101 protein-coding genes and 5 pseudogenes (2 of these 106 only partly in view) are annotated in these 115,343 nt (G+C 57.0%); 65 read left to right on the top strand and 41 right to left on the bottom strand.

Annotated features, from left to right (window positions below; genetic code table 11):
* Positions 1–592 carry the 3' portion of a MalY/PatB family protein gene (locus QRN55_RS02580; RefSeq protein WP_284774556.1) on the top strand. 542 nt of this gene lie to the left of the window's left edge, so the window shows 592 of its 1,134 coding nt (coding positions 543–1,134); the start codon falls outside the window, past its left edge; the stop codon is at positions 590–592.
* Between the two features lie 70 nt (positions 593–662).
* On the opposite strand, the gene QRN55_RS02575 is transcribed toward QRN55_RS02580, so the two are convergent.
* From QRN55_RS02575 to QRN55_RS02560, 4 genes are all read right to left on the bottom strand, one after another.
* Positions 663–1,448: a transporter substrate-binding domain-containing protein gene (locus QRN55_RS02575; RefSeq protein ID WP_284774554.1), complete on the bottom strand. Its 786-nt coding sequence runs from the start codon at positions 1,446–1,448 to the stop codon at positions 663–665.
* Between the two features lie 68 nt (positions 1,449–1,516).
* Positions 1,517–2,173 carry an amino acid ABC transporter permease gene (locus tag QRN55_RS02570; RefSeq protein WP_111839352.1) on the bottom strand — a complete coding sequence of 219 codons (657 nt, stop codon included), beginning with the start codon at positions 2,171–2,173 and terminating at the stop codon, positions 1,517–1,519.
* Positions 2,173–2,982 carry an amino acid ABC transporter ATP-binding protein gene (locus QRN55_RS02565; RefSeq protein ID WP_284774552.1) on the bottom strand — a complete coding sequence of 270 codons (810 nt, stop codon included), beginning with the start codon at positions 2,980–2,982 and terminating at the stop codon, positions 2,173–2,175. Before QRN55_RS02565 ends, QRN55_RS02570 begins: the two co-directional genes overlap by 1 nt.
* Positions 2,979–3,605, bottom strand: coding sequence for a DUF1989 domain-containing protein (locus QRN55_RS02560; RefSeq protein WP_284774550.1), 627 nt, complete (start codon positions 3,603–3,605; stop codon positions 2,979–2,981). Before QRN55_RS02560 ends, QRN55_RS02565 begins: the two co-directional genes overlap by 4 nt.
* A gap of 341 nt (positions 3,606–3,946) precedes the next feature.
* Here QRN55_RS02560 and QRN55_RS02555 point away from each other — a divergent pair, with 341 nt between their 5' ends.
* Positions 3,947–5,122: a M24 family metallopeptidase gene (locus tag QRN55_RS02555; protein ID WP_284774548.1), complete on the top strand. Its 1,176-nt coding sequence runs from the start codon at positions 3,947–3,949 to the stop codon at positions 5,120–5,122.
* Positions 5,123–5,209: 87 nt separating this feature from the next.
* Here QRN55_RS02555 and QRN55_RS02550 read toward each other — a convergent pair whose 3' ends face one another.
* Genes QRN55_RS02550 through pxpB form a run of 8 tightly spaced genes read right to left on the bottom strand, consistent with a single transcriptional unit; the run spans position 5,210 to position 12,043 of the window.
* Positions 5,210–5,623, bottom strand: coding sequence for a VOC family protein (locus QRN55_RS02550; RefSeq protein WP_284774546.1), 414 nt, complete (start codon positions 5,621–5,623; stop codon positions 5,210–5,212).
* 31 nt (positions 5,624–5,654) lie between these two features.
* Positions 5,655–6,839 (bottom strand): M24 family metallopeptidase, encoded by a 1,185-nt coding sequence (locus QRN55_RS02545; RefSeq protein ID WP_284774544.1) that lies wholly within the window; start codon positions 6,837–6,839, stop codon positions 5,655–5,657.
* A gap of 12 nt (positions 6,840–6,851) precedes the next feature.
* Positions 6,852–7,490: a GntR family transcriptional regulator gene (locus QRN55_RS02540; protein WP_284774542.1), complete on the bottom strand. Its 639-nt coding sequence runs from the start codon at positions 7,488–7,490 to the stop codon at positions 6,852–6,854.
* A complete protein-coding gene (locus QRN55_RS02535; RefSeq protein ID WP_284774540.1) occupies positions 7,487–8,743 on the bottom strand; it encodes a Zn-dependent hydrolase in 1,257 nt (418 codons plus the stop codon). The genes QRN55_RS02540 and QRN55_RS02535 overlap by 4 nt, the downstream gene beginning before the upstream one ends.
* Positions 8,740–9,684, bottom strand: coding sequence for an NAD(P)-dependent oxidoreductase (locus tag QRN55_RS02530; RefSeq protein ID WP_284774538.1), 945 nt, complete (start codon positions 9,682–9,684; stop codon positions 8,740–8,742). The genes QRN55_RS02535 and QRN55_RS02530 overlap by 4 nt, the downstream gene beginning before the upstream one ends.
* Positions 9,681–10,325 carry a GntR family transcriptional regulator gene (locus QRN55_RS02525; protein ID WP_233136809.1) on the bottom strand — a complete coding sequence of 215 codons (645 nt, stop codon included), beginning with the start codon at positions 10,323–10,325 and terminating at the stop codon, positions 9,681–9,683. The genes QRN55_RS02530 and QRN55_RS02525 overlap by 4 nt, the downstream gene beginning before the upstream one ends.
* A gap of 12 nt (positions 10,326–10,337) precedes the next feature.
* Positions 10,338–11,303 (bottom strand): 5-oxoprolinase subunit C family protein, encoded by a 966-nt coding sequence (locus QRN55_RS02520; RefSeq protein WP_284774536.1) that lies wholly within the window; start codon positions 11,301–11,303, stop codon positions 10,338–10,340.
* Positions 11,300–12,043, bottom strand: coding sequence for a 5-oxoprolinase subunit PxpB (pxpB, locus tag QRN55_RS02515; RefSeq protein WP_284774534.1), 744 nt, complete (start codon positions 12,041–12,043; stop codon positions 11,300–11,302). The genes QRN55_RS02520 and pxpB overlap by 4 nt, the downstream gene beginning before the upstream one ends.
* A 224-nt stretch (positions 12,044–12,267) precedes the next feature.
* Here pxpB and QRN55_RS02510 point away from each other — a divergent pair, with 224 nt between their 5' ends.
* From QRN55_RS02510 to QRN55_RS02455, 12 genes and pseudogenes are all read left to right on the top strand, one after another.
* On the top strand, positions 12,268–13,041 hold the full coding sequence (locus QRN55_RS02510; protein ID WP_284774532.1) for a LamB/YcsF family protein: 774 nt from the start codon (positions 12,268–12,270) through the stop codon (positions 13,039–13,041).
* Positions 13,042–13,054: 13 nt separating this feature from the next.
* A complete protein-coding gene (locus tag QRN55_RS02505) occupies positions 13,055–13,909 on the top strand; it encodes a D-amino-acid transaminase (protein WP_284774531.1) in 855 nt (284 codons plus the stop codon).
* Positions 13,910–14,192: 283 nt separating this feature from the next.
* Entirely contained in the window at positions 14,193–15,044 is an 852-nt protein-coding gene (locus tag QRN55_RS02500) for a transporter substrate-binding domain-containing protein (protein ID WP_284774529.1), read from the top strand.
* 160 nt (positions 15,045–15,204) lie between these two features.
* Positions 15,205–15,948 carry an amino acid ABC transporter ATP-binding protein gene (locus tag QRN55_RS02495; protein WP_284774527.1) on the top strand — a complete coding sequence of 248 codons (744 nt, stop codon included), beginning with the start codon at positions 15,205–15,207 and terminating at the stop codon, positions 15,946–15,948.
* A gap of 5 nt (positions 15,949–15,953) precedes the next feature.
* Positions 15,954–16,628 carry an amino acid ABC transporter permease gene (locus QRN55_RS02490; RefSeq protein ID WP_111839368.1) on the top strand — a complete coding sequence of 225 codons (675 nt, stop codon included), beginning with the start codon at positions 15,954–15,956 and terminating at the stop codon, positions 16,626–16,628.
* 10 nt (positions 16,629–16,638) lie between these two features.
* Positions 16,639–17,304 carry an amino acid ABC transporter permease gene (locus QRN55_RS02485; protein WP_111839369.1) on the top strand — a complete coding sequence of 222 codons (666 nt, stop codon included), beginning with the start codon at positions 16,639–16,641 and terminating at the stop codon, positions 17,302–17,304.
* 20 nt (positions 17,305–17,324) lie between these two features.
* Positions 17,325–18,251, top strand: coding sequence for an N-carbamoyl-D-amino-acid hydrolase (locus QRN55_RS02480; protein WP_284774525.1), 927 nt, complete (start codon positions 17,325–17,327; stop codon positions 18,249–18,251).
* An 11-nt stretch (positions 18,252–18,262) separates the two neighbouring features.
* The gene (gene hydA / locus QRN55_RS02475; protein ID WP_284774523.1) at positions 18,263–19,723 is read left to right on the top strand and encodes a dihydropyrimidinase; all 1,461 of its coding nucleotides are present in this window, start codon (positions 18,263–18,265) and stop codon (positions 19,721–19,723) included.
* Positions 19,720–20,388 (top strand): aspartate/glutamate racemase family protein, encoded by a 669-nt coding sequence (locus tag QRN55_RS02470; RefSeq protein ID WP_284774521.1) that lies wholly within the window; start codon positions 19,720–19,722, stop codon positions 20,386–20,388. The genes hydA and QRN55_RS02470 overlap by 4 nt, the downstream gene beginning before the upstream one ends.
* Complete coding sequence (locus QRN55_RS02465; RefSeq protein ID WP_284774519.1) at positions 20,385–21,299, top strand: LysR family transcriptional regulator; 915 nt, start codon at positions 20,385–20,387, stop codon at positions 21,297–21,299. The genes QRN55_RS02470 and QRN55_RS02465 overlap by 4 nt, the downstream gene beginning before the upstream one ends.
* A gap of 210 nt (positions 21,300–21,509) precedes the next feature.
* Positions 21,510–22,218 (top strand): annotated as a pseudogene (locus tag QRN55_RS02460) (DDE-type integrase/transposase/recombinase); the annotation flags it as partial.
* 34 nt (positions 22,219–22,252) lie between these two features.
* Positions 22,253–22,641 (top strand): annotated as a pseudogene (locus QRN55_RS02455) (ATP-binding cassette domain-containing protein); the annotation flags it as partial.
* Between the two features lie 237 nt (positions 22,642–22,878).
* On the opposite strand, the gene QRN55_RS02450 reads toward QRN55_RS02455, so the two are convergent.
* Positions 22,879–24,450 carry a phytoene desaturase family protein gene (locus QRN55_RS02450; RefSeq protein WP_284774517.1) on the bottom strand — a complete coding sequence of 524 codons (1,572 nt, stop codon included), beginning with the start codon at positions 24,448–24,450 and terminating at the stop codon, positions 22,879–22,881.
* 223 nt (positions 24,451–24,673) lie between these two features.
* Between QRN55_RS02450 and QRN55_RS02445 the strand changes: the two genes are divergently transcribed.
* From QRN55_RS02445 to QRN55_RS02415, 7 genes and pseudogenes are all read left to right on the top strand, one after another.
* On the top strand, positions 24,674–26,263 hold the full coding sequence (locus QRN55_RS02445; protein ID WP_284774515.1) for a phytoene desaturase family protein: 1,590 nt from the start codon (positions 24,674–24,676) through the stop codon (positions 26,261–26,263).
* 203 nt (positions 26,264–26,466) lie between these two features.
* A pseudogene (locus QRN55_RS02440) lies at positions 26,467–28,002 on the top strand (ABC transporter substrate-binding protein).
* 84 nt (positions 28,003–28,086) lie between these two features.
* Positions 28,087–29,094, top strand: coding sequence for an ABC transporter permease (locus tag QRN55_RS02435; protein ID WP_284774514.1), 1,008 nt, complete (start codon positions 28,087–28,089; stop codon positions 29,092–29,094).
* Complete coding sequence (locus QRN55_RS02430; RefSeq protein WP_233136821.1) at positions 29,087–29,974, top strand: ABC transporter permease; 888 nt, start codon at positions 29,087–29,089, stop codon at positions 29,972–29,974. The genes QRN55_RS02435 and QRN55_RS02430 overlap by 8 nt, the downstream gene beginning before the upstream one ends.
* Positions 29,971–30,843, top strand: coding sequence for an ABC transporter ATP-binding protein (locus QRN55_RS02425; protein WP_233136822.1), 873 nt, complete (start codon positions 29,971–29,973; stop codon positions 30,841–30,843). The genes QRN55_RS02430 and QRN55_RS02425 overlap by 4 nt, the downstream gene beginning before the upstream one ends.
* A 1-nt stretch (position 30,844) precedes the next feature.
* On the top strand, positions 30,845–31,696 hold the full coding sequence (locus QRN55_RS02420) for an ATP-binding cassette domain-containing protein (protein WP_284774510.1): 852 nt from the start codon (positions 30,845–30,847) through the stop codon (positions 31,694–31,696).
* 34 nt (positions 31,697–31,730) lie between these two features.
* Positions 31,731–32,657, top strand: coding sequence for an NADP-dependent oxidoreductase (locus QRN55_RS02415; RefSeq protein WP_233136824.1), 927 nt, complete (start codon positions 31,731–31,733; stop codon positions 32,655–32,657).
* Positions 32,658–32,715: 58 nt separating this feature from the next.
* On the opposite strand, the gene QRN55_RS02410 is transcribed toward QRN55_RS02415, so the two are convergent.
* A complete protein-coding gene (locus QRN55_RS02410) occupies positions 32,716–33,519 on the bottom strand; it encodes an aspartate/glutamate racemase family protein (protein WP_111839382.1) in 804 nt (267 codons plus the stop codon).
* Positions 33,520–33,549: 30 nt separating this feature from the next.
* On the bottom strand, positions 33,550–33,978 hold the full coding sequence (locus tag QRN55_RS02405; protein ID WP_162694503.1) for an organic hydroperoxide resistance protein: 429 nt from the start codon (positions 33,976–33,978) through the stop codon (positions 33,550–33,552).
* Between the two features lie 449 nt (positions 33,979–34,427).
* Between QRN55_RS02405 and QRN55_RS02400 the strand changes: the two genes are divergently transcribed.
* From QRN55_RS02400 to QRN55_RS02380, 5 genes are all read left to right on the top strand, one after another.
* The gene (locus tag QRN55_RS02400) at positions 34,428–35,963 is read left to right on the top strand and encodes an ABC transporter substrate-binding protein (RefSeq protein ID WP_111839383.1); all 1,536 of its coding nucleotides are present in this window, start codon (positions 34,428–34,430) and stop codon (positions 35,961–35,963) included.
* 69 nt (positions 35,964–36,032) lie between these two features.
* Positions 36,033–37,049, top strand: a complete 1,017-nt coding sequence (locus QRN55_RS02395) for an ABC transporter permease (protein WP_284774503.1) — start codon at positions 36,033–36,035, stop codon at positions 37,047–37,049.
* Between the two features lies 1 nt (position 37,050).
* Complete coding sequence (locus QRN55_RS02390; RefSeq protein WP_284774501.1) at positions 37,051–37,908, top strand: ABC transporter permease; 858 nt, start codon at positions 37,051–37,053, stop codon at positions 37,906–37,908.
* 1 nt (position 37,909) lies between these two features.
* Complete coding sequence (locus tag QRN55_RS02385) at positions 37,910–39,772, top strand: ABC transporter ATP-binding protein (RefSeq protein WP_284774499.1); 1,863 nt, start codon at positions 37,910–37,912, stop codon at positions 39,770–39,772.
* Between the two features lie 130 nt (positions 39,773–39,902).
* Positions 39,903–41,225, top strand: coding sequence for an FAD-binding oxidoreductase (locus tag QRN55_RS02380; protein ID WP_284774497.1), 1,323 nt, complete (start codon positions 39,903–39,905; stop codon positions 41,223–41,225).
* A 13-nt stretch (positions 41,226–41,238) separates the two neighbouring features.
* On the opposite strand, the gene QRN55_RS02375 is transcribed toward QRN55_RS02380, so the two are convergent.
* The gene (locus QRN55_RS02375) at positions 41,239–41,991 is read right to left on the bottom strand and encodes an AMP-binding enzyme (RefSeq protein ID WP_284774496.1); all 753 of its coding nucleotides are present in this window, start codon (positions 41,989–41,991) and stop codon (positions 41,239–41,241) included.
* Positions 41,992–42,128: 137 nt separating this feature from the next.
* On the opposite strand from QRN55_RS02375, the pseudogene tnpC reads away from it, so the two are divergent.
* Both tnpC and QRN55_RS02365 read left to right on the top strand, forming a co-directional pair.
* Positions 42,129–43,320 (top strand): annotated as a pseudogene (gene tnpC / locus QRN55_RS02370) (IS66 family transposase); the annotation flags it as partial.
* A 118-nt stretch (positions 43,321–43,438) separates the two neighbouring features.
* Complete coding sequence (locus QRN55_RS02365; RefSeq protein WP_284774494.1) at positions 43,439–44,200, top strand: alpha/beta hydrolase family protein; 762 nt, start codon at positions 43,439–43,441, stop codon at positions 44,198–44,200.
* Between the two features lie 128 nt (positions 44,201–44,328).
* Here QRN55_RS02365 and QRN55_RS02360 read toward each other — a convergent pair.
* Both QRN55_RS02360 and QRN55_RS02355 read right to left on the bottom strand, forming a co-directional pair.
* Positions 44,329–45,266 (bottom strand): annotated as a pseudogene (locus QRN55_RS02360) (IS3 family transposase); the annotation flags it as partial.
* Positions 45,267–45,640: 374 nt separating this feature from the next.
* Positions 45,641–46,732: an NADH:flavin oxidoreductase/NADH oxidase gene (locus QRN55_RS02355; protein WP_284774493.1), complete on the bottom strand. Its 1,092-nt coding sequence runs from the start codon at positions 46,730–46,732 to the stop codon at positions 45,641–45,643.
* Between the two features lie 99 nt (positions 46,733–46,831).
* Here QRN55_RS02355 and QRN55_RS02350 point away from each other — a divergent pair, with 99 nt between their 5' ends.
* The gene (locus QRN55_RS02350) at positions 46,832–47,143 is read left to right on the top strand and encodes an ArsR/SmtB family transcription factor (RefSeq protein WP_284774491.1); all 312 of its coding nucleotides are present in this window, start codon (positions 46,832–46,834) and stop codon (positions 47,141–47,143) included.
* 114 nt (positions 47,144–47,257) lie between these two features.
* Here the strand turns inward: QRN55_RS02350 and QRN55_RS02345 are convergent, their stop codons facing one another.
* The 6 genes from QRN55_RS02345 to QRN55_RS02320 all read right to left on the bottom strand — a co-directional run bounded on the left by QRN55_RS02345 (position 47,258) and on the right by QRN55_RS02320 (position 53,198).
* A complete protein-coding gene (locus QRN55_RS02345) occupies positions 47,258–47,482 on the bottom strand; it encodes a hypothetical protein (protein WP_284774490.1) in 225 nt (74 codons plus the stop codon).
* A gap of 126 nt (positions 47,483–47,608) precedes the next feature.
* Positions 47,609–48,319, bottom strand: coding sequence for a ribonuclease activity regulator RraA (locus tag QRN55_RS02340; protein ID WP_284774488.1), 711 nt, complete (start codon positions 48,317–48,319; stop codon positions 47,609–47,611).
* A gap of 21 nt (positions 48,320–48,340) precedes the next feature.
* Positions 48,341–50,077 carry an L-arabinonate dehydratase gene (araD, locus tag QRN55_RS02335; protein WP_284774486.1) on the bottom strand — a complete coding sequence of 579 codons (1,737 nt, stop codon included), beginning with the start codon at positions 50,075–50,077 and terminating at the stop codon, positions 48,341–48,343.
* Between the two features lie 48 nt (positions 50,078–50,125).
* Complete coding sequence (locus tag QRN55_RS02330) at positions 50,126–51,625, bottom strand: tripartite tricarboxylate transporter permease (protein WP_162694504.1); 1,500 nt, start codon at positions 51,623–51,625, stop codon at positions 50,126–50,128.
* A 51-nt stretch (positions 51,626–51,676) separates the two neighbouring features.
* The gene (locus tag QRN55_RS02325; RefSeq protein WP_284774483.1) at positions 51,677–52,156 is read right to left on the bottom strand and encodes a tripartite tricarboxylate transporter TctB family protein; all 480 of its coding nucleotides are present in this window, start codon (positions 52,154–52,156) and stop codon (positions 51,677–51,679) included.
* Positions 52,157–52,217: 61 nt separating this feature from the next.
* Positions 52,218–53,198: a Bug family tripartite tricarboxylate transporter substrate binding protein gene (locus QRN55_RS02320; protein WP_284774481.1), complete on the bottom strand. Its 981-nt coding sequence runs from the start codon at positions 53,196–53,198 to the stop codon at positions 52,218–52,220.
* A gap of 239 nt (positions 53,199–53,437) precedes the next feature.
* Between QRN55_RS02320 and QRN55_RS02315 the strand changes: the two genes are divergently transcribed.
* Positions 53,438–54,463 (top strand): LacI family DNA-binding transcriptional regulator, encoded by a 1,026-nt coding sequence (locus tag QRN55_RS02315; protein ID WP_284774479.1) that lies wholly within the window; start codon positions 53,438–53,440, stop codon positions 54,461–54,463.
* Between the two features lie 12 nt (positions 54,464–54,475).
* Here the strand turns inward: QRN55_RS02315 and QRN55_RS02310 are convergent, their stop codons facing one another.
* Positions 54,476–55,648, bottom strand: coding sequence for an L-talarate/galactarate dehydratase (locus QRN55_RS02310; RefSeq protein WP_284774477.1), 1,173 nt, complete (start codon positions 55,646–55,648; stop codon positions 54,476–54,478).
* 120 nt (positions 55,649–55,768) lie between these two features.
* Between QRN55_RS02310 and QRN55_RS02305 the strand changes: the two genes are divergently transcribed.
* On the top strand, positions 55,769–56,659 hold the full coding sequence (locus QRN55_RS02305) for a LysR family transcriptional regulator (RefSeq protein ID WP_284774475.1): 891 nt from the start codon (positions 55,769–55,771) through the stop codon (positions 56,657–56,659).
* Here the strand turns inward: QRN55_RS02305 and QRN55_RS02300 are convergent.
* From QRN55_RS02300 to QRN55_RS02255, 10 genes are all read right to left on the bottom strand, one after another.
* Positions 56,643–57,899 carry an MFS transporter gene (locus QRN55_RS02300; protein WP_284774473.1) on the bottom strand — a complete coding sequence of 419 codons (1,257 nt, stop codon included), beginning with the start codon at positions 57,897–57,899 and terminating at the stop codon, positions 56,643–56,645. The two genes, QRN55_RS02305 and QRN55_RS02300, sit on opposite strands and share 17 nt — an antisense overlap.
* Positions 57,899–60,295, bottom strand: a complete 2,397-nt coding sequence (locus QRN55_RS02295) for a TonB-dependent siderophore receptor (RefSeq protein ID WP_284774471.1) — start codon at positions 60,293–60,295, stop codon at positions 57,899–57,901. Before QRN55_RS02295 ends, QRN55_RS02300 begins: the two co-directional genes overlap by 1 nt.
* Positions 60,296–60,402: 107 nt before the next feature.
* Positions 60,403–61,353 carry a FecR family protein gene (locus QRN55_RS02290; RefSeq protein ID WP_284774470.1) on the bottom strand — a complete coding sequence of 317 codons (951 nt, stop codon included), beginning with the start codon at positions 61,351–61,353 and terminating at the stop codon, positions 60,403–60,405.
* Between the two features lie 81 nt (positions 61,354–61,434).
* Positions 61,435–61,941: a sigma-70 family RNA polymerase sigma factor gene (locus tag QRN55_RS02285; RefSeq protein WP_112501420.1), complete on the bottom strand. Its 507-nt coding sequence runs from the start codon at positions 61,939–61,941 to the stop codon at positions 61,435–61,437.
* Positions 61,942–62,053: 112 nt separating this feature from the next.
* Entirely contained in the window at positions 62,054–63,484 is a 1,431-nt protein-coding gene (locus tag QRN55_RS02280) for an amidase (protein ID WP_284774467.1), read from the bottom strand.
* A gap of 44 nt (positions 63,485–63,528) precedes the next feature.
* Positions 63,529–64,689 carry a M20 aminoacylase family protein gene (locus tag QRN55_RS02275; RefSeq protein ID WP_284774465.1) on the bottom strand — a complete coding sequence of 387 codons (1,161 nt, stop codon included), beginning with the start codon at positions 64,687–64,689 and terminating at the stop codon, positions 63,529–63,531.
* 43 nt (positions 64,690–64,732) lie between these two features.
* Positions 64,733–66,424, bottom strand: a complete 1,692-nt coding sequence (locus tag QRN55_RS02270) for an ABC transporter ATP-binding protein (RefSeq protein WP_284774463.1) — start codon at positions 66,422–66,424, stop codon at positions 64,733–64,735.
* Positions 66,421–67,311, bottom strand: coding sequence for an ABC transporter permease (locus QRN55_RS02265; protein ID WP_284774461.1), 891 nt, complete (start codon positions 67,309–67,311; stop codon positions 66,421–66,423). The genes QRN55_RS02270 and QRN55_RS02265 overlap by 4 nt, the downstream gene beginning before the upstream one ends.
* Positions 67,311–68,252 carry an ABC transporter permease gene (locus QRN55_RS02260; RefSeq protein ID WP_284774459.1) on the bottom strand — a complete coding sequence of 314 codons (942 nt, stop codon included), beginning with the start codon at positions 68,250–68,252 and terminating at the stop codon, positions 67,311–67,313. The genes QRN55_RS02265 and QRN55_RS02260 overlap by 1 nt, the downstream gene beginning before the upstream one ends.
* Positions 68,253–68,344: 92 nt before the next feature.
* A complete protein-coding gene (locus QRN55_RS02255; protein WP_284774458.1) occupies positions 68,345–69,952 on the bottom strand; it encodes an ABC transporter substrate-binding protein in 1,608 nt (535 codons plus the stop codon).
* A 359-nt stretch (positions 69,953–70,311) separates the two neighbouring features.
* Between QRN55_RS02255 and QRN55_RS02250 the strand changes: the two genes are divergently transcribed.
* The 10 genes from QRN55_RS02250 (at position 70,312) to QRN55_RS02205 (ending at position 82,120) form a co-directional block, all read left to right on the top strand.
* Positions 70,312–71,889: an IclR family transcriptional regulator gene (locus tag QRN55_RS02250; protein ID WP_233136850.1), complete on the top strand. Its 1,578-nt coding sequence runs from the start codon at positions 70,312–70,314 to the stop codon at positions 71,887–71,889.
* Positions 71,890–71,981: 92 nt separating this feature from the next.
* Positions 71,982–72,683 carry a TetR/AcrR family transcriptional regulator gene (locus QRN55_RS02245; RefSeq protein ID WP_284774455.1) on the top strand — a complete coding sequence of 234 codons (702 nt, stop codon included), beginning with the start codon at positions 71,982–71,984 and terminating at the stop codon, positions 72,681–72,683.
* Between the two features lie 158 nt (positions 72,684–72,841).
* Complete coding sequence (locus tag QRN55_RS02240; RefSeq protein ID WP_284774454.1) at positions 72,842–73,786, top strand: 4-hydroxy-tetrahydrodipicolinate synthase family protein; 945 nt, start codon at positions 72,842–72,844, stop codon at positions 73,784–73,786.
* Between the two features lie 10 nt (positions 73,787–73,796).
* Positions 73,797–74,576 (top strand): SDR family oxidoreductase, encoded by a 780-nt coding sequence (locus QRN55_RS02235; RefSeq protein ID WP_284774452.1) that lies wholly within the window; start codon positions 73,797–73,799, stop codon positions 74,574–74,576.
* A 112-nt stretch (positions 74,577–74,688) separates the two neighbouring features.
* Entirely contained in the window at positions 74,689–75,660 is a 972-nt protein-coding gene (locus tag QRN55_RS02230) for a Bug family tripartite tricarboxylate transporter substrate binding protein (RefSeq protein ID WP_284774448.1), read from the top strand.
* A 1-nt stretch (position 75,661) separates the two neighbouring features.
* The gene (locus QRN55_RS02225; RefSeq protein WP_284774447.1) at positions 75,662–78,049 is read left to right on the top strand and encodes a molybdopterin-dependent oxidoreductase; all 2,388 of its coding nucleotides are present in this window, start codon (positions 75,662–75,664) and stop codon (positions 78,047–78,049) included.
* Positions 78,049–78,507 carry a tripartite tricarboxylate transporter TctB family protein gene (locus QRN55_RS02220; RefSeq protein WP_284774445.1) on the top strand — a complete coding sequence of 153 codons (459 nt, stop codon included), beginning with the start codon at positions 78,049–78,051 and terminating at the stop codon, positions 78,505–78,507. The genes QRN55_RS02225 and QRN55_RS02220 overlap by 1 nt, the downstream gene beginning before the upstream one ends.
* 10 nt (positions 78,508–78,517) lie before the next feature.
* Entirely contained in the window at positions 78,518–80,017 is a 1,500-nt protein-coding gene (locus QRN55_RS02215) for a tripartite tricarboxylate transporter permease (protein ID WP_284774443.1), read from the top strand.
* Positions 80,014–81,273, top strand: a complete 1,260-nt coding sequence (locus QRN55_RS02210) for an NAD(P)/FAD-dependent oxidoreductase (protein ID WP_284774441.1) — start codon at positions 80,014–80,016, stop codon at positions 81,271–81,273. Before QRN55_RS02215 ends, QRN55_RS02210 begins: the two co-directional genes overlap by 4 nt.
* 217 nt (positions 81,274–81,490) lie before the next feature.
* Positions 81,491–82,120: an isochorismatase family protein gene (locus QRN55_RS02205; protein ID WP_284774439.1), complete on the top strand. Its 630-nt coding sequence runs from the start codon at positions 81,491–81,493 to the stop codon at positions 82,118–82,120.
* Positions 82,121–82,210: 90 nt separating this feature from the next.
* Here QRN55_RS02205 and QRN55_RS02200 read toward each other — a convergent pair whose 3' ends face one another.
* The 3 genes from QRN55_RS02200 to QRN55_RS02190 all read right to left on the bottom strand — a co-directional run bounded on the left by QRN55_RS02200 (position 82,211) and on the right by QRN55_RS02190 (position 85,839).
* Entirely contained in the window at positions 82,211–83,761 is a 1,551-nt protein-coding gene (locus QRN55_RS02200; protein ID WP_284774437.1) for an amidase, read from the bottom strand.
* Between the two features lies 1 nt (position 83,762).
* Positions 83,763–84,845 (bottom strand): pyrimidine utilization protein A, encoded by a 1,083-nt coding sequence (gene rutA, locus QRN55_RS02195; protein WP_284774434.1) that lies wholly within the window; start codon positions 84,843–84,845, stop codon positions 83,763–83,765.
* Between the two features lie 235 nt (positions 84,846–85,080).
* Positions 85,081–85,839: a GntR family transcriptional regulator gene (locus tag QRN55_RS02190; RefSeq protein ID WP_284774432.1), complete on the bottom strand. Its 759-nt coding sequence runs from the start codon at positions 85,837–85,839 to the stop codon at positions 85,081–85,083.
* Between the two features lie 186 nt (positions 85,840–86,025).
* Here QRN55_RS02190 and QRN55_RS02185 point away from each other — a divergent pair, with 186 nt between their 5' ends.
* The 19 genes from QRN55_RS02185 to QRN55_RS02095 all read left to right on the top strand — a co-directional run bounded on the left by QRN55_RS02185 (position 86,026) and on the right by QRN55_RS02095 (position 104,394).
* Complete coding sequence (locus QRN55_RS02185) at positions 86,026–87,246, top strand: MFS transporter (RefSeq protein ID WP_284774430.1); 1,221 nt, start codon at positions 86,026–86,028, stop codon at positions 87,244–87,246.
* 289 nt (positions 87,247–87,535) lie between these two features.
* Positions 87,536–88,636 carry a sugar ABC transporter substrate-binding protein gene (locus tag QRN55_RS02180; RefSeq protein WP_233123723.1) on the top strand — a complete coding sequence of 367 codons (1,101 nt, stop codon included), beginning with the start codon at positions 87,536–87,538 and terminating at the stop codon, positions 88,634–88,636.
* A gap of 26 nt (positions 88,637–88,662) precedes the next feature.
* On the top strand, positions 88,663–90,210 hold the full coding sequence (locus tag QRN55_RS02175; protein ID WP_284774428.1) for a sugar ABC transporter ATP-binding protein: 1,548 nt from the start codon (positions 88,663–88,665) through the stop codon (positions 90,208–90,210).
* Positions 90,207–91,217 carry an ABC transporter permease gene (locus QRN55_RS02170; protein WP_111839423.1) on the top strand — a complete coding sequence of 337 codons (1,011 nt, stop codon included), beginning with the start codon at positions 90,207–90,209 and terminating at the stop codon, positions 91,215–91,217. Before QRN55_RS02175 ends, QRN55_RS02170 begins: the two co-directional genes overlap by 4 nt.
* Complete coding sequence (locus QRN55_RS02165) at positions 91,217–91,420, top strand: hypothetical protein (RefSeq protein WP_111839424.1); 204 nt, start codon at positions 91,217–91,219, stop codon at positions 91,418–91,420. Before QRN55_RS02170 ends, QRN55_RS02165 begins: the two co-directional genes overlap by 1 nt.
* Entirely contained in the window at positions 91,417–92,835 is a 1,419-nt protein-coding gene (locus QRN55_RS02160; RefSeq protein ID WP_111839425.1) for an amidase, read from the top strand. Before QRN55_RS02165 ends, QRN55_RS02160 begins: the two co-directional genes overlap by 4 nt.
* Positions 92,836–92,866: 31 nt before the next feature.
* Positions 92,867–93,391, top strand: a complete 525-nt coding sequence (locus tag QRN55_RS02155; protein ID WP_111839426.1) for a flavin reductase — start codon at positions 92,867–92,869, stop codon at positions 93,389–93,391.
* Between the two features lie 154 nt (positions 93,392–93,545).
* Complete coding sequence (locus QRN55_RS02150) at positions 93,546–94,250, top strand: NAD(P)-dependent oxidoreductase (RefSeq protein WP_284774423.1); 705 nt, start codon at positions 93,546–93,548, stop codon at positions 94,248–94,250.
* A gap of 54 nt (positions 94,251–94,304) precedes the next feature.
* The gene (gene pnuC / locus QRN55_RS02145) at positions 94,305–94,916 is read left to right on the top strand and encodes a nicotinamide riboside transporter PnuC (RefSeq protein ID WP_284774422.1); all 612 of its coding nucleotides are present in this window, start codon (positions 94,305–94,307) and stop codon (positions 94,914–94,916) included.
* Positions 94,916–95,893: an AAA family ATPase gene (locus tag QRN55_RS02140; protein ID WP_284774420.1), complete on the top strand. Its 978-nt coding sequence runs from the start codon at positions 94,916–94,918 to the stop codon at positions 95,891–95,893. Before pnuC ends, QRN55_RS02140 begins: the two co-directional genes overlap by 1 nt.
* 136 nt (positions 95,894–96,029) lie before the next feature.
* On the top strand, positions 96,030–97,094 hold the full coding sequence (locus QRN55_RS02135; RefSeq protein ID WP_284774418.1) for an extracellular solute-binding protein: 1,065 nt from the start codon (positions 96,030–96,032) through the stop codon (positions 97,092–97,094).
* Positions 97,095–97,253: 159 nt separating this feature from the next.
* The gene (locus tag QRN55_RS02130) at positions 97,254–98,378 is read left to right on the top strand and encodes an ABC transporter ATP-binding protein (RefSeq protein ID WP_284774416.1); all 1,125 of its coding nucleotides are present in this window, start codon (positions 97,254–97,256) and stop codon (positions 98,376–98,378) included.
* A gap of 3 nt (positions 98,379–98,381) precedes the next feature.
* The gene (locus tag QRN55_RS02125; RefSeq protein ID WP_233136872.1) at positions 98,382–99,272 is read left to right on the top strand and encodes an ABC transporter permease; all 891 of its coding nucleotides are present in this window, start codon (positions 98,382–98,384) and stop codon (positions 99,270–99,272) included.
* 13 nt (positions 99,273–99,285) lie between these two features.
* Positions 99,286–100,077: an ABC transporter permease gene (locus QRN55_RS02120; RefSeq protein WP_284774413.1), complete on the top strand. Its 792-nt coding sequence runs from the start codon at positions 99,286–99,288 to the stop codon at positions 100,075–100,077.
* A 25-nt stretch (positions 100,078–100,102) separates the two neighbouring features.
* Complete coding sequence (locus tag QRN55_RS02115; RefSeq protein WP_284774411.1) at positions 100,103–100,837, top strand: HpcH/HpaI aldolase family protein; 735 nt, start codon at positions 100,103–100,105, stop codon at positions 100,835–100,837.
* Positions 100,838–100,866: 29 nt separating this feature from the next.
* Positions 100,867–101,688 carry a carbon-nitrogen hydrolase family protein gene (locus QRN55_RS02110; protein ID WP_284774409.1) on the top strand — a complete coding sequence of 274 codons (822 nt, stop codon included), beginning with the start codon at positions 100,867–100,869 and terminating at the stop codon, positions 101,686–101,688.
* A 12-nt stretch (positions 101,689–101,700) separates the two neighbouring features.
* Complete coding sequence (locus QRN55_RS02105) at positions 101,701–102,366, top strand: RraA family protein (protein WP_284774407.1); 666 nt, start codon at positions 101,701–101,703, stop codon at positions 102,364–102,366.
* Positions 102,367–102,570: 204 nt separating this feature from the next.
* On the top strand, positions 102,571–103,488 hold the full coding sequence (locus QRN55_RS02100; RefSeq protein ID WP_284774405.1) for a LysR family transcriptional regulator: 918 nt from the start codon (positions 102,571–102,573) through the stop codon (positions 103,486–103,488).
* An 87-nt stretch (positions 103,489–103,575) separates the two neighbouring features.
* Positions 103,576–104,394 (top strand): alpha/beta fold hydrolase, encoded by an 819-nt coding sequence (locus QRN55_RS02095; protein WP_284774403.1) that lies wholly within the window; start codon positions 103,576–103,578, stop codon positions 104,392–104,394.
* A 66-nt stretch (positions 104,395–104,460) separates the two neighbouring features.
* Here the strand turns inward: QRN55_RS02095 and QRN55_RS02090 are convergent, their stop codons facing one another.
* Positions 104,461–105,102, bottom strand: a complete 642-nt coding sequence (locus QRN55_RS02090; RefSeq protein WP_284774401.1) for a TetR/AcrR family transcriptional regulator — start codon at positions 105,100–105,102, stop codon at positions 104,461–104,463.
* A 208-nt stretch (positions 105,103–105,310) separates the two neighbouring features.
* Here QRN55_RS02090 and QRN55_RS02085 point away from each other — a divergent pair, with 208 nt between their 5' ends.
* Both QRN55_RS02085 and QRN55_RS02080 read left to right on the top strand, forming a co-directional pair.
* Entirely contained in the window at positions 105,311–106,594 is a 1,284-nt protein-coding gene (locus QRN55_RS02085) for an MFS transporter (RefSeq protein WP_284774399.1), read from the top strand.
* 72 nt (positions 106,595–106,666) lie between these two features.
* Positions 106,667–109,138: a glycoside hydrolase family 3 C-terminal domain-containing protein gene (locus tag QRN55_RS02080; RefSeq protein WP_284774398.1), complete on the top strand. Its 2,472-nt coding sequence runs from the start codon at positions 106,667–106,669 to the stop codon at positions 109,136–109,138.
* A 157-nt stretch (positions 109,139–109,295) separates the two neighbouring features.
* On the opposite strand, the gene rhtA is transcribed toward QRN55_RS02080, so the two are convergent.
* Positions 109,296–111,536 carry a TonB-dependent siderophore receptor RhtA gene (gene rhtA / locus QRN55_RS02075; RefSeq protein WP_284774396.1) on the bottom strand — a complete coding sequence of 747 codons (2,241 nt, stop codon included), beginning with the start codon at positions 111,534–111,536 and terminating at the stop codon, positions 109,296–109,298.
* Positions 111,537–111,697: 161 nt separating this feature from the next.
* On the opposite strand from rhtA, the gene rhrA reads away from it, so the two are divergent.
* The gene (gene rhrA / locus QRN55_RS02070) at positions 111,698–112,654 is read left to right on the top strand and encodes a rhizobactin biosynthesis transcriptional regulator RhrA (protein ID WP_502871273.1); all 957 of its coding nucleotides are present in this window, start codon (positions 111,698–111,700) and stop codon (positions 112,652–112,654) included.
* Between the two features lie 8 nt (positions 112,655–112,662).
* Here the strand turns inward: rhrA and QRN55_RS02065 are convergent, their stop codons facing one another.
* The gene (locus QRN55_RS02065) at positions 112,663–113,910 is read right to left on the bottom strand and encodes a RhtX/FptX family siderophore transporter (protein ID WP_284774392.1); all 1,248 of its coding nucleotides are present in this window, start codon (positions 113,908–113,910) and stop codon (positions 112,663–112,665) included.
* Positions 113,911–114,226: 316 nt separating this feature from the next.
* Between QRN55_RS02065 and QRN55_RS02060 the strand changes: the two genes are divergently transcribed.
* Both QRN55_RS02060 and QRN55_RS02055 read left to right on the top strand, forming a co-directional pair.
* The gene (locus QRN55_RS02060) at positions 114,227–115,159 is read left to right on the top strand and encodes a 3-hydroxyacyl-CoA dehydrogenase NAD-binding domain-containing protein (protein ID WP_284774390.1); all 933 of its coding nucleotides are present in this window, start codon (positions 114,227–114,229) and stop codon (positions 115,157–115,159) included.
* Positions 115,160–115,210: 51 nt separating this feature from the next.
* Positions 115,211–115,343 carry the 5' portion of a GntR family transcriptional regulator gene (locus QRN55_RS02055; protein ID WP_233123746.1) on the top strand. Its footprint extends 635 nt past the window's final position, so only the first 133 of its 768 coding nucleotides appear in the window; its start codon is at positions 115,211–115,213; its stop codon lies beyond the right edge, outside the window.

Below are 115,343 nucleotides of genomic sequence, written 5' to 3'. Positions count from 1 at the left end.
GCTTTGCGAAAGCAATGACACGCTGATCATCTCCGACGAAATTCATTGCGATCTGCTGTTGGACGGCAGAAAGCATGTCCCCATTGCCTCGCTTTCGTCCGATGCAGCAAGCCGGACGATCACGCTGATGTCAGCGGCAAAAACCTATAATATCGCCGGTTTGAAGACTGCCTTTGCCATTGTTCAAAACAGAGATATGCGCGAAAAATACGTGCGGTATCGTTTGGGCATGGTCGACAGCGTCAACATACTCGGCCTCGAGGCCACCTTGGCAGCCTATAGTCATGCGGATGTCTGGAAAACGGAGATGTTGGCCTATATCGAGTCCAACCGCGATTTCCTCTCGCAAGAGATCGCCACACGCTTCCCGCAGATAAGGATGATAAAACCTGAAGCAACTTTTTTGGCCTGGCTCGACTGCTCTGCCCTCAACCTTCCGACCGATCCACAAAGCTTTTACCTGAAACACGGCAAAGTCGGCTTCAGTGCTGGCTCAGAATTCGGAGCGAACGTTTCCAACCACCTACGAGTCAATTTCGGCTGCCCCCGCGCGCTGCTTGAAGAGGCTATTAACAGAATGGCGCGGAGTTAGGCGGGCACCGTGTGCGTGTGCCCGCCCATTCGCTTACAAACAATCGAATTTAACCGTGCTTGGGGCAGGTTTACTTAATTGTCTTGATCGGGTCCTTAGGGGTAGGATCAAAACCGACCAGATCGATTGTCAGTTTGGCATAGGTGCCATCGCCGACCATGTCGGCCAGTGTCTTGTTGACCGCTTCGACCAGATGCTCCTTGCCCATCTTGAAGGCAAAACCCTTCTGGACATGGCTGACGTAATCATCGGTCATTGCCAGCGGCAAGCCGCCTGACTTGATGGCATAGGCCGCAGCGATGGAATCCGTAATGACGGCATCGACATTGCCGTTGACCAAATCCTGCATGGCGTCGGATTCAGCCTTGTAGCCCTTGACCGTTGCGCCCTTTTCCTCGGCGATCTTTGTCCAGGACGAGGAGACCAGTGCGCCGACAGGCTTGCCCTTCAGGTCTGCCGCAGACTTGATCGGCGAATCCTTGGCTGTGACGACGCGACCGCCTGATTCCAGCCAGCCATTTGAGAATGTCACCTGCTTCTGGCGTGCTTCAGTAATGTCCATAGCTGCGCTGATGACGTCATACTGGTCCGCCTGAAGGCCGACCAGAAGCGAATCCCATTTGATCAGGACAGGCGTGTATTCGAGGTTCAGTCGCTTTGCGACCTCCTGCATCACGCGGATTTCGAGACCGTCAAGTTTGCCATCCGGCGCGCGCATGCTGAAAGGCGCATAGGTGCCTTCGGTGGCAACCATGAGCTTGCCGGGCTGCAACAGTTCCAGATCGGCGGCATTGGCATTTGGGATGATGGCGAGGCCGGCGAAGACAGCGGCGACGATCAGAGATTTGAATTTCATGTTTCAGTTCCCTTGTTGTTTGTGCATTCTCTGTTCAAAAGCATCGGTCGAACGCGCTCATGGTTTGATCACCCCAGGTTGGCGTAACGACGCTCAAGCCAGGAGGCGAGCGTGGTGAGGATCGTTGTCAAAGCCAGATAGATGAGCGCAACCGCGATGTAGAACTCGAACGGGCGGAAGGTAGAGGCGATCAGCGTCTGCGCATAGAGCGTCAGTTCCACCACGGTCACAGTCGACAGAAGCGAGGTGTTCTTCAGCGTCGAGATTGCCTCGTTGGTGATGGATGGCAAAATGATGCGAAAGACCTGCGGCAGAATAACGCTGCGCATCGTCTCGGCCGGACTGAAACCGAGTGCCAGCGCCGACTCCGTCTGGCCGCGTGGTATCGCGCTCAAGCCGCCGCGAACGATTTCAGCCACATAGGCACCACTGTTGATGCCGAGCGCAATGACACCGGCGGTAAAGGGCGAAAGTCTGATGCCAAGCTGCGGTAGACCGAAATAGATGATGAAGACCTGAATCAGCGTCGGCGTGCCGCGGATAAACCAGATGTAAAAACCAGCCGCCATCCGGACGGCCTTAAACTTGGAGCGCTGCGCCAGCGCCGCCACGAGACCGCAAACCCAGGAGACGGCGATGGTGAGAATGGTGATGCCGAAGACGGTATAGGAGGCTTCGAGAAAGCCTGGACCGTAAAGGCGGACTTCATTCCAGAAATTGCCCATCACGCCTGCACTCCCCGGTCGCTGTCAGTGGAAATTGAACGACCGACCTGGTCATGAAGAATGCGATGCAGGAACTGTTTCAAACGGTCGCTTTCCGGATGATGCAGGATATCGGGCGACCCGGCTTCGCCGATTACGCCCTTGTCGAAGAACAGCACACGGGAGGAGACGTCGCGGGCAAAGGCGATTTCGTGGGTGACGAGCAGCATCGTCATGCCATCAGAGGCAAGCGAGGCCATCAGCACCAGAACCTCGTGCACCAGTTCGGGATCAAGGGCAGAGGTCACTTCATCGAACAGCATTAGCCGCGGCTTCATGGCAAGTGCGCGGACAATCGCGACGCGTTGCTGCTGTCCGCCGGAAAGACGAGCTGGATAGCTGTGGCGCTTCTCGAACAGCCCGATGCGGGACAAAAGCGCTTCAGCCTGCTCGATAGCCTGGCTGCGCGGTAATTTCAGAAGCTTCATCGGCGCATGGGTAACGTTCTCGAGCACTGTCATATGCGGCCAGAGATTATAGCTCTGGAACACCATGCCGACACGGGCGCGCAACGCTTGCAACTGTGCCTGGCTCGGGAAGAACCGCGATTCCAAGCGAAAATCGAAAGACATCTCCTCGAAGTTCATGAAGCCGGATTGGGGCATTTCCAGTGCATTGATCGAGCGCAGGAAGGTGCTTTTGCCGGAACCGCTCGCGCCGATGATCGAAACAACCTCGCCTGCATTGACGTCCAGTGAAACGCCCTTGAGGACCTCGTTGTCGCCGAAACTCTTGCGGATGTCCTTCAGGCTCAGAAGCGGCGCGCTCATGCGGCATCCTCCCCATGATATTCATGGGTGATGACGACCTCGACATCCTTGGGCGTGCGGGCCGTGCCATTGATCGGCGTGATGTCCTGGGGGCAGGCAGACAGCACGAGAGCCAGATCCATTTCAGCGCGTAGAACCACGTAATCGCCCGCAGCCGTCGCCGGGGGAACACGATCAACCGTGCCGTCTTCCTTCACAGGGACATTCATGAAAAGATTGAGGGACGCTGGCGTGAAGGGCACGGAGATACCGGCCTCGGTCAATCCCTCATGGAAATTGTCCGTGCAGTTGCGGTGCGCTTCGGTGCAGCCAAGCTGCTGATAAAGCTCAGCGCTGCAAGGGCAAAGCAACGTATCGTGGCGCACATCAGCGCTATCCGCCACCATGGTCAACATCGACCGGCGGCGCGAAGACATGACGCGCATACCTTTTGTGAAGAAGATATTGCTGTTGACGGAACGCGTATGATCCATCGACGAGACCTCGGATGCATCCTGCGCCGCGACCGCCCAGGCATCGACCACTTGATTGCCATGGGTGTTGACGATGCGGGCATGTTGTCCGGCCTTCATCTGAAACACACGCCCGTGGCTTGCGGCGACAATCTTGGTATCGAGATCCATATCCACTCGTCTTTTTGGGTAACCGGACTTTTTGCTCAGCTTTTTGGCGCTGTCGCAAAGCCCGTCATCAATTTCAGTACACCAAGCTTATTCAGTATACCAGTGGAGTTCAAGTAGCCTTTTCAATAAATTAGCGATCAATTATTTTGCGATAAGCGCATTAAATAGTCAGCATCCGCTCATATATTAGGCGACGCGCTGTTGTGGTCAGGCCAAACGAAAGAGAACATTGACGAAAGGATACAGCCGGTGTACCGAAAATGACAATGAGATTGCCATGGCCGATACAGCAAAGTTTAGGGCTATGACGCAAGCAATCAGATCGCATCCGGAGTAACGCCATGCATCGGTATTTTCCCATCGAAGAATATGAAACCCGCTGGGCGCGTCTCCACGAGGAGATGATCCAGAGAGGCTTCGAAACGGCCGTCGTCTTTGGCCGTGGCGGTGGCACCACGGATAATTGCGGCGACGTCCTCTATCTTTCCAACCACTATGCGATCAGTGGCGGGATGGATTCATTGATCTGGACGGCCCGTTCCTTTGCCGCCGTCATCCTGCAACCCGGACGCTCCCCACAACTGCATATTGACGAGCCGGAAGTGCGCCGCGATCTCGTTTCGATTGAGGATGTTCTCAGCAGCAACCATCCGTTCGAAAGCGTGGCACAGGCGCTTGTGGAACGGGGCATCAAGGGACGTGTGGCGCTGGTCGGCACGCATTTCATCCCGATCAAATATTACCGGCAGCTGGAAGCCATCGCGCCAGACATTGAATGGGTTCCCGCCGACGATCTGGTCCGCTCCGTACGCCGCATCAAAAGCAGCCGTGAACTCGACTGTTATCGCTATGCGGGCGAAACCGCGACACTCGGTGTCAATGCCTTGATGGAAGGACTGGTCGGCGGGCTTTCGGAACGGGAGGCAGCAGGCGAAGCAGCCCGCGTGGTCGTCGCCAGAGGCGGCCGTGTTCAGATGATCGGCACAAATCACGGAGAGACCCTTGGTTTCGACCAGCGTTTTCCGCTTACCGGCTATGGTGAAGACGTGCCAGCCATTGGCGATATCGTCACGGGCACGCTGCACGGCGCGCTGTATCAGGGCTACTACCTCGACCCCGGTCGCACGGGCGTGCGTGGCGCTGCCAATGCGGAGCAACGGCGTCTGATCGAGGCGGCAAGCGGCATCGTGCATCGCCTGTCGGCCATGCTGCGCCCCGGCGTGACATTGCTGGATGTGGCGGCAGAGGGCGACAGGATGACGGCAGCCTTCGGCGGCTCGATTTCGCCCATCATGAAGAATTTCCCGTTTTATGGCCACGGCATCGGCCTCGGCTTCGAGCTACCGCGCATCTCGACCACCATGTCCATGCCGGAAGACGTGGTCGAGGCCAATATGGTGTTCGGCGTCGAAGCGTTCCTGTCGCTCGATGGCGTTGGCGCAGCCTTCTATGAGGACATCATCATCATCGGCGAGACTGGCAACGAGCTCATCACCAACTCGCCCAGCATCTTTTAACGGACAGGCCCGCCCCTTCACCGGAAGTCATAAAATCCAAGGGTCAAAAAAGCCGGGCGGATCAGCGATCCGCCCGGCTTTTCTGTGTCAGCGAGCAAACACGCTGTCAAAATCCTTGAAGCCCTTGACCTCGATCGGATTTCCGCTCGGATCGAAGAAGAACATGGTGCGCTGCTCGCCCGGCTCGCCTTCGAAGCGAACGACCGGCGGGATGTCGAAGGCTATGCCGCCCTTTTCGAGACGCTCGGCAAGCGCAACCCAGGCCTCCAGCGGCAGGATGACACCGAGATGTGGCATCATAACCATATGGTCTCCGACCTTGCCGGTGCGGGTAACTTCGAAGGGCTTGCCGAGATGCAGGGAAATCTGGTGGCCGAAGAAATCGAAATCGACCCAGGTGTCGGTCGAACGGCCTTCCTCGCAACCGAGAATGTCACCGTAGAAACGGCGGGCCTCATCAAGATCGGTTACGTGGTAGGCGAGGTGGAAGAGTGAACGCATGGCATGCTCCGTTTGTCAGGATGGATGGAAATCAGCGGATGGTCATCTGGCGAGGCAGCGTTGAGAGCGGTTCGGCACCGTTTTCAGTTACGATCACCGTCTCGGAGGCACCAACTGTCCACTCGCCGTAATTGCGCAATGTCGCAGGCAGATGGAACACCATGCCCGGCTCGATCATGCGGGTGACGTTTGAAAAGAGGCTGAGAATGGCGCCCTCGCCCCAATCGGGCGCAAAGGCAACGCCCATGGAATAGCCGATGCGCTTGCGGAAGGCTGCGGTATAACCGGCGTCATCGATCACTGCCTGCGCCGTATCATGGACATGAGCGCAGGACACGCCCGGCCTGATTTCCCCAAGGGCAGCATCCAGCGCCCGCAGGGAACAACTCATCATGCGCTGCGCTTCGTCGGGCGGCGTGCCCATCCAGACGGTTCGCATCAGCGCTGCGTGGTAGCGCGCATGGCTTCCCGCCAGTTCGAGAAACAGCGGGTCACCCACTTGGAGGACGCGCCGACGCCATGTCATATGCGGCAGACCGCTTCGCGGTCCCGATGAGACCAGCGGCTCCATTGCCATGACTTCCGAACCAGCGCGGGTTGCCGCATGCAGCATGTCTGCTGCCACGGCATTTTCATTCGCACCTTCCACACAGGCCTCGATACCGGCAATCATGCCGGCCTCGGCATAATGAGCCGCGTGACGGATCGCCTCCAGCTCCGCTGCGGACTTGATCATGCGCAGCGATGGCAGGATTTGCGAGCCGTCTGCAAGGAATGAGACGCCCAGCCTATCGGTGATTTCGGTTGCGAGCTTCGGCGAGAGGAACCACCCGGCAAGCTCGACCGCCGGATTGGCGATGCCGCGCTGACGCAGAAGGTCTACCAGCGCCTCGGCCGGATTGTCGGCATCCTGATAGGTGACGACGTCCGGCAGATAGGTGTTTGCGAGCGTGCCGAACAATTCCAGCTGTCGCACCAGCAACACGGGCTCGCCATCCGCGGGCAGGATCAACGCCTGAAACGCGAAATAACCCGCTGTCTGGCGTCCCGTCAGCCAGTAGATCGTTTCCGGCCCGGTCACGATGAGTGCCTCATGGCCGCTGGTATTGATAGCGGCACGTGCGCGCGCCTGCCGTTCGGCAAATTCGGACGCCGGAAAGGAAGCCTCGATGCCGCGGAGGTGGGCTTGTGTGTCGAAGGTCGGATGAAGGGTCATGCGGTCAAGACCTCAATTGCGCGCCAGCCAGCCGAGAAAGCGGGCTCTGACACTGTCGAAATGCACTTCCATCGCAGTACGGGCCGCAGCGCCGTCCCGCGCCTCGATGGCATCAATGACGGCGATATGTTCCAGCGCCTGCTGGTCAAAACGGTCATGGGTGCGGGTGATGGTACAACGACGGGCAATGCTGCGCATTTCTGTCAGCATCGACGCGAGCAGCGGGAGGCCAGCGGCAACGGCGACGGCATCATGAAACGCGTCGTCATCGACCCAGAACAGGTCGAACTCGATATCGCCACCGCTGGTGAAATAGCGCATTCGCTCACGTGCCTGGGCCAGCGCCTCGGTAAAGGGCAGACCGGCCGCTTTCTGGGCAGCCGCACCTTCGAGAAGACGGCGTAGCTGCACGATTTCCAGCAATTGCTCGACGGTGACGGGTCTCACCATCAGCGCGCCGTTCGGCAAGCGGGAAATAACATTCTCCTTTTCGAGCCGCGATATGGCTGCGCGCAGCGGTGTACGCGAAATGCCGGACTCCAGAGCCAATGTCCGTTCCGTCAGCATCTCGTCAGACGAAAGCTGGCCTTGAAGGATGCGTTTCTTGAGGTCGCGATAAACCTGCTGCGCCAGGGTTTCCTTGTCGTTCATTTGCTGCCTCCCGTACCGAAATCGCGGATGGCGGCGTAAAGAACCTCGACTGCCGCAGCCAGATCGGCCGGGTCCATTCTTTCGTCTGGATTATGACTGCCGTTCCAGTTGCGCAGAAACACCATGACGCTGTCCCACCCGGCCTGTGCAAAGGCCGCCGCATCATGACCACCGCCGGAAAGCATCCGACGCGGGCTATATCCAAGCTTTGTCGCGCCACTGGCAATCTGATCACCAAGCGTTGCGGACAGTTTTGTCGGCTGGCTGCGCGACTGCGGGCCGAGATCGAAGCGGACGCCGCGCGCCTTTTCGATCTCGTGGATGTCCGCCTTGAACATGCCATCCAGCTCATCGAGCACGGCAAGGTCGTCGCTGCGAAGGTCTACGCAGAAATTCACCCGGCCCGGCACTTTAGCAAAGGCATGTTCCGACGATGCCGCATCGACACGACCGAAGGTGACGGCCAGATCCTGCGACCGCTCAAGTGCCTCTTGCCAGCGTCTGTCCATGCCAACGATCAGGTCTGCCAGTGCGAACACCGCATCGGCCCGCTCCGAACGCGCCGGACCACCGGAATGGGCCCAGGTCCCGTTGATTCGTGCCTCACGGTAACGCAGGCCACCGCGCACACCCGAGACGATGCCGAATGGTTCCTTGGCATTGTCGAGCACTGTGCCTTGCTCGATATGCAGCTCGATGAAATGTGCAGGCGCAAGACCTGGGCCTGTCAGTATCTCATCGGGCCTGCCGCCTTCTTCGAGAATATGGTCGTAGAGCGTGCGACCCGTATCGGAACGCTTCGCTTGCAGCTCCGGTGCCGTTAGTCGCCCGAGTGCTGCGCGCGAACCCACATAGGAGACCGGGAACCAGACGCTTTCCTCAGCCCGAGTAACCGTGACAACCAGATCGACGGGCGGCGGTTCTCCGCTTTCGACAAAGGCGGCGGCCAGTGCCATGGCACCTGAAACGCCAGCCTGCCCATCATAGGCTCCACCCATCGAAACCGTGTCGAGATGCGAGCCGATGTAAATTGCAGGTGCAGAACTATCGCGGCCCGGCAGGCGGGCAAAGAGGTTGAGGGCGGCATCACGCGTGACCTCAAGTCCAAGCGCTTCGGCATCCGCGACGATCACCTCATGAGCCTGACTTTCGAGCCGGCTGTATGAGGGGCGGGTTAATCCCGGACCGACATCCGAGATTGCATTAATGCGATCCAGCAGGCTGTCGATTGTGTCCCTGATGACCAAGCTCATGCGTTCACCCCTTGCAGGTCGATTGTCGTTGCCGGACGTTTGCCGGAAAGGGCCGTCAGCACATGGCCCGCGGCAGCCACCGCCACCCGCTCCAGAGCCTCACCCGTCGTGCCGCCCAGATGCGGCGTGAAGATCACCCGATTGGTGGCAGCAAGCGGACCGTGGGCGGCGCCCGGAGAATAGACGTCGAGACCAGCGCCGGCGATGATGCCGTTATTGATGGCTGCGGCGAGTGCTGTCTCGTCTATTAGACCGGCCCGCGCAGTATTGACGAGGATTGCGCCACGCTTGACGGCTGCAAAGGCCTTCGCGTCGAACATGTTGCGGTTGTCTTCGCGCAAGGGCGTGTGGATGGAAATGAGATCGGCGGCGGCAAGCCCCTCTTCGAGTGTCGCGACACGCTCATAGGCCAGTGTGCCTGTGCTGCGCGGCGAATAGATAAGGACCCGCATGCCGAAAGAGACATCGAGCATATGCGCGAGACCCTGCGCGATTGCGCCCCAACCGACGAGAAGAACGGTTTTGCCAAAAAGCTCTTGGAAGCTCGACGCCTCACGAAAGCCACGCGATCCGGAACGCACGGCCTGATCTGCCGCCGGGATCAGCCTTGCGGCCGCTATAGCAAGGCCAAGCGCCAGTTCGCTGACGGAGCGGGCATTGGCACCCGGCGTATTGCAGACGAGAATACGGCGCCTGGCGGCTGCGACCTTGTCGATAGAATCGTGACCAGCACCATGCGAGACGATGATCTTCAACGCGTCGGCAGACCCAATCGCTTCGGCCGAGAGGCCGGCATCGCGGGTGATGACCGCCTGGCAATCGCGGATCAACCGTGTAACGGTCGCAAAGTCTGTATCCGGGCACATAACGGGTTCAACACCGGCCCCCGTCAGAAGTGCGACGCCCGCTGCATGGATGGGTTGTAGGATGAGACATTTCATCTGGATGTTCTCTGTGTCGGCGCGCTCAGTCGCTCAAGGATGGCATCGCGGGCGTGGGAAATATGCTCCCGCATCAACACTCCCGCCCTATCGCCGTCACCAGCCCGAAGCGCCTGAAGAATGTCGAAATGCTCCCGGCAACTGGTGAGGAAACGGGCCGGAACCTGAGTGTGGTCGAACATGCATGTGCGGCGGCGCAGGTCGCCGATTGCACGCATCATCATCTGGTTTCCGGCGGCATGCGCCAGCGCGTGATGCAGATCATCGTCTACACCGCGCTGCTCGTCGTCGTCGCCCGGTCCCTCATTTTGCAAAGTGATGACGCGGCTCTCCAGATCATCGAGAACAGCAGCCGAAATGCCCGTCGCATGTCGCGCGCAGTAGCTTTCCAGCTGCTGGCGCAGGAAGAATATCTCTTCTATTTCAGGGATTGTCAGGGTACGGACCTTTAAGAAACGGCCCTCCTGAACGGCAAGGCCCTCCGCTTCGATACGCTTGATCGCTTCGCGCACGGGCGTGCGCGACATCGCAAGCTCGTCGCCCAGCTTGGCTTCCTGTAAAAGGTCGCCGGGTTTCAGCACACCGGCGAGGATCATCTCGATAATCTTGCCATAGGCCTGCTTGGCGAGCGGTTTGTTCAAGACCTGTCTCCTTTAGACATCTGCCGCACCCGTCGCCTGGTCGAGGCTGGACAAAATCTCGTCCATAGAACGGCTCTGGGCAATCCAGAGATCTTCCGCCTGTTCCTGCGTCACGAGCCTGAAGCGGATCAGACTGCCGGTCACCGCCTGTGCCAACCTCGGCAGATCAATGGAAGCGACGGTTGCAATCTTCGGATAACCGCCGGTCGTCTGGCGCTCAGCCATCAGGATGATCGGCCGACCGGAGGCCGGCACCTGGATCGAGCCCATGACCGTGCCGTCGGATACGATGTCATGGCCACCGGCCGCGACGATCTGCTGCCCGTCCAGAAACTGTGCCATACGATCCCGGCTGCCGGAGACGACGAACGGCCCCCGCAGAAATTGTTGCCACGCGACGGTATCGAAATGCTCCGCCTGCGGGCCTTTGATGACACGGATGGGGCCTGCGGAGCGGTGCAGAGGCGTGCAAAGAACCCTCTGCGGCACGGCGAGTGCGCTATCGGGTGTCCCGCCGAGCGGCAAACTATCGCCAGGCTCAAGACGCCGACCGTCAAGACCCCCGATGCGCGAGCGCAGATGTGTCGAACGCGCGCCGAGGACCGGCTCGGTCTGAATGCCCCCGGAAAGCGCAAGATAGCCCCAGACGGCGTTGTTCAGAGCTCCAATGCGCAGGGTCTGACCCGGAAGCAGTTTGTGGCTCGCCCAGCAATCCACACGCTCGCCATCGACCGTGACCGACACTGCGCCACCGGTAACGGCGAAAAGCGCCGGCTCGTCCACTTCAAACTGGCCACCCACATTGGCGAACTCGATCAACGCATCGTCTTTGGCATTGCCCACGAGACGGTTCGCAATCAGCATCGCGACGCCATCCATGGGACCGGACGCGGACACGCCCATCTGCACGAGACCGGTGCGACCGAGGTCCTGCACGGACATCATTGGCCCGGCCTGATTGACGATCAGCGTGCTCATGCGTCCTCCCACTCAATATGTGGGTTTCCTGCCGCGACAGCTGCATCCAGCTCGGCGGCCTCGTCGTGCTCGATCTGGCGAAACCGGACATGGTCGCCAGCCCTCAACAAAAAGGCATCGCTTCGGGTCGGATCAAACATCCTGATCGGCGTGCGACCTATGAAACGCCAACCGCTTGGCCCAGGAACCGAATTGATGCTGGCCTGCTTGCCACCAATTCCGATAGCGCTCGCCTCTATCCGCTGGCGCGGCACCGGAAGCCTTGGCGTATGCAATTTTTCCGGCAGGCCTCCCAGATAGGCAAATCCGGGCGCAAAGCCGATCATATAAACGCGGTAATCCCCCGCGACATGCATGGCGATGAGGTCTGCCACGCTCATTGCCTTCATCTCTGCCAAGTATTCCAGATCCATGCCGGGATCGCCCCCATAGACCACCGGCACGACGAGCCGCCGCCCGCGAGTTCCGTCAATACGAATGGCCGAAAGCCGCTCGAGAAGGCGCACCGAAAGATTGCGGCCACGCACGATCAACGGATCATAGGAAACGAGCAGCGACCGGTAGGTTGGCACCGTCTCGACTATTCCAGCGATTGCGTTCTGCCGAAGATCCCTGGCCAGTGCCACGATGCGCATGTTCGTCTCTTCGGAAATCTCATCCGAGAGTTCGATGACGATGGCGCGATCGCCGCTGGCGGCAATTCGCGGATAAGGCAAATGCGCGTTTTCAGACACTGTCATTTTCGTCCCAACTTCCGCCAGCGCCCTTTGCCCGTCTGCATCCTTAGGGGCACGGCGTATCCGCTTATTCTGTCTTGTTCCCATTGTCGGTGTAGATAAACAAGTCTAACAAACTCCTTGTCATTTCAGTACACCAATTGTATGTCAAGACTGCTTTACGGTTATGATCGGCAATTTCGATTGAGCGGACCTGACTTCTGAATGGCTAAAACGGGATGATCCACATGCCTACGATCGACCTTAATTGCGACATGGGAGAAAGCTTCGGCGCCTACAAGATTGGCGACGACGCAGCCATGATGGATATCATTACCACCGCAAACATCGCCTGCGGTTTTCATGCGGGCGACCCGAGTGTAATGCGCGATACGATCATCTCCGCACGCGAAAAGGGAGTGGCAATCGGCGCGCATCCCTCATTCATGGATCTTTACGGATTCGGCAGGCGCCGCATTTCTGGCGAACGCCCTGAAGATATCGAGGCGCAGATTATCTATCAGATCGCCGCCATCCAAGGCATGGCGACGACACTTGGCTGGCCGATCACCCATGTGAAGACCCACGGCTCGCTCGGCAATATGGCCGCCGAAGACGAGGCATTGGCGAAGGTCTGCGTCCAGGCAATCAAGGCGGTCGATCCAACCCTCATCTTCATTACTCTTCCCTATTCCCAGACGATGCGCGCTGCCGAAGCGGCGGGCCTTGGCGTTGCCTGCGAGGTCTATGCCGATCGCTGCTATCTCGACAACGGCATGCTTGCGCCGCGCCAGATGGAAGGCTCGGTGATCCATGATCTATCGGCGAGTGTCGATCAGGTTCTGTCGATGGTTTGCGACAACAGGATCCCGACCATTAACGGATCGCATCTCTCGGTCGATGCGGCAACCGTGTGCATCCATGGCGACACGCCGGGCGCACCGGCAACCGCGTGGGCCTTGCGCAACAAGCTGACTGAATCAGGCGTCACCATTGCACCATTTACCAAACCCAAGATGTGAAAGGGCCTCACCATTGTCTCGTATTGTCTATCTGAACGGCGAGTGGCTGCCGGAAGCGGATGCCAAGGTCTCGATTTTTGATCGCGGTTTTATGTTTGCCGACGCAATCTATGAAGTAACCGGCGTCGTCGGCGGCAAGCTGATCGAATATGAGGGCCATTCTGCCCGCTTGCAGCGCTCAACGGCGGAACTTGGCATCACCTGCCCGCTGTCACCGGAACAGCTGCTCGAAGTCCACCGCGAAATCGTCCGTCGCAATGATCTGAAGGAAGGCCTGATTTACCTACAAATCTCGCGCGGCACCGCCGACCGAGATTTCGCCTATCCGGTTGACCCGACGCCGACTTTGACGCTTTTCACCCAGGCAAAGGCCGTCCTTGACAATCCGCGTGTAAAGACCGGCATATCGGTCGCTCTCGTCCCCGACCTGCGCTGGGGGCGCCGCGATATCAAGACGGTACAGCTTCTTTATCCTTCCATGGCAAAGATGGAAGCCGCCGCAATGGGCGCTGACGATGCCTGGCTGGTGGAAAACGGGTTCGTGACCGAGGCAAGCTCGGCAACGGCCCATATCATCACCAAAAACGGCACGCTGATCACACGCCAACTGTCGCACGCGATCCTGCACGGCATCACCCGCGCCAGCGTTCTCGATATCGCCAAAGAGGCAGGCATCGCTTACGAAGAACACGCTTTCACGCCCGAAGAAGCGCTGGATGCAGCGGAAGCCTTCATCACCTCCGCCACCAATTTCGTTCTGCCGGTCGTTGCCATTGACGGCAAGGCAATCGGTGACGGCAAGCCTGGTCCGCTGACACTGAAGCTGCGTCAACTTTACGTGAAACAGAAGATGGCAAGCGCCATCTAAGTTTTCGTTGCCGCCCTCTCGCGGGCGGCAACGCGACAAAACCGTGTCACTTTATCTACACCCATTTGGTGATAGCCAGCCTGTCGCTGCTGGCGGTCAAGCGGCAAAGGGAAAGGGCGCCACATCATTCCACACGGAACCGGACGGTTCTACGACCTATATGAAAAACGTATAATTCTAATTCTATTATAATTAAAAATTATATTGCAGTGCGGAAAATTCGATGGAACTATGCCCATAACAAGGGTCGCTAAAGGCCTGGACCACCAGTAGGAGAACATCGATGAAACCCTTGATAAAGGCCGGCATTGTCGGCTTATCGACGCTTTTTGCCTGCAATTCGGCCTTCGCGCTCGGAGATCCCATTAAGACTGCGATCGACGCGACCTTCGCCCCGCACGCCATGCCAACCCTCGATGGCAAGATCGAGGGCTTCAACGTCGACATGGCCAATCTGATCGGTGACCGCCTCGGCAAAAAGGTCGATCTGACCGGCGCCCAGTTTTCCGGCCTCATCCCGGCACTCCAGGCTGGCACATATGATTTTCTGGTTGCACCGGTAACGGTCAACAAGGAGCGGGCTGCCAACCTTCTTTTCACCGAAGGCTTCATGGATACGAATTTCGCCTTCGTCGTCCCGGCAAACTCACCGGAATACAAGACCCTTGAGAACTTCAAAGGCAAGACAATCGCCGTCAACAAGGGCTCGGCCTATGACAGCTTCCTGCGTGAGAAGGAAAAGGAATTTGGCTGGAAGGTCGAGAGCTATGGCACCAATACGGATGCCGTTGCAGCCGTGACAGCAGGTCGCGCAGATGCCAATCTCGCTGGCAACACGGTTGCTGCGTGGTCTGTCAAGCAGAACCCGCGCCTCAAGCTGTCGTATGAATACGCCACAGGGCTCGTCTGGGCGATTTCCTTCCGCAAAGGCGACGAGCAAAATCGCGATCTGGTGGATCGGGCAATCGAATGCCTCAAGCTGGACGGCTCTATGGCAAAGCTTTCCGAAAAGTGGTTCGGCGTAACCCCGGTGGCGGGCACAACGATCGTCACACCGAGCAAGGGTTTCGGCACACCTGGCTTCGAAGGCTACCAGGATGACGACCATACGGCATCCTGCGACAATCTGAAGTAACCACCGGATCGTGGACGGGCGGGACCTCCCACTCGCCTGTTCACGCTCATTTACAAACAAGGATGCGACCCGCCCCCCGCAGGCCGTGTCCAAGGGTACTCGCTCGCGTCCCATCGGGACCACCTTTCCGCGTTGCAACGTACCTGTTGGAGTATCCTGAATGACCCATCGCCCTATGCTGGAAATCGTGTCGCTGGAAAAGCGTTTCGGTCCCAACACCATTCTCAAGAAGATCGACCTGAGGGTTGCGCAAGGCGAGCTCGTCTTCGTCATCGGCCCGTCAGGTTCGGGCAAAAGCACGATGCTGCGCTGCTGCAATCGTCTGGAAGAACCGACATCCGGCGATATCATTGTCGATGGCCGCAACATCATGGCAGGGACGCGCCGCGATCTCGATCGCATGCGGTTGCAGATCGGCATGGTTTTTCAGGGCTTTCACCTCTACCCGCACATGACCGTGCTGAAGAATGTCACGCTGGCCCAGCGCAAGGCGCTGAAGCGCAGCAAGGGTGAAGCCGATGCACGCGCAATGGACATGCTCGATCAGGTCGGAATGGCGCACAAGGCGGACGCCTATCCAGGCGAGCTCTCCGGTGGTCAGCAGCAGCGCGTCGCCATTGCCCGCGCGCTGGCGCTGGACCCGAAAGTTATGCTTTTCGACGAGCCCACTTCGGCGCTTGACCCGGAACTCGTCGGCTCGGTTCTCAAGGTGATGAAGGACCTCAAGTCCAAAGGCATGACGATGGTCGTCGTCAGCCATGAAATGGGCTTTGCTCGCGAGACTGCCGATCGTGTCGTCTTCATGGATGGCGGTCTGGTCGTCGAACAGGGTCCGCCGGACGAGATTTTCGGCGCACCGAAGGCCGAGCGCACACGCGCTTTTCTATCGCGCGTTTCTGGGTAGGTGTGATGGACAGGTTTCTTCAAACCTTCTTCAACCCGATGGTGATGGCGCAATATACACCGGACATCATCGCTGGCGTCTGGGTGACGCTCCAGATCGCCACCGCCGTTATCGTCGCCGGCATCGGGGCCGGACTGCTGCTCGCCTGTCTGCGTAGCTACCGCATCAGGACGTTGAATTTTTTCATAATCTGTTTTGCCGACATTTTCCGCGCCCTGCCTTCGCTTGTCGTCATCCTGATCCTCTATTTCGGCTTTCCCTCGATTGGCATACAGCTTTCGGGCCCGATGGTACTCTTCATCGTGCTGGCAGCGACACTTGCCGCCTTTGCCGAGGAAATCTTTTGGGCGGGCATCTTGTCGGTTGAAAAGGGGCAGTGGGAAGCTGGCATCGCTACGGGTCTCGGCTTTACCCGTACCCTCACCTATGTCGCCCTGCCCCAAGCAGTCAGACTCGCCATTCCGCCGCTCGTCAACCGCGTCCTTGCTATCACCAAGATGACTGCCCTGGGTTCTGCCATCGGCGTGTCGGAAATCCTGTCGAGCGCCACGACAGCGCAGAGTTTTTCAGGCAGCGCCACGCCGCTCACCATGTCGGTCGTCGCCTATCTGGTGATTTTCCTGCCTATGGTCATCGCTGCCCGCTGGCTGGAAAGCCGCACAGCCTGGAAGAAGCGGTAGGAGGGTGGACATGGATATTTTTCTCGACCAGTTCTTCAATATCGAGATCATGCGCAAGTCGCTGCCGCTTTTGCTCACCGGCCTATGGACGACATTGCAGCTTTGTGGCGCGGTGATCCTGCTCGGGCTTATCGGCGGCCTGTTCGTTGCACTCGGCAACCTGAGTGAACGTCGCTGGCTTCGCTGGATCTCGATTGCGTATACTGATCTTTTCCGCGCACTCCCCCCGCTGGTTCTGTTGATCTTTATATATGCTGGACTGCCCTTCGCCGGCATCAACATATCGCCCTTCGCCGCTGTCGTCATCGCCTTCCTGCTCAACAACTCCTCCTATTATGCGGAGGTCTATCGTGCAGGCCTTCTCTCCGTCGCCAAGGGACAATGGGAAGCGGCGCAATCGACTGGCCTTAATCCAGCGCAGACGCTCATCCATATCGTCCTGCCACAGGCGGTGCGCAACGTCCTGCCCGACCTGTTGTCGAACACAGTGGAGGTGGTGAAGTTGACCTCGCTTGCCTCCGTCATTTCGCTGTCTGAGCTCCTCTACAATGCTGGCATGGCCCGCTCGGTGACCTACAATGCTTCACCGCTGGTATTGGCAGCTCTCATTTATCTCGTGCTGCTGTGGCCGCTGGTGCGGCTCGTCAGCCATTTCCAGCGGCGTTTAGCCGCCTAATCGCTTCGAAAGGAACACCAATGACCGTCATGAAGATTGCGGGTGCACAACTCGGCGCCATCCAGAAGGCCGACAGTCGCGAAAGTGTCGTCAAACGCATGATCGCCCTGCTTGATGAGGCAGCCACAAAGGGGGCCAATCTGGTCGTTTACCCGGAATTGGCACTCACCACTTTCTTTCCCCGCTGGTATATGGAAAACCAGGCCGAGATCGATTTCTGGTTCGAAACGGAAATGCCGAATTCGGCCACACAGCCTCTCTTCGACCACGCCCGCGACCTCAACATCGCGATCACTTTCGGTTACGCTGAAAAGACGCCGGACGGCCACTACTACAATACCTCGATCATCACGGACCGGCATGCCAACATCGTCGGAAAATATCGCAAGATCCATCTTCCCGGTCATTCCGAATACGATACGCAACGCGCTTTTCAACATCTGGAAAAGCGGTATTTCGAACCCGGCGATCTCGGCTTCAATGTCTGGCGCAACGAAGGCGTTGTCATGGGCATGGCGATCTGCAACGACAGACGCTGGCCGGAAACGTTCCGTTGCATGGGCCTGCAGGGCGTCGAATTGGTAGCGATCGGCTACAACACGCCTTCGGTAAATGCCCAGATGAGCGACGAGGGACTGGACAAGCGACTGTTTCACTCGCAACTGTCGCTGCAAGCCGGTGCCTACCAGAACGCGACCTATGTTGTCGGCGTCGCCAAGGCGGGAGTCGAGGACGGCCATCCGCTGATGGGCGGCTCGATCATTGTTGATCCGGATGGCTTCATCCTGGCAAAGGCCATGACCGAGGAAGACGAACTGATCATCGCCGAATGCGACTTCGCCAAATGCGATTTCGGCAAGAAGACGATCTTTGATTTCGAACGCCATCGTCGTATTGAGCACTATGGCCGTATAACGAGCCAGACTGGCGCAATCGTCGAAGTGTGAGGAACAGCGTCATGACGGAGTTCGATACCGTAATCCATGGCGGACGCATCGCCACAGCATCCGATGTCTTCGAAGCCGATATCGGCATCATCGACGGCCGCATCGCCGCAATCAGCGAGAAGATCTGTGGCGGCGAGCGGCGCATCGATGCGACCGGCAAGCTGGTGGTTCCCGGCGGCATCGAAGCGCATGCTCATATCGCCCAGGAGAGTTCGAGCGGCCTGATGTCCGCCGACGACTATTATTCGGGCTCTGTCTCCGCAGCCTTTGGTGGGAATTCGTCCTTCATTCCTTTTGCAGCACAGCATCGCGGCCAGTCGATTGCCGATGTCATCGCCACCTATGACACCCGCGCGGCACCGCAATCGGTGCTCGATTACTCCTACCACCTTATCATTTCCGATCCCTCCGACGCTGTTCTGGAAGAACTGCCGGGCGTCTTTGCCCGCGGTATCACTTCCTTCAAAGTCTTCATGACCTATGACTTGATGAATATCGGCGATGGCGGCATGCTTGACATTCTCACAGTCGCGAAAACCCATGGTGCGCTCACCATGGTCCATGCCGAAAACAATGACATGGTCAAATGGATGAACAAGCGGTTGGCAGCGGCCAGCCTTACCACACCGAGATATCATGCCATCAGCCGCCCGGAACTGGCGGAAGAGGAAGCGATCAACCGCGCCGTCTCACTGGCAAAATTGGTCGATGCCGCACTCTTTATCGTCCATGTCTCAACGGCTGGCGGTGCCGCCCTTGTCCAGCGTGAAAAGCTTGCCGGCACGAAACTGTTTGCCGAGACCTGCCCGCAATATCTGGCTTTGACCCGTAAAGACCTCGATCGCCCTGGGATGGAAGGCGCAAAATATATCTGCTCGCCGCCGGTTCGCGATGCGGAAACGCAGGCAGCACTCTGGAGGCACGTACAGTCCGGCACGTTCGAAAGCGTGTCCTCCGACCACGCGCCTTATCGTATGGATGCATCGGGCAAGTTTGCCAATGGTGCACACGCACCCTATCCGAAGATTTCCAGCGGCATGCCCGGCATCGCCATGCGCCTGCCCTATCTGTTCTCAGAGGGTGTCGCAAAGGGGCGCATCACGCTCCAGCAATTCGTCGCTCTTTCGAGCACCAACGCGGCCAAGACGTTTGGCGTGCCGAGGAAAGGTGCGATCGCGCCCGGATATGACGCCGACATTGCCATATGGGATCCGGAAGCCCGTCGCACAGCAACGCTTGCCCACCAACATGACAATATGGACTATACACCCTTCGAGGGCATGGAGATCGAAGGTTGGCCGGTTCTGACCATCAACCGTGGTGATGTCATCGTCGAGAACGGAGACCTGAAGGCAATGCGCGGTCGTGGACGCTTCATCGCCCGCAATCCCGTCGATCTGACGGGCAAGCCCGGTCATCGCGCCAAAGAGCTTGATCCGGCGCAGAATTTCGGTGCGGTGATTGCACCATGAACACGATTGGACCAATCCTCGTCATCAATCCGAACAGTTCGGAAAGCGTCACCGAAGGCCTGCGTAAGGCGGTTGCCGGCATGCAGTTTCCCTGCGGCCCGGTGATCGAATGCGTTACCATCAAGGAAGGCCCGCCCGGCGTCGTTACCCAACGCGATGTGGACGAGGCCTCGCTTCGCACGGCAGACCTGATCGAAAGCCGGTCGGATGCTTCGGCCTATGTGCTTGCCTGTTATTCGCAGCCCGGCCTCGATCTCGCGCGCTCCACCACGACCAAGCCCGTCTATGGCATTCAGGATGCCGGAGTTTTGACTGCGCTGGCGCTGGCCGACCTTTTTGGCGTCATTGCCGTTGCAGAAGGCTCCATCCCGCGTCATCTGCGCAATCTTCGCCGCCTCGGTGTCGATGGCAGGCTTGCCGGCGAGGTCGCACTCGAGGGTTCGGTCAGCGTCGCGGAAAGCGGCCATGGAGACAAGAGCTTTGCGGCACTGCTGAAGGCCGGCGCACAACTGCGGCAGATGGGCGCCGGAGCCGTCGTGCTCGGCTGCGCCGGGATGTCCGGCCACCGAAGCAGGCTGGAAAAAGAGCTTGAGATCCGCATTATTGATCCGACACAGGCGGCCGTCGCCATGGCGCTCGGCGCGCTTTTGACCATACAGCCATGACCGAGAACGAGCAAAAGCCGGATATCTCGCTGCGCCTCCTCGAAATCTTCGGTGCGATGATGCGTTGCGAGACAACCGTCGAGGCCGCCGAGCAGCTCGGTATCTCCCAGCCCGCAGTGTCGAACGGCATCCGTCAACTCGAAAACCAGCTCGGGGTAACGCTGTTTGAACGTCTGCATCGGCGTCTCGAGCCGACCGAGGAAGCACTGCTTCTTTTTGAGGAAGTTCGCCCAGTTTTCAGCATGTTGCGTAATTTCTCTGCCCGCGCGCGCGCTATCAGACATGGTACATCTGGCCGATTGCGGGTCATATCGACCCCACCGCTCGGAAATACAGTCGCGCCCTTGGCACTCGCCCGGTTCCTAAAGGATCGACCTGATGTTTCCGTTGCCTATGACGTACGTCGCCTCGAACATGTCATCGACGCCGTCCAGAGCGGCGCTGCAGATATCGGGCTCGCGGTTGCACTAGAACGTCATCCCTCCGTCAATGTTGAGGTTTTGGCCCGAACACATATGGTGGCTTTAGTACCCTATGGGCCCGAAGTTGCGACAAGGCAGGAGGTAACCGTCGCAGATCTGGCGACACATGGCTTTATCGGCTTGGAGATCGAATCGCGCATGGGCCAGATGCTGCGAGACGCTTTCGAACGCGACGGTATCGCCTATGAGCCGCGGGTTGAGGTCCGCTATTGCGCAACAGCCGCGGTGCTCGCTGGCGTGGGAGTAGGAGCGGCGGTCGTGGACGCCTATAGCGCCGCTTACCAGTCTTCCACGGGATTGGTGCAGTTGCCCTTCCAGCCACCATGCGAAATCCCTGCTGTTTTGATCACCCGAAAGGGTATTCCGCGCTCACGTCTGTTGCACGGCTTCATCGCAGAATTGAAGAGAGCAGTCTCCTATGTGCTTTGAGTTGCGCCATGGAAGAAGCTGTGACGTCAGGAACCAATAGTTTGATTGGTGCCGAAATGAAATCCTGACAGGTGCCGGCGTCGACTATATCTTTAAACAGCACTCACCCTCCGATCGTGGGGCGACCAAACCTGTCGGCTGGAGCAGGGCGTTCATGGATTTAGCTCGTGAACTCGCGCGACCGGCAGCCGAGCGAACCCCTCACGAAGCCCTCGTCAAAACGAACCGCTTCTGCCCAGGCCGACCTATGGCTATCGGCAGATCCTCGCGCTCTCAATCGCGAAAGGCGAGCCGCCGATAAGTCTGTCGTCAACGCCAAAGGGGTTAATCGCATTATGGGCAAACACGCGATTTTGCTGGAGAAACGTACGGCCAGTCGCCAGGGCCGCATCACGACGGCAAAGTCATGGTCATGCGTTCTAATCTGCGCTGGTGCTAGGATGAGCTGGAATTCACCTGCTGGAATGGCGAGGTCATTCGTTTCGCCTTCATCATCGACGCCTTCGACCGCGAGATCATCGCCTGGACGGCGGTCGCGAATGCAGGCTTCTCCGGCTCAGACGTACGCAACATGATACTGGAGGCGGTGAAAAAACGCTTCAACGCAACCCGAGCCCACATGCAATCGAGCATCTGTCGGATAATGTTTCGGCTTATACTGCGAGGGATACGAGGCTGTTGCTCAGGCGCTCAATCTGACGCCCTGCTTCACGCCGGTAGCCAGCCCCCCTTCGAATGGTATGTGGCGTTCATCAAGACCCAGAAGCGGGACTACATCCGCATATTAGCTCTAACAAACGCCGAAATAGCGCTCTGGCTCCTTGACGGATGGATCGAGGACTAGAACGAAATCCATCACCATTCCGCGCTCAAGATGGCTTCTCCCCTCCAGAAGTTCATCAGGGCTAAATCAAACTAGCTGACATGTCCGGTGAAACGGGGTGCACTCCAGTCTTGGCCAGCTCGGCGAAAAGATTGAGGAAGACGCGCCTGGGACACACGTTGTCTGGGGGCGAAAAACAGAGGCTGGCCTTTGCACGTCTGTTGCTCAACAAGCCAAACATTATCGTGTTGGATGAGACCACCTCGGCCCTTGATGAAAAGACGCAGGACAAGATCACGGCAATGCTGATCGAGGAGTTGCTAGATGCTACTGTTCTGAGTGTCGCCCACCGCATTGAGCTCGAAGCGTTCCATGCGCCCAAGATGACCTGGAAAGGCGCGAAGGCGGTGCCAAACTTGTCAGTGACATCGGCCTTATACGACGTCATCGAAAAGTGGCCCACTCTCCCACCTCATAAAGGGCCGACGTTCATCCAGGAAATCAGCGGGGCAGCAATGAAGGCCAATGATACGGGATTTCGTTTTCCCCTGCCCTTTTCCATTTCGTTGCAGTCGAACCGGAACATTTCGTCATTAGCAAGCATCCAGGGAACAGGGAGCTTCCATCGCTTTTTATTTTGGTATGCAATCAAAATGAAGCCTGATGTCTCAATGCGATCTGCCGCGTAGGACAGGCTGCATATTTCTCTGCTGGTGCTGAGTCACCCGCCTGCACTTTCAGACAATTGCTGAAATATCACCGCGCCAGCATTTTCGCCAGCATGAAGCCTGAGCCCGCCCCCGTGCCTGCTCCAGGCCACGTTGCTGCTCCGCACAGGTAAAGCCTGTCTACAGGCGTTTTGTAGCGTGAATAGCCGGCAACCGGGCGGAACATGAAATTCTGGTCGGGATGATGCGAGCCGGACAGGCTGTCTCCGCCAATAAGGTTCGGGTTCTCCCGCTCAAGATCAACTGGCGAAAGAATATGGCACGCCCGAATTTTTGTCCTGAAACCCGGCGCATGGGCTTCGATAATATCCAGAACACGCTCGGCATAGGCGTTCTTCACGTCCTCCCAGTCCGTGCCGTCTATCTCACCCTTTGCATCGCCCCGGATCGATGCTGGCAAGACACGTACCTGCACCCAAAGCACATGTTTGCCGGCGGGCGCCCTGCCGGGATCGATAGCCGTTGGCTGGCCTACGACGAGCGCTGGCACGGTGGGCAGTAACCCGTCCATTGCTTCCGAATAGACTCGATTCATCATGCCCACATCCGGGGCGATATGGACGTAGGCGAACTCTCTCAGTGCTGCAGACGCGGTCCAGTCCGGTAGGTCATCCATGGCAAGATGAATCATCATGGCACCCGGACCGGCCCTGTAGCCGGCAAGAGCCTTGTCAAACGTTTTACGAGCCGGGTCGGGCGGTACCATCGCGCCGAACAGCAGTTTGGGATGAACGTTGGAAATAACCGCTCGCGATGCTCTGACGGTCCGGCCATCCATGAGGACTACGCCTTTTGCCTTGCCACCCTCCATCAGGACTTTCTCGACAGGTGCGGATAAAAGAACCTCTCCGCTTTTTTCCTTCAACAGTGATACCATCGACTTAATGATCGTGTCCGCGCCGCCAGCACCGATCACCATACCGAAAACCTGATTGGCCATGGATTCGAGATAGGGGAACATCGCGCCACCGGCGACATCGGGCGCAAAATCGAGATGCAGCCCCCACGCAGCCATCATAGCCTTGAGTTTATCGTTTTCGAAATGCCGGTCGAGAAAACTGCGCGGCGAAGCCAGCAACAGACGACCAAGATCGTACAGCATGGGAAAACCGCCAGCACGCCAGGCTTTCCAAACGGCTTTGGCGCTTTGAAGAGAGGGCATGGGCGCGCCGAGAAGGGCAAAGAGATGCGGCGCCTTCCGACCGAAATCCTCGATCATCGCCGACCATTCGTCTGCATCGCGTCGGGACAGTGCGGCAATGGCACGGGTGGTTTCGACCTGGTCTGTGCCCACACCCAGATATGTGCCATCTGGGAAAACGCTCGCGAAACAATGGGGTGCCGGTACAAATCCAAGGCCATGCGATCTCAACTCTTCGCCATAGGCAGCATGAAAACCCGACCCTGCAAACATGGAGAGATTCATCGCGCAAAGATCATGGCGGAAGCCAGGCTCGGTCACTTCCACAGTTTTGACGGCACCGCCCGCTTCGCTTGCGGCTTCGACCACAGCAACGCGCCAACCTTTCGTGGCGAGATGAACCGCAGCAGCAAGCCCGTTATGACCAGCCCCGATTACCACAGCATCATATTCAAGCATCTCGTTCCTCGAATTATCGTCTGATATATGTGAAAACATATTTTGTATGCGCTGTGCTCCGGCACCGAAAACCGCGTATTTTCTATGCCCGGAAAAGGTCGCTGAACCAGCAGCCGGACATATAATTTAAGCTTAAACAAATTTCTTGCGCAATCATATTTTTGATCATAGGCTTCGTTTCAGCATTAAATGACGGACGCTTCAATCATCACAGGTTTCATCCATGGCTGACCCTGACTATATCATTGTCGGAAGCGGCATAAACGCTCTTGTCGCCGCAGCACTGCTCGGCAAAAAGGGTAAGCGGGTGCTCGTGCTTGAGCGAAACGACCGGATCGGTGGATGTCTTCGAACGGAAGAAATCACCCTGCCAGGCTTCCGGCATGATGTCATGGCCACCACGATGGTGCTATTCCTGACTTCACCAGCTTATGCCGTTCTTGGCAAGGATCTGGAAGCGCGGGGCCTGGAATTTTGTCACTCTTCCATGCCCACCGGTGTTCTCAGGCCAGATGGCAGCCATGCCATTCTTTCCATGGATCGCAGCCGGAATATTGCGCATTTCGAGGCGCTCGCACCCGGCGACGGCAAGGCCTTCGACCGAGAAATGACGAAATTTGCGGGAAATGCAGGCTTTGTTTTCGGCTTGCTCGGCGGCAATCTCTGGTCTTTCGCCACGGCAAAACTGCTGGCCCGACAGGCCTGGAAAAATGGTCTTAAAGGGCTCATGGCATGGTTCGGTGAGGCGCTATCCCCGGCCAGAACTTATCTGGAAAAGACATATCGTTCTGAAGACGTACGGGCTCTTTGGGCGCCATGGGCGCTACATTGTGGCCTTGGGCCGGAAAACAGCTATTCCGCAGAGATGACGCGTGTGATCGGCTTTGCGATAGAAGCCGCCGGTGCGCCAATTGTAAAAGGTGGCGCGGACAATCTGCTGCGCGCTTTCGAGCGCCTGATCCGCGATCAGGGCGGCGAGATCATCACGGGTGCCGATGTCAGCCATATCGACCTCATCGATTCAAACAGGGCAAGCGGCGTGACCCTTGCCGACGGGCGGCATCTGAAGGCCACAAAAGGCGTCATCGCCTCCGTCACGCCCCATCAGCTCTATGAACGTTTGCTGGCCTCGTCTTCGGCGCATTTTTCACAGGATATCCATGATGGCCTGGCCTCTTACAGCTATGGCAAGGGCAATATGCAAATCCACTATGCGCTGAAGGCGCCACCGCGCTGGCGGAGTGGCGACGACCTGAGCAAGGTGGCGCTACTGCATCTGACACCTGGTCTGGATGGCGTATCACGCTCTTCCAACGAAGCGGAGCGCGGACTGCTGCCTGCCGAGCCGACGGTGTGTGTGGGACAGCCGACGGCACTGGATCCGGGACGCGCACCCGATGGCGGCGCAATCCTGTGGCTGCAACTGCCCGACACACCACGCCACATCAAGGGCGATGCCGCAGGCCAGCTCGAATGCCCCGCCGATGGCAAATGGACAGCACAACTGCGCGAGGCCTTTGCCGACCGCATAGAGGCCATGCTGCGCTCCCAGATCGAAAATTTCGATGATATCAACCTCGCCCGCCGCTGTTATGCGCCTTCCGATCTTGAAGCCATGAATATGAACCTCGTCGGTGGCGATCCCTATGGTGGCTTTTGCGGGCTCGACCAGTTTTTCCTCTGGCGTCCGTTCAAGACCACGGTCAATCACCAGACGCACATATCAGGGCTATACCATATCGGTGCCTCGACCCATCCGGGACCTGGCCTGGCGGGCGGCTCAGGCTTTTTGTTGGCTTCCAAGCTGAAGTAATTCGCAAGGACAAACACATATTCTGAAATATACGATCTGTGTGCGTTTGCATATTTATTGCGCAAGTAAAGGTTTTTACGAAGCTTTCGACATACCGCATGAGAAATCACTTGCCGAGAACCCCGATTTCATTTTAGGCTTCAAATAAAGTATAACCGGCAATGACCGGACATGTTCACAATGGGGAACTACGGAGTCTTCACATGATTGATCTGACACGCCGCCGGGTGCTCGGGCTCGGCGCAGGTGCTGTATTGACTTCAATTCTGGGCGGGCATCTCAAGGTCGAGGCGGCCAGCCCGACGACATTGACGATAGCCTTCAATTCCAACCTGCCTTCCTTTGATGGAACGGTCGGGCCTTCGGCCGTAAACCCGGCCATCCAGGCGATATACCGGTCCATATTCGACCAGTATATCGGCCAGGCACCCGATCTTTCCTTCCAGCCGGGATTGCTGACGGCATGGGGCTGGAACGACGACAAGACAAAAGTCTGGATGGACGTGCGCACCGACGTCAAGTGGCATGATGGCACGCCCCTGACGCTCGAAGACGTCATCTGGTCTCTGGAACGGGCGGCAAAGCCGGAAACGGGAAACCCGGTTTCAGGCGTATGGGCATCCATCGACGGTTTCAGCACCGAAGGCCAGCGCATTACGGCCAATGTCAAAAGTTTCGATCCCACCATCTTCAAATGGATGGCATTCCTCACCGGCTATGTGCTGCCCAAAGCCTATTACGAAAAGGTCGGGCCAGCGGGTTTCGAGAAAAAGCCTGTTGGCACCGGGCCCTATATGGTCGATGCCTATGAGGGTAACGCATTTCTCCGACTCAAGGCCAATCCGGATTACTGGGGCGACAAGCCGGCTTTCGAAACCGTCATCTTCAAATTCGTCACAGATGCCACCAGCCGCGTGGCGGAAATCGAATCCGGCTCATCGGATGTGACGCTTGAAATTCCCTATGAGGAATTCGACAGGCTGAAAACGAAATCCGGTCTTTCCGGCGTTTCCACGCCCATCTCCGATATCGGCATGATTTTCATCACCAATTCAGATGTCATGCTGGATAAGAATGTCCGCCTTGCGGCGCATCTTGCCATCGACAAGGCCGCGATCATCAAGAGACTTCTGCGTGGATATGGCACGCCCATAGATACGCTGGAAGCTCCCCAATATGCCGCCTATGATGCTTCGATCAAGATCGGCTACGATCCGAAGAAGGCCACGGAACTGCTCGCAGCCTCAGGCTATTCCAAAGACAAGCCAGCAAAGTTCACGATACAGACCACGCGCGGATTAAAGCCCAAGGATTAGGAAATGATCCAGGCGATTGTCGGCATGTGGCGCAAGATCGGCATTGAAGCCGAGATCGAGGTTTACGAAATCGCCAAGCATTTCGAGCTTCGTGCCGCCCACAAGCTCGCCCCCGCGGCCTTCTACAACTGGGGAAATGCCATCGGCGATCCGACGACCTCGACCGGCTTTGCGATGTTCTCCAAATCCCCGCATTCCGCCTGGAAAAGCGACGATCTCGACGCTAAGATCGGTCCGCTCTGGGGCGAGAAGGATGAGGCGAAACGGATCGAGGGCTGGAAGGCCGTGGACAAATATATTGCCGAAGAGGGCTATGTCATTCCGCTTTTGCAATATGTTCAGCCCGTGGTTTTCAAGGCTGCGCTGAAAGTGACGCCCAGTGTATCGAGCGCCTTGCAGCCGGTGCTGATCGGCAAGGCCTGATATTTCCATCGGCTGGGGCGGTTTTACCGCCCTGGAATTTTTCCCGTTTATCAGGGGCGTGGCGATTGCCATGCCGGGTATCCAGTGACCGTAATCCATCTGCTCAACAAGATTCTTGCCGCCTTGTTCACGCTCTTCGGCGTCGGCGTTATCATCTTCTGTCTGCTGCGCATCGTCCCCGGCGATCCCATCGCCATGATGATTTCACCAAGCGCTACGCCGGAGGATATCGCAGCATTACGCGCCCGTTATGGTCTTGATCTCGGCCTGTTCCAGCAATTTATGATCTGGCTCAAAGCCGTCGTGCAGGGCGATTTCGGGACGTCAATCTCATTGCGCCGCGATGTGATGGAACTGATCTTCCAACGGCTGCCCGCAACGCTTGAACTGGCCTTCGCAGCACTTGCTTTCGGTGTCATGGCCGGTGGAGCGATTGCGGTCATCGGCACACTGTGTCGCCGCACATTCCTTGAACCGGTTCTGGAGTTCCTGAACGGACTGTTTCTCGCCGTGCCGGATTTTGTGTGGGCGCTGGCGCTGGTGCTTCTGCTCGGCGTTTTCTTCCCGGTTCTGCCGCTTTCGGGGAGGCTCGATCCATCGGTTTCCCTGGAGTTCACCACCCCGTTCTATTTGCTGGAAAGCCTGCTCAGGCTCGATTTTCAAACCGTCGCCGATCTTGCCGCCCATATGATGATGCCAGTTCTGGCGCTCGGGTTGCCGCTGGCCTCGATTATTGCGCGGACACTGAAAGAGTCGCTTTCCGAAGCAATGGTACAGGACTACGTGCTTCTTGCGCGTCTCAAGGGCATGTCGTCCTTGCGCCTCGTCCTTCAGGAAGCATTGCGCAATGCCGTAGGCCCGACACTGACGCTGACAGGCGTCCAGTTCACATTCATGATTGGCGGCACGGTGATCGTGGAGCGGATTTTCTCCTATCCCGGCCTCGGCAATATGGCCATTGATGCGGTCATCAATCGTGATCTGCCGTTGATACAGGGTATCGTTATGGTTTTCGGAGCGCTTTTCATCACCATCAATATCGTTAACGACCAGGTCGCCGCTCTTCTCGATCCGAGGCAGTCTCATGGCTGAAACAAGTCTTGCAATCGCCGATACCACGCCCCGTGGCAAAACACTGCGCAGGCTGCTGAGCGAACAGCGTGTCGTTTTCGGCGGCGGCTTCATTCTGCTACTGGTTCTTCTTGCTATTTTTGCGCCGATGATTGCACCCAAAGACCCGCTTGAGCAGGATCTGATGTTGGGCACACTGCCGCCCTTCACTGTGGAAGGGACTGAACCGGGATACTGGCTCGGCACCGACGATCTGGGCCGGGATGTGCTGTCGCGAATCATCTACGGCACCCGCATCGCACTGACCGTGGCGTTCGTCGCCGCCACTTTTTCTGCCCTGATCGGCACAGCGCTTGGTCTTGCAGCAGGTTTTTACGGTGGCTGGACAGACAGGATCGTATCGCGGCTGGTCGATATCTGGATGGCTTTTCCGCCAGTCTTGTTGTCCGTGCTGCTGGTTGCGGTTTTCGGATCCGGCCTGCATTCGGTCATCGCGGCAATCGTCATTATCGACTGGACACGCTTTTGCCGCGTCGTGCGCGCCGAAACCATGCGACAGGCCGGTCTCGATTACGTCACCGCCGCCGAAACGCTGGGTTTTTCGCGCATCCATATCCTGCTCAGGGAAATCCTGCCCAATGTCGCGCCCGTGCTTGTGGCACTTGTCAGCCTGGAAATGGGCATCGCGGTCATCGTCGAGACTATTTTGTCCTTTGTCGGCCTGTCGCTGTCTTCGGACACGCCAACCTGGGGCAGCATGATCGCGCAGGGTCGCCAGATCATCTATCAGGGCTGGTGGGTTCTGGTTTTTCCTCTCTCTGCCCTGTTTGCAACGGTGCTGGCCTTCAACCAGCTTGGCAACGGCCTGCGGGTAGCGCTCGATCCGGTGATGCGCCGATGACGCCTCCTCTTCTTCTGCGCATTGAATCACTCAACGCCATTTCAACCCGTGATGCGAACCAGCCGGTTTTGCGAGATGTGACGCTGGATCTGAAGCCGGGGGAAGTCCGCGGCATCGTCGGCGAATCCGGCGCGGGCAAATCGACAATTGCCAAAGCCTTGCTCGGCATATTGCCCGCCACGGTGCAGATAACCAGTGGTTCTATACGCTTCGAGGGCCGCAATCTCCTCACGCTTGCTCCCCGCGATATGCGTAACATCATGGGCCGCGATATCACGCTTATTCCCCAGGACCCGCAAACGGCTCTCAATCCTGCGCGTAAAATCGAGGCCCAACTTACGGACGGTTTGCGGTTGCAATCGGGTGTGGATAAAAAACAGGCGCGTCTGCGCGCGCTGGAACTGCTGGAAGAGGTGCAGATCCGCGATCCGGATCGGGTCATGCGCTCCTATCCGCATCAGCTTTCCGGCGGCATGCGGCAACGTATTCTGATCGCTGCAGCCTTCGCACCCGGCCCGAAACTGGTTGTGGCCGATGAGCCGACGACCGCTCTTGATGTCACAGTTCAGAAGGAAGTGCTGCGCCTGATACGGCGGATGCAGCAGGCACATGGTACTGCCGTGATTTTCGTTACCCACGACCTCGGTGTCGTTGCCAAGATATGCGATAGCGTGACCCTGCTATATGCGGGGAAGGTGATCGAAGACGGTTCGACGGCCACCCTTCTTCAAAATCCGGCGCATGCCTATACACGCGCCCTGATTGCTGCCGGTCCGCGCTACGACAGGCCGGATGCAGGACTTGAGCCTGTGCCCGAAGAGATTTTCACTCAATTACGCCGTGAAATCGGTATGTCCGGAAGAGGCTGACATGAGCGAAGCCAACGACGCCTTTCTTCTCGACGCGCGCGGCATTGAAGTCACCTATGGCGCAGGCAAGGGCCTGTTTGCCGCAAAAGACCATGGGACGCGTGTCCTCCACGGCGTCGATATCGCCATCCGCCGGGGAGAGGCCGTGGGCATCGTCGGTGAAAGCGGCTCCGGCAAGACGACACTGGGACGGGCGCTGTTACGTCTGGTGCCGACGTCTGCGGGAACCATCACCTTTGACGGGCAGGATATCACGACGCTACCGGCACATCATATGCGTCTCCTGAGACGGCGCATGCAAATGATCTTCCAGGACCCGATGGCCTCGCTCAATCCGCGTCATTCCATTGGTCAGATATTGTCCGGTCCCCTGCTGCTGCACGGCCTTGCCGAAAACAGGCATGATGCAGCAATGCAGGTGAAAGCGATGCTGGATCGTGTCTCCTTACCCCTGGCGGTACTGGGGCGCAGCCCACACGAATTATCCGGTGGCCAGCGCCAACGCGTCGGTATTGCGCGGGCGGCTTTGCTGAAGCCGGATTTCGTATTGGCGGATGAGATCGTATCAGGGCTGGATGTTTCCACACAGGCCACGGTTCTTAATCTCCTGAAGGAATTGTCGCGTGAAATGGGCATGGCCATGGCTTTTATCAGCCACGACCTGTCGGTCATCCGCGCCATTTGCGACAGGGTCTATGTGCTGCGCTTCGGCAAGGTAGTGGAAGAAGGTGCCTGCGCCACTCTCTTCGATTATCCTGGCTCGGATTACACCCGCCATTTGCTGGATGCCATACCGCTACCGGAGATCGACCCTGAATGGCTTGACAGACATGCACCCGGCGAGACGGCATGAGCCTCCTATCAATGACAATTCTGCAGGAGCGAAAATGAAGGCTATCGAGTACCGGGAACATGGGCCTGCCGGGGTATTGAACTATGTGGATTTGCCTGACCCCGTGGCAGGAGAAAAGCATATTCTCGTCAGGCTTGAGGCTGCAAGCGTAACACCCTTCGACTGGAAGCTGCGCGCCGGAAAGCTCCGGGATCATTTTACATTGCCCATGCCAAGCGTTCCGGGACGCGACGGCGGTGGCAGGGTCGTGGCCGTCGGCGATGGCGTGACGGAGTTCAGTATCGGCGACAGGGTTGTCGTCATGGCCGGAACATTCGCCCAAGGCGGCTATGCGGAGTTGATCTCCGTCGATGAGGCGAACGCCGTGCGCATTCCCGACAATCTTGCGACGGTTGGCGCTGTCGCTCTCACCAATGCCGGTGTTAGTTCCTGGATTTCGATGCAGGCAGCCCAGGTCAGGCCTGGTGAGCGCGTGCTGGTACATTCCGGTTCGGGTGCCGTCGGCGGTCTGCTGATACAGCTATGCCGCCACCTTGGCGCGGAGGTGACGGCGACCTGCCGCTCGACCAATCGCGACTATACGCTCGCTCTGGGTGCAAACCGCGTCGTGGCCTATGATGAAGAGGACTTTTCCGACCTAGTGACGGATCAGGACGTGGTTTTCGACCTGATGGGCGGCATCGTCCATGAAAAATCTTACAAGGTCCTCAAACGCGGCGGCCGCCTCGTCTGGCTCGTCGCCGATCCCATCGAGGATCGGGGTGAGGCATATGGTGTCACGGTGAAGCGCGCGATGGTGACGGATGACAAGTCGGCATTGCAGTCGATTCTAGACCTCGCTAGCGCAGGCGTATTGAAGCCGCAGGTGGCACGAACACTTCCGTTGGCACAGGCAGTGCAGGCGCACCGCCTGATGGAAGACGGCGCCATCTCCCGTGGGCGCCTTATTCTCACCATGTAGAGTATTTCCGGACGCAAAACCGGTTCCAACTTTTGCTGGAATTGCGTTTCAGAAGGGCTCAATTATCGGGGAAAAGCGGTGCCCCACGCCCTTTGGCAACGAAGCTGCGAAAATCTTCCACGGCCTGTTCGTTTGCCAGGGAGCAGAACGGGCCGCGGCTGACCTCAATGCCGTTCAGCTTGTGAAGCCGCACATCCATTTCCGCTGTTTTCAGCGTCACGGCGGCCGTATTGACAACCGGTGCGTGGAGAACCCTGAACCCGAACTCACCCCCGACCAGCAGCCCCGGCAAGACGCCTGCGGGAATGATGACGTCGGCGCCGTCGCGAACGAGCGGCTCGGCGCATGCGGTAAAAGCCGCCAGCATTCGCGTCCGTGCCTCGTCATCGCCGGCAAAGGCGGCGCTGAAATCCGAGGGCGCGCAATTCATGCCGACGACATGTCGCACCCGGCTTCCGAGGCCGTAGAGATCGGCCTGTTCGTAATGCCAGACCTGGAAGACATCATCGAGTGTAACCAGCGCCAGGCGTCGTCCCAGGCGCGCGGCGTAATGCATGCATGCCTCGCCCGCGCCGATGACGGGAATGCGCAGCGCCGATTTCAATTCGTAGAGACCGGGATCCTGAAAATGCCCGATGACGACCGCGTCATAGCCGCGTTGCGCCGCTTCCAGCCCATTATCGATGGCGATTGCCGCGCAACGAAACTCGGCCAGCCTGCCGAAATGCCTGTCCGGCGGGCTGATGCCGAAGACGTCGACAGTCGTGCCCGGCTCGGCATTGTTGTTGAGATATTTCGACAACCGGTCCAGATATGCTGCACTGGCGCTTGAATCGATAAAGCTTTGCCAGAAGATACGCATGATTTCCCCGTTCGATGTTGCGCCTGCAAGTCAGGCGACAGCCAGTCTGACATCGACATTGCCGCGCGTTGCATTCGAATAGGGGCAGCGTTCGTGAGCACCGGCAACGATTTCTTCTGCGAGCGAGCGTTCGATACCAGGCAGGGAGACAACCAGTTCGACAGCCAGCGCATAACCCACTGGAACCGGGCCGATACCGACCTTTGCAGTGACCGAAGTGTCATCAGGCAGCGCAATCTTGCTTGTGCGAGCGACGAGTTTTACCGCGCCGAGGAAGCAGGCTGCGTAACCGGCAGCAAACAACTGTTCGGGGTTGGTGCCCTCGCCACCCGGGCCACCCAGTCCTTTCGGTACCGAGAGCCGCGCCGAGAAACCGCCGTCATCGACGCTCTCGACTTTTCCGTCCCGGCCACCATTGGCCACAACCGCCGTCTCGTACAAGATCTTTTCGGGCGTCATGATGCTCTCCATGCCTGGATAAAAATGTGTTGTCGAACGGATCGATAGCCGACCGATGTTCCGGGACCAAGCAGCCCCTACATAATATTTGAAACATAAAATAAACTAGAGGGAGGTCAACGATCTTTTTCAAAAATCCATCGCGTTATTCAACCGGTCACGAATTTCCATCTACCGGTTGCATTGGAAAACCACGTGTGAAAATTGTCCGCCCCGGCATCTCATGGCAAGCGGCAACAACCGCTGAATTTTCTATAAACGAATAAATTTTAGGCTTGAAGTAATTTTAGGCTCGTTCTAGCATCGCTGTAATTGTTGAGGGGGCTGCCGCACAGAACGGCCGGGACCTACCAATAGATCCCCCTGACAGGACTGCAGGTTTTCGTGTTTTCAAACCGCCGCAGGTCCATCGGACTCAAGAGCCGAGGGTCATAACCAGAGGGATTTTCATGAGCTTCGAAATCGACCGTAGAAACCTTTTGCAGATGCTTGGCCTGGCCGCCGTCAGTGGAACAGCCTTGTCACAAGCGACTATTGCCTTCGCCCAGGGTGTCGATAGTGTCACCATCGGCTGGCCATCCGACGTACCGTCTTGGGATCCGAACCTGAGGTTCGTTCCAGACGCCCAACCGATTTTCAAAATGGTTTATGACCAGCCGCTGGATCAGGCGCCTGATCTTAAGCTAATCCCGAATCTGATCACAAAATGGGAGTTAAAGCCCGACGGGCTTTCAATGCCTTTTGAAATCCGCAGTGACGTGAAGTTTCACAACGGTGATCCGATGACGATGGAGGATTTCAGATACACCTTCGTCGAGCGCATAAAGTCCGGCCTCAAGCTCGATATAGCCAATTCCTGGCGTACGCTTTCGGATATCGAGATTACATCGCCTACCTCTGGCGTCATGAAATTCTCGGCGCCGACGCCGACCGCACCGCAGTGGCTGGCCTTCCTCGGCAGCTATCTCGTGCCGAAGAAATATATCGAGTCCGTTGGCGCGGAAGAGTTCGCGAAAAAGCCCGTGGGGACCGGCCCGTACAAGCTCGTTGACTACCAGATGAATTCCCGTATCGTGCTGGAGCGTAACGACGACTACTTCGGCGCCAAGCCCAAACTCAAGCGTGTAACGATCGACATCATCAAGGATCCGTCGGCACGTACCGCCGCCATCCAGTCGGGGCAGGTCGATATCACCGTCAATATTCCGGTCCGTGAAGTCATGCGTCTCGGCAAAACTTCAGGCCTGGCTGCCGAAATCAATCCCTTTACCCGCCTGATCCTGTTGCAGATGCGCAATGACAAGGGCTTTACCGACAAGGCCGTTCGCCTTGCAGCGCACCATGCCATCGACAAGGCCGCACTGTCCAAAGCCTTTTACGGCGGCGAGGCCGTTCCGCTGTCGATTCCGGCAACCCCCGGAACGCCGGGCTATCTGACCGACTACAAGTTCTCCTACGACCCGGAACTGTCGAAGAAGATTCTGGCCGATGCAGGCTTCACCGCCGACAAGCCAGCGACCTTCACCCTGGCAGCAACCAACGGGCAGTTCCCCAGCGATTTCGATATCGCCCGTGCTCTCGTGCAGATGTGGGGTAAGGTTGGCATCAAGGTCGAATTGCAGCAGATCGAATATTCGAAATATTTCGAACTGAACCGTGGTGGCCAGTTACCAGAAGCGACGCTTTATAGCTTCGACAACGCCACAGGCGATCCGGAAATCTTCTCAGGCTACCTCATGAACCCCAAAATGCCGTTCGGCGCATGGAAGGGCCAGGAGATCGGCGACAAGATCCTCAAGCTCTTCGTCGAGCCTGTCTATGAAAAACGTATCGAAGGCTACAAGGCGCTTGCACAGGAGATCGTTGAAACGGGTGCCAATATCCCGCTTCTACAGAGCGTCCAGACGCTGGTGCGAAAGAAAGACCTCACCTACGTGAAATACGGCAATGGCTGGATTCTGGGCAACACCATGTCCTGGAGCTGATCGAGTTGCCCGTCCCCAGGTCCGGCTGGTCCGGACCCATCCAGACATTTCATTCCGTGAGGCATACGCATGTTTACGACCATTGCCAAACTTCTGGCAAAGCGGGTCATGACCGCGATACCTATTCTTCTCGTCGTATCCGCACTTCTTTTTTGTGTTCTGCGCATTCTTCCGGTCGATCCGGCGGCCATGTCCTTGCCCCCCAATGCGACGACCGAAGAGGTCGAGACCATGCGCAAAGATATGGGCCTGGATCGCCCTCTTTATGAGCAATACGGAATCTGGCTTGGAAAGCTTATGGAAGGCGATGTCGGTCGCTCCATTCATTTCCGGCAGGACGTCACGACCCTCATCGGCAATACCCTGCCTGCGACAATCGAGCTGGCGGCGATCGCCATGGTGTTTGCCACGATATTCGGCATCGCAGGTGGACTGTTTCTATTCTATGTGCGGGGTACCAGAGCCGAGGCGGTGGTGGAATTCATGTCGATCCTGCTACTCTCCTTGCCGGAGTTCCTCTGGAGCCTGTTCCTGCTGCTGATTTTCGGCGTTTTCTTCGAGCTGTTGCCGTTCACCGGACGCCTCAGTCCGGGCTTCGAACGCCCGTTGGTGACCGGCTTTCTGCTTCTGGACAGTCTGATCACTGGCAATATCGGCGTGTTCCTCGATGCTCTCGAACACATGATATTGCCATGCCTTGCGCTCGCTATCGCCCTGTCGCCCTCGCTGATGCGTGTGCTTCGCTCCAGCCTGCTGGATGCCTATCAGGACGACTACATCCATCAGGCCAGACTGCGCGGTCTCTCTGAAAAGCGTATCCTGATCCGTCACGGCCTGAAGAACGCGATATTGCCGACGCTAAGCCTGATGGGTGTGCAATTCGGCTTCCTGTTCGGCGGCACCTTGCTCGTCGAGATCATTTATTCCTATCCGGGCATGGGCAATCTGATGGTGGATGCGATCCGCAATGCCGATCTTCCGATTATTCAGGGTGCGGGCCTCACCTATTGCGTCGCCGTGCTGGTGATTAGCATCGTCATCGACAGCCTGTACCTTATCCTGAACCCCAAACTCAGGGTGCGCTGATATGAAACCTCTTCCTCTCTGGCTCAGGTCCGGTCGCGTCCAGATCGGGCTCGTCATTATTGGCATCCTAGTCATATGTGCGCTGTTTGCACCCTGGCTGGCACCCAACGATCCGAACGAGCAGAACCTACTCAACATCCTGCTTCCGCCCACCTGGGCCGAGGCAGGCGATATTCTCTACCCGCTCGGCACTGACAGTCTGGGTCGTTGCGTCCTGTCGCGACTGATCTTCGGCGCCCGTGTAGCTCTGACGGTGGCATTTACCGCTGCAGTCGGCGCCATGATTATCGGTGCGATTCTGGCGCATATCGCAGGCTATTTCGGCGGATTTATCGACTGGGTGATCGGTCGTATCGTCGAGATCTGGCTCTCGTTCCCTCCGGTTATCCTGTCGCTGATCCTGATGGTCGGTCTCGGAACTGGGCTACGCAATGTGGTGATCGCCATCGTTCTGGTCGACTGGACACGTTTCTGTCGCGTATTGCGCAGCGAGGTCATCGTTCTGCGGCAAAAGGATTACGTCGCGGCTGCGCAACTTGTCGGGTTCTCGCACTGGCGCACAATCATATTCGAAATTTTGCCGGGAACGCTGCCTTTGCTGATCACGTTGATGAGCCTCGAAATGGGGGTGGCGGTGATCGTGGAGGCGGTGCTGTCCTTCGTGGGCATGAGCGTCGGGTCCGAAACGCCAGCCTGGGGGCAGATGATCGCCGATGCGCGCCAAGACATCTACGATGCTCCGCTCAACCTTGTCGCACCCATTTTCGCGATTTTTCTTGCGGTTTTCGGCTTCAACATTCTGGGCGACGGGCTGCGACGCACCCTCGACACGCGCCTGACGCAGACGGAGCGCACCTGACATGGCCAATCCCATTCTATCTGCAACGGGCCTGTGTGTTGAAGCGCTTGGCGGGAAAGAACGATTTCCTGTTCTGACCGACCTCAATTTCTCACTGGAGCCCGGAAAGATCCTTGGCCTCGTGGGAGAATCGGGTGCCGGAAAATCGATGATCGGGCGAACGATTTCACAGTTCCTCCCTAATGGCTTTTCAGTCACGAAGGGCAGCCTGACATTCGATGGCGAGAACATGCTGTCAATGGCGTCGGAACGTCGGCGGAATCTGCTTGGGCGCGACATCGCCTTTATCCCTCAGGAGCCGTTATCGGGCCTCGACCCGGTCATGAGCGTCGGCCAGCAGATGAAAGAGCATCTGCTGCGCATTGGCCTTGCGCCCGGAGAATCATGGCGCGAGCGAGCCTTGAAGGAGTTCGATGCCGTGCATCTTCCCCACGGCGCTGCCCTGCTTGAAAAATATCCCCATCAACTCTCCGGCGGCATGTGCCAGCGTATTCTGATCGCCATGGCATTTGCCAGCCGCCCTCGCCTGCTGATTGCCGATGAGCCCACCACAGCGCTTGATGTGACGATCCAGGCGCGTATCGTCAAGCTGATCGCGGAGATGCAGGAGCGCGACGGCACAGCCGTCATCTTCATCACGCATGATTTGCGGCTTGCCGCGCAGATCAGCGACGAGATCATGGTGCTCTATGCCGGCAGACCGGCCGAACGCGGGCCTTCGGAACGGCTGTTCTCTGCGCCGGGTCACCCCTACACGCGCTGTCTGCAGCTTGCAAATCCCGGCATCAGCGCCCCCCGCAGAGGTCTTTACATCCTGCCAGAACGTATGCCGGGTCTGCGTGTCCTGAAGGATCTGCAGGGTTGTCGCTTTGCATCCAGATGTCCCAACACGGTAGACGCTTGCCTGAAAACCGAACCGCCTCTGGCCGAGATCGGGCCGAACCATGTGGCCGCCTGTATCCGCACGGAGACCACGCCGGGCATCGTGCCGCCATCTTTGGTCGAGGCCCAAAAAGTCGATTCGGCCAGCACGGCCCTGACGGGCGAAAATCTGACCAAGGCCTACACGACGTCCTGGAGTCCCTTTTCCAGGCGCAGCAGCTTCAAGGCTGTCAACAGCGTCGATTTCACCCTGGGAGAAGGCGAATTCGTCGGCATCGTCGGCGAAAGCGGCAGCGGTAAAAGCTCGCTCGCACGTCTGGTTGTCGGTCTCGATACTCCGACTGCGGGCAAGATCGTATTGGCTGGTCGCGATGTGACTGCAAATGGCAAGTCTGAGAAGACATACCGTCGGGAGCTTGTGCAGATGATCTTTCAGGATCCACAGTCCGCGCTCAACCCGCGGCGGCGGATCGGCAGCATCGTCACCCAGGCATTGGAAGCCAGTGATCTGCAGCACAGCAAGCATGAACTCATGGACCGCGCCGCCGAGTTGCTGAAGGAGATCGGGCTTCCGCCGGATGCCGCAACGCGTTTTCCGTCGCAACTTTCCGGCGGTCAAAAGCAACGCGTCAATATTGCACGGGCACTTTGCACCTTGCCGCGCATTCTGGTGGCGGATGAAATCGTTTCGGGCCTCGATGTATCGGTTCAGGCCCAGCTTCTCGATCTGCTTCTGAAGCTGCGCAACGAACACGGCTTCTCCATGCTATTCATCAGCCACGACCTTTCCGTCGTACGCTATCTCTGCGATCGGGTTCTGGTGATGTATCGGGGAGAAGTCGTCGAGAGCGGCGACACGGAGACGATATTCGCCAATCCGCAGCACCCCTATACGCGCAGCCTGCTGGCCGCGGTGCCGCCCGATGACGTGAACGCCGAATGGTCTCCGGTGCTGGCGGAGACAGGCTACCGTATCGAATAAGGACACGCGTCGGCCACAGATATGATGCTGAGGACGCCGGAAGAGAAACAGAGAGATCGACATGGACATGTTTTTGGACACCCTGAAAAGGGCACTAGGTTCTGATGTCTGCTTTGACGATGATATACCCGTGCGATTCCATAATGACTGGGCCGGAATGGCGCCGGTGAGGCCGATAGCGCTGGTGCGCGCCCGCACGACTGAACAGGTATCGGCCACCATGCGGCTTTGCAACGAGTACAAGGTACCGGTGACGCCGCAGGGTGGCCTGACAGGTCTTGCCGGCGGGGCGCGGCCTATCGAGGGTGGCGTGGCACTGTCTCTGGATCGCATGAACGCCATTGAGGAACTGGATACCGTTATGGCGACGATGACGGTGCAGGCCGGTACGCCCTTGGGCGTGGCGCAGCGGGCGGCGGAAGAGGCAGGATTGTTCCTGGGGCTCGATCTTGGCGCGCGCGACAGTTGCGTCATCGGTGGCAATCTCGCCACCAATGCCGGAGGAAACCGGGTCATCCGCTTTGGCATGGCGCGGGAGCATGTGCTCGGCATCGAAGTGGTGCTGCCTGACGGTACGGTCGTCACCTCCCTCAACAAGATGCTGAAGAACAATGCCGGTTATGACCTCAAACAGCTGTTCATCGGCTCGGAAGGCACACTTGGCGTGATCACCCGCGCGGTGCTGCGGCTACAGGCAAGGCCGGCCGAACTCGCAAGCGCCTTCTGCGCCTGCCCGGATTTTCCCGCCTTGCTGGAAGTGCTGAAAAGCGCTCGCCAGCGCCTTGGTTCGGCGCTCACCTCTTTCGAGGTGATGTGGCCGAGTTTCTACGAGTTTATGATCGCCGGTCTTCCCACCCTGCGTCGGGCTTTCAAAGAACAACACGGCATTTATTTGCTGATTGAAACCGGTGGCAACGACGCCGGAGAAAACCGGCGCCTGCTCGAAGAGCTTCTCTCCGGCGCGATGGAGGCCGGGCATGTCTCCGATGCCATCCTGCCATCTTCGGAACGGGAGATGCAGGATTTGTGGGCTGTGCGAGAAAGCGTGTCCGAATATGGCAAGCTGATGGGGCCGTTGACGGCATTCGATGTCGGCCTGCCAACCAGCCGTTCCGGCGAGGTGGTGGACGAAATCGAGGCTACGATGAGGGCGTGTTGGCCGGATGCGATTACGCTGAGCTACGGCCATATCGGCGACAGCAACCTGCATGTCGTCTGCAATATCCCATCGGCTGGCCAGAACCAGCCGCACAAGGACATATATCAGTTGATATTCGGTATCATAGGCCGCGAAGGCGGCACCATTTCCGCCGAACATGGCATCGGCCTTGTGAAAAAGCCTTATCTAGGTCTTTCGCGCACACCGCAGGAGCTCGCCCTGATGGGAACGATCAAGCAGGCGCTCGATCCCAACAACATCCTTAATACCGGCAAGGTTCTGACTTTGCCCTGATGTTAGTCCAGTTTCAGCGCGTCAGCTTGTAGTCGGCGCGCTCCCTGTCCCAAGTGCTTGGTGTCACGCCAGTGGCAATCAACTTGTATTTCTGCACTTTGCCATTCTCTGTAAGCGGAAGCTTATCGACGATGTCGATGAAACGCGGCACGGAAAAATAGGACATGCGCGGCTGGTAAAAGTCCAGAAGGTCGGCTTCCGAGAGGCTCACACCCTGCTTCAGGATGACAGATGCCATCACCTCGTCTTCCTCCAGTTCTGACTTCACCGGAAAAACCGCAACGTTTTCGACCGCCGGGTGCGCGACGATCAGATGCTCGACCTCGAAGGACGATATGTTCTCGCCTCGTCTTCGGATCGCATCCTTTATCCGATCGAGGAATTGCACATAGCCATCACCATCCATGGTGACACGATCGCCCGTGTGAAACCACAGGATTCGCCAGGTCTCGACGGTCTTTTCCGCCGCACCGAAATAGCCTGTTGCAGTCGAGAACGGTTCGGAGGAGCGAACCACCAGTTCCCCGGGAACGTCTGCAGGCAACACATTGTCCTCGTCATCGACAACGGCAATGTCGAAACCGGGTCTGGCCTTGCCCATCTTGCCCGGTCGCTGCTCGCGCAGGAGCGCACCGATCGCGAAATTGGTCTCGGTCGAGCCATAGCCATCGATGATGCCGATGCCGAAGCGTTCGGTAAACGGACCATGGAATTGCGGCGGCACACCCGGTGAGAGAGCGATGCGTCTTGTGGCGACGGTCGGCATCCGAGACATCCCTCGACAGAAGAATGGGAACCATTGCGCCAAGCAGATAAGTGATGGTCGCGCCGCTCTCTGCAAGCGAGTTCGAGAACCGCGTTGCTGAGAATTTCGGTTCGATGACCAGCGACGCCCCCGTCAACCTGCATTGCATTGGGGAGGATGTCTCCGAACGGTTGGACGTCGTATCGGCGCAGTTCCGAGTCTTGGTCACCCTCCGTCCCAAATACGTCTGCCGTGCGTGCACCTATGGTGTCGTTCAGGCCCCTGCTCCAGCGCGATTAATCCAGGCAGGGTTGCCGACGGAAGCGACCGTCGCCCAAGTTCTGGTCTCTAAATATGCCGATCATCTTCCGCTGTATCGGCAGGCTCAGATCATGAGTCGCCAGAGCGTTGATCTCGACCGCTCCAAACTTGCCGACTGTGTCGGGCGAGCAGCGTTCGAATTACGTCCGGTCTTCGATGCGCTGAGTGCCTATCTGAAGCGCTCGACCAATCTGTTCATGGACGAGACCCGTGCCCCGCTTCTTTATTCCGGTTCCCGCAGGACCAAGATCGGATACTTCTAGGCGCTGGCGCTAGATGATCGCCCATGGAGCGGCGGTGCTTCACAGAGCGTGGCCTTCACCTATGCCCCTGAACGAGGAGGCATTCATGTAGAACGAATATTGCAAGGCTTCTCCGGTATCCTGCAGGTCGATGGCTATGCCGGATACAACAGGCTGATCGCACCAGAGCGCGTTGGCCCCGGACATTCGGCTTGCCTATTGTTGGGCACATGCTCGTCGCAAGCTCGTGGAGATCACCCGTAACGCAACAGCCCCGATTGCCGAGGACGGCGTTAAACGGATCGGCGAGCTGTATCGGATCGAAGCCTAATTTGCGTGGCCTTGATCCGGAGGCTCGTTTTGCTGGACGGGAGGAACGGTCTGCACCGCTCGCCGCCGACATGCAGGTTTGGCTTAAGCATAACCGAGCCCGTGTCGCTGCAAAATCTCCGCTCGGCGAAGCCTTGGCCTACATCGCCAAATACTGGGATGGTCTCCAACTCCTCCTGACAGACGGTCGCATCGAGATCGACAACAACACCGTCGAGCGGACCATCCGACCAATTGCACTGAACAGGGAGAACGCGCTCTTTGCGAGGCATGACGCAGGGGCGGAGAACTGGGCGCCCGTCGCCTCGCTCATCAAGACCTGCAAGCTCAATTCGGTCGATCCGTGGCCTACCTGACTACCACGCTCACAGCCATCGTCAACGGCCACAAGCAGAGCAAGATAGATGAACTCTTGCCTTGGAGTCACTTGAGCTTATGGCACAAGCGTCGCCATTAACTATGGACGATCTGTGGAAACCAACGGAAGTCTATCGCAAAAGTCGCTCGTAACGCTTAACCTTAACGCCTGTTGTTTGGTATGCCACTGGTTGAGCCTGAAACAAGGATCACGCCGCATGACATTGAAGATCACCCGCCGACTTATTCCGGACTGGGGAACGACCTATGGCCCACTTGGTGACGGTCCCTTTCCTGCAATCATGATCTTGCATGGCTCCGAGGGGGCATGGTCCGGATGGAGCCACCGAAATGCTGTAATCCTCGCAAGCCATGGCTTTCTTGCGTTCCCTTTCGGCTACTCGAATGGTGGAAATGCCTGGAATGCGGGCGACATTATCAATGTCTCTCTTGATCGGACTGTTGAAGCATTGACAGCGTTACGCGCATTCCATTTTGCTAGCGAAAAGGTTGGAGTCTACGGCGTCTCCAGAGGTGCAGAACATGCCTTGCTGTTGGCCTCTCTCATGGCGCGCGACGGAGTAGATGGATTGCCCGACGCCATTGCCGCTCATAGCCCGCCCGATGTCATTTGCGGCGCTTTCAATGCACGGAGCTGGCGGGATGCGGGTGATCCCGGTTGGCAGGCTTGGGACCCCGGCAACCGAGCTTGGTCGTGGCGCGGTTCTTCGGAGGAACTTCTCCCGACCACCCCCATAGAAATCGAACGCTTCGACGCCCCCCTATTCCTGAGCCACGGCACCGCCGATCGAGTTTGGTCTGTCGATATGACGCGCCGGCTCGCTGATCGGCTGCATAAGTACGGCAGAAAACCGGAAGTCCATTTTTATGAGGGGCAAGATCACATTCCGGGAAGTGCCGCCGAAAATGATCATCACGAACACCTTGTTGCATTCTTTGAACGCAGTCTGGCGACGTGAATGTCACAGATCGGCAAGGCAGGACGAATCTCTAATATCGTCCCATACCTACCGCACACCGTTGGGGAGAAGCTTCCTTCGTTCTCCATGGAAAAACCACTCACTGATCAGACGACAACGGACAATGTGTGGGAAAAACATCGGTTACGACGCGGTCTGGCAACGACCAGTTGCTCCTGCTTCATCAAGCGCTGAACAACCTTTTCCGAGATTATCACGCTCTGTCTGGCCAGCGACGCCTGTAGTCTCCGATAGCCGTAGCAACGACGGTTCGCTTCAAAGATTTCCGCAAGGCTGTTGCGTACGGCGGCATACTTGTCTGCCAGACACATGCGCGTGCGATGGTAAAAGTAGGAGCTTCGGGCATTTCGTAGCTGGGCGAGCAGTTCTGGCAAGCGGTAAACTTTCTTTAGGGCGTCAATTAGCTGTGTCTTCTCCCGATTACTCAGGGTCAGCAGATCGACGCCCGGCCTTTTTTTAAGAATTCGTTGGCCTTCTTGAGGAGATCATGTTCGAGTTGCAAATGGCGAACATCACGCTGCAGAGCTTCAAGCTGTCGCTTGAGTTCCTCACGTTCTGGCGCTTTGGAGTTGGCTTTGCGGCGTTTCATAGATAAAGAAGCCTCATGACCGAGTAGCTGGTCTTTCCAGCTATATAATGACGGTATTGAAACGCCCAGCCGATCAGCTACCTGCTGAGCGCTTTCATCTCCACTGCATAGTCCGATGACCCCCGCTTGCCGGACTTCCTCGGAATAGCCAGAATGCCAAGATCGACCGACCATTGATGCTCGCGTCTCCAGAAAGGCCTCCCGGACCCATGCGGTGAGAGTTCCTCGACCAGGGTAGCCAAGCGCCCTCATCGTCACAGAGATGCAACGATCATGGGTGCGATAATGCTCAAGTGCCGCCTGCTTCTGACTGTCCGAATACTTCTGCGCTGGAGCTACCGGCTGAATACGAAGGTCGAGATGCTGCAAGTACTCGCAGTACCAGCCCCTCAGGGCATTCTTTGTGGGATAACCCAACTGGCGAATGGTACCGTTAAGTCGCTTGCCAAGCCTGATGTAAAGCTCAACGGCTCGAAGTCAGTCTGCGCAGGAATACATAAACTACCTCCTGGTGGTCCAAGTTTTCGTTCGCATCCCCGGTGGTTACGGCCTCGGTTGTTGAGGTATACGGATTAATCGGGTACCCGAGTTAGCCTCGTACCAAGAGTGCACTCTGGCCTGGTAGGGTGAGATTGTTGAGGCCGTTTTAGCACCTCCGGCACCCCAGTTTGACGTCTCAGACATCTCAATAGTCAGCCACTGGAAGGTTCATGGCAGCGACCTGTTCCACATTACGGTGCGGATGGACAAGCCGGCCCCACATCAATCGCGCCTGAACCACTGCGGATTTTTCAGCCGCAGCGGCCAGTTTGTCGTTCGGCTTTCCCGAATTACGCTGTTCTGTAGCGTTCCAGCCAGTGAGCATACGGCGCAGGTAGCGTCCATGACGGCTTATCGATACCGAGTTCGAGCGCCGCTTTGTATGGCCAATGGTTGTTGGCAAGCAACGGACGACCGAGCGAAACCATATCGACGACATCATCTGCGATCAGCGCATCAGCCTGCTTTGGTTCGCTGATGAACCAGCTCGTGGTGGCGGGAAGTTCAGCCTTGCGTCGAACCCGCTGGGCTATAGGCGCCATGAAAGCTGGACCCCAGGGGATGTTGGCGGTCGAGGTGGAAAATCCGATGCTGACATCGATAATGTCGAGGCCGCCAGCCTTGAAGCGGCGAACCATCTCGATCCCTTCTTCCAGGTCATCGGAACCATCGAATTCGGTCACGCCAAAACGAGCGGCAAGTGCCAGGTGTTCAGGCCAGACATCACGAACGGCAGCCAGTGTTTCGAGCAGAAACCTTGCACGCCCGTCAAAGTCGCCGCCGTAGTTGTCCGTGCGCTTGTTAGACCAGGTCGAGAAGAAACTTTGTCCGAGATAACCATGAGCGAAATGAAGCTCAAGCCATTCAAAACCAGCGGCCAGCGCACGCTTCGCAGCAGCGACGAAGTCTGCTTTGATCCGTTCGATATCAGCAATCGTCATGGCCTGCGGCACCTTGCCGAGGTTTGCTCCGAAGGCAATGGCAGACGGCGCCAATGTTTCCCAGCCACGAGGATCGGACTCTGGGATATGGTCGTCGCCTTCCCATGGACGGTTGGCGCTCGCTTTGCGGCCAGCATGTCCGATCTGAATTCCGGGAACGGCACCGGCGGCCTTGATCAAACTCACGGCCTGTTTCCAAGGCTCGATCTGATCATCGCTCCAGATACCGGCGCAGCCGGGGGTGATACGGCCTTCGGGCGACACAGCCGTCGCCTCTGCAATCACCAAGCCCGCTCCGCCGCGCGCAAGCCCGGCCAGATGGACATGATGCCAGTCATTGATAACGCCGTCTTCTGCCGAATACTGGCACATCGGCGAGACCACGATGCGGTTTCGCAGCGTTACGTCTTTGAGTGTGAATGGGGTAAATAGAGATGACATGGAAGCTCCAACTGATAATTAGCAATCCTCATATAAAACTTCGATAGTTCGATTACAATCGAACTTTCAAATAAGATATTATAATGCTAGGGATGGCCCATGCGCGCCATTCCACATCCCGCTCTGAAAGACGTCACTCTCACTCAGGTGCTCTATGCGCTGAGCGATCCAGTCCGGCTGGGCGTCGTGAGACAACTTTCACAGGAAGGGCAGTCCACATGCTCGGCACTGGATGGCGGACGGCCAAAGTCCAGTATGTCCCACCACTTCAAGGTCCTGAGAGAGGGCGGTCTGGTTTTCACCCGTACGGACGGGCCAGCACACCTGAATGAGCTGCGTCGTGAAGAGATCAATGAGCGGTTTCCGGGGCTACTCGATGCCGTATTGGCCGCATCGGACGAACAGGGCTGATGGCAGCATAGTTGATCCGCTGTCGAGGATCGCTGCCCGGCAGGCGAGCAATTCAAAAGCCAAACAGTGTAGACTCTGATGAAATTGAGCACGGATGCTCAGAGAAACCTATTGTCAATTCGGCAGGTTTCTCAGCATCAACAGCCGATTTCCCGGCGTATAGGCGATAATCTTTTCCTGCTCCAGCGCATTCAGGACAATCATGATTTCGTCCTGCGAAAAGCCATCAGCCTTCATCGGGGTGAAGATATCGTTCAAATTGATCGATACCTCAGGTGCTGCCTTGAGGGCACGCAGACGTCCTATCAGGGCCACTTCTATTTCTGAGAATCTGCTCATGTCGGCCTTATAAGCGTTTTTCCACCAACTTGTCTCCACTGATTGCGCAGCGGCCACCCCAGCGCCCTGCTATTGAACGCTGGCGGAGCGGCAAGCCTGCTGCCGGAGTGGCGCTAATGAGCGCCGTTATCTGCCGTTTTCCTTTCGCCACGCCGCGAACATATCGAGATTGTTTTCGTCGGTGGCCGGATAAAGGCCGATGATCGTGTGCCCGTCCTTGACCCGCCCGATGACGAAATCTTCGTAAGCCGTCATCTCGACTGCCTCGTCAGCCACGTCATCGGCGATTTCTGCCGGGATGATGATGACGCTGTCGTCGTCACCGACCACGATATCTCCCGGAAACACCGCCACATCGCCACAACCGATTGGAACGTTAATGTCGATCGCCTCGTGCAAAGTCAGATTTGTTGGGCTGGACGGGCGGTTGTGGTAGGCGGGTATATCCAGCTCCCCGATGGTTTTTGCATCACGAAAGCCCCCATCTGTCACCACGCCTGCCGCTCCGCGCACCATCAGGCGGGTGATCAAAATGTCACCGGCGGAAGCAGCGCGCGCATCCTTGCGGCTGTCCATGACGAGCACGTGGCCCTGCGGGCAGGTCTCGATGGCATGACGCTGTGGATGCTCCGGGTTGAGGAAGACCGACATGGGATTGCGGTCCTCACGAGCTGGCATGTAGCGCAATGTGAAGGCTGGCCCAACCATGTTTCGCCCCTTGGGCAAGACAGGCCGGACATCTTGGATCGTCTGGTTTTTCAGACCACGCTTGTAGAGCGCCGAGCAGAGTGTTGCGACGGAAACGCCCATCAGTTTTTCACGGGTTGCAGGGTTCATTTTTCTCTCCTCACGGATTGCTCAGTTGATCTCGGGCTCGGGCACCTTCGCGCCGAAGTCCGTCTTCAGGAAATCGAAATCGCAGCCCTTGTCGGCCTGTTCGATGTGCTTGGTGAACATGAAACCATAGCCCCGTTCGTAGCGCGGCTCAGGTGCGATCCACGCGGCGCGGCGTTCTGCCAATTCGGTTTCTGGCACCAGCATGTTGAGGCTGCGCGCCGGAATATCGAGTTCCACTATGTCGCCCGTCTTCAACAGAGCCAATGGCCCACCGACGAAGGCTTCGGGCGACGCATGCAACACGCAGGCGCCGAAGCTGGTACCAGACATGCGGGCATCGGAAATCCGCACCATATCGCGCAAGCCCAGTTTCAACAGCGCTTTCGGCATCGGGATCATCCCCCATTCCGGCATGCCGGGGCCACCTTGGGGTCCGGCGTTGCGCAAAACCAGAACCGTGTCAGGCGTCAGCGGATAATCCGGATCATTGATGATCGTCTTCAGTTCCTCATAGCTGTTCGCCACCAGCGCCGGACCTCTATGCGTATGGAACTTCGGATCGCACGCGGCAGGCTTGATCACCGCTCCATCCGGGCACAGATTGCCCTTCAGCACCGCCAGCGACCCCTCGTGATACACAGGGTTGGACAGCGGGCGGATGACATCCTCATTCCAGATTTTCACGTCTTCCAACCCCTCAACCAGAGGCTTGCCGGTGACGGTGATTGCGGTGGGGTCGAGCTTGTCGCCAAGCTGTTTCATCAGCGCGCGAAGCCCGCCCGCGTAAAAGAAGTCCTCCATGAGGTAGGTCGTGCCTGAAGGGCGGATATTGGCGATAACAGGCGTCGTGCGACCAATGCGGTCCAAGTCGTCGAGTTCCAAGGGAATGCCAGCACGCCGGGCCATGGCAATCAGGTGAATGATCGCGTTGGTCGAACAGCCGGTTGCCATGGCAACGGTCACCGCATTGTTGACTGCCGCCAGCGTAATCACCTTGTCGGGGGTCAAATCCTCCCACACCATCTCAACGATGCGCCGACCACAGTTGGCGGACATGCGCTGGTGGTTTGCATCCGCTGCCGGAATTGAAGATGCATTTGGCAGCGTCAGCCCCATCCCCTCGGCGATCGCCGTCATGGTCGAGGCCGTGCCCATGGTCATGCAGTGGCCATAGCTACGGGCAATGCCACCTTCGATCCCCTGCCATTCCTCCTTGGAAATCGTGCCTGCCCGCCGTTCGTCCCAATATTTGAAACCATCTGTGCCGGAGCCCAGCGCCTTACCGGCATAATTGCCGCGCAACATCGGTCCGGCTGGCAGATAGATGAACGGAATGCCCATCGATACCGCACCCATGACCAGACCCGGGGTCGTCTTGTCGCAGCCGCCCATCAGGACCGCGCCATCAACCGGGTGCGACCGCAGAAGCTCTTCCGTCTCCATGGCCAGCATATTGCGATAGAGCATCGTCGTCGGCTTGACGAAGTTTTCCGACAGCGACAGCGCGGGCAGTTCCATGGGGAAACCACCCGCCTGCAAGACACCGCGCTTTACCCATTCCACCCGCTCGCGAAAATGCATGTGACATGGCTGCGCATCCGACCATGTGTTGATGATCGCGATGATGGGACGGCCTTCCCAGTCTTCTGCCGCGTATCCCATCTGCATCGTTCGTGACCTGTGCCCGAACGACCGCTGGTCATCCGGCATCATCCAGCGCGCTGAGCGAAGTTCCTCGTACGTCTTTCTGTCTGCCATTCCAAACTCCTGCGCCGGTTGGCGCTTCTGTGGGATCGAGCCGATCCGTTATTCGGTGAAAGCCTCTTCACGCTTGCGGCTGATACTTGGCGAAAGCACAAGTGCCAGAACGACAACGGCGAAAATCAGCAGCGACAGACTGAGCGGACTGCGCAGGAAGATCGATGGATCGCCCTGGCTGATCAACATGGCGCGGCGCAAATTCTCCTCCAGCATCGGCCCGAGAATGAAACCCAGAAGAAGCGGCGCTGGTTCGAACCGCATCTTCGAGAGCGCAAAGCCGATGACGCTGAAACCTGCCATGACAAACACATCGAAGACGCTGTTGTTGATGCTGTAGGCACCGATGCAGCAAAAGCCGATGATCGCCGGAAAGAGAAGATGGTAGGGGACGGTCAGCATTCTAACCCACAACCCGATCAGTGGCAGGTTGAGGATAACCAGCATCAGATTGCCAGACCACATCGAGACGATCATGCCCCAGAATAGTTTTGGCTCGTCCGAGATAACATTCGGGCCGGGGGTAATGCCCTGAATGATCATCGCCCCCACCATGAGTGCCATGACCGGATTGCCGGGAATGCCGAGCGTTAGCATCGGAATGAATGATGTCTGCGCTCCGGCATTGTTGGCCGATTCCGGTGCGGCAACGCCCTCTATCGCTCCCTTGCCGAACTCGGCGCGGTTGGGCGACACACGCTTTTCCAATGCGTAGGAGGCAAAAGAGGCCAGCATGGCTCCGCCGCCTGGCAGCACACCGAGAAAGGAGCCAAGTGCTGTCCCACGCAGGACGGGCGCGATGATCCGCTTGAAATCCTCTTTGGTCAGCATCAGTCCGGTCACTTTCTTGACGCCGACCGACCGCTCCTGCTCATTCTCCAAATTGCGCAGTATCTCGCAGATGCCAAAGATACCCATACTGACGGCGACGAAATTCAGCCCATCATAGAGTTCGGGAATACCGAAGACATAGCGGGGTGTACCACTCTCAACGTCCGTGCCGATGGTCCCGAGGATCAAGCCGAACACGATCATCGCGAAAGCTTTCAGCAGCGAACCACTGGCAAGCGCAACCGACGCAACGAGACCGAGAACCATCAGTGAAAAATACTCGGCTGGTCCAAAATTGAGTGCAACGGCGGCAAGCGGAGGTGCGGCGACAGCAAGCAGAATGGTCGCCACGGTTCCAGCAAAGAAAGAGCCCAGCGCCGCAGTCGCAAGTGCAGCGCCCGCCCGACCATTGCGCGCCATCTGATACCCGTCGATCGCAGTGACGACGGAGGAGCTTTCACCCGGAAGATTGATGAGAACGGCGGTGGTAGAGCCGCCATATTGCGCGCCGTAAAAGATACCGGCCAGCATGATGAGAGCCGATTCCGGCGGAAGACCGAAGGTAATCGGCAAAAGCATGGCGATGGTCGCGGTCGGTCCGAGGCCAGGCAGCACGCCGATGGCGGTGCCAAGCAGACAGCCGATGAAACCATACATAAGGTTCATCGGCATGAAAGCGGTCGAGGCACCGAGCCAGAGGTTAGAGAAGATATCCATATGCAATCCAATCCGGTTTCGTCAGCTGGCCGAAAGGCTCTGGAAGCGACCTCAGCCGAGTTCGCCGATGAACGGCATCCAGGGACCGAAGGCTGCGACGGGAAGCGAGAGGAGCTTTGTGAACAACAGAACGGAGCAACCAGCGAGGAAAAGCCCAAGCGGGATGGAATGGCGCCAGTTGGCATATCTGCTCGCAGTGGCAACGCCGACGATCAGCAACAGCATGGTGGGCGCAAGACCCAGCCCCGAAAGCAGCAGGCCGAAGCCGATCGGTGCTGCGATCACAAGGCTGGAAGCCTTCCAGTTCCAGACTTCCGGCTCGTCGTCCTCAGCATCGACCATCATCGATTGCACGATGATCAGCCCACCGATCACCACAAGTATGAGGCTGAGCATGATCGGGAAATAGCCTGGGCCCATCTGGAAGGAGTTTCCAACTTCCAACTCTTGACCGAACCAGATGAACACCAGTCCGACGCAGATCATCGTCACTCCGCCGACAAAGTCGCGGCTGTTTCTAATTCTCAGCATGTCTTGATACTCGCAGATGACAGGAGGGGCCGGTCAGGGGGTAACCGACCGGCCAGTTACCCTATTGCAGAGGAACGTTGGCGGCCTTGATGACCTCGGCCCACTTCGCCGTTTCCTTGTCGATGAAGGTCTGGAACTCCGCTGGCGTGTTGCCAACCGGCGTGACACCCATCGCCTTGAGCTTTGCCTGCATGGCCGGATCAGCGATGATCGCCTGCACCTCGGAACTCAGCTTGTCGACAATTTCCGGTGGCGTGCCGGGAGGCGCGAAGAGACCGTGCCATGAGGTTGCCTCGAAACCGGGAATAACGCTTGCCATCGTCGGCACGTCGGGAAGGAGGTCGGCCTTTTCAAGGCTCGTCACCGCCAACGCTTTAAGCTTGCCAGCCTTCACCTGCTGGGCAGCTGTCGGGATGTTGTCAAACATCATGTCCACATGGCCAGCCACGACATCAAGGATTGCCTGGCTGCTGCCTTTGTAGGGCACGTGAGTAATCTTTATGCCCGTCTTGGTGGCCAGAAGCTCACCCGCCAGATGGATTGACGTACCGACGCCGGAAGACGCATAGGTGTGCTTGCCCTGGTCCGTCTTTAAGAACGCGATGAGCTCCTCGACAGTGTTCGCCTTGATCTTGTCCGGGTTCACGACCAAGACATTCGGCAGGCTGGCGATCAGCGAAATAGGCGCAAAGCCTTTTTCCTTGTCGTAAGGCAAGGTCTTGTAGAGTGTCTGGTTGATCGCATTCGAGCTAACAGTGCCCATGCCGATCGTGTAGCCGTCAGGCTTGGACCGAGCGAGATCGCCAAGACCAATATTGCCACCGGCACCGGGTTTGTTTTCAACGATGAAACGTTGACCCAGCCGCTTATCAAGCTCTTCGGCGACGAGACGCCCGAACGTATCGGTATTGCCGCCTGCGGCGAACGGCACCACCACGGTCACGGTTTTTGTCGGGTAGTCCTGCGCGTGGCCCACCTGCGAGGTAGCTGCATAAAGTGCGACGGTCGCGCTCGCAAACGCCAAGAAACGCTTGAGCTTCATGATAATTCCTCCTCTTGCCCGGCCTCCTGCCGGTCCCACGCCTCCATCCCTCGAAACCCTCCTGCCGAAGAAATGGAAGCGCTTTCATTTTAACTTCAAAATCTGACTCCGCAACTGTTGGAAGAATTTTTTATTATCAAATAAATCATGTATTTAAGACTCAATATCGCAGATAATAAAATGATCACTTGCCTACATCGAAAATGAAAGCGTAAATCATTTTAACAGGGATGTTGGCAATGACTGGACGCGATAGAGAAAAATACAGCACGACGAATGGCCCGGTAACGCTTGCTGATATTGCAAAGCTGGCCAGCGTTTCACCCGTCACGGTTTCCCGTGCAATCAATACACCTCATCTGGTCAAGCCTCGGACACTGGAAGCAATCGAACGGGTGATTGCCAGGACCGGTTATGTGCCAAATCTGTTGGCAGGTGGCCTCGCCTCCCGCAAGACTCGTCTCATCGCTGCGATCGTCCCGTCCGTCGCCAGCACGATTTTCGCCGAGACCATCGAGGGATTAAATGCCGAACTCGTGTTGGCCGGTTACCAGCTGCTCCTCGGCCTTTCTGGTTATGACCCAGCGCGGGAACAGGAACTGACCCGGGCGATCCTCGCGCGTCGCCCCGATGGCATCATCCTGACAGGCATCACCCACCTTAAGGAAACCCGTGCCATGTTGACCGGTGCCGGACTTCCCATCGTCGAGATCTGGGATTCTACCCCCTCGCCGCTCGATACGGCGGTTGGATTTTCGCATTCCGGTGTGGGTGCGCTGGTTGCCGACCATCTGCTCATCAGAGGCTACGACCGGTACGCGCAGATCGGCGCCAATGACCCCAGAGCAGTCCAGAGACGGGACGGCTTCATCCATCGCTTGCGAGGGCTTGCAGATGTTGAACTGCCGGATATCGAAATGAACTCGCCGTCTACCTTCAAGGACGGGCGCGAGGCGATGGCGCAACTGCTGGATCGCGGAACAGGCTCACTTGGCGTTTTCTGCTCGTCTGATGTCGTCGCGCACGGTGCTCTGGCTGAAGCGCATGCGCGCGGATGCAGCATGCCGAACGACCTCGCTATCATCGGCTTCGGTGATTTCGACTTTGCACCTTATACCCATCCGCCGCTGACCACCGTACGCATCGATCGGCGCGATATAGGCACCAAGGCGGCGCGCGCCATCCTTCGGAAGATCGAAGGTGACGAGACTGTGGAAGCGATGATCTACATCGACTTCCACATCGTTGCCCGCGGAACGGCCTGAGCTTCGAAAAACTTACGGGCGCTTGCCGAACTCGGCAACGCCACGTGTCCAATGTCCGGCCTGTTCGGACAGGGTAATCCCGAGGCCAGGGCGGTTCGGCACCAGCATGCGCCCACCCTTGATCTCCAGCCGTTCGTTAAAAAGCGGATCGAGCCAGTCAAAATGCTCTACCCATGGCTCAAGTTCATAGGCTGCGGCTAGATGGAGGTGGATTTCCATGGCAAAATGCGGCGCGAGTTGCAGCTTCTTGGCTTCTGCCAGCGCGCAAATTTTCAGGAACTGGGTAATGCCGCCGACGCGTGGCGCGTCCGGCTGAATAAAATCGACGGAATTATTCTGGATCAGCGAAATATGCTCCAGCACGCTTGCCAGCATTTCACCGGTCGCAATTGGCGTGTCGAGTTGTGCCGCTAGAGCAGCATGACCCTCAACATCATAGGCATCGAGCGGCTCCTCGATCCAGGTAAGATTGTAAGGCTCCATCATTCTGCCGAAGCGCATGGCCGTTGGGCGGTCCCACTGCTGGTTCGCATCGATCATCATCGCCGTGCGTCCGCCGATCTTGTCATGGACAGCAGCAACGCGCTTGAGATCGACCGCCATGTCTGGCTGTCCGACTTTTATCTTTATGCCGCCAATTCCAGCCTCGATAGATTGTTCGACATTGTCGAGAACCTCTTCGATTGGCGACGAGAGAAAACCGCCTGATGTGTTGTAGCACCGAACGCTATCGCGATGGGCGCCGAGGAGCTTGGCAAGGGAAAGACCCGCGCGCTTGGCCTTCAAATCCCACAGGGCAATGTCGAAAGCCGCAATCGCCTGTACCGCAAGACCGCTGCGACCGACCGATGCACTCGCCCAGCACAGCTTGTTCCAGAGCTTGCCGATGTCGTTCGGGTCCTCACCGATCAGGACGTGGGCAATCTCCTTGGCATGTTCGTATTGCCCCGGACCACCTGCCCGCTTGGAGTAACTGAAGCCGATACCGCTATGGCCCTGTTTTGTCTCTATTTCAGCAAACAGAAACGCCACTTCTGTCAGAGGCTTCTGTCGCCCGGTCAGCACCTTGGCATCGCTGATCGGCGTCTTGAGAGGCAAAAAGATCGAAGAAAGCTTGATCCAGGCAATGCTGTCCGCCTCAAACGAGGTCTGCAATGATCTCGTCTGTGCCGTCTGCGTGTCCATATTTCTTCACCCTTTTTGCCTCAATCGCTCGCGAAAAGCGCCTCTTACTTGACCAATACCTCCTTGATCCATTTAAGTCCAAATCGAATATTGACGCAAATCGATACAGGAATTGAATAGATGCTGGACATGGGACAAGTAAGATCCTTCGTTGCAGTGGCCTCTGAACTGAATTTCAGCCGTGCCGCCAGACGTCTGAACATGACTCAGCCTCCGCTGAGCCGTCAGATACGTCTGCTAGAACAACAGTTGGATGTGGTGCTGTTTGAGCGAAGTAGCCGACGCGTTGCACTGACACCCGCGGGGCACACATTTTTATCCGAGGCACAAAAGCTTCTTGCCCAAAACGATGCAGCAGTCACGGCGACCCGCCGAGCGGCCCGTGGTTACACCGGCACAATCCGGATCGCCTTTGTCGGTGCCGCGACATACGGCTTTCTCCCCGGCTTCATCGGTGCAGTTCGCGCTGCGGCGCCACATATCGAACTTGAATTGGTTCAGATGGAGACCTCCGAACAACTCCGCGCAATCAATGCCGGTGATGTGGATATGGGCCTCTCACGCCCGCTCTCCGGGCAGCATCATCTTCAGAGCATCTGCGTTTTACGCGAGCAACTGATGCTTGCCATACCCAGATCGAATGCACTAGCATCGAGGCGGCGGCCCGCACTATCTGTGCTGAATGGCGAGCCATTCATCATGTTTTCGCCCGAGGCGCGCTATCTTCATGAAAAGCTGACACGACTGATGGCGGAGCAATTAGTTACGCCCCGCATCGTTCAAAGCATGACACATTCGCAGGCCATCCTCTCGCTGGTGAGTGCTGAAATCGGCTTGGCGATCGTGCCCGAATGCACGCAAAATGCCTGCTTCGACAATGTCGTCTTTCGACCTTTGGATTTGCAGCACGAATGCACCGCTGAACTCCACACTATCTGGAGCGCTGAAAATGAGAGTAAAATTCTGCCGGAAATCGTGGGCCTTGCGAAATCTGTCATTCATCGAGCGTGACACGGCTCAGAAGTTCCGATGACCGCTGGGAACTTAAGAGCATCCATATGATGGGAATTGCGCATAGAGAAACGGCAGCGGCGACGAAGAACACCGTGTGATAGCCGAAGCGTTCCGCTATCGCTCCCGCGCCGATACCTCCCGCCATGCTGACGATCCCATCCATGCACTGGAAGAGCGTAAAATCCACGCCCGCCTGCCGCGGATCGGACCAGCCCATGAAACAAGCATAGAGTGCCACAAAACCCACCGACATGATGCCAGACGAGCTTGTTACGGCAACCATCATGACGATCCAATGCGCAGTTTCACGGTGAAGACTAAACCACGCGAAGGCAGAGAGCAGAAATATCTGGGCGACAATCGATAAAACGAGGACACGTTGTGCCCCGTAAAGTCGCACTAGAAGACCGCCCAGGAGTGCACCACCGAAACCGATGATCATGCTCCCTGCGCCATTGAACGTTCCCAGAGTGGCCAGATCAAAACCGTAATCCACCAGAAAAGGGCCAAGCATTGCCAGACCCCATTTTTGGGCCGCCACATAGACCGCAGCGATGACGAGGCCTTTTTGAATTTGGAGGCGTTTAAGTGCCTGGATCATCGATGGCGTAGTTTCGCGCGTCTCGACCTTCGCTTTCGCGGCTGGGCCAAAAACGAATGGCAATGCCAGCAACAACAACAGACCCGCCATCACCAATGTCGCGCTTCGCCATCCGTAGTAATCGACAAGGACAAGAAACAGACCAGCGCCTATGGCGGAACCAAGATAGGAGCCTCCGACCTGGGCGGCATTTCCCCATCCATGATGTTCTGCCGCCAGCGTCTCGACCGCGTATCCGTCACAGGCAATATCCACGGTTGCCGTAACGACCGCGACAATAAACAGAATTGCGATTGCCATACTCACCGGTGATGGGCCTGCAAAAGCAAGAACGACAAGCCCACATGCGCAAACGACGACGCCTACGCCCACGATGATAAGAGAACGGTTTTTGCCCACCTTCGGCAATCGGTAACGCTCTATATAAGGCGACCAGAGAAACTTCAGAGCCCACGGCAGAACGATCAGATAAAGAAGCCCGATCTGGTCCAGCGGAAGCCCAGCCGTCCTGAGAACGGCTGGCAGACCGAGAAACGTCAGTCCACCGATGATACTCTGCCCGACATACAGCCCGCCTACGGCCATAAAAACGGCTATGGGCGAAGGCCTGTCAGTTTTTAAATTTTGGCGCAGCATCAGAAGCGATACTTGACGCTGGCAACCACTTTTCTACCTTCATCGTAGTAGCAGAAGCCAGCCGTGCAGACCTGATTGACCTCGTTCAACAGATTTGTGGCATTCACCTGCAGCTTCACACCGTCCATCGCACTGTTCAGCTTACCCAAGTCATATCGCACAGCCGCGTCGACAAACGTACGAGCACTGTTATTGAGCACCGGAGTATGAAGATCGTCACCGAAGCTCGATCCGACAGAACGTATGCCAGCGCCTATACCGAGCCCTTCCAATGCGCCACCCTGCATCTCGTAATCTGCCCACAGCGAGAACGAATGATAGGGTGCCGAATTGAACTGATTACCAACGGTTTGCGCAGTCAGTTTTTTAATTTCGGCGTCGTTGTAGGAATAGCCTCCGGTGAAGCTCAGGCCGTTGTCGAGCGAGGCCGTGACCTCGAGTTCGACACCACGGGATCGGAGATCGAGTTGCCGCAAGACATTTCTATTCACCGAGGTGTCGAACGTGTAGACACTGGCATTCTTCAAATCGATGTCGAAATAAGCTGCAGAAATGAGAATGTTCTCGTCGGGCACCTCATATTTCAGTCCGACTTCGTATTGCTCACCCAGCGTTGGTTCCGCTTGAGCCGTGGCACCGAAGGGCACGCCAGGATTGGCCAGATACGAGGTACCGTAGCTGATGTAAGGCATGATATTCCACGGCGTGACGTAACCTATCGAAGCCCGCCACGTCGTTTCGCTATCGTTTCGGGCGTAATTGACGCCGTCTTTCGAAAACTCGCTGTCATGCCAATCATGGCGAAGGCCTAGCCCGATGCGCCACGCGTCTATCTCGATCTGATCTTGAACGTAAACGCCGATGGCGTTTTGCTTCTGGCGTTCCAAAACGTTTGCAACTGGAACATAGGTAAACGTGTCGGTAAACTGTGTCCCACCACTACCCTGTCGGGATTGGTATTCCATAAAGCTATAATCTACGCCGGCGATGAGCTTATGCTGCGCTTTGCCAGTTTCAAACTCACTCTCAAGGTAAGTGTCCGTGGATACGCCTTTGTTGTCCTCATAAACAACCCCAGGCCAAGCATCGAAAACATACTCTTGGTCAGACGACAGCGCCGAGTAGCGCAGCTTGTGATGCAATGTCAGCCCTTCGTTCAGCTCATGCTCGAGCTCGTAACCAATCCGCCACTGCTTCTGTCTGAAATCGTTGAAACGAGGATCGCCGCCGTAAACAGGCGTCGCTCCCGATGAAAGACCATCGGGGCCGTAATTATTGATGTATCCCCACGTTCCGCCAGTCGTGGAATCCATATATTCGCCAAGAACGGTGAATTTGGTGCCCTCGTCCGGTTTCCAGGTGATAGCAGGCGCAATCATGACGCGATCGTCTTTGACCGCTTCGATTTCATTACGAGCGTCGCGCCCGACCCCTGTCAGCCGATACAATATGGAACCATCATCCGTCACTGGGCCGGAGAGATCGAACGCGGCCTGAACGCGGCCATAGGAGCCGTATTGCAGTTCGATCTCACGGAGGTTCTCTTCGGTAGGCCGCTTGGAGATGATATCGACCAGACCGCCTGCGCTACTTGCACCGTAAATCGATGCCGCCGGTCCACGCAAAATGGTCAACGCTTCGATACCGTAATTTTCCAGACGAAACAGGCCATTGGGGCTGTTTATCTGGCGCAAGCCGTCACGGAATACGCCAGTGTACTGAAGGTCAATTCCTCTTACACGAAATGAGTCATATCTTGGCTCTCCGCCAAACTGACCACCACGGGCTCCGGGCGTGTAGCTTATCGCTTCGGTCAAATTCTGCGGCTGCCGGTCATCCAGTTGCTTCCGGCTGACCAATGACACGGACTGCGCCGTTTCCGCGACCGGCGTGTCCGTCTTGGTTGCGGTGCGACCGGACTTGGCGACATATCCGTCCGTCTGCACGATGCCCTCGACGCCACTCTCCCCGGCGCCCTGAACCACGATCGTTTCCAAAACCGTGGAGCCATCAGTGTTTGCAGCAGTTTGATTTCCAGCAGAGGACGGATCAAAAATCCGAACGGTGTTCGAGCCGGTAATCGTGAAATTCAGACCGGATCCCGCAAGAAGTTGGGTCACCGCCGCAGAAACACTGAGAGGTCCGCGAACGCCCTCTGTCGTTTTACCTCTGGTGATCGCAGACGGGTAAAGCATGCGCAAATTGGCTTGGCGACCAAGTGTGAGAATAGCGTTTTCCAACGGCCCTTCGGGAACTGATAGGGTGTTTGCAGCAGGTGTCGACGTGGCACTTTGGGCCACGGCATATGTTGCTCCAGACACATTTGCGATCGACAGTCCAACAATCGCGGTCGTTGTTAGCCAGAGTCGCTTATGGGTCCGTTTCGCAAAAGTCATCGTATGTCCCTTCCACCTGATCAGCAGTTCACTGCGCAACGGCGCAATGCGTTCTGCTGACGTAGAGTGCAAAGAGGCCCGACATCCTGACGTGGGTTTGATAAAAATTATCGAGAGCGGACGACGACCATCATGCCGGGCAGTCTTGTCACCGCAACAGGGAGATCGGCTTCCAGAATGCGAAGCGCCTGATCCGTGTCCTTGAGATCGAAGATACCGGAAACGTTCAATCGCGCGGCGCGCTCATCGAGAACCATAATCCGGCCATGGCGATATCGCGCAAGAACCTCGAGAACCTCGCTCAACGGCTGACCTGAAAAAACGAGCTTGCCCTCGCGCCAGGCGGTATTGTTGGCAACGTCCTGTCTGGAGCGAAGCAATTTTCCGTCCGCGTCGCGCGTGACCACATCGCCCGCGATGAGCAGTGTCGCACCGGTCTGCGTCGCCACCTCCACCTGGCCTTCTTCGACTTGAACTTGCTGCGGCAAGGCGCCGGTTTCTGCGCGCACGGAGTAATGCGTTCCAACCGCCTTCGCCGTCCATCCATTGTTCTCGACAATAAATGGACGTTGCTGGTTTTTGGTGACGTCGAAGAACGCCTCGCCCCGCAAAATAACGATGCGGCGCTCGCGAGCCGTGTACTTCGTCTGAATAGCTGCATCGGTGTTCAGGGTAACCTGTGTTCCGTCTTCAAGGGAGACGACCCGGGTTTCGCCTACGACGGTGTAATAGTCGGCGCGTAAACGGTCGACGACGCCGATTTGCTGGACGCTCAGCGCAGCCAAACCCAAAAGACAGATGACACCGATAGACATCGCGACTGTTCGGCCAGATACCGGGCGTTTTCCGTCAACGGGAAGAGCAATCTGCACATCGCGCATGTCACCCCAGAGGCTTCTCATCTCTTCGTAAGCGGGAGGATGCGATGGACGCGACGCGAGCCATTCCTGAAACGCGGTGTGATCGGCCTCTGTTGCGTCGGATGACTGCATACGCGCCACCCAAAATGCTGCCTCCTCGGCAAGACCATCAGCAAGGTCGCTCTGTTTTTCGCGCATGAAGGAGGTCGCCGTTCTCGTATCGAATAAATGTGCATCTTTATATAAGGAGTGAGAAACAGACGAGCGCCTGACGTTACCTCAGAGATTTATTTTTGCGCGGGCGGCACGGCAGTGAAGCAGCGCTTTTATGATGTGCTTTTCTACCATGTTTCTGGATATGCCAAGCTTGGCAGCAATGTCTCCATTCGACAATCCGTGAATGCGGCTCAGCACGAAAACCTCCTGGCAACGTTTCGGCAAGGTTTCGATTTCGCGCGTCATGACACCAAGATATTGGCGTGCCGCAACAATTTGCTCCTGATCCGGCCTGTCACAGGCAACCGCAAGCCCGTCCTCCAGAGAAACCAAGAGAGGACGTTCCCGAGATTGTCGAATAATGGTCAATCTCGCGACGGATTTCGCAATCTGAAACAGATACGCCCTCGGATTCTCTATCAAAGTCGTTTGTGAAACCTGCAAGACCCGCAGAGCGGTTTCCTGCATCGCATCCGCTGCGTCTTCGCGATCTCGAAGGCGATGACGGAAGAACCGGATCAAACGACCCTCTTCTTCCGTGGCCAGGAGGTGCAACAATGATCGGCTCATAGGCGGACTTAACTCAGCAGCTTTGGTCGCCTAACACAGCTCACTGTTTTGATGTTAAGCGCTCTAATACATGAATATAATAATCATCTTTATAGAGCATTTAACACTGAGGCTAGCCCAAAAAAGTTTCTGGCGCGCAGACATCGGCAGCTTGCTCGTAAGCCAAAGCAAATTGCAGAAGTTGCCGATCAGCACGCGGTTTGCCAATGATTTGAATGCCGTTGGGTAAGCCATTTGAACCAAATCCGGCTGGCATCGCAGCCACAGGCAACCCGGCCATGCTGGGTCCGATGACCACTTCCATCCACCGGTGATAGGTGTCCATCTGGCGACCAGCGATCTGATCTGGCCAGGTCTTATGGACATCGAACGGAAAGACTTGAGCGGAAGGCATCACAAGATAGTCGTATCGCTCGAAAAGCGTGCAAACAAACTTGTACCAATCGCTACGGACAACGGAAGCGTTAAAAACTTCAGCCGCTGTCTGAGTTAGGCTGAGTTCGATTTCCCAGGTGGCCTGGACATTGAGGAGCGGGCGTTTCCCAGGATCGTTGTAGAGTGGAAGCAGGCTGTTACCGGCGTTGAACGCGCGGAGCGTTATCCATGAAAGCCAGAGCGTAGTCATATCGAACTGCGGAACGATCTCCTCAATCTCGCAACCCATAGCCGCGAAGACATTCAGCGCCTTTCGGTCGACGTCGAGAACGCCTTCTTCGAATGGCAGGTAACCGCCGAAATCCCCAAGCCAGGCGATTTTCGTTCCCGATTGATCAGCCTGCGGCAGAAGTTCCAGTTCTTCATTCGCCAGTGATTGTGGATCACGTATGTCGTATCCGGCCTGTATAGCCAGCAGGAGCGCGGCATCCTGTACATTTCGGGCCATCGGGCCTGCGGCAGCCAGTTGTCGCATGAACATTTCGTTGCCCTTGCCCGAAGGCACGCGTCCGAAGCTGGGGCGAAAGCCGACGACGTTGTTGAAGGCTGCCGGGTTTCTGAGCGACCCCATCATGTCGCTGCCATCGGCAACCGGTAACAAGCGAGCGGCGACAGCAACCGCTGCACCGCCACTGGAGCCACCCGCGCTACGTCCCTTGTCGAAGGGATTACGTGTGGCGCCAAATACCGAATTCGTCGTGTGTGAACCGAGCCCCATTTCCGGCGTGTTGGTCTTGCCGATGATGATGGCACCGGCGGCACGAATACGCTCGACGTGAATGTCGTCCGTCTGGCCAACGAAATCTTCGAAGAGTTTCGAACCCCAGGTAAAGGGTAGCCCCTTTGCTTCGGACAAGTCCTTGATGGCTATCGGGAAACCATGCATCCATCCACGCGAGTGGCCATCCGCCAATTCCCGGTCGCATGTGCGGGCATCATCGAGAATACTGGCCCGTTCGCGCAGGCTGACGATGGCGTTCAGTGTGGGGTTTACGCGGTCTATGCGGTCGAGATAGGCTTCCATTACCGAAACGCAGGAGACGCTGCGTGCGTGAATGGAGCGCGACAATTCCGCCGCTGTCAGTCTGGTAATATCCTGCACTTGCATTCTTCCCGTGGATCAATGGAGTATTGCGAAAAGGCCGACCGGCATCAGGCCGCCAGCCGCCGTTCAACGATGCGGGCAAGCAGACTTGCGCCCACGGGCAGGATACCGTCATCCAGCACGAAGCCGGGATTATGGACCGGAATATTTCCGGCATGGCCAACAGTGCAATAGACACCCGGCACCTTGTGCAGCATGTCGGCGAAGTCTTCGCTACCCATGACAGGTTGGGTCTTTGTATAGACCATCGCGTCGCCAACGATGTCGCGGGCGGCCTCGGCAAAGCCTTCCACCAGTTCCTCGGTGTTGAACAGGACGTCGAAGACATTGCGGATATCGACGTCAATCTCCACGTCGAAAGACGCCGCAAGGCCAGCCGCTATCGACTTCATGCGCTGGCGGATCATCTCATTGACCTCGCGATCAAGGAAACGCACCGTGCCGGATACTGTGGCCTCCTGGGGAATGACATTGTAGGCGCTGCCGGAATGGATTTGCGTTACGGACAGCACGGCGCTTTTCAGCGGGCTGACATTGCGGCTGACGACAGACTGTAACGCCTGAACCAAAGCGGTCGCGACAATGATCGGGTCTTTGGAGACTTCAGGCATCGCGCCGTGGCTGCCGCGCCCGTTGATGCGGATATCGAAGAAATCGGCACCAGCCATGCTGGTGCCCGGCTTGATGCCGATGCGGTACGGCTCGTCATAGGGCGAGTTGTGCAGACCATAGATTTCGTCGCAGGGAAAACGGTCGAACAGGCCATCGGCCAGCATGGCGCGCGCACCACCACACCCTTCTTCACCCGGCTGGAAAATGAACACTGCCGTTCCCGCAAAGTCACGCGTCTCGGCCAGATAACGGGCGGCACCCAGCAGCATGGTCGTGTGGCCATCATGACCGCAGCCATGAAAGCGGTTGGGAATTTTCGAGGCGTAACCGAGATTGGTGTGCTCCTCCATCGGCAGCGCATCCATATCTGCGCGCAGACCGATGGTCTTGCCTTCTCCACGGTTGCCTTTCAGCACACCGACAACACCGGTCTTGCCGATGCCGCGATGAACGTCGATGCCATAGCTCGCCAGCTTTTCAGCAACGATGCCGGAGGTCCGCACTTCTTCAAAGCCGATTTCCGGGTATTCGTGAATATCACGGCGGATGGCGGTCAGTTCATCCTTGTAGGCTTCGATCTTCTCGATAACGGGCATGGGGATATCCTTGCAGTAAGATGGAATGGCGTGGTGGAAATCTTTAAACGTAGGCGGGACCATTGGCTGCGGGTACTTCCATGTCCAGCTGACGAAAGTTCGCGAAGTCCCAATGGCGCCCTGGCGCGGCGTCGATCAACTGGCGGGTATAGACGTCTGTCGGTTTGGTCAGAACATCATAACCGGTGGAATATTCAACGATTCTGCCACGCTGCATGACGATGACATCATCGCAAATCTGTGCTGCTACCCTCAGATCGTGGGTGATGAACAACATGGCAATGCCAAGTTTTTCCTGAAGTTCGGCCAGCAGCTCGAGCACCTGTGCCTGCACCGAGACATCCAGCGCCGAAACGGCCTCATCGGCCACCAGCACTTTTGGTTTCATGGCAATGGCGCGCGCAATGGCAATGCGTTGCCGCTGACCACCGGAGAACTGGTGCGGATAACGGCTGATTGCATCTTCTGGCAGACCGACGAGGCCAAGTAATTCCTTGGCTTCCGCCCAGGCGACAGCATTCGTCTTCCCATAATTGACTGGCCCCTCGACAATGCTTTCGCCCACCGTTACGCGCGGATTAAGCGAGCGATAAGGGTCCTGAAAGATCATCTGGATGTGCTGGCGATGCGGGCGCAATGCACGGCGTGAGAAATCGGCTATTTCGTTGCCGGACACGCGAATGCTGCCAGACGTCGGATCGATCAGCCGCATGATGCAGCGTGCGACGGTGGATTTTCCCGAACCGCTTTCACCGACGATCCCCAATGTGCGCCCGCGCTTGAGGGTGAAGGAAACTTTGTCTGCCGCCTTGGTGCCCTCGATGCTTTTTCCGAACAGGCTGCTTTTCGTGTAAACCTTGTCCATCTCGGACACGGAGAGAACGATTTCCTGACTATCGACCGGACGCGGGGGACGCGGCGCCAGACTGGGAACGGCGGAAAGGAGAGTGCGAGTGTAGTCTTTCTCGGGTGAGCGAAGAATCTTGTCGATCGGCGCATGTTCGACCAGCTTGCCATGGTGCATGACGTAAACAGTGTCGGCAATTTCGGCCACGACACCCATATCATGGGTGATGAACAGGACCGCAGTTCCCTGCTTTTCCTGAAGCTCGTCGATCAGCTTGAGGATTTGCTTCTGGGTCGTGACATCGAGCGCCGTTGTCGGTTCATCGGCAATCAAAAGCTTGGGCTTGAGGATCAACGCCATGGCAATCATGATGCGCTGGCGCTGGCCACCGGAAAGCTGGTGCGGATAGGAATTGTAGATCCTCTGCACATCCGGCAGATGCACATGCTCCATCATCGCCAGAACCTGCTCGCGCTGTTCGCGCTTGCCAAGTTTCGTATGCTCCTGAAGCACTTCGCATATTTGACGACCGACGGACAGCACCGGGTTGAGTGCCGTCATCGGCTCCTGAAAGATCATTGCGATCTGGCTCGAGCGTAAGGAACGCATACGCGCACCATCGGCCTTCAACAGGTCTTCGCCCTCGAACAGGATTTCGCCGCCCTTCGGTTCCAGAGATTGACGCGGCAGAAGACCCATGGTTGCCAGTGATGTCACGGACTTTCCAGAACCGCTTTCACCCACGAGGCACACAGTCTCACCAGCGTGGATGGTCAGCGATATGCCGTCCAGCACTGGCCTCGTGGTATCGTCGCCGGTCAAGCCGACAATCAGATTTCGGATGGACAGAATCTCTGCCGCATCATCTTTTATCGCCGTCACCGTCATTTCGCGGCCTCCCTTTTCTTCATGCGGGGATCAAGCAGGTCACGCGCCGTATCTCCGAGCAGATTGATCGATAGGATGCAGAGTGACAGGAGGAGGCCCGGCCAGAAGATCAAGGTCGGATTGATCTGGAAGTAAGCCCGCCCCTCGGCCATGATATTTCCCCAGGTAGGAATTTCGGTGGAAACACCTGCACCGAGGAAGGACAGGATTGCTTCCGTCAGGATGGCCGAGGCACAAACATACGTGCCCTGGACAATGAGTGGTGCCAGTGTGTTAGGCATCAAATGCCGCCAGAGAATTTTCGTCAGGCTGGAGCCAACTGCAATCGCCGCCTCTACATAGGGCTCCTCACGCGCCGACAACACCACGGATCGTACGAGCCGCACGACACGCGGGATTTCCGGGATGGTGATCGCGAACATCACGGTCCAGATGCTGGCACCTGTCAGAGACACGACCGCGATGGCCAGCAGCAGGCTCGGAATGGCCATAAGTGCGTCCATGATGCGCATGACGATGGCATCCATAAAGCGAAAGAAACCCGACACCAAACCGATCGCGAGACCGATACCGATCGATATGATCGCTGCGCCCGCGCCGATGAGCAACGAGATGCGCGCGCCGTACAGAACACGTGACAGCACATCGCGACCATAAGCATCGGTTCCGAGAGGATAGATATCGCTTGCCGGCTTCAGACGGGCGGACGGTGTCATCGTCATCGGATCGTGCGGGGCGAGAAGCGGCGCGAAGATGGCCATCAGAACTGTGATGACGAGAATGATACAGGCGATAACCGGAATGACGCCGATCTTTGATTTCGACTGTCCCAAGGTTTTGGTGAACGGCAGACGAAGCGCTGCCCCGAAAGGACGTGAAGCAGCCATCAGTAACGAATCCTTGGGTCAAAGAGCGAGTAGGAAAGGTCGATCAGTAGGTTGAGGAGGACATAGATACCGCTGGTCAGCAGGATCATGCCCTGAATGACGGGATAGTCCCGCGCCAGAATGGCATCGACCGTCAGGCGACCAATACCGGGAATGTTGAAGACGCTTTCAGTGACGACCACGCCGGAGATCAAGAGGGCAAAACCTGTGCCGATGATGGTGAGGACAGGCACGGCGGCGTTACGCAAGGCGTGGCGAAACAAAACGATGTTTTCGCGAAGCCCCTTGGCGCGAGCGGTGCGGATGTAGTCCTCGCCCAGCACATCCAACATTGAAGCGCGGGTCATGCGAGCGATCAATGCAACGTAGATCGATGACAATGTCAGAGACGGTAGAATAGCACGATCAAGAAACGGGCCGATGCCCCTGGTTATGCTGCGGAAACCCTGAACTGGAAACCACTTCAGATCGATGGCGAAAAACTGGATGAGGATGTAACCGATAACGAAGACCGGCACCGAAAAACCGACGACGGATATCGACATGACCGCATAGTCGATCCAGCTACCATGACGCCATGCGGCCAGAACACCAAGCGGGACAGCGATTACGATGGACAGTGTGATGGTCAACAGCGCGATACTGATAGTTGGCTCTATGTGTTTGGCGATCATACCTGTGACGGGGGTATTGGAAATCAGCGACGTTCCGAGATCACCTTTGAGGAGCAGCATGATCCACGAGAAAAACTGCACGAGAAGCGGTTTGTCGAGCCCCAGCGATGCTCTGATCTTTTCAAGCTGTTCGGGTGTTGCCATATCGCCCGCGATAATGGCGGCCGGGTCCCCGGGGGTCAGTCTCAACAGCAGGAAAACGAAAACGGCAACAGTCACCATCACAGGGATGGCAGACATTACACGTCGTAAGGTGTAGGCCAGCATAGGCGCTCCTCGCATGTCCGGTCTGGTTTGGACTGCCCGGCGACGAAGCCGCCGGACAAAAAGAACGATCGGTCAATCTGAAAGCCTGAAGACTATTCCTTCTTCTCGATGTTCCAGAAAACCGGCACCGGTGCCTCCACGAAACCGGAAAGCTCGTTGCGCCACACCGATGGCAGCTTGTACTGGCCAAGCGGGATGTAATTCACGGTTTCCATGGAATGCGCCTGGATATCACCGGCAATTTTCTTCTGCTCTTCCGGCGTTGCTGCCGAAACGTAGGCCGCGCGCAACTCTTCGAGCTTTGCGTCTTCGGGCCACCCGAAGAAACCGTTTTTCCCACGACCGTTGAGCATGGGATTGTTCAGCGGCGTCATGACTTCAGGAACGATCCAGTTGGTGAAAAACATGTTCCAGCCACCTTCGGACGGAGGCTTCTGCGACGCACGCCGGGTGACAACGGTCTGCCAATCCATGGCCTGCAGATCGACATTGAAACCGGCGGCGCGCAGAGCCGCTGCTACGACGACGGGCTGTGCCTTGACGGTCACGACATCCGTCGGATGCAGGATCACGACGGGGGTGCCGTCATACCCGGATTCCTTGAGCAACGCCTTCGCGCCCTCGACATCACCTTTGCCAATGAGCGTCTCGGCACCGGTCTCGCTGGCAAGCGGCGTACCGCAGCCCATCATCGCGCCGCAAACAGAGTAATAGTCTGGATTTCCAATCAGGGCATCCAAGACGTCCTTCTGGTTCATAGCCATCATTGCGGCCTTGCGAATTTTTGGATTGTCGAATGGCGGATAAAGAAAGTTCATGCGACCCATGGTTTGCGAGCCAAGTTTGGCCAGCAGTTGGACCGTCAATTCGTCATTACCCTGCACAAGCGGTAACAAGTCGACCGATGGAGATTCGACGTAATCGACCTCCCCCGACTGGACGGCATTCAACGCTGTCTGCGCATCCGGCATGGACACCCACTCTACCCGGTCCACCTTGACGACCTTGCCACCAGAAAGCCAATCCGGTGGTTCCGAGCGGGGCACATAGTCCTCAAACTTGTCGTAAACAGCCTTTACGCCCGGCTGATACTCCGCCTCGACGAATTTGAACGGTCCCGAACCGAAATATTCGGTTATGGCTTTATCTGCGGGGGTTTCGGCGATGCGTTTCGGCATCATGAAAGGAACAACCGAGGACGGTTTTGCCAGCACATCCAGCACGAACGGGAATGGCTCCTTCAATGTCAGCGTGATCGTCTTTGTATCGGTGGCGACAAGACTTGCAGTCTTGTCGAACATGACCTGACCGGAGGTGTCGCGGGTTCCCCAGCGTTTCAGCGACGCAACACAATCTTCTGCCGTTACAGGTGTACCGTCGTGCCATTTCAAGCCGTCACGCAATGTAAAGGTGTAGGTCAGCTTGTCATCGGAAATAGCGTACTCAGCCATCTGCGGCTTTGGCGTGAACTTCGAATCCAGGGACAGCAGCGTGTCATAGACCATGTATCCATGGTTACGAACGATATGGGCAGTGGTAATGATCGGATCGAGAATACGAATGCCGGAATGCGGAACCGCAATCACCGTCTGGGCTTGCGCTTGGGTCGCGAGGCCACTGACGCAGAAAGACAATGCAAGCAACGAGGCTGCGACATGCCGTTTGAAACCGTTATTTCTTTTGGATTTTAAAGCGTACATTCTTGTTAGTTCCCCTTTATTCGACACTTGAAAATGAGGCGCAAGAAACCAGGGCCACGACGCATGCGCCGGAGCCGGAGAATGATTTCTTCCAGAATGATGCGCTGATACCGCGACACATCGCGGCCAGCCGTTCGACATCATGAGACGTCAGAACCCATGTCGAACATGTGTTCATCTGAGGTCATGACATGCCCGCCATTACGGGCAATTTCTACAAATTTAAGGCCGTGATTTTCCTGTCATATGAAGCACGCGTTCCCCTTGTTATTTTACCGCAATGCGATTGTTATTATTGATGAACGATTATATGGTGTGTGAAAAGCTTGTCAACGCCGCATAGGGCATGAAAGACTATAATGAGCGGAAGCAATCGTCGGCGGGACCATATCTTGGCACTGGAAAAAGCGTTTTCCGTTCTCGAACTTTTCAGTCCCGAAACACCGGAGCTACGCATTACCGATATCGCCAAAATGGCAGATATGAACCGATCGAGCGCCCAGCGCATTGTGCACACGCTGGTAGAAACCGGGCTTTTGCGGCGCGAAGACCGAACCGCGACACTAACGCTGACCCACCGGGTTGCCGATCTGGCTCATACCTATTTGACATCCAACAGCTTGATTGAGTTGGTGATGCCAACTCTGGTCGATCTGAATGCGGCCACGGGGTTGAGCTGCGATTTATGGCTTCTTGATAAGGACGACGTGATTACGCTGGCCCGCGTTCCTTCACCTGCAGCCTCATTGACAATTGCACCGACCGGCCAGCGCCTGCCCATGTCGGCCTCCGCTCCGGGTCGCGCGCTATTAAGGCTTATGCCCGAGGTTGAGAGGCGGGCCTATCTTGAGCGGCTTGTTCAAAACCACCGTCTCACGCCTGCCGCAGCCGCTACGATGGAAAAAGTGATCGAACAAGAAAGCAGTGAAGGGTTTGCTTTCGATGTGAGATCGACGGGAACGGAGCAAAGTATGCTTGCTGTCGCGTTCCGAAACGCCGCTGGCGAACCTCTCGCCGCCATCTCGATTTCAGGTCCATCGTCGGAACCGGACAAACTCAAAGAGCTCGGCAGAGATATCGTGCATGCCGCCCATCACTTGTCGGAACTTCGCATTTCCCCGGGGACACGGCCTTTGTTTTTCGAACAGAAGGCTGATCAGCGTCTAGTCCTGCTTGACGGCGAGAACGACCCGCTGTTCGTCGCCTCGATCGAAAAGGGCATCCATTTGCTCCGTTTCTTCAAACCGTCGTCACCGGAACTGACGTTGACGGAACTTCATCGTCTGACCGGCTTTCCGATACCCACCGTTCAACGACTGACGGAAACGCTGATTGCCATGGAGTATCTACAAAAAGACGACCGTCGGCGGACCTTCCAGCTATCGGTTCGCGCACTCGATCTGCTGTTCAGGTTCCAGATGAGCAATCCGTTGCTGAAAGTGCTGTGGCCAAGGCTGATCCGGTTACGGGAAGAGTGTGGATTGCGCTGTTCCTTCTGCATTCTGGACAGCACCGAAATCGTGCACCTGCTGCATGTGCAGAGCCGACCTCATCCCTCGTTCAGAACTGCCTATGCAGGCCGACGTCTGCCATCGCTGAGTTCTTCGGGAGGACGGGCGATTTTATCCCATCTCGATGAACACGAAATAGAGGCGATCCTTGATGGTAGCGTCATTGAAATGGCCACGCCCCACACGATTGCAGACAAAGCATTGATCCGTCAGGACATCATGGATAGTCGCAAGCGCGGCTATGCTTTTACGGACAGACAATCGATCCGTGACGAGGTCAATATTGCAGCAGCAATCCTGGATGGCGACCGTCGTCCGCTCGGCGCCATCGTCGTATCTGCACCGGTCAAGAACTGGTCGATAGAAAGGCTGGATCGTGTGGTAGCACCGCTGTTGTTATCACATGCACGATCCGGCAGTTTTTAAAGGGGAAACCCAAATACAACGTGCTATATGGCCCGAATTGTTTCAGGCCGTTCAGGTTCTGGTCGTCGTTACGGTTTGGAGAAGTCGGGCAAATGGCAAGAAAAGCACAGGGCTCTACCTCTGTCGAAAACACCGTGATCGAGCCGCGTGAACGAATTATCAATGCAGCCCGCGATGTCTTCATCGAGCAGGGTTTCGATCTAGCCACCGTGCGTGAAATCACGTTGCGAGCTGACGTCAATGTGGCAGCTATTAATTATTATTTCGGCTCCAAGGACGAACTGATCGGCGAGGTCCTCAACATCATGATGGAGCCTTACACGAATGCGCGCGTGGCTGCGCTCGCAGCATGCGAGGCGGCTGCCGCCCCGGCGGCCCCCACGCTCGAAGCCGTGGCGGAGGCTCTCGTACGACCCATGGTCCAATTGAGCCGCGACGCCGATGGCGCGCGACCGCTGACCCGCCTGATCCTGCAAATCCGTTCGCGCCCCAGAGAATTGACGACGCGATTTTTCATGAGACGGGTGGATCCCGCCGTCTTCCGTTTCATCGATGCTTTCGGCAAGGCCATGCCGACGCTGACGCGAACCGATGTATTCTGGCGTTACAATTTTTCCATCGGTGCGGTCATGCAGGTTTTGATCGATTCCGATCACGCCACCTTCCGGCTAAAGCAACTTTCAGGCGGCTTGTGCAATACGGATGACGACGAACAGATTATATCCCAGCTGGTTGCCTATGTTTGCGCAGGGTTTGCGGCAAGGACTGTGCAACGTCCGGATCAGGCTAGCTAGTTGAACAGATTTGCCTCAGAAGGCGTATTCTTCCAAATTTGCTGTAATTTTGAGCATATTCTGCCTTCAATCCGGTCAAAATGACTATTCAAAATCGTTGACGATGCCCCAATTAAAACTATGTTTGAAATATTGTTTATTTCCGTAGGAGCAAAAAGATGTCCGCAGCCGCCAGGAAGATAACCGGTTCCTTCGTCGCCCTCATCACACCGTTCGATCGTTCCGGCAATGTGGATATCGGCGCGTTTCGCGAACTTCTCCAGTTTCACGAGACAAACGGCACGTCAGCTGTCCTGATCATGGGGTCTACGGGCGAAGTCTCGATGCTGTCGCAGGATGAGAAACGCCGGATCATCGTTGAAACGGCGAAGATGAAGTCGGCAAAAATGCCGATCTTCTACGGCTGCACCGGCAACAATACCGATGTCACCATCGACAATGTGAAGTTTGCACGCGACAACGGTGCAGACGGTGCGATCATCGCAGCCCCGGCCTACATCTGCGCGCCTGAGGCCGATATCGAGCGTTATTTCCTCGAAATTGCCGACGCCACCGATCTGCCGCTCGGCCTCTACAACAACCCGCCGCGCGTCAAAAGCGACCTGCATTGGGATCATCTTCTTCGCATCTTCAAGCACCCAAATTATGTGATTCACAAGGAATCAACGGCACGTGTCGGCCAGGTTGCACAGGTGCTTGCTGCCCGGCCTGATGTTTCTGTCATGTGCTGCGACAGCCCAAATCTCGGTCTCGTCGTGCCGACCATGAGCCTTGGAGGTCATGGTACTGCCAATATGAGCGGCAACATCGCGCCAGCGGAAGTGGCCGTCATGTCGCGCCCGTGGTCGAGCTATACCGAGGCGGAAGGCTTCCGCGACACCTATCTACGTTTGCTGCCGCTGCTGCACTTCAATTATTCGGCCATCAACCCTGTGGCGGTAAAGTCGCTGATGAAGGCGGTTGGTCTGCCGGCTGGCGAACTGCGCCGCCCACTGACGGGCCTGGAAGGCGAGGCCTTGGCACGCGGCGTTCGTATCGTGCAGGAACTTGGCCTCGACAAGGTCTACGGCTGGAAAATCAACCCATCCGCTCTGGCCGCGTGAGGGTAGCCCGATGGATTTGGGAATATCGGGACGCCACGCTCTTGTCACGGGTGCCAGCCGCGGCATGGGTAAGGCTGCAGCACTCGCCCTTGCTCGGGAAAAGGTTGAACTGACAATTCTTGCCCGCACGCCGGACATATTGGCAGCAACGGCAAGAGAGATACGCGAACTCACCGGTGCGCGTGTCACGACCGTCGTCGGCGACATCACGACTGATCAGGGTCGTCGGGATGCATTGGCTGCCTGCCCTGCCCCCGACATTCTGGTCAACAATGCCGATGGCGAACTGCCGGGTGACTTTCGCAACTGGGCGAGAGAAGATTGGTTGAGGGGCATCGACCGTATGATGCTGACCCCGATCGATATGATCCGCCTGACCGTCGATGGCATGATGGAACGCGGCTTTGGTCGTATCGTCAACATCGTGTCGCGTAGCGTAAAGATTGCCCAGCCAGAACTGGGCATGTCGAATGCGGCGCGGTCAGGCCTCGTCGGCTTCGTCGCCGGTCTCGCACGTCAAACCATCAGCCGTAACGTCACGATCAACAATGTACTTCCGGGGATCGTTGCATCGGATGGTCAGCGCCAACACGTTGAAGTCTTGGCCCGGGAAAGCGGTCGTTCGTTTGATGATATCTGGCGTGAGCGTGCGTCGCAAAATCCTGCCGGGCGTTACGGCGAACCGGCAGAAGTGGGCGCCTACATAGCTTTTCTGTGCTCGACGAATGCCGGTTTCGTCACGGCACAGAATTTGCTGATTGATGGCGGTCAATACCCCGGAACCTTCTAGGAAACCGGAACTGCTTTACATACGGCGCTCTGCCGATCGCCGTGTAATCCGTTGGTACCACCGTACCGCGACATCATATTTGTGTCCAGAACCAAGAAGGAATCGTTCAGCCATGACGAACATTGGATCATTGTTGCTTGCCGCGACCATCGCAACGGTGTCGGCTGGCATCGCCACCGCCGAAGACTATCCCGCCCGCCCTGTCAGCATTGTCGTTCCTTATCCACCAGGCGGAGCAGTCGATGGTGTGGCGCGTGTGCTGGCCACAGAGCTTTCCGCCTCCACTGGCAAGACTTTCGTGGTGGATAATCGTGCCGGCGGCGCGGGCGGCATCGTCGGCTCGTCGGACGTCGTCAAGGCAGCACCCGATGGTTACACGCTTCTCCTGAATGCCTCCATCCATGTTGTGACGCCGCTCATCAACAAGAACGTGCCTTTCGACGTCCAGAAAGACTTCACCCCAATTGCCGGAATAGCCGCTGGCCCACTTCTTGTGATCACCAATCCTGAAACCAAGGCCAACACGCTCAAGGACTTTTTCGCCGAAGTGAAAGCAGATCCGGATAGCTTCAACTTTGCAACATCCGGTTACGGTTCTGCGGGTCATCTCGCGCTTGAAGCGCTGAAGGCCCAGGCCGGTGTGGATATCGACATTGTGACCTATAAGGGAGCTGGCCCGGCACTGACGGATTTGATGGGCGGACAGGTGCAGTTGATGGCAGACCCCATGCTATCTTCGCTTCCCCACGTAAAGTCAGGACGTCTCAAAGCCCTCGCCGTCACCAGTCTGAAGCGCTCGCCGCTCGCACCGGACGTGCCGACGGTAGAGGAAAGCGGTATGCAGCCGCTGGATATGCTGTCGTGGTACGGCGTTTGGGCACCGAAAGATCTCGACCCCACCGCCGCAAAATATCTGGCCACTGCCGTCGACAAGGTCGTAAACTCCGACAAATTCAAGGAAAAGCTCACAGTGTTCGGTTTCGAGCCGATGTATAAGAACAACGCCGATCTCAAGACATTCGTTACTGACGAGACGGAACGTTACCGCAAGATCGTTGATTCAGCTGGCATCAAGGTCGAATAAGATGAGCAAGGCTCCGGAGAATGTCAGCAATACGGCACAAGGCCCGGAGCCTTTGCACGAACGAGGCGTTGTCGGCACCCACTGGGGTTTCTACACGCCGGGCACCACCCCGGATCGCCTGGAACCTTTGGAGGACGATCCAGACCCCGCATCGTTCGGGACGGAACTGATTGCGGATCGTCTTGCGCCGTCACGCATTCTGAAGCCTGCCGTGCGCCGCTCCTTTCTGGAACACGGAGGAGCAACCCGGCATGGACGGCGCGGGGCCGAACCATTCGTCGAGGTTTCGTGGGATGAAGCGCTTGATCTGGTCGCATCAGAGATTGCTCGCGTTAAATATGATTATGGCAACGGAGCAATCTTTTCAGGCTCCTATGGCTGGTCCAGTGCCGGACGCTTTCATCACGCCCAGAGCCAACTGAAACGGTTCTTCAACGTGGCAGGCGGCTCGATCCGATCAGTCCAGACATACAGCTATGCCGCTGGCGAGGTAATTCTTCCGCATGTGATTGGAACGACGAAGGGTTTGATAACTGGACACACGCCGTGGAGCCAGATCGTTGGCCACTCCGAATTGATCGTGATGTTTGGCGGCACGCCCTTACGCAACGCGCAGGTCAACGCGGGCGGCGTGGCACGACATCTTGCTCGCGAAGCGCTTCTGGCATGCAAAGCGTGCGGTACGAGATTGATCAACGTGTCGCCGGTCAGCGACGATGTCGAGGAAAGTCTTGCCGCAGAGTGGCTGCCGCTTCGGCCATGCACGGACACAGCTTTGATACTGGCGCTTTGTCACACACTGATCTCCGAGAGCCTTCATGACGTGGCGTTTATCAACCTCTACACATCGGGGTTCGAGACTTTCCGTGCCTACGTGATGGGTGAGAAAGACGGCATCGCAAAGGATGCTCTGTGGGCCTCTCACATTACCGGCATCCCTCCACAGGCCATTGTTGATCTGGCAAGAGAGATGGCGACGAAAAAGACGTTCATCATGATGGCCTGGGCATTGCAGCGCGCGGATCACGGTGAACAACCCTATTGGGCGGCCATCACGCTTGCCTCCTTGCTGGGCGGCATTGGCCTTCCCGGCCAAGGCTTCGGTTTCGGCTATGCCTCTGTCGCAAGCATCGGCCAGGTCGGATCGAAGGTGCAATGGCCGTCATTGCCACAGGGCCGCAATCCGGTATCAGACTACATTCCCGTTGCGCGTATTGCCGATATGCTCCTCTCGCCTGGAAGCGAATATGAGCACAATGGTGACAGACGGACCTACCCAGATATCAAACTCGTCTATTGGGCGGGGGGAAATCCGTTTCATCATCATCAGGACCTCAATCGTCTTGTCGAAGCGTGGCAAAAGCCGCAGACGATCATCGCGCACGAGCATTTCTGGAATGCCCACGCGCGCCATGCCGATATCGTGCTGCCTGCCGCAACGTTTTTCGAGCGAGATGATCTCGTTGCAAGCGGGCGTGATAATTTCATCGCCTTCTCAACCGCTATCGCGCCTGCGCCCGATAATATACCCACAGATCATGAGATATTGCGTCGCCTTGCCGCCCGTCTCGATGTCGAAAAGGCATTCACCGAGGACTTGAGTGAAACCCAGTGGCTCGAGCGCCTCTACAACGACGCTTGCAAGACCGCTGCTTCCCTTCAAGTCAAATTACCGGAATTCTTGGACTTTAAAAAAGACAGTATCGTCGAAGCTGCCGTCGAGAAGGACGAACCATTCCTCGCCAACTTCCGAGCAGACCCGAAAAATGCGCCTCTTCGGACGTCATCAGGGCGTATCGAACTTGCCTCCAAGGTTATCGAGCAGTTTGGCTATGATGACTGCCCGGGTCATCCGGCCTGGCTCGCGCCGAAAGAATGGCTCGGTTCGCCCTTAGCAACGACCTACCCTCTGCATCTCCTATCCTGCCAGCCCCATGACAAATTGCATAGCCAGTGGGATCACGCGGCGCCGTCACAGCGAACAAAAGCAGGTGGGCGACAGCCGGTGCGTATACACCCGGCAGATGCCAAGGCACGTGGCATTGAAGACGGTGACGTCGTTGAAGTGACTAACGCGCGCGGGACTTGCCTAGCCGTGGCGGCAATCAGCGATGCTGTGATGCCGGGTGTGGTTCAACTGGCGACGGGCGCGTGGTTCAATCCGGCTGATCCCCAGAAACACGGATCGCTAGAGCTCAACGGCAACCCGAATGTACTCACGCCAGATCACGGCACCTCCCGTTTGGCACAGGGTCCAAGCCCAAATGCGTGTCTGGTGGAAGTGAGACGGTACCGGGGAACGGTGCCTGATGTAACAATCTACAATCCCATGCGCTTTGCTGCAGACCCGCGCCAATCAAGCCAAGTCAAAATGAACGAGGTAGAATGATGTCTCGACGTCTCAATGCCGACATGCTCGCCGGGGGCCTATTCATGGTGATTGGGGCGGGCTTTTTGATCCCAAGTATTCAATTGCCCTTCGGCACACTGCGTCGCATCGGCCCTGCGAGCTTTCCAACGATGGTGGCTTCTGGCCTGATCGTTATGGGCATCATCGTTCTCATCCAATCCTTCAAAGCAACGGCCTCACAGGAAGCCGTCCATTTCAACCTATCGAAACTCGGCGTCATCGTGCTGTCCATCATCGTCTTTGGCATCACTGTGCGCGGTGCCGGGCTGCTGGTTTCCGTGGCGCTTTGCAGTCTGACCGCGGCGTTGGCATCGCGTCCATTCCGCCCGTTACCGATGGCAATTTACGGCCTGCTGCTCGGAACCGTGTGCGGACTGGCTTTCGTCAGCGGCCTCGGCATGCCGGTTGCCATCATCGGCCCCTGGTTCGGCGTCTGAGGAGAGAGCTATGGAAACGGTTCATGCCCTGCTTCTTGGCCTTGATCAGGCAACGATGCCAAACAATCTGTTCTGGTGCCTCATCGGCACTCTGCTCGGGACACTAGTGGGTGTTCTCCCTGGCCTTGGACCTGCTGCGACGATGTCCATTCTGCTACCCTTCACAATCGGGCTTGAGCCGGTCACCTCGCTGATCATGCTCGCCGGGATTTACTATGGTGCGCAATATGGCGGCTCTACCACCGCTATCCTTCTCAACCTGCCGGGGGAAGCTTCGTCGGTGGTCACGGCTATTGACGGATACAAGATGGCGCGCAAAGGCCGTGCGGGGGTGGCACTTGCGACGGCAGCCCTTGGCTCGTTCTTCGCGGGCACAGTGGCAACCTTACTGCTTGCGCTGTTTGCACCATCTCTAGCCGAATTCGGGCTGCTGTTCGGGCCAGCAGAATATTTCTCTTTGATGATCCTCGGTCTCATCGCCTCGATCGTTCTTGCGCGCGGTTCCTTGCCAAAGGCGCTTGGCATGGTTTTCATCGGGATTTTGATCGGATTGATAGGACAGGATGTCCAAACCGCTGCACCCCGCTTCATGCTTGGCTATGACGAGCTTTCAAGCGGAGTCAATTTCGTAATTGTCGCCATGGGATTGTTCGGCATCGGAGAACTGGTCCGCGACCTAGAAAACACGGGCAGCCGCACCGCCATAAAGGCACCCTTCTTCTCCATGTTGCCAAGCCGCGAGGATTTTCGTCGCATGACACCGTCGATCCTGCGCGGCACCGGTATCGGCTCCGTACTGGGGCTTCTACCCGGCAGCGGCGCGCTGCTTGCAGCCTTTGCGGCCTACGCCATCGAAAAACGCGTTGCCAAACCACCGGAGGGCTTTGGAGAAGGTGCCATTGAAGGCGTGGCCGCACCAGAAAGCGCCAACAATGCGGGAGCGCAAACATCCTTCGTGCCCTTGCTGACATTGGGGCTTCCGGCCAACGCCGTCATGGCCTTGATGTTCGGCGCCTTGATTATGCAGGGCATTGCGCCTGGGCCAACGTTGATCAGTGATCACCCACAGATTTTCTGGGGCGTCATCGTTTCCATGTGGGTCGGCAATCTGATGCTGCTGGTGTTGAATCTACCACTGATCGGAATCTGGACGAGGTTGCTGACGGTGCCGTTCCAGTATCTCTATCCAGCCATCATCGTGTTCTGCGCCATCGGCGTCTTTTCGCTTGGGAACTCCGTCTTTGATCTCTGGCTGCTGGCGATATTTGGTGTGCTTGGCTACGTATTCGCCAAGCTCGATTGCGATGCCGCACCGCTGGTCATGGGCCTCATCCTCGGCCCATTGCTGGAGGAGAATTTTCGCCGCGCCATGTTCCTGTCAAAGGGCAGCGTATCAGTCTTTGTAGACAGGCCGATATCAGCGATCCTTCTCGTAGCGGCTGCAGTGGTTCTGGTCCTTATGATATTGCCGAAATTCGGCTCGGTCCGTCAGGAGGCATTTGAGGAATGACGAAACATGTCGTGGTCATCGGCGCTGGCATCGTTGGCGCAGCATCGGCGATCGAGTTGCTGCGGGATGGACATAAGGTCACGATTGTAGAGCCGGGCCCTCCGGGCGGGCGGCAGGCAGCAAGCTATGGCAATAGTGGTTGGTTAAGCCCAGCGTCCATCGTTCCGATGTCCATGCCAGGACTTTGGAAGAAGGTGCCCGGAATGGTGACTGATCCGTCCGGCCCGCTGGCCATTCGCTGGCGTCATATTCTTCGGCTAGCGCCTTGGCTCCTTCGCTTCGTAAAAGCGGGTGCGACCGTTGCCAAGGTGGAGCGAACTGCGGGCATTCTTTCCGGTTTGCTTCATGATGCGCCGGAACGACACGAAAAGCTGGCAGCAGAGATCGGCCGTTCGGACTTCATTGTTCGTCAAGGGCTAATATACGCCTATCCAGACCGCGCCGCCTTCGAATTAGAAGCGCTGGCATGGTCGTTGCGACGGCAGAACGGGGTGGCGTTTCGTGAACTTTCTGCTGCCGAACTGCATCAACTCGAGCCGCACCTTGACGCGCGATACTCATTCGGCGTCATCGTCGAAAAAGGCGGCCATTGTGTCGATCCTGGTGGTTACGTCGCCGCCATCGTTGAGCATGCAATCAGGCTCGGTGCCAACATGGTAACGGCAAAAGCTACAGGTTTTGAGATGACCGGGGGAAAGCTGACTGCCGTTCGAACAGAGACCGGCGCGATTGCGTGCGATCGGACAGTTATTGCCGCCGGCATTCACTCCAAAATACTGGCGACCGTCGCGGGCGATAAGGTGCCGCTTGAGAGCGAGCGAGGCTATCACATCGTCATACCCAACGATATCGCCAAGGGCGCAATGCCTGTCATGCCCGGAGACGGCAAGATGGGAAACAACCCGACACGTGCCGGCTTGCGGATCGCAGGGCAAGTAGAACTTGCGAACACAACCGTAGATCCAGATTGGACCCGTGCCGATATTTTGCTGCGTCACGCCAAGCGCACCTATACCGCGCTATCGTCTCCCTTCGATGAAAGCCGTATTGATCGCTGGATGGGACATCGCCCATCGACGCCGGATGGGGTGCCCGTCATTGGCCATTCCAATTTGACGACGGACATCATCTACGCCTTCGGCCACGGCCACGTCGGTCTGGCGACAGGACCCGTCACTGGTTGCCTGGTTGCCAACCTCGTTGCAGACCGGCCATCGTTTGTAGATTTGGGCCCATTTTCAGCAGCCAGATTTTAAGATTACATGCTCGGTGAAAGGATTGCGATTTCGCGTCGTTTACGTGGACTGCAGAAATCCGATCCTCTGACACCGAACAAACGTCGGTGCCAGAGGATCGCGGTCCGATATTCAAAAATCCGGTCTAGCGCGCCATTGGCCTCACGACTAGTTTGTGCGCTTGTCGGCGGTGTTTCGTGCCGTGATACGGGCCAGCAACCCAAGCATAGGAAAAACAATGTCCCAGAATCTCGATGAAAACTACAAACGCGCATATGGCAAGAAGGCAGGTTTTGGGAAACGACCGGCGCTGGTTCTGGTCGATTTCGCCCATGCCTATTTCGATCCCGAATGCCCTCTTTATGCTGGCGTCGACGATGCGCTGGCGTCCGCACTGCGCATCCGCAAACTGGCCCATGAGGTTGGTATTCCTGTGGTGCTGACCGAAGTGACCTACCAGAAGAGCGGCATCAACGGCGGGCGCTTCATGGAGAAGGCAAAGCCGCTGGGTGCTTTCATCAAGGGCAGGAGCACCGCCGAATTTGCAGAGGGACTGGTTCCGCTGGAAGACGAGATCATCGTCTCCAAACAATATCCAAGCGCTTTTTTCGGCACCAGCCTCGCCTCGACCTTGACGGCCATGGGCATAGACAATGTCGTGCTGACGGGTCTGACCACAAGCGGTTGCGTGCGAGCATCCTGCGTCGATTCCATGTCGCACGGCTTCATTACGACTGTCGTATCAGATGCCTGCGGCGATCGTCATCAGGGACCCCATGACGCCAATTTGTTCGACATGAATGCCAAATATGCCGATGTCGTTTCAGAGGACGAGATCATCCAGTTCTTCGAAACATTCAGGGCGTAACACCGCGACTGTATTTTTAAAGCCGGGCCGCATCGCGGTTCTTGGCGGTGCCGTTGGCATTGGCCGCGCGGTGTTCGGCAAAGTTCGCAGCTACACCAAACTCTGCGGCGTTAGACGATGGAAGTCGGTTTTTCCCTGCAAAGCGGCACCCAGCCGCAGGCACAGAGCATCCGCTTGTGGCCGTGCGACGATCTGAATGCCTGTCGGCAAACTGGAGTTTCCACGGCCCGATGGGATCATCAGAGCGGGCAATCCTGTGAGATCGAAGATCATGGTGTTGCGGGAGATCAGCGATTGGAAGGAATGCGCCTCGCCATTTACGTCTACGGTCAGGCTGTCGAGCCGACCGGCCTCGCCACCGACACCAGGCGTAACGACCAGATCGACATCCTCCATAGCCGCGAGAAAACTGGTCTGTGCTTCAGCGCGAATCTGAAGCGCCCGTGCATAGTCAACCGCCGTATAGGCCAACCCGTTTTTCAGCCGGTGCAGCAAGCCGGCATCAAAGAGCTCGGCGCGATCCAGTCGGGCGGAATGCAACGTTGCCAGTTCACTTTGCAGGATAGTCCATCCCGCATCATGCCAGGGCGCAATATCGATTGCAGGCAATGGAACGAGCTTGCAGCCGAGCGCTTCCAGCGTCTTCAGCGCATTTTCCCAATTGGTCAGCACCGCGTTATCGACCGACTCTGTGAACCAGTTGATCGGCACACCGATACGCAAACCTTTCACCTCTGCGTCATTGAGAATGGCGGCGCATTGCGCGGCGAGTTCCGGCTCGGACTGCGCCGTCATGAACGGCAGGACGCGAGCAATATCACGGGCCGAGCGCGCCATGGGGCCGATATGATCGAGTGTCCAGGACAGCGGCGCGACATCGGACCGCGAGACCCGTTCTCGACTGGGTTTCAGCCCCGTGGTGCCGCACCAGCAGGAGGGAACGCGGATGGAACCGCCCGTATCCGTGCCGAGCGCCAGCGGCATCAACCGCGCGGCAAGGCCAGCGCCAGAACCGGTTGACGATCCGCCGGTCCAGCGCGTTTGATCCCAGGGATTGGTCACGGTTCCGAAACGCGGATTGTGCGGCGACCCGGTGGCAAATTCCGTGGTTGCCGTCATGGCAAAGGGAATGGCACCGGCAGCACGCAGGCTGGCAACAGCATGGGCATCGGCTGGTGCGACCCGTTCGCCGGTAAAGTGAGAGCCCGAGGTGACCACCGCACCCGCAACATCGATGATGTCTTTTACGCCAAAGGGTATCCCTTCCAGCGGTCGAGCGGTACCATTGCGCCAGCGCTCACCGCTTTCGTGGGCCGCATTTTCCGCACCCGGCACCAAGCGAACGACGGCCTCTGCACCTGCCCTACACGAGCCTATGGCAGCGGTCAGATCGCTCAGGACATCGGTAGGAGACATGCGCCCACCGGCATAAGCCGAGAGAAGCGTATCGACACCCGCCTGTTGCCAAGGAGTATCCGACGACGCCGGTTCGACGGGCGCGCTGTTCAGTGATCCAGAAACCGCTGCGACAAGATACACACGATCTGCCGACCCCGGATCGACAAGGGTCAGCGGGTCAAGCACGTCATCGGCACCGACAAGCGGACCGCTGACAGCAATGGCAGGCGGCATCTGGTTCATTTTATTCGGCTGCGATCTGGGTGATCGTGCGCGATGCCATCAAGGGCTGTATGCGTTCACCGAAGGTATCGAGGCCGACAAGGAAGTCATCGAATGTCAACATGATGCCCTTCGTGCCGGGAACATTGCCCGCCTCGTCCAGCATGCGGGCAACATTGGCGTATGAGCCGACCAACGTTCCCATGTTGAAATTGACCGCACCTTCCGGCAGGTTGATGTGCTTGGCGGTGGAGTTACTGTCGGCAGTTGCGTCCTTACTACCCTGATCGGCCATCCACGCTAAGGCATCGACATCGGCCCCGGCGCGGTAGCTTTCCCATTTGGCCTTTGCCAGTTCGTCGGTCTCATCAGCAATGACCATGAACAGCACATAGGCCCCGACATCGCGACCGGTCTTGGCAGCCGCTTCCAGTAACTTGGCATTGTTTGGCGCATAGGCCGTCGGCGTGTTGATGCCAGCGCCCATGACGAAGTTGTAATCGGCATATTCGGCGGCGAATTCCATGCCGCGCGGGCTTTGGCCAGCGGCAACGATTTCGATCTTGTTCTGCGGCGTCGGCTTCATCATGCAATCCTTCATGGTGAAGTGTTTGCCTTCGAAGCTGCATTCGCCGTTCGCCCAAAGCTCTTTCATGATGTGGACATATTCGGTTGAATAATCATAGCGGTAACCGAAATAATCATCCCCCGGCCACATGCCCATCTGGTCGTATTCCGCCATCTGCCAGCCGGACACGATGTTTACGCCGAAACGGCCCGGTGCGACGCTGTCGATTGTGGTCGCCATGCGGGCAACAATTGCAGGCGGCAGCGTCAGAACGGCTGTCGATGCAAAGAGCTTGATACGGTCGGTGACTGCAGCCAGGCTCGCCATCAACGTGAAGCTTTCCAGATTGTAGTCCCAGAACTCCGCTTTTCCACCAAAGCCGCGCAGCTTGATCATCGAAAGTGCGAATTCCAGGCCGTATTTCTCAGCTTTCTGAACGATCTGCTTGTTGAGGTCGAAGCTGGGCATGTATTGCGGCGACGTTGTCGAGATCAGCCAGCCATTGTTTCCGATGGGAATGAAAACACCGATATCCATGTGGTTCCCCTTTTTATGTGGTGGATACGTGGGCAGTATGTACGAACTAATGCAAAAATATCTGAAGCTGTAAAGCCAAAAATGACGTAAGTTTAGGCTTGCCTATTTATTGCTCATTTGGTGATTTTGGACGCAGGTGCGCGATGCCGCCGAATGTGCCAAACGGCAAACGAGGAGGCATGTCGCCAATCAAATCATCAGAAATTTGCGCGGCACTGCGTAAACTAGCCGCAGGTCAGCCTTCGGCGCGCAACGTCGTGGTGAAAGTGAAGCGCTCGGCAGGAAGAACCTGGAACGCATATTCCAGCAGACGCCGACCGGAGCCGTAATATCGACGCGTCACCACAAGAGCGAGATCTCCAGCTTTTACGCCAAGCTTGTTCGCGACTGTCTCATCCAGCATAAGCGGCTTGATATCCTGCTGAATTTCCTGAATTTTCTCGCCGGTGAACTGCTCAATATAGTGAAAGATAGCGCTGCGGGCGACGGTGATGTCTTTCACCGCCGCAGTCAGCTTGGAATCGACGTAAACCTCGTTCCAGGAAAAGGCCCGGCTGCGATCGCCGGAGTAACGGATACCTGACATGTGAAAAAACTTGCGGCCCGGACGGCAACCGAGCTCGACAGCAAGCTTGCCCTGCGCTGAAATCTCTTCCTTCGTGTCGATTACGAATTCCGTTTCAGCAGCAATTTCGAACAGTTCAGATCGAGAATGGGCGATGAAGCGCTTTCGCTCGGGGTCGAACCCTGCCTCCACGCGGGTGCCCACACCTTTGCGGGCCGATAGCCGACCTTTGTTACGTAACGTGCCAATGGCCTGTCGCACGGTCTGCCGACTGACACCCAGAGCAATGGCAATCTCGTTCTCCGTGGGCAACAGCGAACCAACCGGGTAGTCGCCTCTGTTGATCCGGCTCTCCAGATGATGCGCGACCTGGAGATAGAGAGGCGCAGTCTCAAGTTCCGGCTTCCAGTCAATACCTTTTTGGTCCAAGCCCATCCCCACCCATGCTGGTGCGCGTTGCCGCATTCTTATAACGAAAGTTTCAATCCTCTTTCAGAGCGAAAGGCAAACAAAATCCGGTCTCGGAGCAAAGCGCCTTAAGCCCGCTTGCGATACGCTCTCAAATCAAATAGTACGTACATATACAAACAATGGACTTCCAGGATATCGAGACGCATGTCGGACTTAGTCGCCGAAGAGGCCCCACAAACGCACCGCGCCTCCTCCCTCACTCAGACGCTGATAGCAGCAACCCTCATTCAGATCGTGGCAACGGCAAGCGTGCTGGCGCTGACGGCAATAGCTCCCACCGTTGCGGCAGATATGGACATCGGCGCCTACTGGATCGGCTATCAGATCAGCCTGATCTATGCGTCTGGCATGTTTTCCTCGGCGGTTGCGGGAACACTGGTGCAGCGCTTTGGCCCTATCCGCATCGAACAGATCGCCTTGATGTGTTTCGTCATTGGCTTTGCCGGTATTGCCACCGCCAATATCGCGCTAATCATTCTGGCTTCACTTCTGATCGGCATCGGCTACGGGCTGAACAACCCGGCGTCGTCAGAAATGCTGAGCCGGGTCACACCGCAAAACCGGCGCAACATCGTCTTTTCGCTAAAACAGTCCGGCGTTCCGCTGGGCGGCATATTGGCAAGCTTCGCCTTTCCGTTTCTGTCGCGTTATGTCGATTGGCATATGGCATTACTGATAGGCGCACTTGCTCCGCTTTTGACAATGGGTCTGTTGGCCATGACCCATGCGGCAGAACCCAAAGTCGAGAAAAAGGTGCCATCAATGTGGCGCGGCTTGATCGATGAACAATCGACTATCTGGCGCAACCCGCGCCTGCGGGCGCTCAGTTGCCTGGGCTTTGCCTATTCCGCCATGCAATTGTCTGTCTCGGCCTTTGCCGTGGTCACGCTTGTGCACGATGCCGGCTGGTCCCTACTGGCGGCAGGCTCGGTTGCTGCGGCCATGCAGTTTGCGGGCGCGTTCGGCCGCATCTTCTGGGGCGTGGTTGCAGACCGTATAGGCGGCGGTTACGTGACCTTGTCGCTCCTCGGCCTGTTGGGCGGGCTGGGATATGTCTTGCTCTATTGGTTGCCGGGCCTCCCCGTAATAGCACAAGTGGCGCTTTTCATTGCGATGGGAGCGGTCACCATCGGCTGGAATGGCGTGCTTCTTGCCGAAGTGGCCCACAACGCCCCTGAAGGCAGGGTGGGCGCGATCACTGGCGGCGTCTTGGTCTATACCTTTATCGGCGTCATTGTCGGCCCGTCTTCTTTTGCCAGCCTTTACGCGCTGACCGGACATTATGGCGCAAGCTTCCTGATTTTTTCCCTCTTCGGTTTTGCAGGCATGCTCATCGCATGGCAAGCCCACCGCACAGGTCCCTGAACAGAACCTCATATGTACCGACATAAGACGCAGTGAAAGCACGCAGGCGCGGGCGCGAAGATGTTCGCAGTTGCACTACAAAGCCAGTGAAGCGCGACCATTGATCATATTTGAAGCGTTACGCTGGTGGGCTTTTTGGCAATCGCCGGATAAATGTGCAGCGCAAAAAAATAGGCAAAATCCGATTGACGTTAGCTTGAATATGTACGTACATTATCCTCATGGGAGCTCTCACTGGCGACCTTAAAAGACGCCGGTCAAACCGGGATCACAGAGGGGAATGTTGATCATGCGCCTGCTTTTTGCCAGTTCGTTGTTGGCCGCCTCAACCGTTGCGGTCCTTTCCACACCCGCCGCAGCAGATCCCATGGCCGATGCCAAGGCGATCATCGAGCAGCACCGGGCTATGCCGGTCTTTACGCCTCCAGGCGAGGCCTTTGACGCCAAGGCCTGCATGGCGGACAAGAAGGTGCTGTCTATCCCCATTTCCATGACGATCCCCTTCAATGTCGAGCTACAAAAGGCAATGTCAGACGCGGCCAAAGAAGTTGGCTTCACCTACACGACCTGGGACAACCAGCTGAAAATCGACCAATGGGTTCAGGGCATCTCGCAGGCGATTACCCAGAAATATGACGCTCTCGACCTCGCCGGTGGTCTGAACCCCGAAGTTCTCGGGCCGCAACTGGGCGAAGCGCGTGCCGCCGGGCTGAAAATCTCAACGACCCATTTTTACGACGTAACGCAGAAGGCGATCCCGAGCGTCGACTATTCCGGCAAGGTGGATTTCACCAGCGCCGGAAAACTGCTGGCCGCATGGGCCTATGTGCAGACCGAGGGTAAGCCGAACGTTCTGGTCATCGGCTCGTCTGATGTCCTGCCATCCATTCCCTTCGTCGAATCGATCAAGAACGAATTGGCAGCGCTTTGCCCGGATTGCAAAGTCAAACATCTCGATGTTCCCGTCTCTGAATGGGCAACGAAGATCCAGTCCGGCACGCAATCGGCTCTGCTGGCCGATCCGTCGATCAACTATATCCTGCCGATCTACGACTCCATGTCGCAGTTCGTCATTCCAGCCATGCGCATCACCGGTGCGGAAGGCAGCGTCAAACTTGCCAGCTTCAACGGCACACCTTTCGTTCTGGATATGGTTCGTGCAGGCCAGGTACAGATGGATATTGGCGAAAGCCTTGGCTGGGCTGGTTATGCCGCCATCGACAACATCATGCGCATGCTGTGCGGAAAGCCGGAAGTGGCCAAGCTGAACGTGCCGCTGTTGATTTTCGACGAAAGCAATATCGCCACTGCCGGTACGCCTGCCAACTTCAATGATGGCTATGGCGATGCCCATCTCGATGGCTTCCGCAAACTCTGGATGATCAAGTAAGCCAACACCGAAGCAGGAGCCGCATCATGACCGATAACGCCGTGCTTAACATGAAAAATATCCGCATGCGGTTCGGCAGTTATGACGCTCTGAAAGGCGTGTCGCTGTCGATCCGGCGCGGCGAGGTGTTCGGGCTTCTCGGCCAGAACGGTTCCGGCAAATCCACCATGATCAAGGTTCTGGCTGGCTTCCATCAGCCGGAACCCGGCAGCGAGGTCATCCTCTGGGGCCAGAAAATGCCGCTGCCGCTCGATCCGATGGAGATCAAGAAGCGCGGCGTGGCATTCGTCCACCAGCACCTCGGCCTCGTGCCATCGCTGACGGTACTGGAAAACATGCGGGTCACGGCACTGGGTCAGAAATCGCCCTGGTTCGTCAACTGGAAAAAAGAAGCCGCGTCCATCGCTAAGCTATTTGCGGAATTCGATCTGTCGATAGACCCCTTCCAGACGGTGGCGAACTTGCCACCGGTGGAGCGGGCGTTCGTCGCCATCATCCGCGCCTTCGAAGACCTTCGGGCATCGGATGCGGGCTATGGCGGTGAGGGCATACTGGTTCTGGATGAGCCCACGCCCTTTCTTCCGGCAGAGGACGTGCAGCGGCTCTTTGCCCTCATTCGCTCCATCGTCAAAACAGGCGCTTCTGTTGTCATCGTCACCCACGACATTGACGAGGTGCGTGACATTACCGACCGGGTGGCAGTGCTGCGCGATGGCGAGCTTGTCGGCATTCTCGACACCCGCAGTTCGGAACGGCAATCCATTCTCGACACGATTGTCGGTTCGCGCATCGATGCGTTCGAAAAAACACGCATGGCAAACAGCGGCGTGCCAGCGGCAGTCACCGTGCGTGGATTGACGGATGGGTCAACAGTACCGTTCGATTTCGACATTCGCGAGGGCGAAACGCTTGGAATCACCGGCCTCATCGGCTCCGGCTTTGCGGCCCTGCCCTATCTGCTCTATGGCGCAAGGCGCGGCAGCGGCACCATCACCGTGGGCGGAAACGCCGCAAAGATCGGCTCCATGACCCCGCTGACCGCACAGCAAATGGGCATTGCCTTCCTGCCCGGCGACCGCTTAGGCACTGCTGGTATTGGCTCGCTGTCCGTTACCGACAACATCACCCTTCCCGTTCTGGACAGCCTGTTAAAACCCTATGGGCTTGACCGGCCAGCCATGACCCGCGAGGCGGCGCGTCTGGCGCAAATCTATGACGTCAGGCCACAAAATCCGCATCTGCCACTCGGGTCTTTGTCCGGCGGCAACCAGCAGAAAGTTCTGCTGGCCAAATGGCTGCAGATCAAGCCGAAGCTGCTAATGCTGGACGAGCCGACCCAAGGCGTCGATTTTGGCGCGCGTCAGCAAATCTTCAAAGCGCTGGACCGTGCGGCAACGGAAGGCACGGCCATTCTCTGTGCCTCCACCGACAACGAACAACTCGAACAGATCTGCGACCGCATCATCGTCTTTTCGCGCGGCCGCCCTGTGATCGAACTCAAAGGCTCCGAAATCAGCCGCAAGGTGATCACCGAAGCCTGTTTCCACAGCCATGAAGCGGAGGCCGCAGAATGACGACGCTCGACATGCCCATGACAAAGGCGATCACAGCGCCCAAGAGCCGGTTCACGCTGAAGACCGAAGGCGAACGTTTTGCCTTGGTGGGTGCCTGGCTGCTTTTGATCCTGATTTTCGGCGCGCTGATGCCGGATTCGTTTCTGAGCTGGCGGAGCTTCTCTACCCTTTTCGGTTCTCAGGCCATTCTGGTGGTGTTGACTCTGGCCATCATCATTCCGCTCACATCAGGCGATTTCGATCTATCGGGCGCGTCGACACTGACGATGAGCTGCATGCTGATCGCCGTTCTGAATGTGAAATTAGGCTGGCCTATCGTACCGGTGATCCTGATTGCACTCCTGAGCGGCATCGTCATCGGTGCGGTCAATGCTTTCTTCGTTCTCTACTTCCGCATCCATTCGTTGATCGTAACGCTGGGCGTCGGCACATTCGTCAACGGGCTGATCCTGTGGGTCAGTAATTCACAAACGATCTCCGGCGTATCCATGGGGCTTGTGGAGTGGGTGATCATCAACCGCCTGTTCGGCATCCCGCTCGCCTTTTTCTATGCCATGATCCTCGCAGCCTTCCTCTGGTATGCGCTTGAATTCACCATTGCGGGCCGCAAACTGCTTTTCGTCGGACGTGGTCGTGAGGTCTCGCGGCTGAACGGTATCAATGTGGACCGCGTCCGCGCCACGTCCTTCATACTCTCCGGCCTGATCTCGGCCTTCGCGGGCATGCTTTATGCCGGCATGACGGGCTCAGCCGATCCGCTGTCAGGCCTCAATCTCCTGCTTCCCGCCTTCGCCGCAGCCTTTCTGGGTGCGACGACGATCTCGCCGGGCCGGTTCAACGCCTTCGGCGCAGTCATCGCGGTCTATTTCCTCGTCACCGGCATCACCGGCCTTACCATGCTAGGGGCAGATGCCTATGTGCAAAACCTGTTCTACGGCGGAGCGCTGGTCATCGCCGTGTCGCTGAGCCAGCTTGTGCGCAACCGCCAACCGCAGGATTTCAGCTGATGGAGGACAGGGAGATCATGGCTGCACTTGCCGAACGCTATTGGGGCCGCCCGGTGGTCGAGGCCGAACTCACTGCCATGGCAGGAGAGGTGGCGCGCGACAGCATCGCAATCGCTCCCTCACCGCTCGGGCAAGCGGGAGCAATGTTCAACATCGAACCAGCACATTTCGACGCCCTACTGCTTGCGGAGGCAAATCGATGAGCCTCGACAATCCAACCTCGCTGAAACAGGCGTCGGACGCGATCCGCACCGGCAAGATCAGTTCGGTGGAGATGATGCAAGCCGCGCTCACACGGGCAAAATCCAGTCATGAGCGCCTGAATGCTTTCATCGAAATCGAGGAAGGCCCCGCGCTCGAAGCGGCAAAAGCCGCCGACGCCATGCTGGCATCCGGCCAAACCGTGGGCCCGCTGCACGGCGTGCCGCTTGCCCACAAAGACATGTATGATCGCGCCGGTTTCATAACGGGTTGCGGTTCGAAAATTCGTGCCGGACACATCGCCGCCTCCACCTCAACCGTGATGGAACGCCTGCAATCCGCAGGTTCGCTTTCGATGGGGCGGTTGAACATGAGCGAATTTGCCATGGGTCCGACCGGGCACAATTTTCACCATGGGCGGGCGCTGAACCCGATAGAGGCGGTGCGTATCACGGGCGGCTCGTCATCCGGCTCAGGCTCCGCCGTGGGTGGCGGCGTGGTGTTGGCAGCACTCGGCTCCGACACCGGCGGGTCGATCCGCTTGCCCGCAGCCTGCTGCGGCGTGGTCGGCATCAAGCCAACCCAGGGCCGCGTCAGCCGCCATGGCGTCATGCCGCTATCGTTTTCGCAAGATTGCGTCGGGCCGTTGGCACGTTCGGTCGAAGACGCCTACCTGATGTTGCAGCTGATTTCCGGGCCTGACGGTCGCGACAAGACCTGTATGGATGTTGAAGAGCCCGGCAGTCTTCTCACCGATCTGTCGCCGGTGCGTATTGGCATCGCAGGCGGTCTGTTTGCCGAAGGGCTGGAAATCGATGTCGCGCACGGCATCGAAACAGCCATCACGGCACTCAAGCCAGATGTCGCCAGCATTGCAAAGGCGTCCATCCCGGACCTGTCTGCGATGGCCGAACTCGCCAACGCTGTTGCGATGGCGGAAGCGGGTGCGGTGCATTTCGACTGGATGCGTGAGCAACCGGAAGATTACGGTCCGCAAATCCGTATGAGACTATCGCAATCCCTGGCGATACCGGGCCCGATCTATCTGCGCGCGTTGCAAATACGCTCGGTGATGTTGAGGGAATTTCTCGCGACAGCCTTTGCCGAGGCAGATGTGCTGATTACGCCCACCATGCCCTTCCTTTCACCACTGTCATCCGAGGTGGATGTCGGCACCAGCCCAACAATGAACGCAGTGGTCAGCGCGATGACATCGTTCACACGCCCGTTCAGTTATCTCGGCCTGCCGGTGGTGACCGTGCCGGTTTCAGCGTCTGCCGGGGGCTTACCTGTCGCGCTACAGATCGTCGCCCGACCATGGCGTGAAGACCTTGCGGCAAGTGTTGCCTTGCGACTGGAACAAGCGCTTGCCCTTCCCGCATTCAACGACATATCCATCGCCAGATCAGCGGCATGAAATCCCGGATTGCAACGAAAGGATCATCCCCATGAACACGATGCCAAATCTCTCAACACCCGTCGAGGTGATTGCGGATGTGAGCCAGCAGGCGTTTCGCGATGCCATGGCCAAGATGGGCGCTGCCGTCAACATCATCACCACGGATGGGCCTGCCGGAAAGGCGGGCTTTGCTGCGACCGCAGTTTGCAGCGTGACGGACAGCCCGGCAACCATTCTCGTTTGCCTGAACCGCACGGCGTCGGTTTTCAACGCGGTAATGGAAAACAAGGTGATTTGCGTCAATGTGCTGACCGCAGAACACGAAAAACTGTCCTCGCTGTTTGGTGGCAAGACGCCTGTTGAAGAACGCTTTGCAGCCGCCAACTGGCATTATGGAGCGACGGGTGCCCCGGTTCTGGATAACGCCATGGTGTCCTTCGACTGCGCTATAATCAGCACGCAGAATGTCGGCACACATTGCGTGCTGTTTTGTTCCGTCAAGGCAATCCATGAAAGTGGTGCCGATGCGGGGCTGATCTATTACAAGCGTGCCTATCACCGTGTTGGCGAATGATGCCTGTATGCTCACCCGTGCTTGAAGCAGGAATCACACTCAAGATATTAACATCGACAATTTTACCTAGAAAAACTGAGCCATAAATCCTTGGAGGAAATCTCCGCAGACTTTGTGATATCAAGCCTTTGATATGCTGCGGATAGGATTCCACATGAAACTCGTCATATTCGGCGCAAATGGTCCGACGGGCCGCCAGGTCGCCCGTCAGGCTCTTGCTTTGGGGCATCACGTGATTGCGGTGACCAGAAGACCTGATCAATATCCTCTGAGCTCCCCGCTGTTGACGATCCTTGCCGCTGACGTGACTGATAAGGACGCCGTCAGACGGGCCGTAATCGGCAACGACGCCGTCCTCTCGACGTTCGGTGTGCCTTACAGCAGGCAGGATATTTCGGTCTACTCTCAAGGCATTACCAACATCATAGACGCGATGGCGTTGGAGGGCATCAGCCGCCTGGTCTGCGTTTCATCGACAGCTGTGGCTACGCAGGAGGTCGCCCGAGAGACCCTGTTCTGGCGCAAGATTCTGGTGCCTTTTTTCCGCAACGTGCTGGGCAAGACGCTCTACGACGACATGGCCAGGATGGAAGGCATCGTCCAGAAGAGCCCATTGCAATGGACAATCATTCGCCCCGCAGCTCTGTTCGACACGGACGAGCCGACAGGCGATTACGACGTGGGCGTGGAGCGCATATTCGGTCGTTTTACATCCCGCGCCGATCTAGCACAGACCTTGATCCGCGAGGCCGTTTCCGTTGAGCATCCTCGCGCTATCATCGAGGTCATCACCCACGCTGGCCGTCCTTCGAGTTTTGCCGTTTTAAAAAAGACTTTTGGTCGTAAGCGTGATGAATAAAAGCTCACAGCTTTTTATTTTCGCTTTTGAAGCATTTGAAGAAGGTGCGTGATTTTGGAACAAATTTCGGAATTTCTGAGCGGCATGTTCGGCAGTCGAACGATTGAAATCTGCGCGACTTTGCTCGGCTTGGCCAATGTATCGCTGATCATACGGCGGAGCATTTGGAATTATCCATTCGGCATCGCAATGGTCATCCTTTACGCGTGGATTTTTTACGATGCGAAGCTTTATAGCGACGCGCTTTTGCAAATATTCTTTCTTTTCATACAGTTCTATGGAATTTCGACCTGGCTACGGGGGCGAGGTGATGACGGATTGGTCAATGCAATCGATCTTCCATATTCTTTTGCTGTGCCGTTGGCACTTAGCGCAGCGACCTGTTCCGTCGCGCTGGGTTATGTCATGGCGGAATTCACAGACGCGGCCCTCCCCTATTGGGACGCAACGACCACTGTGTTGAGTGTCTTCGCTCAATTCCTTCTGGCCAGACGCTATCTGCAGAATTGGCTCGTCTGGATCGTGGTCGATGTTCTTGCGATCGGAATATATTGGAGCAAAGACCTGACGCCGACTGCATTTTTGTACGTCATTTTCCTTGGCATGGCGATCGCAGGATATCTGAACTGGCGCAGATCGATGCGACCATCCGGGCAGCTGATCTGATGACGACACGCGGTTTCCTGCTGGGCAAGTTTTTGCCACCCCATGCCGGTCATGTCTTCATGTGTAACACCGCTTCGCACCTCTGTGACCAGTTGACGATCCTGGTATGCTCGCTGGATCGAGAGCCGATCGAAGGGCAATTGCGATACAGTTGGATGAAGACTCTTTTTCCGCACGCACGCGTCATCCATTTTACCCAGGATGTTCCACAAGAGCCAAAGGATCATCCAGATTTCTGGAGGATATGGCAAAAAATCTGCCAAGAAGCCCATCCTGAGAAACTGGATTACGTTTTTGGGTCGGAACCCTATGTCGTAAAACTGGCAGAAGTCATGGCGGCCAAGCCCGTTGTGATTGACCCGGAGCGTTTGGCATTCCCGGTTTCGGGAACGGCAGTCAGAGAGAAGCCGTATGCGCATTGGGACATGGTGCCGGGTCCGGTTCGCCCGTACTATCAGCGGCGAGTGGTTCTCGCGGGAGCCGAAAGCACAGGCAAGTCGGTCCTTGCCAAACGCTTGGCAGACCATCTCAAAACTCGATATGTCCCTGAGTATGGTCGTACCTATGACGCCTACCGGATAGGAGACTGGCAGGCCCGGAGCTTCCAAGAAATAGAAGCCGGTCATCGCGCCATGCGTCAAGCGATAGCGCCTTCCGCCGGGCCCATTTTGATCGAAGATACTGATGAGCTTTTGACCCGGGTCTGGGAGGAGGCTTTAACGGGTCAGCGTCCTACACGTCCCCGACCCGCGGATATCGCAAATCTCTATCTGCTGCTCGACACCGATTTGCCGTGGCACGACGATGGCACCCGATATCAGCAAGACATATCCTTCCGGTCTGATTTCCAACAGGCCGTAAAACGTGAGCTTGAAGAGGCCAATGCCATCTGGCGAACTGTCAGTGGAGTTGGGCAAGACCGTCTCACAAACGCACTCGCGATATTAAACGACATTTTTGGTCAGGACTTGCTCTGAAGCGCTCGTTACTACCCGGCCCCATTAAAAAGAAATTCTAAACGGGCGATAGAATTTAGTCGTTGGACCCCTTCCGATACGCTGCATATCGTCCTCTTAACGATATGCAAAGCCAAAAGGCAAAGGGGAATACGATATGAAGTGCATCTCCATGAAAGTCCTTTCTGCCACGTTTTTCGCAGCAACAATGCTGGCGGGAACCTGTGCCAGCGCTGCGGAAATCACGGTTATGGGTTACCGTGGGCCGTTCGAAGAAAACTATATGAAATCGGTCATCCAGCCTTTCATGAAGGCTCACCCCGACATCAAGGTCAATTATTACGGCGTACAAAACGCCGCAACCTCTCTTGGCAACATGCGCGCTCAACGGGATGCCCCGCAGGTCAACGCCGTCATCTACGACCTCTCGGTCGCCAAGATCGCCAAAGAGGAGGGTCTGGTTGCCACCCTCGATACGGCTAAAACGCCGAATTACGCTGACCTGCACGATGTCGGCAAGGAACTGGGCGGCGCGGCTATTCCGGTGACCTACGATACGCTGACCCTCATCTACAATTCCAAAGCTTTTCCTGTCGCGCCAACCAGTTGGGAAACGCTGTGGGATAAAAATCAGGCTGGCAAGGTTATCGTGCCCGCTCAAGGTGGCGGCGACATTCAGGCGATTGTTTTGACAATCATTGCCAACCGGCTCGCTGGCGAAGAAGATTACAAGAAGACAATCGATCCCGGTGTTGAAAAGCTCGTAGAACTGGCACCGCGTGTCCAAACGTGGGAGCCCAAACCAGATGCCTACACGCTGATCGCCAATGGCACCGCAACTGTGTCGATCGGCTGGAACGCGCGCTCGCAGTTCTACTTCGATCAGACAGAAGGCCGCTTGAACTCGATTGCACCCGTGGAAGGGACAGCCTCTCAGGTCAATGTCATCAGCGCTATTGAAAAGGCATCTGAAGCCGAGGCGACACAGACCTTCATAAACTATGCGATTGGCCCGGAGGCCCAGGCAGCCTTTGCCAAGGCGATGTTTTACGCGCCCACCAATAAAAAGGCCGAGGTAGACGAGGCCACCGCCAAGCGGATTCCGATGATGGACCCGGCCCAGCAGGAAAAGCTGATCAAGGTCGACTGGATGACCATCGGCGACATGCGAGACGATATTCTGCAGCCATGGCGTCGTCAGATCATTCCCGCCGGACGATAGGCGCAGACGCACCGCGAACAAGAGCGCGGCTCTATTTCACGACACCGTCAGCAGATCATTCCGTAACACGCGTACTCGCGCGTGGATGGACAGATGCGCCGACATTTCAGGGCCGCGCTCTTCGCCTTACGCCGACCTCAATTCGCACATGGTGACGAAATGCAAACGATACAGCGACATCAAGATCATCAGAACTCTGCGGCCCATCCCGACGGGGCGACTTTTCTCAAGCTCGAAGGCCTCACCAAACGCTACGGTGAAGATTACATGGCGGTGGATAATCTCGCCTTGGATGTCCCGAAAGGTAAGCTCCTTGGTCTGCTTGGACCTTCAGGATGTGGAAAATCCACCACACTGCGGATGATCGCAGGTCTACTGGATATTACCGCAGGCAAAATCTCCATTGAAGGCGATGACATCTCGCACAAGCCGCCACACAAGCGCGATATCGGCCTAGTCTTCCAGAACTATGCCCTGTTCCCCCATATGACGGTGGCGCAGAACGTGGCCTTTGGTCTTGAAATGCGTGGCATATCCAAAACCGAAGCGCGCGATCGCGTGGAAGAAGCATTGGAAATGGTGCGCCTTCCCGGCTACGGCGAACGCAAGCCCAAGGAAATGTCCGGCGGTCAGCAGCAGCGCGTGGCGTTGGCCCGTGCACTCGTCATCCGCCCCCGGCTTCTTCTTCTCGACGAACCTCTCTCCAACCTCGATGCCAAGCTGCGCGACGACATGCGGATCGAGATCAGAGAAATTCAGCAACGCCTTCAAATCACGACCGTTTTCGTAACCCACGATCAGGTCGAGGCACTGACGATGTGCGACCTCGTCGGTGTCATGCATCGCGGCAAGCTGGCCCAACTCGGGACGCCCGAAGATATCTATGAGCGCCCAGCCGATTTGTTCGTCGCGAATTTCGTGGGCCGGACCAACTTTCTCGACTGTGAGATCGAAGAACTCGACCGCGTGCGGATCGGATCTTCTGTGTATCCCTGCAAGACGCAGGGCTTGACCAAGGGAAAAGCGAAAGCAGCCATCCGTCCCCACCGTATAAGCCTTACACCGAGCCGCGACCGCAGCCTCGTCAGCATCGCGACAAACTCAACCCACGGCAAGGTCGTGCGCGTCACCTATATCGGCGATGTCGTCCAATATGATATCGACATCGGCGGCAGTATTCTGACCACCGAAGTGCATACGGCCAGTGCCGGTCACAGCTTCCAGAGCGGCGAGAAACTGCTCTGCGAATGGAAGCCGCAAGACATGCAAGTTTTCGGGAGCTGACCCATGGCAACCGTAACCGACACCTTCCAACTTGCTGAAGCGCCAAGACGCAAACGTACATTTCCCTTCCTTATCATCGCCCTGCTCCTGCCAATGGCGATCATCAATTTCATCGCCTTCGTGTTGCCTGTTGCCAGACTGGCGATGATATCCTTCATCGAAAGCCGTAGCGGTGGCGTACTTACGAACAACTACACGCTGGAAAACTACGTCGATTTCTTCACCGACAGTTTCAGCATCGAGCTTATCTCCAACTCCCTGATCCTGGGTTTTGGCGTGACCTGCATCACGCTGTGCTGCGCCTATCCGATTGCGCTTTTTCTGCACCGGGTCTCCCCGAAGTGGCGCAACATGCTGTTTGTCATCACTGTGTCCCCGCTGCTCGTCAGCAGCGTGGTCCGAACTTATGGCTGGATGGTCATTCTCGGAGATCAGGGCGTAGTCAACGGCATCCTGATGTCATCCGGCATCATCGACAGCCCCCTGCGCCTGACCAACAACACGCTGGGTGTCTTCATCGGCATGGTCGAAGTGCTCATTCCCTATATGGCGCTGTCACTGATCGCAGGCTTCGGTCGTCTGGAGAATGTCTACGAGGAAGCCGCCGCCTCTCTCGGGGCCAATAGCTGGACCCGCTTTCGCCGTGTCATCCTTCCGTTGACGGCACCCGGCATCGCGCTCGGCTGCCTGCTCTGCTTCGTCCTTTCCATCAGCTCCTTCATCACACCGAAGCTTCTGGGTGGCGGACGCGTCTTCCTGCTGGCCACTGAAATCTACGATCAAGCCGTCATCCAGCTGGAATGGCCAACCGCAGCGGCGATCTCCGTCATCGTCCTCATCATCTTCGGCATCGCCCTTGCCGTCTACTCCCGCGTCGTCAAGCGCTTCGACTAGGAAGGACATCGATATGATCGGCCAATTGAGCATTCCATTCCGGCTTCTCGTCGCCAGCATCTATCTCTTTCTGCTGGCTCCCATCCTGATCGTTCTGCCACTGTCCTTCAGCAATGACAGCTACATGACATTTCCACCGGAAAGCTGGGGCATCCGCTGGTATGTGGCGATGTTCAGCCATAGCGGCTTCATCAATGCGTTCTGGATCAGCCTCACGATCGCCGTCACCGTGACGGTACTGGGACTGGCAGCGGGTGTGCCCGCAGCCTTTGCCATCCGCAGACGGAGGTTCATTGGCCGGGAGTTTCTGCTGAACCTCTTCACAGCGCCTTTGCTTCTGCCATCCATCGTGCTTGGTCTCGCCATTCTCCTGGTGTTCGTTCAGGCACGGCTGCTTGGCACCTATACTGGCTTGATCATCGCACATTTGATCATCACCACACCCTATGTCATCCGCATCATGTTGACGGCGTTCTCAACGCTGCCTCCCTCTGTGGAAGAAGCGGCGACCATGCTGGGAGCCTCACCATTCACCGTCGTGCGTCGCATCACCCTGCCGCTGATGATGCCGGGCTTCATCGCAAGCGCCGCACTCTCTTTCCTTCTTTCCTTTGACGAGGTGGTCATCTCGCTGTTCATCACCGGTCCGCGCCTGCGCACCCTGCCAGTGGAAATCTTCGACTATGTGGAAAGCCAGACCGACCCAATGACCGCCGCCGTATCGGTCGTGCTCGTGGCCGCGACGCTTGCCATCATCTTCCTCATCGAACGCACGCTCGGCCTTTCCAAGACCGTCGGCAAGTAACGACTTTACAATGGAGACTTCTGACATGGACAATATCGCGCTCTGGATGTCGCAGCCGCATTTCGGCTTTCTGGAAATCGCAAAGACTTGTGGCGTCAAGCAGTTGGTGATCGAACTGGAACACGGGACTTTCGATCTCGGCACGCTCGACCAGTTTCTGGCCTTTTCCAAATCGCTCGGCATCCCGACCCTGACCAAAGTCATCGCGCCGACGACGGAAGCCATTCAGCAGGCACTGGATTTCGGATCGGATGGCGTCATCCTTCCCCATATTCTTGGCGTCGATCATGCGCGGGAGGTGGCGAAAGCAGCAAAGTATCCGCTGCTGGGTATCCGCTCCTATGCAGGAGGCCGCGTGTTTGGTTACGCCCGCCCATCTTCGGATGCCTTCGAGGCCGAGAACAAGCGCACCAAATGCTACGTCATGGTCGAGACGGCAGAAAGCCTGGCTGACGTCGAAAAGATCATTGCGCTGGATACGGTCGATGGCCTGTTTCCGGGACCATCCGATTTGGCGCTTGCTCGTGGCCGCGGGGCCTATGCGTTCAACGATGCCGATCGCGAAGACCTGTCCCGCATCGCCCGCGCCGCGCGTGACGCCGGCAAGAGCTGGATCATGCCGGCCTGGACACCCGCAGAGCGAAACTTTGCGCTCGAAGAAGGCGCCGAAATGCTGGTTGTCGCCACCCAGACCATGACGCTGCGCGCCGGCATCATGTCCACCATCAATGCACTCAAGCAGGAAAAAATCGTCGCCTGATGGCGATCGACACAACCGGAGGGAAATCCATGAAAATCAGCCTTATACAGACCAATCCGCAGAGCGACCGCCAAGCTAACCTGAAGATCACCTACGATCTGATGACGGAAGCGCTCAAGACTGACCAGCCGGACCTCATCGTTCTGCCGGAATATTTCGAAGTCTATGGCACGACGACAGAAGAAAAGCTCGCTCTTGCCGAACCAGCCGGGGGAGCCGCTTATTCCATGGCGCAGGACTTCGCCCGCGAGAACAAAGTCTTCGTCCATGCCGGCACCATCATGGAAAAGGTCGAGGGTGAAAACCGTATCTACAACACGAGCTTCGTGTTCGACCGCGAGGGCACCGAAGTCGCTGCCTACCGTAAGATTCACATGTTCGACATCGTCGCACCCGATGGCACGGCGTATAAGGAATCGGCAACCGTCAAGCCGGGCGAAGACATCGTTACCTATGAGATCGACGGGATGAAGGTGGGTTGCGCGATCTGCTACGACATCCGCTTTTTCGAGCTCTTCCTCCAGCTGGAAAAAGCAGGCTGCGACATCATCGTGCTGCCAGCTGCCTTCACCTTGCAAACCGGCAAGGACCATTGGGAGGTTCTGGCCCGTGCACGCGCCATCGAAACGCAAACCTATTTCGTTGCCTGCGGCCAGACCGGCAGCGTTACCGTCAATGGTGAAAAGCGGGCCTGCTACGGCCACTCGCTTGTCTGCGATCCGTGGGGCCATACGATTGCCCGCGCTTCCGATCCGGTTGGTTACGTCACCGCGCGAATTGATGAAAAGGAAATCAAGCGCGTACGCAATCTCATCCCTATGACACAGCACCGCCGCTTGGCGTGCGCGTAAGGAGGTTCGATCATGTACGTCATCAAGGATATGCCAGAGCAGGTTCCACAGGAAGACCTTGATCTTCTGAGCGGTGTGGAAACGGCAACCGTCGGCCACTGGCGTCTGCTCGGCTTTATGGATCGCCAGATCCAGCCGCTGCTTCCCGGTCGCCGTGTCGTCGGAACAGCCGTGACATTGGCCATCGCAGGCCCGGATTCCACGTTGCTGCACCATGCCACCGGGCAACTGCGACCGGGTGACATCCTCGTTGTAGACCGTTTGGGCGACGACAAATATGCCTGCTGGGGCGGCGGCGTGACCGTTGCGGCCAAAGCTGCGGGTGCGGTTGCCGGAATTGTGGATGGTCCTTGCACCGACCTCACTGAAATTCAGGATTCCGATTTTCCGATGTGGTCGCGTGGCCTGTCGCCCATCACGACGCGTCTCTATGATCTTGGTGGCGGTTTCAACATTCCCGTCAGTTGCGGCGGTGCCGTCGTGATGCCGGGAGACGCGATTCTTGCCGATGAGAGCGGCGTCCTCGTCATTCCGCGCGATGAGGTACGCGCCGTTTCCGAAGAGGCACTAAAACGCCAGGAAACCGGCAAGAAACGTGAGGCCAGCGTGCGCGACAAGGTACAAAAGCTCGGTGACATGACGGGTGCCAGCGCCAAGGTTCTGGCAAAGCTCGCCTGACGAGTTTCGATGATGCGGCGCTGACATTGCGTCTGGGCCGCATCGTTGCGACGATTCCACGAACTCTACCGACCCGACGTTGTCATATCGCCCCTGCGGTGTAACGTGGTGACCGGGAACATAGTCTGTAAAAAACAGCAGCTTGCGACAATTCTTGCGCGCCTTCGCGCATTTTTGTCGAAAACGGTGGGGCGCTTTTACGCGATGAATATTCGTTTTCTGGAAACCGTGGTCTGGCTCGCCGAACTGAGAAGTTTTCGCGTCACGGCCGACCGCATGAACATTACACCAGCCGCCATTTCCAATCGTATTTCGGCCATGGAACAGGAACTTGGCATCCGACTTTTCGAGCGCGACACACGCGATGTGCATCTGACGCGTGAAGGTCGTGCTTTCGTCTCCGGCGCGCGCGACATCATCAATCGCTACAATCGTCTGGTCTCTGACGTCGCACCACCTGAAACACTGGAGGGCACGGTTCGCATCGGTCTCGTTCCCTCAATGGCGCTGGCCATCCTTCCCGGCATCATGGAAACGCTCCGACAGCGCTTCCCCCGCGTCCGTGTATCGGTGACGACGGATGCATCCCTGACGATCCTGTCCAAGCTGGAGAAACGCGAACTCGATATCATTCTCGGGTTCCACGGCACGCAGGTCGAAAAATACCGGATCGTCGATCTCTGCACACTTGGCATGTTCTGGATTGCCAACAGCGCATTTCCCGCCGATGACGACAATATGAGCCGGGCCGATCTGATGATGCATCCGATCATATCCTACGAAGTCGGCACGCAGGCCTACAAGCGCATGGTCGAGTATCTGCCCACCAACTCATTCGGCCAAGGCGTGGTGCACTATTCCAACTCACTCGCCACGACGATCAGTATGGTGGCCGCTGGGATAGGGATATCAGTCTTGCCGCCCATCGTCATTCAAAACGAATTGCGACTCGGTACGCTGAAGGTGCTGAACGTCCGCCAACCTTTTCCCGCAACAGATTACTTTGCCGTCTATCTTGAAAACCCCTCGTCCCGCTTGTCTCCGCTTATCGCATCGATTGCATCCGAGGTCGCCGCCGAGTTCTGCTCTCTTTACGACAACGCGCTTGCCGTTCACATCTGATCCAGAAGTCACTGCTAACATTAGCAAACGGTGGAACTCTATTTCGCCAGCGGGCTTTACCCTGCGGCATCATCAGAGGAGTTTCAGATGGCTTTCATAGACGCAAAAGACAGCACGACATTGCATGTAAAGGATATGGGAACCGGAAGCCCGGTCATTCTTATCCATGGCTGGCCTTTGACCGGCGATATGTTCGAGTATCAGACCGTAGCGCTGCTCGAAGCAGGTTTCCGCGTGATCACCTACGACCGTCGGGGGTTTGGCCAGTCTGGACATCCAGCGGATGGATACAATTACGATACATTTGCCGACGACCTCGCGAGCGTAATCGAAAGCCTCGATCTACGGAATGTATCGCTGGTAGGCTTCTCCATGGGTGGTGGCGAGATTGCCCGCTATCTTTCGCGTCATGGTGCCGACAGAATTTCCAAGGCGGTTCTCGTTGCCTCGGTTGCTCCTTACCTTCTCAAGGATGACAGCAATCCTGATGGCGTCGATGCCAGCGTCTTCGAGGGCATGAAAGACGATATTCGCAAGGATCGCTTCGCATTCCTTCAGAGCTTTGCCAAGACATTCTACGGTGTCGGCCTGGTCAGCAGCCCGGTCAGCCAGGGTGTGCTGGATTGGTCATTCGTTCTCGGCGTCATGGCGAGCCCGAAGGCGACGATCGATTGCGTCGATGCATTCGGCAAGACCGATTTCAGACCAGACCTCGCCGCCTTCACAATCCCGACACTGGTCATTCATGGAACAGCGGACAAGACCGTGCCGATCGATCCATCGGGCCGTGCCGCTGCCAAGGGCATTACGGGTGCCCAACTCATCGAATATGACGGCGAGCCTCACGGCCTGTTCGCGACCGTACCAGATCGCCTCAACCGCGATTTGATCGCATTTCTGGGATGATCCACAGCTGAATGCATTTCGCCTCGCACCCAGTGCGGGGCGAAACAGGTAAAAGGTATAGTGACCTCAGCGAAGCTCTATCGTCTCTATCAGCCGATTTATATAACCCGCGAATATCGTCACCATATCGATCTCGCTGGGCGATCTGAGCCAGAGCATCTGGAGCCCATCCATCATCCCAATCAGCTCCGCTGCGATAGACGACGGGTCGATATCGGTTTTGATTTCGCCGTCTGATATCCCCTTTCTCAGGGAAAAGACGAGGTTATCCGTGAGATTGCTGGCGCGCAGTGCAAACCACCTGCTTGCCGGGTGGTCGGCGGTCAGGCTTTCGACATTAAGCACCGCAAACGCCTGCACGACATTGGGAATATCTTGGTTTAACCTGGCGACATCCACCAAGCCGAGTAGCACTCTGCGCCAGTCCTCGTATTTCGGTCCAACAGCCGATGTACTCTCAAGGTCTCGTTTTTCGAGAACGGCAAGAAGCAAATCCACCTTTGTCGGGAAATAATGAAGAAGTCCCGGCAGGGAAAGGCCAGCATCGGCTGCTATGGATGCGAATGATGCGCTTTGATAACCGTCTTTGGCAAAATGCTGCATTGCCGCTGCAAGAATAGCCTCCCGGCGCATCGCGCCCTTGGGGGATTTGCGCTTTTTGCCAGGTATGCTGCCGAGCACAGCACCTGTTTTCGGTTCATCATTCATGTTCGTCCACCCATTTCGAAACGGTGCTTTACCCTAAATTTCTCCGTCAGTAACCAGTGAGGAAGCCGACCGGTCCGATCTTTGAAGCATCGGATTTGAACAGAAAAAAGTTGACTTGCCACAATAACCGAGTAGTCGGTAGGTTTAACACGACGTTCGGCGGAGGACGACGTTGTTATCGACTTTATTGCGGTGGAGGTTTTCAAAAATGAGTATTGCAACCCCTGACATTGTCGCTCCCCCTTCAGGAACTGGCACCAAAGCCTCGGTCGGCCTGCCCTTCATTCTCACTTACGGACTTGCCAGTGTCGGCTTCTTTACGGCGGTCATGACGCCCGTTGCGATGACGCTGGCCATTCGGGTCAACACGCTTGATCCTGTCGGCAAAGGTGCAAGTCTTGGTGCCATTTTGGGTCTTGGCGCACTTTTCGCGCTGCTGGCAAACCCTATCTTTGGCCAACTTTCGGATAGAACACGCTCCCGATTCGGTCGGCGCAAACCCTGGCTGGTCGGCGGCGTGATCGTCGGCAGTCTCGCACAAATCCTCATGGCCTATACATCTAGCCTCGTGATGATCGGCATCGCCTGGTGCGTGATCCAGACGGCGTATAATGCCATGCTCGCAGCGCTTGTTGCGACTGTGCCGGACCAGGTGCCAGAACATCAGCGCGGCTTGGTTTCGGCGCTTGCAGGCATGTCGATCTATATTGCGCTTTTGATCGGCAGCGGCATTTTGGCCCTGACCGGAACGGCCAGCAACGCAATGTTTCTGATCCCAACAGCCATCGGGTTGGTGTCGGTTCTCGTCTTCGTTCTGGTAATTGAAGATCGCCCTTTGACGGAGGCACCGCAGCAGACCATGCCGGGAGTGTCCGAACTGCTGGGCAGCTTCTGGGTCAATCCCATTAAACACCCAGATTTCGGCTACGCATGGCTCAGCCGCTTTCTGGTGTTCTTCGGCTTTGCCGTGCTGACATCCTATCAGGTCTATTATCTGATGGACCATTTGAAGATACCGGAAGCCGCGATCGGCGACATCATGTTCATTTCAACGCTGATCACTGCGATCTGCGTCGTCGGCTCGTCCTTCGTGTCCGGCTACATGTCGGACCGCATGGGTCGCCGCAAAGCCTTCGTACTGATCGCAGCCATGACCTATGCGTTAGGTATCGTGGTCATCGTTTTTGCAAGCGACCTCACCAGCTTCTACAGCGGCATAGCCGTCACCTCTATCGGCTTCGGCGTCTATATGGCGGTCGATCAGGCGTTGGTCGTGGATATCCTGCCGGATAGGGAGACCCATGCGGCACGGAACCTCGGCGTTCTCAACATCGCCAATGCCGTGCCGCAGTCCATTGCCCCGGCTGTCGCGCCCTTCCTTCTCGCCATCGGCCATGCAGGAGGCCAGAATTATGGCGTCCTTTATGCTGCTGCGGCCATCAGTGCCTTCCTCGGCGCACTGGCCATCGCCCCCGTACGCGGGGTGCGCTGACGCCATGTCAGGACGCGCCGTCTCATGACGTGCGCGTCTCTTCTTCACTCGCATGAAAAAATGGAGGCTCGTATGATCGAGAAAATCCTGAACCAAATGACGCTTGAAGAGCAGGTCTCGCTGCTCGCTGGAGCCGACTTCTGGACGACTGTACCGGTCGAGCGTCTCGGCGTTCCCAAAATCAAGGTTACGGATGGCCCCAATGGCGCACGCGGTGCGGGATCGCTGGTGGCCGGGGTCAAGGCAGCCTGCTTTCCCGTCGCCATCGCACTCGGTGCCACATGGAACCCGGCACTCGTCGAGCGTATGGGTGTCGCATTGGCGGGTCAGGCGAAAAGCAAGGGCGCATCCGTTCTGCTCGCGCCCACCGTCAACATTCACCGCTCAGGCCTCAATGGCCGCAATTTCGAATGCTATTCCGAAGACCCGCTGCTGACGGCGGCTCTTGCCGTTGCCTATATTCAGGGCGTACAAAGCAAGGGTGTTGCCGCAACAATCAAGCATTTCGTCGGCAATGAATCCGAAATCGAACGCCAGACCATGTCGTCGGATATCGATGAGCGCAGCCTGCGCGAACTCTATCTGCTGCCTTTCGAACAGGCGGTTAAGAAGGCGGGCGTGATGGCGGTCATGTCCTCCTATAATCGCCTCAACGGCACCTATACCAGCGAACATGAATGGCTGCTGAGCCGAGTGCTGCGCAAGGAATGGGGCTTTGACGGCATCGTCATGTCCGACTGGTTCGGCTCGCACTCCACCGCACCAACGGTCAATGCCGGTCTTGATCTCGAAATGCCCGGACCAAGTCGGGACCGGGGTGAGAAGCTGGTCGAAGCCGTGCACAACGGCGAAGTCAAGGCGGAAACCGTGCGCGAGGCTGCGCGCCGGATTCTAACGCTGCTGGAACGCGTAGGCGCCTTCGAAACGGCACCCGACCTCACCGAAACCTCTCTCGACCTTTCCGAAGACCGCGCCCTCATTCGCCAGATCGGTGCCGAAGGTGCCGTGCTGCTCAAAAATGACGGCATTCTGCCGCTGGCCAAGACCACGCTCGACAGCATCGCCGTCCTCGGTCCCAATGCGGCCGACGCCCGCGTTATGGGAGGTGGCAGCGCCCAGATTGCCGCGCATTACACCGTCAGCCCGCTTCAGGGTATTCGTGCAGCACTTTCCAACGCCAATAGCGTCCATCATGCAGCGGGATGCAGCAACAACCGCCTGATCGAGGTTTTCTCGAGCGATATGCAGGTGGATTATTTCAAGGGTAGACAGCTGGAAGGGACGCCAGTTCACAGCGAAACGGCAGCCAAGGGTGAATTCTTCTGGTTCGACCTACCCTCGGCAGAGCTTAATCCTGCAGACTTCTCGGCCCGGATCACCGCACGCTATGTGCCGTCCGACAGCGGCGAGCATGTCTTCGGCATGACCAATGCCGGCCTCGCCAAGCTCTATGTCGATGGCAAGCTGGTGGTGAATGGCTATGATGGCTGGAAACCCGGCGACAATTACTTCGGTACTGCTAACAGCGAACAACGCCAGTCCGTGGAATTGGAAGCTGGCCGCAGCTACACGCTGACCATCGAATATTGCTCTCCTGCTGCGACCGCCGATGGCATTCACCTGACCGCCATTCGTTTCGGCGTCGAAAAGCCGCTCGGCGATGCCGCCATCGAAGAGGCCGTTACCAAAGCGGCGGCTTGCGATGTCGCGCTCGTCTTTGTCGGACGTGAAGGCCAATGGGACACCGAAGGTCTCGATCTGCCCGACATGCGCCTTCCCGGTCGCCAAGAGGAGCTGATCGAGAAGGTTGCCGCCGTTAATCCCAACACGGTCGTCATACTTCAGACCGGTGGCCCCGTGGAAATGCCTTGGCTGGGCAAAGTCAAGGCCGTCCTGCAGATGTGGTATCCGGGCCAGGAACTTGGCAATGCCGTGGCCGATGTTCTCTTCGGCGACGCAGAGCCGGGTGGACGTCTGCCACAGACCTTCCCGAAATCGCTTTCTGACAACTCCGCCATTACTGACAATCCACTCGTCTACCCCGGTTTGGATGGCCATGTGCGCTACGACGAGGGCGTTTTCGTCGGCTATCGCCACCACGATACGCACGGCGTAGAGCCACTGTTCCCATTCGGCTTCGGTCTGGGCTATACACAGTTCGCGTGGGGCACAGCACTGTCTTCATCTACCGCCATGGGCGAAGACGGTATCACTGTCACGCTCGACGTGACCAACACCGGCGCTCGCAGGGGCTCGGATGTTGTCCAGCTTTATGTGCGCGCGCTGAACTCCACCGTTTCAAGACCAGACAAGGAGTTGCGGGCGTTTGCGAAGGTGGAACTGGAGCCGGGCGAGAAGAAAACCGTCACGCTCAAGGTATCCATCCGTGATCTCAGCTTCTTCGATGTCGAGGCAAAAGCCTTCCGTTCGGATGCAGGCGCATATGAACTCTTGATCGCCGCCAATGCCGGTGACGTTCGAGAGCGTATCGAAATCGTCAACCCGACCCAGTGGATCGGTCGCGTCAACGATCTTTCCATCTGAAAAGCTGCGGACTATGCCGCAGGCATACGATAGTGCAAACATGTAGCCGGGATATCCATCGTCATAATGGTGTCCCGGCTCCATCGATGTAGGGCGCTCTACCGGACGTCCTGGTGTTGGCTGAACCGCCGGATGCCACAAACGGTCTGATAATCCATCAGAAGACTTTCGTCAGCGAAACGGCGAAGGTGCGACCGCGTCCCTTGTAGTCGAAGACCGCTTCGTTTGCCAAAGAGCCATAAAGTGCCTTGGCGCGTGCGCCCCAAACGGTCGTGTAATCGGCATCGAAGACATTCATGACACCAAAGCGCAATGTCGTTTCCTGCTTTTCGAACCGATAAGCACCGGTGAGATCGAAGATTGTGTAGGGATCGATTTCTTTGCCACTTTCGTCGCTCAAACTAAAGACATGCTGGCCCGACAGCTTCACGTTGAAGCTGTCTTTTGTCCAACCAACGTAACCACCCAACCTGGAAACACTTGCAGTCCCAATAGACTCCCTTTCCCAGCCATCATCGGTTTTGACCTCCGTTTTAACCCAGTGGCCCGATGCACCAACGTCGAAACCCTGGTCCAACTTCATCCTGCCACTGGCTTCAATACCGTAAACCCTACGGTCCTGATCAACAGTATCGACGGCGAGCGTGGTACTGTTGAGAACAATAGAGCGATCTGACAGTGAATAATATCCAGCCGTTTCAAAGGTGAAGGTGCCATCGTTAAAGCGATACCCCAGTTCGACAGAATTGGTTTTGATGGCTTGAAGTGCGGAATCGCCGACGTTCACGCTGTTCACCAGCGTATATTGACCGTTGGCTAAAGTGTAAGTTCCTCTACCGTAATATTTCGCGGGATCCGGAAGTTCAAAACCCTGGCTGAAATTGGCGTAGACCTGCTGCGTGTTGGTGAGCTCGTAAGTCGCGCCTGCATTAAAGAGAGCAGCATCGTAGCTGACGTCTCCGCCAGGTATTCTGTCTGCCGACGTACCGTTTCCGTTGAGTATGGCAATTTGCTGCGCAGCACCGACGAAATCTGAAACTTCCGTCGTAACATATTGATAACGCACGCCGCCATTGATCGTCAGCCTATCTGTGGCCTCGTAAGACGCCTGAACAAATCCAGCGACTGTGGATACATCGATATCAGGATATAGCCCCGTGATACCGATCGTATCGAAATCCATACCGCCTGTTTGTAGCGCCGTATTAAGATTAAAGATATTCTGCTTCGACGTGAAGGAGTCCCGATCTGCATCGACACCGTAGGTTACCTTTAGACCATCAACCGGCTCCGAAATCATCGCCGCCTTGATGCTGTAGTAATCCGTATCCTGAGAGCTTCCGCCAAAATAAAGCGACGGACTTGTTCCGGGGAAAGGATGGAACTGGATTTCTTCCCGCCGGAAACTCCCTTGTATCAACAGTTCCTGGCCTAGAAAATCATCATCGCTATAGGTGGCATTCACCATTGCTCTGCGGGTGCGCGGATTGAAATCAGACTGATATCCATCACGCGTTTCGAGCAGATTGGGGTTCCCTAATCCAGCGAGGAACGGCCCCAGATAAAGCCCGAATGGTGAATCCTGGGTGCTGTCGAAAAACTGCCCCGTGATCTCCAGTCGCCGGTCGTCATCGATCTGCAAGCCGAGACTTCCCATGACATCCACGCGCTTGTTGAATGCGGTCGATGTCTGCGTAATATCGGGTGTCAGCATCGTGCCGGAACCATCGAAATAGGCGCCGGTCTGGTTCCCAGCGACCGAGAGACGAGCATCCCAGTTTTCGCTATTATAGGTGACGGCACCCGCAGCATCTCGATCGATGTCGCGCGTTTCGCCGAAGCCTGTGCCAAGCCCAGTCGTTACCTCGCCGTGAACGCCCTCTTCTGCGTCCTTACCCTTCTTGGTGATGATGTTGATGACGCCACCCGTTGCATTGCCGCCGTAAATCGCGGTTGCTCCCGAAAGCACCTCTACGCGCTCGATATTGAATGGGTCGATCGCATCGAACTGGCGACTGAGCGTACGTGCTGAGTTCATCGAGACACCATCGATGAGAACCAGAGCCGTTCGTCCTCGCAGATTTTGGCCGTAGGACGTGCGAGCGCCCTCACTGGCGGGATCAAAGCTCGGGACCTTCTCTGCGAGGATTTGCTGGAGCGACTTGCCAGAACGTGCTTCTGCCTGCACTGTATCGGCATCCACAACATAAATGGTGCGGGCGGTTCTTGAAATTTCCTGCGGTATGCGCGCGCCCGTCACCACAATCGTTTCCAAAACCGTCGAGCCCCCGCTCGCCTGCGTATTTTCGGACGCATCCTGCGCTTGCGCTGCTGCATGCAAACCCGTCGCAACGGCGATAGCCAGCAGGCTAACTCCGACATTCCACTTTCTGATCATTTCGCCCCCGATACACAAAAAATCCCCGCAGCCGTCCAACCGCGAAAAATACAAGACTATTTTCATCATGTTTTATGGGTTAAGACGTTGACGCGCTTGGATGGGAACGAACACGTTTTGGATAAAAGCGAACATCAACAATAAAGACGGGTTGATCTTTAATGGAAGTAATTCGACCTCTCAAACTCGGGACCATTTCTTTGCCCGACTCGGAAAGCAGGCTCGTTTGCCGCACGATTTTGCTGGATATGCTGGGTGAAGCGACGATCACCGTCGAACACGGTGATCTGGCGGGTGTGACGGGGCTTTTCTGGAAACATGTCGATCTTTCACTTGTAACGCTTTACCTCCCCAAAACGCCGCTCCGCCTCCTCGCCAGCGGCATTGGCACCCCTGATATTGTGATGCTTCGCGCAACCGACGGGCCGCTGATCGTGCATCATCGCAAGAAAACACTCACACTGGCACCGCGTGACGTCATTCTGCTTCCAGCAGATACGTCTTCCGAAATTGTGTTACCTGAAGGCGGCAGGCTCGATTGTGCGCATCTGCCCCACTTGGCCATTGCACCGGTTCGGAAATCACTCGATTGCCTGCTGCTTCGATCGTTTCAGGCCGAGTGCCTTCCGATGCAACTGCTCACCCATTACGCGGGCTATCTCTTGCGACAAGACCATCAGAACAAAAACCATGCCAGCATGATGGTCGCGCATTTCTACTCCCTGCTGCCGGTTCTGGCGCAACAGGTGAAGGACGTTGCCAACCCGCCGGATGCGCCGCAAAACCGGGTGGAATCGATGAAAACGCTGATCGAGGCCAATCTGGCGGATGGCTCATTTTCCATTACCGATGTCGCCAAGGCCGAGGGCATCACGCCACGGGCCATCCAGAAGATTTTCAGCCGCACGGGCACGACATTCTCCCGCTATGTGCTGGAACGGCGGCTCTTCCTGGCCAAGACAATGATCCTAGCCGACACTGCTGCAACGCCGATCAGCCAGATCGTCTACAGCGTCGGCTTCAACGACCTGTCCTATTTCAACCGGAAATTCCGCAGCCGTTATGGCATTCGCCCCACGGATTTGCGGCGCATGACGGGGCAAAACGAAGAGGCGTAAGGGCCGCGTTAAGCAACACGCGCCCGGCCGAGCCGTTGGAGAAACCAGACGGACAGGGCCATGCCAGCAAACGAGATGATGGTTGCCGTTGAAAACAGCGCGGGATAGCCCAGCTTGTCGGCAACGATACCGGCCACGGATGCGCCCGCCATATAGATGATGAGTTCCGCACAGGTGAGGATCGTAAAATCCGTGCCAGGCTGATCATGCGATGAGGATTTCATGAAGAAGGAGTAGATGGCGACGAGTTCCATATAGCGGATTAGTGTCTGAAACGCCGAGGCCGACAGGGCCACCCAGATGCCCGGCAGAATGCCTGCCGCGCTCAAGGTGAATGTGAGGAAGCAGAGGCTTCTGAGACAGCCCAAGAGAATGAGTGTTGCCGTTAACCCCGCCTTCCGGATGAGAAATGCGGCAATCGCCACGCCAATCAGGCTAGCGGTTGCGGCAGCGCCGCCGGAGAGGTAACCGATCCAATCCGTCGGCACCTTGATATCGACCAGATAGGTGCCTTCCATGCCACGCACGAGACCCTCGCTGGCCCGATATGTCAGCGCGAAACCGAGGATCAGCCAAGCGTTCGGGCGACGAAAGAAGCCAAGCAGGCTAGCAGGCTTTTCGCTTTTTGTTGCAGTCGATGCTTCCGGCTGCATGGCCACGGCGGCGGCAAGCGGAAGCAAAGACAAGGCTGCGACAAGCAGGATCATGGTCTGCCATCCGGCTAGATGGAACACGACCAGAGCCGCCGTTCCACCGATGATAACGCCCAGCGCTACCGCGCCTGCCTGCACTGCGTTGCCCATGGACCGCGTTCTGTCCGTCAGTTGCCGCACAGCATAGCCATCTGTCGCAATGTCCTGAATGGAGGAGATTACGGTGATGGAAATGCAGATGGCAAAGAGAACCAAGACATTACTTGGATCCACCAGAGCCATCGACGCAATACCTGCGCTAACGAGAAACTGAGTGGGCACCACCCATCCCCGACGATGCCCGATCTTGGGCCAGGGTGACCAACGGTCCACCAATGGTGCTACGAGAAACTTCAGGATCAAGGGCAGCATCAGCAGGGAAAACAACCCGATAGCGGTGCGCGAGGCACCGCTTTCCCGCATGATCGGCGGCAGCGCAACCAACAGCAGATAAGTCGGAATGCCCTGAGCGAGATAAAGGCCGCCCAACACGCCCATCAACCGGCCCTCGAATGGCGTCGTCAAAACATCGCTGTCAGAAATCGCCTCGTTGATGTTGGCCATGCAAGAACCGAATTGTTTGGCCGGGGATCGCAACAGACCTTGAAGGGTTAGCGTCAAACGCCATCGCGCACCGGTGAATTAAACAGGAGTAACGATATCATCGTTTAATTCCATACAATCCGTAAAGCTTGGATGTGAGCGAACCCGGTTAAGACAATAACGAACCGTGATTGCCGGTAAGGATTTTTCTGCGGCTATCGACTCGGATGTAGAGATAAATGGTATAAATGACATAACCTTATAATCTTTTAAATTGCACCACGCGATCCGCTATGAGATTGTTCGCTCAGGAACAGAAACGTTTTGGGCGGAGCAAATGAGTGACGTGGGGCGCGATCGCGAAACGATAGCCGTGATCGGCGACGGACTGATCGGGACGAGTTGGTCTGCGCTCTTCCTGGCCTATGGATATGATGTGGCGCTGTTTGAGCCCGCTGCTTCGGGTCGTGATCATGTCGCCGTCCGTATCGATGCGGCAATGGCGCAGATTGCAGAAGTGGCTCAAACCCTGCCTGCACCGGGCCAACTTCGTTTGACGGAAAACCTGGGGGACACTGTATCCGACGCAATCTGGGTTCAGGAAAATGCGCCAGAGAACGTGCCGCTGAAGCGTGAACTCTATTTTGCGATTGAAACAGAGGCTCCGGCGGGGATTACCATTGCCTCCAGCACCTCATCGCTGGTCTGGTCGGAGTTGAGTGCAGAGATGGCCGATCCTTCACGGCTCATCACTGCGCATCCCTTCAACCCACCGCATCTGATGCCATTGGTCGAGCTTTATGGCAGTGATCGTAAACGCGTTGACGCTGCGGCTTGCTTCTACCGCACGCTGGATCGTCATCCGGTCAAAATGAAGCGGGAAGCCGTGGGCCACATTGCCAATCGTCTGTCTTCCGCGCTCTGGCGGGAGGCTGTCAATATGGTGGCGGAAGACATTGCAGAGGTCGAGGATATCGATGCCGCGCTTGTCTATGGTCCCGGCCTTCGCTGGTCTGTGGTGGGTTCGCATATGGCTTATCACCTCGGCGGTGGTGCGGGCGGCATCGCGCACTATCTCTCGCATCTCGGGCCCAGCCAGGAACGCCGTTGGCAGGACCTCGGCTCGCCACGCCTCGACGAAGCAACGCGTGAAAAACTCGTTGACGGTATCACCGCCGAAACGCGCGGGAGAGACGTGTTGGAACTGGAGGCAATGCGCGATGACGGGCTGATTGCCGTACAGCGCGCCCTGAAAGGCCGCCGCTTCTAGCAAACATTCCCTCCTTACTTTCAAAACCTTTCTTTATGGAACCACACATATATGGCCGAACGACATTCCCCGACCCCGCTCTACCACCGAATTTACGCGGTCATGCGCGAACGTATCGTCAAGGGCTATTACCCAATTGACGTCGCCGTGCCGAGCGAAGCCGAACTTTCTGAAAGCTTTTCCG

The sequence above is a fragment of the Agrobacterium sp. lyk4-40-TYG-31 genome, from assembly GCF_030209855.1.
In the GTDB taxonomy this organism is placed as follows: domain Bacteria; phylum Pseudomonadota; class Alphaproteobacteria; order Rhizobiales; family Rhizobiaceae; genus Agrobacterium; species Agrobacterium vaccinii.
Note: the sequence above shows the minus strand (reverse complement) of the source record. Positions and strands in the feature narration are given on the sequence as shown.

What these genes read in the sequence shown, in the direction of transcription:
- QRN55_RS02575 (WP_284774554.1), bottom strand. Translation starts at nt 1,448, where the DNA reads ATGAAATTCAAATCTCTGATCGTCGCCGCTGTCTTCGCCGGCCTCGCC.
- QRN55_RS02570 (WP_111839352.1), bottom strand. Translation starts at nt 2,173, where the DNA reads ATGGGCAATTTCTGGAATGAAGTCCGCCTTTACGGTCCAGGCTTTCTC.
- QRN55_RS02565 (WP_284774552.1), bottom strand. Translation starts at nt 2,982, where the DNA reads ATGAGCGCGCCGCTTCTGAGCCTGAAGGACATCCGCAAGAGTTTCGGC.
- QRN55_RS02560 (WP_284774550.1), bottom strand. Translation starts at nt 3,605, where the DNA reads ATGGATCTCGATACCAAGATTGTCGCCGCAAGCCACGGGCGTGTGTTT.
- QRN55_RS02555 (WP_284774548.1), top strand. Translation starts at nt 3,947, where the DNA reads ATGCATCGGTATTTTCCCATCGAAGAATATGAAACCCGCTGGGCGCGT.
- QRN55_RS02550 (WP_284774546.1), bottom strand. Translation starts at nt 5,623, where the DNA reads ATGCGTTCACTCTTCCACCTCGCCTACCACGTAACCGATCTTGATGAG.
- QRN55_RS02545 (WP_284774544.1), bottom strand. Translation starts at nt 6,839, where the DNA reads ATGACCCTTCATCCGACCTTCGACACACAAGCCCACCTCCGCGGCATC.
- QRN55_RS02540 (WP_284774542.1), bottom strand. Translation starts at nt 7,490, where the DNA reads ATGAACGACAAGGAAACCCTGGCGCAGCAGGTTTATCGCGACCTCAAG.
- QRN55_RS02535 (WP_284774540.1), bottom strand. Translation starts at nt 8,743, where the DNA reads ATGAGCTTGGTCATCAGGGACACAATCGACAGCCTGCTGGATCGCATT.
- QRN55_RS02530 (WP_284774538.1), bottom strand. Translation starts at nt 9,684, where the DNA reads ATGAAATGTCTCATCCTACAACCCATCCATGCAGCGGGCGTCGCACTT.
- QRN55_RS02520 (WP_284774536.1), bottom strand. Translation starts at nt 11,303, where the DNA reads ATGAGCACGCTGATCGTCAATCAGGCCGGGCCAATGATGTCCGTGCAG.
- pxpB (WP_284774534.1), bottom strand. Translation starts at nt 12,043, where the DNA reads ATGACAGTGTCTGAAAACGCGCATTTGCCTTATCCGCGAATTGCCGCC.
- QRN55_RS02510 (WP_284774532.1), top strand. Translation starts at nt 12,268, where the DNA reads ATGCCTACGATCGACCTTAATTGCGACATGGGAGAAAGCTTCGGCGCC.
- QRN55_RS02500 (WP_284774529.1), top strand. Translation starts at nt 14,193, where the DNA reads ATGAAACCCTTGATAAAGGCCGGCATTGTCGGCTTATCGACGCTTTTT.
- QRN55_RS02495 (WP_284774527.1), top strand. Translation starts at nt 15,205, where the DNA reads ATGACCCATCGCCCTATGCTGGAAATCGTGTCGCTGGAAAAGCGTTTC.
- QRN55_RS02490 (WP_111839368.1), top strand. Translation starts at nt 15,954, where the DNA reads ATGGACAGGTTTCTTCAAACCTTCTTCAACCCGATGGTGATGGCGCAA.
- QRN55_RS02485 (WP_111839369.1), top strand. Translation starts at nt 16,639, where the DNA reads ATGGATATTTTTCTCGACCAGTTCTTCAATATCGAGATCATGCGCAAG.
- QRN55_RS02480 (WP_284774525.1), top strand. Translation starts at nt 17,325, where the DNA reads ATGACCGTCATGAAGATTGCGGGTGCACAACTCGGCGCCATCCAGAAG.
- hydA (WP_284774523.1), top strand. Translation starts at nt 18,263, where the DNA reads ATGACGGAGTTCGATACCGTAATCCATGGCGGACGCATCGCCACAGCA.
- QRN55_RS02470 (WP_284774521.1), top strand. Translation starts at nt 19,720, where the DNA reads ATGAACACGATTGGACCAATCCTCGTCATCAATCCGAACAGTTCGGAA.
- QRN55_RS02465 (WP_284774519.1), top strand. Translation starts at nt 20,385, where the DNA reads ATGACCGAGAACGAGCAAAAGCCGGATATCTCGCTGCGCCTCCTCGAA.
- QRN55_RS02450 (WP_284774517.1), bottom strand. Translation starts at nt 24,450, where the DNA reads ATGCTTGAATATGATGCTGTGGTAATCGGGGCTGGTCATAACGGGCTT.
- QRN55_RS02445 (WP_284774515.1), top strand. Translation starts at nt 24,674, where the DNA reads ATGGCTGACCCTGACTATATCATTGTCGGAAGCGGCATAAACGCTCTT.
- QRN55_RS02430 (WP_233136821.1), top strand. Translation starts at nt 29,087, where the DNA reads ATGGCTGAAACAAGTCTTGCAATCGCCGATACCACGCCCCGTGGCAAA.
- QRN55_RS02425 (WP_233136822.1), top strand. Translation starts at nt 29,971, where the DNA reads ATGACGCCTCCTCTTCTTCTGCGCATTGAATCACTCAACGCCATTTCA.
- QRN55_RS02420 (WP_284774510.1), top strand. Translation starts at nt 30,845, where the DNA reads ATGAGCGAAGCCAACGACGCCTTTCTTCTCGACGCGCGCGGCATTGAA.
- QRN55_RS02415 (WP_233136824.1), top strand. Translation starts at nt 31,731, where the DNA reads ATGAAGGCTATCGAGTACCGGGAACATGGGCCTGCCGGGGTATTGAAC.
- QRN55_RS02410 (WP_111839382.1), bottom strand. Translation starts at nt 33,519, where the DNA reads ATGCGTATCTTCTGGCAAAGCTTTATCGATTCAAGCGCCAGTGCAGCA.
- QRN55_RS02405 (WP_162694503.1), bottom strand. Translation starts at nt 33,978, where the DNA reads ATGACGCCCGAAAAGATCTTGTACGAGACGGCGGTTGTGGCCAATGGT.
- QRN55_RS02400 (WP_111839383.1), top strand. Translation starts at nt 34,428, where the DNA reads ATGAGCTTCGAAATCGACCGTAGAAACCTTTTGCAGATGCTTGGCCTG.
- QRN55_RS02395 (WP_284774503.1), top strand. Translation starts at nt 36,033, where the DNA reads ATGTTTACGACCATTGCCAAACTTCTGGCAAAGCGGGTCATGACCGCG.
- QRN55_RS02390 (WP_284774501.1), top strand. Translation starts at nt 37,051, where the DNA reads ATGAAACCTCTTCCTCTCTGGCTCAGGTCCGGTCGCGTCCAGATCGGG.
- QRN55_RS02385 (WP_284774499.1), top strand. Translation starts at nt 37,910, where the DNA reads ATGGCCAATCCCATTCTATCTGCAACGGGCCTGTGTGTTGAAGCGCTT.
- QRN55_RS02375 (WP_284774496.1), bottom strand. Translation starts at nt 41,991, where the DNA reads ATGCCGACCGTCGCCACAAGACGCATCGCTCTCTCACCGGGTGTGCCG.
- QRN55_RS02365 (WP_284774494.1), top strand. Translation starts at nt 43,439, where the DNA reads ATGACATTGAAGATCACCCGCCGACTTATTCCGGACTGGGGAACGACC.
- QRN55_RS02355 (WP_284774493.1), bottom strand. Translation starts at nt 46,732, where the DNA reads ATGTCATCTCTATTTACCCCATTCACACTCAAAGACGTAACGCTGCGA.
- QRN55_RS02350 (WP_284774491.1), top strand. Translation starts at nt 46,832, where the DNA reads ATGCGCGCCATTCCACATCCCGCTCTGAAAGACGTCACTCTCACTCAG.
- QRN55_RS02345 (WP_284774490.1), bottom strand. Translation starts at nt 47,482, where the DNA reads ATGAGCAGATTCTCAGAAATAGAAGTGGCCCTGATAGGACGTCTGCGT.
- QRN55_RS02340 (WP_284774488.1), bottom strand. Translation starts at nt 48,319, where the DNA reads ATGAACCCTGCAACCCGTGAAAAACTGATGGGCGTTTCCGTCGCAACA.
- araD (WP_284774486.1), bottom strand. Translation starts at nt 50,077, where the DNA reads ATGGCAGACAGAAAGACGTACGAGGAACTTCGCTCAGCGCGCTGGATG.
- QRN55_RS02330 (WP_162694504.1), bottom strand. Translation starts at nt 51,625, where the DNA reads ATGGATATCTTCTCTAACCTCTGGCTCGGTGCCTCGACCGCTTTCATG.
- QRN55_RS02325 (WP_284774483.1), bottom strand. Translation starts at nt 52,156, where the DNA reads ATGCTGAGAATTAGAAACAGCCGCGACTTTGTCGGCGGAGTGACGATG.
- QRN55_RS02320 (WP_284774481.1), bottom strand. Translation starts at nt 53,198, where the DNA reads ATGAAGCTCAAGCGTTTCTTGGCGTTTGCGAGCGCGACCGTCGCACTT.
- QRN55_RS02315 (WP_284774479.1), top strand. Translation starts at nt 53,438, where the DNA reads ATGACTGGACGCGATAGAGAAAAATACAGCACGACGAATGGCCCGGTA.
- QRN55_RS02310 (WP_284774477.1), bottom strand. Translation starts at nt 55,648, where the DNA reads ATGGACACGCAGACGGCACAGACGAGATCATTGCAGACCTCGTTTGAG.
- QRN55_RS02305 (WP_284774475.1), top strand. Translation starts at nt 55,769, where the DNA reads ATGCTGGACATGGGACAAGTAAGATCCTTCGTTGCAGTGGCCTCTGAA.
- QRN55_RS02300 (WP_284774473.1), bottom strand. Translation starts at nt 57,899, where the DNA reads ATGCTGCGCCAAAATTTAAAAACTGACAGGCCTTCGCCCATAGCCGTT.
- QRN55_RS02295 (WP_284774471.1), bottom strand. Translation starts at nt 60,295, where the DNA reads ATGACTTTTGCGAAACGGACCCATAAGCGACTCTGGCTAACAACGACC.
- QRN55_RS02290 (WP_284774470.1), bottom strand. Translation starts at nt 61,353, where the DNA reads ATGCGCGAAAAACAGAGCGACCTTGCTGATGGTCTTGCCGAGGAGGCA.
- QRN55_RS02285 (WP_112501420.1), bottom strand. Translation starts at nt 61,941, where the DNA reads ATGAGCCGATCATTGTTGCACCTCCTGGCCACGGAAGAAGAGGGTCGT.
- QRN55_RS02280 (WP_284774467.1), bottom strand. Translation starts at nt 63,484, where the DNA reads ATGCAAGTGCAGGATATTACCAGACTGACAGCGGCGGAATTGTCGCGC.
- QRN55_RS02275 (WP_284774465.1), bottom strand. Translation starts at nt 64,689, where the DNA reads ATGCCCGTTATCGAGAAGATCGAAGCCTACAAGGATGAACTGACCGCC.
- QRN55_RS02270 (WP_284774463.1), bottom strand. Translation starts at nt 66,424, where the DNA reads ATGACGGTGACGGCGATAAAAGATGATGCGGCAGAGATTCTGTCCATC.
- QRN55_RS02265 (WP_284774461.1), bottom strand. Translation starts at nt 67,311, where the DNA reads ATGGCTGCTTCACGTCCTTTCGGGGCAGCGCTTCGTCTGCCGTTCACC.
- QRN55_RS02260 (WP_284774459.1), bottom strand. Translation starts at nt 68,252, where the DNA reads ATGCTGGCCTACACCTTACGACGTGTAATGTCTGCCATCCCTGTGATG.
- QRN55_RS02255 (WP_284774458.1), bottom strand. Translation starts at nt 69,952, where the DNA reads ATGTACGCTTTAAAATCCAAAAGAAATAACGGTTTCAAACGGCATGTC.
- QRN55_RS02250 (WP_233136850.1), top strand. Translation starts at nt 70,312, where the DNA reads ATGAGCGGAAGCAATCGTCGGCGGGACCATATCTTGGCACTGGAAAAA.
- QRN55_RS02245 (WP_284774455.1), top strand. Translation starts at nt 71,982, where the DNA reads ATGGCAAGAAAAGCACAGGGCTCTACCTCTGTCGAAAACACCGTGATC.
- QRN55_RS02240 (WP_284774454.1), top strand. Translation starts at nt 72,842, where the DNA reads ATGTCCGCAGCCGCCAGGAAGATAACCGGTTCCTTCGTCGCCCTCATC.
- QRN55_RS02235 (WP_284774452.1), top strand. Translation starts at nt 73,797, where the DNA reads ATGGATTTGGGAATATCGGGACGCCACGCTCTTGTCACGGGTGCCAGC.
- QRN55_RS02230 (WP_284774448.1), top strand. Translation starts at nt 74,689, where the DNA reads ATGACGAACATTGGATCATTGTTGCTTGCCGCGACCATCGCAACGGTG.
- QRN55_RS02225 (WP_284774447.1), top strand. Translation starts at nt 75,662, where the DNA reads ATGAGCAAGGCTCCGGAGAATGTCAGCAATACGGCACAAGGCCCGGAG.
- QRN55_RS02220 (WP_284774445.1), top strand. Translation starts at nt 78,049, where the DNA reads ATGTCTCGACGTCTCAATGCCGACATGCTCGCCGGGGGCCTATTCATG.
- QRN55_RS02215 (WP_284774443.1), top strand. Translation starts at nt 78,518, where the DNA reads ATGGAAACGGTTCATGCCCTGCTTCTTGGCCTTGATCAGGCAACGATG.
- QRN55_RS02210 (WP_284774441.1), top strand. Translation starts at nt 80,014, where the DNA reads ATGACGAAACATGTCGTGGTCATCGGCGCTGGCATCGTTGGCGCAGCA.
- QRN55_RS02205 (WP_284774439.1), top strand. Translation starts at nt 81,491, where the DNA reads ATGTCCCAGAATCTCGATGAAAACTACAAACGCGCATATGGCAAGAAG.
- QRN55_RS02200 (WP_284774437.1), bottom strand. Translation starts at nt 83,761, where the DNA reads ATGAACCAGATGCCGCCTGCCATTGCTGTCAGCGGTCCGCTTGTCGGT.
- rutA (WP_284774434.1), bottom strand. Translation starts at nt 84,845, where the DNA reads ATGGATATCGGTGTTTTCATTCCCATCGGAAACAATGGCTGGCTGATC.
- QRN55_RS02185 (WP_284774430.1), top strand. Translation starts at nt 86,026, where the DNA reads ATGTCGGACTTAGTCGCCGAAGAGGCCCCACAAACGCACCGCGCCTCC.
- QRN55_RS02180 (WP_233123723.1), top strand. Translation starts at nt 87,536, where the DNA reads ATGCGCCTGCTTTTTGCCAGTTCGTTGTTGGCCGCCTCAACCGTTGCG.
- QRN55_RS02175 (WP_284774428.1), top strand. Translation starts at nt 88,663, where the DNA reads ATGACCGATAACGCCGTGCTTAACATGAAAAATATCCGCATGCGGTTC.
- QRN55_RS02170 (WP_111839423.1), top strand. Translation starts at nt 90,207, where the DNA reads ATGACGACGCTCGACATGCCCATGACAAAGGCGATCACAGCGCCCAAG.
- QRN55_RS02165 (WP_111839424.1), top strand. Translation starts at nt 91,217, where the DNA reads ATGGAGGACAGGGAGATCATGGCTGCACTTGCCGAACGCTATTGGGGC.
- QRN55_RS02160 (WP_111839425.1), top strand. Translation starts at nt 91,417, where the DNA reads ATGAGCCTCGACAATCCAACCTCGCTGAAACAGGCGTCGGACGCGATC.
- QRN55_RS02155 (WP_111839426.1), top strand. Translation starts at nt 92,867, where the DNA reads ATGAACACGATGCCAAATCTCTCAACACCCGTCGAGGTGATTGCGGAT.
- QRN55_RS02150 (WP_284774423.1), top strand. Translation starts at nt 93,546, where the DNA reads ATGAAACTCGTCATATTCGGCGCAAATGGTCCGACGGGCCGCCAGGTC.
- QRN55_RS02140 (WP_284774420.1), top strand. Translation starts at nt 94,916, where the DNA reads ATGACGACACGCGGTTTCCTGCTGGGCAAGTTTTTGCCACCCCATGCC.
- QRN55_RS02135 (WP_284774418.1), top strand. Translation starts at nt 96,030, where the DNA reads ATGAAGTGCATCTCCATGAAAGTCCTTTCTGCCACGTTTTTCGCAGCA.
- QRN55_RS02130 (WP_284774416.1), top strand. Translation starts at nt 97,254, where the DNA reads ATGCAAACGATACAGCGACATCAAGATCATCAGAACTCTGCGGCCCAT.
- QRN55_RS02125 (WP_233136872.1), top strand. Translation starts at nt 98,382, where the DNA reads ATGGCAACCGTAACCGACACCTTCCAACTTGCTGAAGCGCCAAGACGC.
- QRN55_RS02120 (WP_284774413.1), top strand. Translation starts at nt 99,286, where the DNA reads ATGATCGGCCAATTGAGCATTCCATTCCGGCTTCTCGTCGCCAGCATC.
- QRN55_RS02115 (WP_284774411.1), top strand. Translation starts at nt 100,103, where the DNA reads ATGGACAATATCGCGCTCTGGATGTCGCAGCCGCATTTCGGCTTTCTG.
- QRN55_RS02110 (WP_284774409.1), top strand. Translation starts at nt 100,867, where the DNA reads ATGAAAATCAGCCTTATACAGACCAATCCGCAGAGCGACCGCCAAGCT.
- QRN55_RS02105 (WP_284774407.1), top strand. Translation starts at nt 101,701, where the DNA reads ATGTACGTCATCAAGGATATGCCAGAGCAGGTTCCACAGGAAGACCTT.
- QRN55_RS02100 (WP_284774405.1), top strand. Translation starts at nt 102,571, where the DNA reads ATGAATATTCGTTTTCTGGAAACCGTGGTCTGGCTCGCCGAACTGAGA.
- QRN55_RS02095 (WP_284774403.1), top strand. Translation starts at nt 103,576, where the DNA reads ATGGCTTTCATAGACGCAAAAGACAGCACGACATTGCATGTAAAGGAT.
- QRN55_RS02090 (WP_284774401.1), bottom strand. Translation starts at nt 105,102, where the DNA reads ATGAATGATGAACCGAAAACAGGTGCTGTGCTCGGCAGCATACCTGGC.
- QRN55_RS02085 (WP_284774399.1), top strand. Translation starts at nt 105,311, where the DNA reads ATGAGTATTGCAACCCCTGACATTGTCGCTCCCCCTTCAGGAACTGGC.
- QRN55_RS02080 (WP_284774398.1), top strand. Translation starts at nt 106,667, where the DNA reads ATGATCGAGAAAATCCTGAACCAAATGACGCTTGAAGAGCAGGTCTCG.
- rhtA (WP_284774396.1), bottom strand. Translation starts at nt 111,536, where the DNA reads ATGATCAGAAAGTGGAATGTCGGAGTTAGCCTGCTGGCTATCGCCGTT.
- rhrA (WP_502871273.1), top strand. Translation starts at nt 111,698, where the DNA reads ATGGAAGTAATTCGACCTCTCAAACTCGGGACCATTTCTTTGCCCGAC.
- QRN55_RS02065 (WP_284774392.1), bottom strand. Translation starts at nt 113,910, where the DNA reads ATGGCCAACATCAACGAGGCGATTTCTGACAGCGATGTTTTGACGACG.
- QRN55_RS02060 (WP_284774390.1), top strand. Translation starts at nt 114,227, where the DNA reads ATGAGTGACGTGGGGCGCGATCGCGAAACGATAGCCGTGATCGGCGAC.